This is a genomic window from Salmonella sp. SAL00672 (genome assembly GCF_046552175.1).
In the GTDB taxonomy this organism is placed as follows: Bacteria; Pseudomonadota; Gammaproteobacteria; order Enterobacterales; family Enterobacteriaceae; genus Salmonella; species Salmonella enterica.
The window spans coordinates 57492-172834 of the sequence record NZ_JBGDUQ010000003.1 but is presented as its reverse complement, the minus strand read 5'-3'; the positions used below and the strand labels follow the sequence as shown (position 1 = coordinate 172834).

The following is a 115343-nucleotide window of genomic DNA, read 5'->3' as shown; positions in this document are numbered from 1 at the left end:
ACACGACGGTATTGGTAAAGGCGTAGATCTCTATCGGCAAACCATGATCGTCAGGCGCCAGTTGGCGTACCATCAGCGTCATGTCTTTACGGATGCGCGGATGGTGGCGTAAATATTCGTTCAGATAGGCGCGAAATGTCCCGATATTGGTCATTCGGCGGTGATTTAAGGCTGATTCCGGCGCATCCAGTTGTTTATTCCATTCATCGATTTCCTGATGACGGCTGGTAAGATACGGCTTTAACAGTTGCGCGGTTAACAGCCGCTGTTTTTCATCATCATCCAGAAAATGGATACTGGTCGCGTCAATATTAATGCTGCGTTTAATCCGGCGTCCGCCGGACGCAGACATGCCGCTCCAGTTTTTGAACGAGTCGGAAACCAGCGACCAGGTGGGAATGGTGGTGATGGTATTATCCCAGTTGCGTACTTTTACCGTGGTTAAGCCAATATCAATGACCGCGCCATCTGCGCCATATTTTGGCATCTCCAGCCAGTCGCCCAGTTTGAGCATATCGTTGGCGGAAAGCTGTATACCGGCAACCAGGCCAAGAATCGGGTCTTTAAAGACCAGCATTAATACCGCGGCCATCGCGCCAAGCCCGCTGATTAAAATTGCTGGTGACTGGCCAATCAGCAGTGAGATCATCAGAATGCCGACGATAATTGCGCCGATGAGCTTAATGCCCTGAAATATTCCTTTTAGCGGCAACTGAGAGGCGGCGGGCCATTTTTGCGATAGATTGAAAATCACGTCCAGCAGAGAAAATAACGACAGCAGGGCGTAGGTCATAATCCATAACTGCGCGCAGGTCGTCAGGATATCCGCAGCCTCACTGCCTTTTTGTAGCCAGAGCGCGGCCTGAATATTGACAATGATGCCTTGCAGCGTAAAAGCCAGCCGATGGAATAATTTATTCTGGGTAATAATTTGCAGCCACAGGCGGGAACTGGCGTTGGCACGTTTTTCGAAAGCGCGCAGTACTATCCAGTGCAAAATAATATGCACGACAACTGCTGTCAGAAAAATAATACCAAATATCACCACCAGCGACGTGGTGTGATTCATTTCAATTCCCGCTAAATCTTCTACCCGGGATATCAATTCCTGCATAATCTCTCCTTTATAAACAGCAGCCTATGATGACTGCTGAATGGCATTTATGCAAATCAGGACGCTCGCGCTTCAGGCATAATCAGCAACAGACGGGTAAAAGCGCTTCTGGGGTTATCCATACGCTATATTTTAACCAGCGCCCTATAAACGTCGTTATTTTACGCGGTTCCCTCTTTTTGAACAGGCGCCAGTCCGTCAACAATGAATGAAAACTTTTTAACCAGAATGTTTAAAACGATTGCAATATCTCTGTCGGATAATGATTAGCACCGTCGTACCTATCAACAATAACATTAAGGAACATCGGATGACCCAAAAGCGTACCCTGCTAAAATACGGCATACTCTCGCTGGCGCTGGCCGCGCCATTATCTGCCTGTGCGTTTGACTCTCTTACGGTGATCGGCGATAGCCTTAGCGATACCGGAAATAACGGTCGCTGGACCTGGGATAGTGGTCAAAATAAGCTCTACGACGAACAGTTGGCCGAACTATATGGGCTGGCATTAAGCCCTTCCAGCAATGGCGGCTCTAATTATGCCGCCGGCGGCGCGACGGCGACCCCGGAATTAAACCCGCAGGATAATACCGCCGATCAGGTACGGCAGTGGCTTGCCAAAACGGGGGGAAAAGCCGACCACAACGGTTTGTATATTCACTGGGTCGGCGGAAACGATCTGGCGGCGGCCATCGCGCAACCAACCATGGCACAGCAAATAGCCGGTAATAGCGCCACTAGCGCGGCGGCGCAGGTAGGGCTGTTACTGGATGCCGGCGCCGGGCTGGTCGTGGTGCCAAACGTACCGGATATTAGTGCGACGCCAATGCTTCTGGAGGCGGTAATCACCGCCGGGCTGGGCGCAGCGGCGCCCCCGGCGCTAAAAGCGGCGTTAGATGCGCTGGCGGAGGGAGCTACGCCCGATTTCGCCAGTCGGCAACAGGCGATCCGCAAGGCGTTGCTGGCGGCGGCTGCAACGGTAAGTAGCAATCCGTTTATTCAGCAACTGCTCGTTGAGCAACTGCTGGCGGGCTATGAAAAGGCGGCAGGGCAGGCGTCAGCTCTGACCGATTACTATAATCAGATGGAAGAGAAGGGGCTGGAGCAACACGGCGGCAATATAGCCCGTGCCGATATCAACGGCCTCTTTAAGGAAATTCTTGCCAACCCGCAGGCGTTTGGTCTGACAAATACCGTAGGTATGGCCTGCCCGCCGGGCGTATCCGCTTCAGCGTGCTCCTCGGCAATGCCTGGATTTAATGCGTCGCAGGACTATCTGTTTGCCGATCATTTACATCCCGGTCCGCAGGTCCATACCATTATTGCGCAATATATCCAGTCGATCATTGCCGCGCCGGTACAGGCGACATACCTGAACCAAAGCGTTCAGTCGATGGCGCAAGGCAGTCGTACCACGCTTGACAGCCGTTATCAGCAGCTTCGCCAGGGGGAAAATTCTGTTGGTTCACTGGGCATGTTCGGTGGATACAGCGGGGGATATCAACGTTATGATAATAATGAGGCCGACGGGAACGGTAATCATAATAATCTGACGGTTGGCGTCGATTATCAGCTTAACGAGCAGGTACTGCTGGGAGGGCTGATAGCCGGTTCTCTGGATAAGCAACATCCTGACGATAATTATCGTTATGACGCCCGCGGTTTTCAGGCCGCCGTATTCAGCCATTTACGCGCCGGTCAGGCGTGGCTGGATAGCGATTTACACTACCTGTCCGCTAAATTCAGTAACATTCAGCGCAGTATCACGCTCGGTGCGCTAAGACGGGTGGAAGAGGGCGAAACCAACGGGCAGCTGTGGGGCGCGAGGTTAACCAGTGGTTATGATTTTGTCATGATGCCGTGGTTAACGACCGGACCGATGCTGCAATATGCATGGGATTACAGCCACGTTAATGGCTATAGCGAGAAGCTCAATACCAGTACATCAATGCGTTTTGGTGACCAAAACGCCCATTCGCAGGTGGGTGGCGCTGGCTGGCGTCTGGATCTTCGCCACAGCATCATTCACTCCTGGGCGCAGATTAATTATCGCCGTCAGTTTGGCGATGATACGTATGTGGCGAACGGCGGCCTTAAATCGACCGCGCTGACGTTTAGCCGCGACGGAAAAACGCAGGATAAAAACTGGGTTGATATCGCGATTGGCGCAGATTTTCCGCTGTCGGCAACTGTGTCCGCTTTCGCCGGGCTGTCGCAAACGGCAGGGTTAAGCGATGGCAATCAAACCCGTTATAACGTTGGGTTTAGCGCCCGATTTTGATGACACGCCAGGGAGGGCCAAACCCGTGGTGACAATATCGCCATCGTAGGCGCAACCGGTGTCACGCCGTTTTCTCCTTCATCCAGATAGGGGGTATCCAGATATGGCAAACGGCGTGCCAGTTTTAAATATTATTTATTTTCAATAGGTTGAAAAAGGAAGTTAACACTAGCGATGTAAAACCTGGCACTTCGCGCCATTGAGCATTGGGGAACCTGGCAGAAAGGTGAAAAAAGCCGGACGGGCGTCCGGCTTAGGCAGGGGATTAGACTTCCGTCAGTGTGGTTTCAAGCGGCAGACGTGATTTCGGCAGCCCGGCGTTGAAATCCTCGACGCTATGATGGCCGACCGGCACCACGACCAGACTGGTATAGCCTTTTTCTTTCAGACCAAATTCAGCGTCGAGCACCTCGGCGTCGAAACCTTCAATGGGGACGGCGTCGAGACCCATCGCGGCAACGCCCAGCAGAAAGTTGCCGACGTTCAGATAAACCTGTTTCGCCATCCACTGGTGGTCATCTTTCAGCGAGACGCGGTGCATATCGGCGAAAAAGCGGCGACCTTTATCATTTGCCGCTTTAGCTTCCGGCGTAGCGAAACGGCCATCGGCATCTTCCTGATCGACGACGCGCTCAAGCCATGCGTCATCCATTGCGGTTTTTGCGCAGAACACGACGACATGGGAGGCGTCCAGCATTTTGCGTTCGTTGAACGTGTAGTTTCCGGCGGCGGATTTTGCTACGCGCGCTTTGCCCTCTTCCGTACTGGCGACAATAAAGTGCCACGGCTGTGAATTGGTGCTGGAGGGGCTGTACTGTAGTAGTGTTTTTACTTTATCCGCTTCTTCGGCGGTCAGTTTTTTGCTGGGATCGAACGCCTTAGTGGAGTAGCGCTGTAAGGCGACAGAAACGATATCCATAAATGCTCCTGGTTGGTTTAGTACCCTTTTGTATCAGCAGGGTACCGGGTTATCGGTAAAAAGATAAGGGAGGAAAATGCGGAAACGGTTATTGCATCAGCGCGGTCGCAGGCGCAGTTGCTCTCTTTTAGGCAGCCCGTCTACAACCAGATTCCATGAGTCATTTATCAAATCGTTGAGTAGCGAGACGGTGATATCCTCGCCCGCATAGACTGAAATCCAGTGTTTCTTATTCATGTGATAGCCTGGCGCAATGCTGGGGTAAATTTGTTGATTTACCAGGGATTTTTGGGGATCCGACTTCAGGTTTACCACTGGACGGCAGTGATGTTCAGTGAACAGCATGAATATTTTGCCGCCGACTTTAAACACATCGTACTGTGGGCCGAAAGGCCAGCAGTGTTCGGTAAAAGGCAGTTCCAGCGCAAAGCGTTTTGCCCAGGCGTGCAGTGTTTGACCGTCCATTATTGCTCCTCGCGAGTCAGCGCGCGCCACATGGCTTCGAATCCCAGCGCAATATATTCGCCAGCGCGAGCGGGATCGCGCGCGGCGAAATCCATTGTTGTTTCAGCCAGCGCCAGAAAAAGGCCGTCGCCGAAGGCGCGGTACTCATCCGACATAAATACCATCAAAACGGAACGATGACATAAATCGCGCAATTCGGGGAACATATCGTCGGCCCGTTGTTCCGTCTCTTTGGTGAGCTTTTCGCTGACGGCCAGTTGACGGATCGCCCGATGGCGCGCGGGATGGTTCAGACCCCAACTGATGTAACTGTTCCAGATAAAACGAGTCATCATTTTGGCATCGGTAATGGATCGATCCAGCTCCATTATCATTGACTGGCAGAGATCCTGCTTTAAATGCAAATACAACGTGTTAATCAGCTCATCTTTGGTCGCGAAATAGCGAAACAATGTTCCTTCTGCAACACCTGCGTTACGCGCAATCACCGCCGTTGAGGCGGCGATACCGGATTGCGCTATCGCCTGGGTTGCCGCTTCCAGTAATGCTTGTTTTTTGTCTTCACTCTTCGGACGAGCCACTACACGTTACCCTTATGTCTGGAAAAACATGATTGAATCATGCCCGTTGTCGCGTCGCAACGGTGAATGTCAACCTTTGAAAAGTACCTTGACGGCGTATCTTTGCTTTCTATAATGAGTGCTTACTCACTCATAATCAAGGGCTGCCGCATGAAGTGGTAGAAAAGCCTATTGCAGGCCATGCGATAAGCCGTCTCACAATTTGTGTGGTTATTACTATGCTTATTGCTGTTGCCGTAAATGTGCGGTGCGGGAGCCGCTGACGAGTTTGATAGAGGGGAGAGCACGATGACCATTTCCGCTCAGGTTATCGACACGATTGTCGAGTGGATTGATGATAATTTGAATCAGCCGTTACGTATTGATGATATTGCCCGTCATGCGGGGTATTCCAAGTGGCACCTGCAGCGCCTTTTTATGCAGTACAAAGGGGAGAGTCTGGGGCGCTACGTGCGTGAACGGAAGCTAAAATTGGCGGCGCGCGACCTGCGCGACACCGACCAGAAGGTGTATGATATTTGTCTCAAGTATGGTTTTGATTCGCAGCAAACCTTTACGCGCATTTTTACCCGCACGTTCAACCTGCCGCCAGGCGCTTATCGTAAAGAAAAGCATGGCCGTACGCATTGAAATGTTTAATCGGCCAGCGAAAACCAGCGCCGCCAGATAAAGCGAATAACATAATATTCCAGCGCGCCGAGCAACAGAAACCATAAACAAAACAACAAAGTATAAAGCTGGTTGAGATCCATAAGATGAAAGATCCCGACCAGTTTTTGCGCCAGCGCAAGGCCGAGCGAAGGGGCGGGCAGCAGCAGGCTGGAGAGCAACGCCATCAGCAAAATACCGGCAGCGGTCATCAATGATTCAAGCGGGTGTTTCATGGCTTTGTTAAACGTAAGTTAAAACGCCATTGTCCGGGATATCGCCTGGTAAGGCAAATATGCTGTCTATTGTCCCGCCCAGATTTCACAATGTTTTTGTACCAGGCCTATCAGCGATCCGCCGTCGGCAATAAACTCCCGCATATATTGCGCTTCGTTACCGCCTTTTTTCACCTGCAGACGTAGCGCGTCAATGGCGCTGTCGGCGCCCAGCTTGCGCGCAGAGGGGGTAACGTTGTCCAGCAGACGCAGCGTATCATCTGCCAGGCGACGGCGGTCGCCGGTATAGGCATCGGTTAGCACGCCCTCCAGACCATAGCGGCAAGCCTGAAAACGGTTGAATTTATATAACAGATAGTCTTGTTCCTGCGGTTTAAAGGGACGCTCGGTCAGCAGCCAGTGCGCGGTCGCCTGAATCAACCCTGCCATATTGATGGCATGATCAAGGGTGAGCGGCGTATCCATCACCCGAACTTCTACCGTGCCAAAGGCCGGGCTGGGGCGGATATCCCAGTGCAAATCTTTGATGCTGTCGATCATCGTGGTGTAAGACAGACGGCGAAATAGTCCGGCAAACTCTTGCCAGTTACTGACCCACGGCATGGGACCGTTATCGGGAAAAGCGGAAAAAATATTCAGGCGCGCGCAGGCAAAACGGGTGTCAGATCCTTGCATATAGGGAGACGCGGCGGAGAGCGCAATAAAGTGCGGCACAAAATGCGACAGCCCGTGTAAAAGATAAATCGCATCGTCGCCGTTCGCGCAGCCGACGTGGACATGCTGGCCGAAAACCGTCGCCTGTTGAATTAAGTAGCCGAAATTTTCCAGCGTGCGTTGATAGCGCTCATTATCACAGACCTCCTGACGCTGCCATTTTTGAAAAGGGTGCGTACCGCCGCCGCAAATGCCGAGATGGTGTTCCGACGCCGCCTGTAAAATAACGTGCTGCATGGCAGAAAGTTGGGCCGCCGCCTGGTCAATATCGCGGCAGACGCCCGTGGCCATCTCCAGCATACTTTCGGTGATATCGTGCTTAATTTCTCCCGCAGTAAGTTGGGGCTTAACGGTGTCGATCAGCGTAGAAGAGTCCTGGCTTAAATCGTAGCCAGGTGGATTGATCACCTGCATCTCCAGCTCAATACCAAGCGTATAAGGTTCAGAAACGTGAAAATCATTCAGCGCCATAGCGATCTCATTTATCGGGGTATTGCGCTAAGTATAGAAGCGGGAGCGCTCCTGTCGTGGGGAACGCGCGTTATTGCAGAAACAAGAGTAATAACGCTATTGTCACGTTGAAACCATTCTGTACGGACGGTACGTTCAGCCATCGTGGCGGCAAAGGCTGGCAGCAGATGTAACGAGATGTGCGTGGCAGTAAGCGAGGTAACTTTTGCGCTATTGAATCCCGGGAGCGTGACGCGGTCTGAAAAGGCTTTATAAACGCTCTCCTTGGCGGAGAAAGCCAGCGTCAGGGCAAGCGGAAAAGGGAGCGAGCTCGCCTGGAGAATTTGGCGCTCATCGCTATCAATAATGGACGGCGCCAGCTCTGTCGCCGTGTGTTGACTCATGATTTTTTCTATATCAATGCCAATACGCTGTCGGGATATGACGGCCAGCGCCGTTGTCGCACAGTGGCTGATGCTGCCAAATAGGCCGTCCGGCCATAGCGGCTGTCGCTTGTCGCCAATACCGGGCACTGTCCTGACGCCCACCTCGCGTAGCGCATGAACGGCGGCGATGCGGCCTGCCAGATGTTCAGCTTTACGCTTGCGTCCGGCAGACCGGAGCCGATCGTGATGAGGAAGCCATAGCAGGTCGTGTTCGTGAAAGCTGCTCGCATCAAAGTCGACGATATGCAGCCTGTGTCCGGCAAAGGGAAGGGGAAAATGAGATGTCAGCATCGTTTTTGCCAATTCCCTCCCCGAATGAGGGAGGGAAGGTTGCCATCAGAAATGGGTATTAATGCTCATATACCACGTACGCCCCGGTTCGTTATAGGTGTACGCGCCAGCGCCCGCCATATAAGCGCCAGTTTGCGTATCCCTGACGGTTTGCGCGTTACCTTCACGCCACAGACGTTTGTCAAAGAGGTTATCCACGCCACCGGTCAGGCTGACATTTTTGGTCACGTCCCAGGTCGCGCTCAGGCCAACAATACTGTATGGGCTGACCGCTTGCTTATCTGTTCCGGTAACGGGGTTACCCTGATAATCATATTTCTTCGGCTCTTGTTTGCCGTACCAGGTGAAGGTCGATTGCAGAGAAACGTCCTGACGTACCTGCCAGCTCAGGGTTGAGTTAAGCGTGTACTGTGGAATAATCGACAGGCGTTCGCCGGTCTCTTTGTTTTTACTCTGCAGCATATACGTAACGTTATTCGTCCAGTTGACGGTGTCGCTAACCGGTACGTTTAACGTGCCTTCCAGACCTTCAACGACCGCTTTCGGCACGTTCTCCCACTGATAAACATCCGTTTTGCCGTTGTTGATACGCTGCAACGGCACCGTACCCGCTTCAATCTTATTGCGGTAATCATTGCGGAACCAGGTGACGCCGGCCAGCCAGCCATCGCGTTTAAATTCCAGACCGATCTCTTTATTGATGCTGGTTTCGGCTTTCAGATCATCGTTACCCATCATATAGCAGCCGATGCCGGTACCCGCGCCAGTCGCGTAGCAACCCTGACCTTTACTGTACAAAATATAGTTTGGGTTAGTCTGGTACAGACTCGGGGCTTTATAAGCGCGGGCGATCCCCATTTTCAGGGTAAAGTCATCCCCCAGACCTTGCGACAGGTTCAGCGACGGGCTCCAGTTATCCCCCACAATACTGTGATGATCGAAACGTAGCCCCGGCGTCAGCATGGTGCTGTCGGTCAGTTCCATGTTGTTTTCAGCAAACAGAGAGAAAATTTCCGCTTTTGAATAGGGGCTACGATTGGTACTGCTGTAACCCGGGATATTTCCCCCCATAAAGGTTTGCGAGTTGGAGAGCTCGTCTTTCATACGCTGTTGGGCCCATTCAGTACCCAGCGTCAGGTTTTGATTGACCAGCAGATCGAAAGGAAGGCTCACTTCGCTGTGTAGGGTGACGTCATTCAAATCGGCATCGGCATATTTTTGCGATGCTTTGGGATCGAAAATTCCTTCGGTGCCGCCTGCCAGGCCTTCCGGCATCCGGGAGTTACGGGTATGTTCGTATTGCACCCAGTTACTGGTGGTTACGCCATTATTCCAGCCGCCGTTCCAGGTCAGTGAGTAGTTCTGCCGATAGAGGCGGTTCGTCTCTTTTCCGTAATTATCTTTCACCAGTTGGTTCGTATTGGTGTTCTGAGTATCGCCGGCATAGAGGTTGCCCTGGCGACTGTAACCGGCCTCCAGCTCCAGAGACTGAAGCGGAGCAAAATCCCAACGAACCACACCGTTGATATCTTTGTTAATGACCCCCTCGCGTCCTGCCGGTAGCGTGTCGGCGTAACTCCCGGTACGTTCAGACTGATGCCCCTGGTTAATATTACGCGCATCCGCCTGCGTTTTGTCGAGGTTGCCATACAGACGGAAGCTGAAATCCCCGCCCAGCGGGCCGTTCAGGCTAAAGTTAGTGCGTTTGGTCGCGCCTTCGTCTTTATGTTCCGGCGCGTTGAAATAGGTATTCCAGGAACCGTGCCACTCGCTACCGCCTTTTTTGGTAATGATATTGACCACGCCACCCGCCGCGCCGTTACCGTAGCGTGCGGCGGCAGGGCCACGCAGCACTTCAATGCGTTCGATCATCTCCGGCGGCACCCACGCGGTATCGCCGCGGGTATCGCGTTCGCCGCGCCAGCCCAGGCGCACCGAGTTACGGCTGGTGACGGGTTTACCGTCTATCAGGATGAGGGTGTTTTCCGGCCCCATGCCGCGAATATCGATTTGGCGGTTATTCCCGCGCTGACCGCTGGTGGAGTTGCCGGTCAGGTTCACGCCCGGCATGGTGCGGATGATTTCTGACACGTCGCGCGCGGGCGGATTTTTGCGGATCTCATCGGCGGTGATGGTGGATACGCCTGGCGCCTGTAGGTTTTGCTGGGCAGCGGTCACCACGATGGTGTCTTCATTGGTGAGCGCAGCGCTATCGGTTTTTTCTTCCGCCATCACGGGCAGAGCGGCCCCGTAAATCCCTAAATTGACCAGTAAGGTCAGGGAATGAATCTTCTTGTTCATTGTATATCCTGCTTTTCTTTAGCCACATAAGCCAAAGCGCCCGTCAAAGGCATTGGCCGGGTGGTGAAATTGTGTTCGCGCGTCCCATAGCGCGACAATACGCTATTGCAAATGCAAATAGTTATCAATAATATTATCAATATATTTCACCTTTTATATACAAAATTCATAATAAACACAGGGTTATAATGAAAGAGGCGCTGGCAACGGGAAGTGAGGCCTGGTGGAGGACGAAAACCGGGCCGGAATGGATACGGGAAAAAGACGGAAATTATCGGGTCACTTTTTGGTGGCGCGACCCGCAGGGAAACGAAACACACTCCCCGATACGGCGTGTCTGGGTCTACATCACTGGCGTAACCGATCATCATCAAAACGCGCAGCCTCAGACGATGGCGCGTATTGCCGGAACGGATGTCTGGCGCTGGAGTACGGCGCTTAGCGCTAACTGGCGCGGCAGCTACTGTTTTATTCCTACCGAACGCGATGACGTTTTTGCCGCTTTTGCGCCGGGCGAAACGCCCGATCGGAACGCACTGCGTGAAGGCTGGCGACAGCTATTACCGCAGGCGATTGCCGACCCGCTTAATTCGCAAAGCTGGCGGGGAGGACGTGGTCATGCGGTTTCAGCGCTGGAAATGCCGGATGCGCCCCTTCAGCCGGGATGGGATCGTCCTGAAACGCCGTACTCGCCGCCTTTGATGATGCAGTGGCATAGCGCACGTCTGGGTAACTCCCGCCGCGTATGGATATTGACGACCGGAGACGAGGCGCCGGAGGAAAGACCGTTGGCTATTCTGCTGGACGGTCAATTCTGGGCGGAAAATATGCCCGTCTGGCCCGCGCTTGCCTCGCTGACTCATCAACGCCTGCTTCCCGGTGCCGTCTATCTGCTGATTGACGCGATTGATACTCACCACCGCAGCCAGGAGTTGACCTGCAATGCCGACTTCTGGCTGGCAGTGCAGCAGGAACTGTTGCCGCAAGTCAGAGCCGTGACGCCTTTTAGCGATGATGCCGGGCGAACGGTGGTCGCCGGACAGAGCTTTGGCGGCCTGTCGGCGCTGTATGCCGGCCTGAACTGGCCGACGCGTTTTGGCTGTGTACTAAGCCAGTCAGGATCGTTCTGGTGGCCTCATCGCATCACCCCGCCGGAGGGGGAAGTCATTACCCGGCTGAAAACCGGCGCATTATGTGCGCGCGGACTGCGTATCGTACTGGAAGCCGGCGTGCGTGAGCCGATCGTGTTTCAGGCGAATCAGGCGCTTTATGCCCAACTGAATACTTCGCAGCAGTCCATTTTCTGGCGTCAGGTTGACGGCGGACACGATGCGCTTTGCTGGCGCGGCGGGCTAACGCAAGGGCTGATGCTGCTTTGGCAGCCGCTTATCGACACGCTTTAACCGGGCACATGTCCATGACAGGAGTTGAGTATGGAATTCAGTAATCCCTTTGATAATCCGCAGGGACAGTTTTACATCCTGCAAAATGCGCAGCGTCAATTCAGCCTTTGGCCAGCGGCGTGCACGCTTCCCGCAGGCTGGGACGTGGTATGCGAACCGCAATCGCAGGACGCGTGCCAGCAGTGGCTTAATACGCGCTGGACAACACTGAATCCGGCGCATTATGCCGATAAGCAGGAGGCGAAATGACGCAGCGTTTACCGTTAGTCGCCGCTCAGCCGGGGATCTGGATGGCGGAAAAACTCTCTGATTTACCCTCCGCCTGGAGCGTGGCGCACTATGTGGAACTGAATGGCGAGCTGGATGCCGCCTTGCTGGCAAAAGCGGTAGCGGTAGGGATGCAACAGGCGGATACGCTACGGATGCGTTTTACCGAAGAGAACGGCGAGGTCTGGCAATGGATAGATCCTGAGCACACCTTCGGCGAGCCCCCGATTGCCGATTTACGCGACCATCCCGATCCGCATCACGCGGCGCTGGCGTTAATGCAGGCGGATTTACGGCAAAACCTGCGCGCAGATAGCGGTAAGCCGCTGGCGTTTCACCAGTTAATCCGCATTGATGATACCCGCTGGTATTGGTATCAGCGCTATCACCATTTGCTGGTGGATGGCTTTAGCTTCCCGGCGATAACTCGCCAGATTGCGGCGATTTATCGCGCCTGGCAGAGCGACGCTCCTACGCCGGAGTCGCCTTTTACCCCCTTTGCGGATGTGGTCGAGGAATATCAGCGCTATCGCCAGAGCGAGGCCTGGCAGCGTGACGGCGCCTTCTGGGCGCAACAGCGCCGCGAGCTGCCGCCGCCGGCGTCAATGTCTGCCGCGCCGTTGCCGGGGCGGTCGGCGAGCGCGGATATTCTACGTATGAAATTGAACGCGCCGGCGGGGGCGTTTCGCCAACTGGCGGCGCACATGCCTGAGATACCGCGAGCGGATCTTGCCCTGGCGCTGGTGACGTTGTGGCTGGGACGATTATGCGGGCGTATGGATTATGCCGCCGGATTTATCTTTATGCGGCGGATGGGTTCGGCGGCGTTAACGGCGACCGGGCCTGTCCTTAACGTGTTGCCGCTGGCGATTAACCTTCATGCGACGGAAGATCTGCCAACGCTGGCGAAGCGTCTTGCGGCGCAGTTAAAGAAGATGCGCCGCCACCAGCGTTACGACGCCGAACAGATTGTACGCGATAGCGGGCGAGCCGCAGGGGAGACGCCGCTATTTGGCCCGGTGCTCAATATAAAAGTGTTTGATTATCATCTGGATCTTCCTGGCATACAGGCGCAAACCCATACCCTGGCGACGGGGCCGGTTAACGATCTTGAACTGGCGCTTTTTCCGGATGAAAACGGCGGTCTGGATATTGAATTGCTGGCGAATGCACAGCGTTACGATGATGCCACGCTCTCCCGCCATGCCTTACGATTGATGGCGCTTATCACGCAGTTTGCGGATAACCCGGCGCTGCGCTGCGGCGATGCGCAAATGCTGCTGGCGGAAGAACAAACGCAATTAGCACACCTTAATAATACGGCGGTAACGATTCCCGCCGCCACGCTTAGCGATTTGGTGGCGCAGCAGGCGCAAAAAACGCCAGAGGCTTCCGCGTTGGCAGATGCGCATTATCACTTTACCTACCGTGAAATGCGCGAACAGGTTGTGGCGCTGGCGTACGCGCTGCGGGAACGCGGCGTTCAGCCTGGCGATAGCGTGGCGGTGGCGTTGCCGCGGTCGGTTTTCCTGACCTTAGCGCTGCATGGCATTGTCGAGGCGGGCGCCGCCTGGCTGCCGCTGGATACCGGTTATCCTGACGATCGGCTGCGAATGATGCTGGAAGATGCGCAGCCGAAACTATTAATTACGACTCAGGCGCAGCTGGCGCGCTTTCACGATATTCCGGGGATGGAATATTTGTGTTATAGCCAACCGCTACCGGTCAGTGACGCCACTCCGCTGGGGCTGTCGTTACCGCATCATACCGCTTACATCATTTTCACCTCTGGCTCGACGGGCAGGCCGAAAGGGGTGATGGTGGGACAAACGGCGATAGTCAACCGGCTGCTGTGGATGCAGGCTCACTATCCGTTGACGGCGGATGATGTAGTAGCGCAAAAAACGCCGTGCAGTTTTGACGTCTCAGTATGGGAGTTTTTCTGGCCGTTTATCGCCGGGGCGAAACTGGTGATGGCCGAGCCGGAAGCGCACCGCGACCCGCTCGCGATGCAGCGGTTCTTTGCGCAATACGGCGTCACGACCACTCATTTTGTGCCGTCGATGCTGGCGGCCTTTATTGCCTCGCTCACGCCAGCGTCGGCGGGGAAAAGCTGCGCTTCCTTAACGCGCGTTTTCTGTAGCGGCGAGGCCCTGCCGACGGCGCTGTGCCGCGAATGGGAGACGTTAACCAACGCGCCGCTACACAATCTGTACGGGCCAACGGAGGCCGCGGTGGATGTGAGCTGGTATCCGGCCTGTGGCGATGAGCTGGCGGCTGTTGACGGCAACAGCATCCCGATTGGTTATCCCGTCTGGAATACCGGTTTACGTATTCTCGATGCGCATATGCAGCCGGTGCCGCCGGGCGTGGCTGGCGATCTCTATCTTACCGGTATCCAACTGGCGCAGGGCTATCTGGGGCGTCCGGATCTTACCGCCAGCCGTTTTATCGCCGATCCTTTTGCGCCAGGCGAACGGATGTACCGTACCGGAGATGTGGCGCGCTGGCTGGATTCCGGCGCGGTGGAGTACCTGGGGCGCAGCGACGATCAGCTCAAAATTCGGGGGCAACGTATTGAACTGGGCGAGATTGACCGCGTCATGCAAACGCTGCCGGATGTTGAACAGGCGGTAGCACATGCCTGCGTCTTTAATCAGGCGGCGGCGACGGGCGGGGATGCCCGGCAACTGGTCGGCTATCTGGTGTCGCACTCCGGTTTGCCGCTGGATTTACCGGCGCTGCAGGAAAAATTACGCCAAAAACTTCCCGCGCATATGGTGCCGGTTGTGTTGTTGCAACTTGCCGGTTTGCCGCTTAGCGCTAATGGCAAGCTGGATCGCAAAGCCCTGCCGCTGCCGGACCTGACGCCGCGCGTGAAAGGGCGTGCGCCGCAGTCCGCAACGGAGATTGCTGTCGCCGCGGCGTTTTCCCGCCTGCTGGGCTGTGAGATTAACGACGTTGAAAGTGATTTCTTTGCGCTGGGCGGACACTCGCTGCTGGCGATGAAACTGGCCGCGCAGCTAAGTCAGACGTTTAACCGTCAGGTGACGCCGGGGCAGGTGATGGTGGCGTCTGACGTGGCGCAGTTAAGTAAGCTGCTCGATACTGACGATGACGAACGCTCGCGCAATCTGGGGTTCGGGCCGCTGTTGCCGCTGCGTGATAGCGATGGTCCAACGTTATTTTGTTTCCATCCGGCGTCGGGGTTCGCCTGGCAATTTAGCGTATTATCACGCTATCTCAGCCCGTCGTGGTCGATTATGGGGATTCAGTCGCCGCGCCCCGCTGGCCCTATGCAAACCGCAACCACTCTTGATGAGGTATGTGAACATCATCTGGCGACATTGCTCGCCCGGCAGCCGCATGGCCCTTATTATTTATTAGGCTATTCGCTGGGCGGGACGCTGGCGCAAGGGATCGCCGCCCGGTTGCGCGCGCGCGGCGAAACGGTGGCGTTTTTGGGGTTACTGGACACCTGGCCGCCGGAAACGCAAAACTGGCGGGAAAAAGAGGCGAATGGCCTCAATCCGGACGTATTGGCGGAAATTGAACGTGAACGCGCTGCGTTTGTCGCCGCTCAGCAGGGAAATGCCTCCGACGCCTTATTTACCGCCATTGAAGGCAATTATGCGGATGCTGTCCGTTTGCTGACGACGGCGCATAGCGTACCGTTTGATGGACATGCTACGCTCTTTGTGGCGGATAAAACGGTGCCGGAAGGCGTATCGCCTGAACAGAGCTGGTCGCCGTGGATAGCGTCTTTGGCTATTTATCGCCAGCCGTGCGCGCATGTAGATATAATTTCTCCCTCCGCTTTTGAAACTATCGGGCCCATCATCAGCGAACTTATTAATAAATAACGGGCGTTGTTTCTGCCTTTAACAAATTAAATCCTGAAACCCATAATAATGACTAATTATTATGGGTTTTTTATTGCAACTATTAATTCTTTTAACATAAGTGATACATGCTACAGGCAAGTTTAATTCCGAATATTTAGCTTTTCGGGCACTGGCGCGTAAAGATTGTTTCGGATAATTCTGACTTGCTGTTAGAATCTCTGACAGGAATGTGTTCTTTCATTGGATAAAGTTTTCAGGTCATACGGCATGCCATCTCTTAATGTAAAACAAGAAAAAAATCAGTCATTTGCAGGTTACTCACTGCCGCCCGCCAACAGTCATGAAATCGATTTGTTTAGCCTTATAGAGGTGTTATGGCAGGCGAAACGTCGTATTCTTGCTACCGTTTTCGCCTTTGCGTGCGTGGGGTTGCTTCTGTCCTTTCTGCTGCCGCAAAAATGGACCAGCCAGGCGATTGTCACACCGGCGGAGTCGGTACAGTGGCAGGGGCTGGAGAGAACGTTGACCGCGCTGCGCGTGTTGGATATGGAGGTAAGCGTTGATCGGGGCAGCGTATTTAATCTGTTTATTAAAAAGTTTAGCTCGCCCTCGCTGCTGGAAGAATATCTTCGTTCTTCTCCGTATGTCATGGATCAATTAAAAGGCGCGCAAATAGACGAGCAGGATCTTCACCGGGCGATTGTCCTGCTGAGCGAAAAAATGAAAGCGGTGGACAGTAATGTCGGCAAGAAAAATGAAACGTCGTTATTCACGTCGTGGACATTGAGTTTTACCGCGCCGACGCGGGAAGAAGCGCAAAAAGTGCTGGCTGGCTATATTCAGTACATCTCCGATATCGTCGTGAAAGAGACGCTGGAAAATATTCGTAACCAGCTGGAAATCAAAACCCGCTATGAGCAGGAAAAGCTGGCGATGGATCGGGTGCGTCTCAAAAATCAGCTTGATGCCAATATTCAACGTCTTCATTATTCGCTGGAAATCGCCAACGCCGCCGGTATTAAGAGACCGGTTTACAGCAATGGTCAGGCGGTAAAAGATGATCCGGATTTTTCTATTTCTCTCGGCGCGGATGGTATTTCCCGCAAACTGGAAATTGAAAAAGGGGTAACGGACGTGGCCGAGATCGACGGTGATTTGCGTAACCGTCAATACCATGTTGAACAACTGGCGGCAATGAATGTGAGTGACGTGAAGTTTACCCCGTTTAAATATCAACTGTCGCCGTCTCTGCCAGTGAAAAAAGATGGCCCGGGTAAAGCCATCATTATTATCCTGGCGGCGTTGATTGGCGGTATGATGGCCTGCGGCGGCGTATTACTGCGTCACGCGATGGTCTCGCGTAAAATGGAAAACGCGCTGGCGATAGATGAACGGTTAGTCTGATTTACCCGAAAAGCCGGATAGCGATATCCGGCTTTGTCATCTGTGTGGACGACTATCGCCGCCCCAGCGGTACCACCAGCGGCGTCCCGGCAACCGGATCGTCGATAATCATACAGCGCAGCCCATAGATTTTTTCGATAAGCTCAGCGGTAACAATCTCTTTCGGCGCGCCCTGTGCAACAATGTTACCTTCGCGTAATGCAATCAAATGCGTGGCGTATCGGCAGGCCTGATTCAGGTCATGCAGGACGGCGGCGAGCGTATAGCCTTTTTCGCGGTTGAGATCGCTTAACAACTCCAGCAAATCAATTTGATGGCTAATATCCAGCCACGTTGTCGGCTCATCCAGCAGCATGATGGACGTTTCCTGCGCCAGCACCATGGCTATCCACGCCCGCTGACGTTGGCCGCCGGACAGAGTATCTACGCTTTGCGCCGCTAGTGAGGTGATACCTGTTGCACGCATGGCACTGGCGACGGCATCGGCATCTTCCTTACGCCAGCGGGTAAATAACGGCTGATGCGGATACCGCCCTCTGGCGACCAGCTCTTGTACGGTGATATCGCCCGGCGTGGTAGCGTTTTGCGCCAACAATCCGATGCGCCGCGCCACCTCTTTACTGGCGTAACGCTGTATTTGTTCGCCATCCAGCCAGACATGGCCGTCAACAGGCGTCATCAGACGGCTTAGCGTGCGTAGCAACGTTGACTTGCCGCAGCCGTTAGGGCCGATGATGGCGGTAAAATGGCCGTCCGGAATCGAAACATTAAGGTTTTTTGCGACGGTATAGCTGCCATAACCCAGCGTTAACTGGTCGCCGCGCAAACGGGCTACGGATTCGGTCATTTTTTGCGGGACTCCTGAATTAACAAGACGATAAGGTAAATACCGCCGAGGCTGACGGTGACCACGCCCACTGGAAGCTGATAAGGCATAAACAGTTGCTGCGCGCACGCATCGGCGGCCAGTAGTAATAACGCGCCGCACAGCGCCGACTGGGTTAATCCCCAGCGCGCTGTGCCGCTAAGACGGCGGGCGATGTGCGGCGCGACAAGGGCAATAAACGAGATGGGGCCAGCCAGTGCCGTAGCCGCAGCGGTGAGCGACACCGCCACCAGCATCAGCATCAGGCGTGACCGCTCCACGCTAACACCCAGCGCGCAGGCGCTGTCATCGCCCATCTCCAGCAGCCGCATACGACGCACCAGCAGCGCGGCGCCTGTCAGCATCACAATAATCAGCGGCGCCGAAGGCCAGGTTTTTGCCCATGTCAGACCGTTGAGCGACCCGGCGTTCCATAAGCCGGCGGTGAGCGCCGTTTCCAGCGACGCCTGCAACAGAAGCCAGGTATTAAAGGCGACTAACATCGCGCGGATGCCGATACCGATGATAATCAGCCGGAAAGTTTCAATCCCGTTACGCCAGGCGAGCAGCCAGACAATCAATGACGTGACGATACCGCCCGCCATTGCCGCCAGCGCGATCGCGGTAAGATGCTGGCCAAACAGGACCATTGCGACCAGTACGCCGCTCCAGGCGCCGGTATTAAAGCCCATCACATCAGGGCTGCCTAGCGGGTTACGCATCAACGACTGAAAAATCGCGCCACTGACGCCAAGCGCAGCGCCAATCAGTAGCGCCATTAATACGCGCGGTAGTCGCCATTCGGTTACGACAAGGGTGATGTTACGCGGCGCGTCGCCCAGCAGCGCGGCAATAATCTGCCCGGTCTCAAGGGGCACGGCACCGCTTTGCAGGCTCCATAAGCCAATGGCGAAGCAGCCAGCCGCCAGAAGCAGGCAACTTACGATAAGCCGACGAGAAAGAAACATCACAGGCCGCCTCCGTTCGATTTACGGCGTACCAGAAAGATAAGTACCGGCGCGCCGATAAACGCACTGACAACCGATACGCGGAGTTCGCCCGGCACCAACAGACGACCAATAATATCGGCAAAAAGCAGCAGAGCAGGGGTGGCCAGTAGTGTTACCGGCAGCGACCAGCGGTGGTCTGCGCCCACCAGCCAACGCGCCATATGCGGCATCATCAGACCAATAAAGGCGATAGGGCCGACCAGCGCCGTTGCGCTGCCGCACAAGACGGTAATCGCCAGTAAACCGATAAGTTGGGTGCGCGCCACTTTACTCCCCAGCGCCGTCGCGGTATCGCTGCCGAGGCTCAGGCTGTTCAGCGCTCGGCTCAGAAATAGCGCCACGATCCCAGCGATAACCACGGGCGCGAGCGCGACTTTCAACGTTTGCAGGCTACGAATGTCCAGCGATCCCGCCTGCCAGAAGCGAAGCTGATCATAGACCTCTGGATTTAACAGCGCGATGCCGCTGGTCAGTCCTTCCAGTACCGCGCCAAGCGCCACGCCCGCCAGTGTCAGGCGGACCGGGCTTAACTGGCCGCCGCCCTGACTACCGGTGAAGGCGACAATCAGCGATGCGATAAGCGCGCCGCTAAATGCCATGAAAAGCTGCTCCAGCGGCGTGGAGAAACCAAACAGCGCCGCGCCCAGTACAATGGCGAAGCTGGCGCCGTTGTTAACGCCCAGAATCCCCGGGTCGGCGAGCGGGTTGCGAGTAAGTGTTTGCATGAGCGCCCCGGCGAGACCCAACGCGCCGCCTGCCAGTAATCCGGCCAGCGTACGCGGCAAACGCGCATCCAGGACGATGGTGCAATCGGCGCTTTGGCACACGCCGGTGAACGCCTCCAGCACGACGGCGGCGGGCAGCGGTTTCGCGCCAATGACCAGGCTTAAAACCGCGGCGAGACTCAGTAATAACAACAATCCGGGCACGGCAAACGCGCGCGTCACGGAAAACGAGCATGACATAGTAACTTCCCTGATAATGATAGTAATTATCGTTATCTATCTTATTTGGTTATGTTAGCATGTGCAGCCATTGAATGGATATTTAAAAAAACTCGCATTAAGGCGTTGTAATGAATCGACAATCCTGGCTGCTCAATCTCAGCCTGTTGAAGACGCACCCTGCATTTCGCGCAGTATTTCTGGCCCGTTTTATCTCTATTGTCTCGCTGGGGCTGCTTGGCGTGGCGGTTCCGGTACAGATCCAAATGATGACGCACTCCACCTGGCAGGTAGGGCTGTCGGTAACGTTAACCGGCGGCGCCATGTTTATTGGCTTAATGGTGGGCGGTGTGCTGGCCGATCGCTACGAACGTAAAAAGGTGATTCTGCTGGCGCGCGGTACTTGCGGTATTGGCTTTATTGGCCTGTGCGTGAACGCGCTGCTGCCGGAACCCTCATTGCTGACGATATATCTCCTTGGCCTGTGGGACGGCTTTTTCGCGTCTCTGGGCGTGACCGCGTTACTGGCGGCGACGCCAGCGCTGGTCGGAAGAGAAAATCTGATGCAGGCCGGCGCGATTACCATGCTGACGGTACGTCTGGGATCGGTTATTTCGCCGATGTTGGGGGGCATATTGCTTGCCAGCGGCGGCGTAGCCTGGAACTATGGGCTGGCGGCCGCCGGGACGTTTATTACGCTATTGCCGTTACTGACGCTGCCGCGACTGCCTGTTCCTCCGCAGCCGCGGGAAAATCCATTTATCGCGTTACTGGCGGCATTTCGTTTTTTGCTCGCCAGTCCGCTTATCGGCGGTATTGCGCTGCTTGGCGGCCTGGTGACGATGGCAAGCGCGGTACGCGTCCTCTATCCGGCGCTGGCGATGAGCTGGCAAATGTCGGCGGCGCAAATCGGTTTGCTGTATGCGGCAATTCCGCTGGGGGCGGCCATTGGCGCGCTGACCAGCGGACAACTGGCGCATAGCGTTCGTCCGGGGCTCATTATGCTGGTTTCGACAGTCGGTTCTTTTCTGGCGGTGGGGGTGTTCGCCATCATGCCGGTCTGGATCGCAGGTGTTATCTGTCTGGCGCTGTTTGGCTGGCTTAGCGCCATCAGTTCGTTATTACAATACACCCTGCTGCAAACCCAGACGCCGGAAAATATGTTGGGGCGAATGAACGGCCTGTGGACCGCGCAAAACGTCACGGGAGACGCTATCGGCGCGGCGCTGTTAGGCGGTCTTGGCGCAATGATGACGCCGGTCGCTTCCGCGAGCGTGAGTGGATTCGGGCTGGTGATTATCGGTTTGCTGCTGCTGTTAGTGCTGGGCGAGCTACGCCGTTTTCGCCAGACGCCGCCGGTTAGCGATGCTGGCTGATGAAGACGCGTTTATCCGACTGACCAAATCTGTCTGGTCAGTCGGATAAGACTCCGATAAGGCTAAAACAGGGCGGCCAGTCGGTTAAGCAGCAACGTTGCGCTGTAATAATCCAGACGGAACGTCTCCGTACCCAGGGCATAGACGCGCTTATTTTGCACCGCTGGCAGGTGCGCCAGCAGCGGATTGGCGTAAAGGGCCGCAACATCGTTGTTGTCGCCGGCAAACAGGAAAAGAGATTCGCCGTTTAACCCGGCGGCCAGATTTTCACCGCCAAGCTGAATGATATCGTGGCGCTTACCCTGGCTTTTGCTGGTTTGCAGCCCTTGGGGCAATGTCGCCAGCGTAAAGCCTAACTGCGTCAATAGCTTGCCTTGTGCTGATTCTGGCGTCCACAGATTGGCGCTATGCGCGGCAGGAGTATACACCAGCGCGCTAACCGGCTGCGGCGGCAGGGCGATTCGCTGTTTAACCGTCGTCAGTTGCGCCTCAAATTCCGCTATTCGCGCGGCGGCCTGTTTCTCCTGACCGGTGATCTCGCCAAGCTGCGTGAGCAAACTCTGCCAGCTTTTATCGTCATAATTGATGACGAGCGTCGGCGCGATAGCGGAGAGCTGATCGTAAAGCGCCAGCGCGGAGTCGCCGCCGGTGGCGCTAATCAAAATGAGATCCGGCATTTGCGCGGCGACCGTTTCGGCATTCGGTTCGCCGATGTACAGCCGGGTGACATGGCGAGCCTTTGCTACGTCGCTCCACTGGCGCATAAACCCTTGATCGTCGGCAAAGCGGTTATTCGGCGTAGTGGCTCCGCTGGCGACGACGGGCGCATCAATCGCCAGCAGCGAGCCTGTCAACGTCACGCTGGTAGAGACGATACGCGCGGGTTTGTGGTCCAGAGTATGAACGCCGCGGCTGTCCTGAATTTGCCGGGGCCAACCGGCGTCCTGGGCTAAGGATATTCCTGAAATTGATAAACCAACCACTAAAAGCAGCCAACGATAAAAGGCGGGGAGTCTCACAATAGCGTCCTGTTATTAATAAAGTTAATGCTTCTCATTTTCATGTCAGCGGCAGCGAGATGCAAGCCTTAGTGCCATTTAACTCATGACCAGAGTTGACAGAGCGACGTTTTACTCTTAGGTTAGCGCACTAAAAATAGAAATAATAATCATTATTATACACAAAATCATTCAAGAAGCATCGCAACGGCAAGGGAAGAAATCCCCGCGAGCATAGATAACTGTGTGACCGGGGTTTCTGATCGCAGCCAACAAAGAGGCAGCTTGAAAGATGAAGTGTATATAAGCCTTTATCATTGGAGGATGATATGGATATGTCACTGGCCGAGGACGCTCAGGAGACAATGGCAACGCTTGCTCCCGATCGCTTTTTCTTCATGTCGCCGTATCGCAGTTTTACCACTTCCGGGTGCTTCGCCCGTTATACCGAGCCTGCGGTTGCCGGCGATTCGCCGGATAGCCCTTTCCAGCAGAAATTGCGCCAGCAGTTTGCCGAGGCCAAATCGCAGGGCATCGCCAACCCTATCCTGGTGGGGGCGATCCCCTTTGATACTCGTCAGCCGTCGTCGCTATTTATCCCGATGGCGTGGCAGTCCTTTTCTCGCCAGCAAAAGCAGCGCACGGCGCGTTATTTTACTGACCATCAGTCGCTGACGGTGACGGCGCGAAAGGCGATTCCGGAGCAGGATGCTTTTGAAGCGATGGTCGCACGCGCGGCTATGCTGACCGCCACGCCAGACGTCGATAAAGTGGTGCTTTCCCGGCTGATAGATATCACCACTGATGTGGCGGTGGATAGCGGAGCATTGCTGGAGCGGCTGGTTGCGCAGAATCCAGTTAGTTACAACTTCCATGTGCCGCTGGCGGATGGCGGCGTTCTGCTGGGCGCCAGCCCCGAATTGCTGCTACGCAAGGAGGGCGAGCGGTTTAGTTCGCTGCCGTTAGCAGGCTCGGCACGCCGACAGCCGGATGACGTTCTGGATCGCGAGGCGGGAAACCGACTGCTGGCTTCACAAAAAGATCGCCATGAACATGAGCTGGTGACGCAGGCGATGAAGCAGATCCTGCGCGATCGCAGCACGGAACTGCAATTACCTTCCTCTCCGCAGTTGATCACCACGCCGACGCTATGGCATCTCGGTACGCCGTTTGAGGGCAAGGCCAACGCCGGAGAAAACGCGCTGACGCTGGCCTGTCTGCTGCATCCGACCCCTGCGTTAAGCGGTTTCCCCCATCAGGTCGCGAAAAAGCTGATTGCTGAACTGGAGCCGTTCGATCGTGAACTGTTTGGCGGCATTGTCGGCTGGTGCGACGCCGAAGGAAACGGCGAGTGGGTAGTAACGATTCGTTGCGCGAAATTGCACGGTAATCAGGTGCGCCTGTTCGCCGGCGCCGGGATTGTCCCTGCCTCTTCGCCAGTCGGCGAGTGGCGGGAAACCGGCGTCAAGCTCTCTACAATGTTGAACGTTTTTGGACTGCATTAAGGAACGATGATGCGTATACCTTTCACCCGTTGGCCGGATGAATTTGCCCGCCGTTATCGTGAAAAAGGCTACTGGCAAGACGTGCCGTTGACCGATATTCTGACCCGCCACGCTGACAGCGACAAGGCGGCGGTCATTGAAGGCGAGCGCGCATTCAGCTATCGCCAGCTCAACCAGGCCGCAGATAATCTGGCCTGCTATTTACGCCGTCAGGGCATCAAACCTGGCGAAACCGCTCTGGTGCAACTGGGGAATGTACCGGAACTGTATATCACCTTTTTCGCCCTGTTGAAGCTTGGCGTAGCGCCCGTTCTGGCGCTGTTTAGCCATCAACGTACCGAACTTAACGCCTATGCGATGCAGATCGCGCCGACGCTAGTGATTGCCGATCGCCAACATACGCTGTTCGCCGGGGAGGACTTTCTCAACACGTTTGTGGCCGAACACCGCTCTGTGCGGGTGGTGTTATTGCGCAACGACGACGGCGATCACAGCCTGGACGCGGCGATGCGGCAGGCGGCGGAAGATTTCACCGCCACGCCATCACCTGCTGACGAAGTGGCCTACTTTCAGCTTTCCGGCGGTACTACCGGCACGCCAAAGCTTATTCCCCGTACCCATAACGACTATTACTACAGCGTGCGCCGCAGCAATGAGATTTGCGGTTTCAACGAGGAGACGCGTTTTCTGTGCGCGATTCCCGCCGCGCATAACTACGCCATGAGTTCGCCGGGCGCGCTGGGCGTTTTTCTCGCCAAAGGAACGGTAGTGCTGGCGACCGATCCTAGCGCCACGCTCTGTTTCCCGCTGATCGAAAAACACCAGATTAATGCCACGGCGCTGGTGCCGCCCGCGGTCAGTCTATGGCTACAGGCTATCCAGGAGTGGGGCGGCAATGCGCCGCTGGCGTCATTAAGGTTATTGCAGGTTGGCGGCGCGCGGCTTTCTGCGACGCTTGCCGCCCGTATTCCGGCTGAAATTGGCTGTCAGTTGCAGCAGGTCTTCGGCATGGCGGAAGGGTTAGTGAACTATACCCGGCTGGACGATAGCCCGGAACGGATTATCAATACCCAGGGAAGACCCATGTGTCCGGACGACGAAGTGTGGGTGGCGGATGCCGACGGGAATCCACTGCCGCCGGGCGAGATTGGTCGTCTGATGACGCGCGGCCCCTATACTTTTCGCGGCTATTTCAACAGTCCGCAACACAATGTCAGCGCCTTTGACGCCAACGGTTTTTACTGTTCCGGCGATCTGATCTCCATTGATCAAGACGGCTACATCACCGTTCACGGGCGTGAAAAAGATCAGATCAATCGGGGCGGCGAGAAGATAGCCGCCGAAGAGATAGAAAACCTGTTACTGCGCCACCCGGCGGTGATCCATGCGGCGCTGGTCAGCATGGAAGATGAACTGCTGGGAGAAAAAAGTTGCGCATATCTGGTGATAAAAGAGCCGCTGCGAGCGGTACAGGTACGCCGTTTCCTGCGAGAGCAGGGCGTGGCGGAATTTAAATTACCGGATCGCGTGGAGTGCGTTGCGTCACTGCCGCTGACGCCGGTTGGTAAAGTCGATAAAAAACAATTACGCCAGCGGTTGGCGTCACGTTCACCGCTCTGAAGGAGAAAGAGAGATGGCCATTCCAAAACTACAGTCTTACGCGCTGCCCACCGCACTGGATATCCCGACCAACAAAGTGAACTGGGCATTTGAGCCGGAGCGCGCGGCGCTGCTCATCCACGATATGCAGGATTACTTTGTCAGCTTTTGGGGCCGCAACTGCCCAATGATGGACCAGGTAATTGCCAATATCGCCGCTCTGCGCCAGTACTGTAAGGAACATCATATCCCGGTTTATTACACCGCTCAGCCGAAAGAGCAAAGCGATGAAGATCGCGCGTTACTCAATGATATGTGGGGACCGGGACTGACGCGCTCTCCGGAACAGCAGAAGGTGGTAGAAGCCTTAACGCCGGATGAGGCGGATACGGTACTGGTGAAGTGGCGTTATAGCGCGTTTCACCGCTCGCCGCTGGAACAGATGTTAAAAGATACCGGACGCAATCAGCTCATCATTACCGGCGTATATGCACATATTGGCTGTATGACCACCGCTACCGATGCGTTTATGCGCGACATTAAGCCGTTTATGGTGGCGGATGCGCTGGCGGATTTCAGCCGGGAAGAGCATCTGATGGCGCTGAACTATGTGGCGGGGCGTTCAGGTCGCGTCGTCATGACTGAATCGCTGCTGCCGACGCCGGTTCCTGCCAGTAAAGCGGCGCTGCGGGCGTTGATTCTGCCGTTGCTGGATGAGACCGACGAGCCGCTGGATGATGAAAACCTGATTGATTATGGCCTGGATTCAGTACGCATGATGGGGCTGGCGGCGCGCTGGCGTAAAGTACACGGCGATATCGACTTCGTGATGCTGGCGAAAAACCCGACCATTGACGCCTGGTGGGCGCTGCTTTCTCGCGGGGTAGAGTAATGCCCTGTATTGATTTTTCAGACAAAACGGTATGGGTGACCGGGGCGGGGAAAGGGATCGGTTACGCGACGGCGCTGGCGTTTGTTGACGCCGGGGCGCGGGTGATCGGCTTCGATCGCGAATTTACGCAAGAGAATTATCCCTTTGCTACCGAAGTCATGGATGTGGCGGATGCCGCACAGGTTGCGCAGGTGTGCCAGCGTGTGTTGCAAAAAACGCCGCGGCTGGATGTGCTGGTCAACGCCGCCGGTATTTTGCGTATGGGAGCGACCGATGCGCTTAGCGTTGACGACTGGCAGCAGACATTTGCGGTCAATGTGGGCGGGGCATTTAACCTGTTTTCCCAGACGATGGCGCAGTTTCGCCGTCAGCAGGGAGGGGCGATTGTCACCGTAGCCTCAGATGCGGCGCATACGCCGCGCATCGGTATGAGCGCCTACGGCGCCTCTAAAGCGGCGCTGAAAAGCCTGGCGCTATCCGTAGGGCTGGAGCTGGCGGGCTGTGGGGTGCGCTGTAATGTGGTGTCGCCCGGTTCGACCGACACCGATATGCAGCGCACGTTATGGGTAAGTGAAGATGCCGAACAGCAGCGTATTCGCGGTTTCGGCGAACAGTTTAAGCTCGGCATACCGCTCGGTAAAATCGCCCGTCCGCAGGAGATAGCCAATACCATTTTGTTTCTTGCCTCCGATCTGGCCAGCCACATTACCTTGCAGGATATCGTGGTGGACGGCGGTTCAACATTGGGAGCCTGACGATGATCTGGAAACGGCATTTAACGCTGGATGAATTGAACGCTACCAGTCAGAACACGCTGGTGGCGCATCTGGGCATTGTTTACACCCGTCTGGGCGATGACGTGCTGGAGGCGGAAATGCCCGTCGATGCCCGCACTCATCAACCGTTTGGTCTGCTACACGGCGGCGCATCGGCAGCGCTGGCGGAGACGTTGGGATCAATGGCCGGTTATCTGATGACCCGCGACGGGCAGTGCGTGGTCGGGACCGAGTTAAACGCCACTCACCACCGCGCCGTCTCGCAGGGGAAAGTACGCGGCGTTTGCCTGCCGCTGCATCTGGGGCGGCAGAATCAAAGCTGGGAAATTACGCTCTTTGACGAGCAGGGGAGGCGCTGCTGCACTTGTCGCCTGGGAACGGCGGTAATGGGATAGTTCTGGCAAAGTAAAATGCAATTGCAGCATTAACGAAGAAAGGAAGTGATCTGGTTAACACTGTAATGTAAAAAATGGGTAACAATCCGGTTTTATCATGTTGTTGTGTTGTTAATTACGGTAAAGGTGTTATAGAAACAAAATGTAACATCTCTCTGGAACACCCAAACGGACAACAACTATGAATAAATCAGGGAAATACCTCGTCTGGACAGCGCTCTCAGTATTGGGTGCGTTTGCCCTGGGCTATATTGCGTTAAATCGTGGGGAACAGATCAACGCGCTATGGATCGTGGTGGCGTCGGTCTGTGTCTATCTAATTGCGTATCGTTTTTATGGGCTCTATATCGCCAAAAAAGTGCTGGCGGTTGACCCAACGCGTATGACGCCCGCGGTACGTCATAATGATGGTCTGGATTATGTCCCGACCGATAAGAAAGTGCTGTTCGGTCACCATTTTGCGGCCATTGCTGGCGCAGGTCCGCTGGTCGGGCCGGTACTGGCGGCGCAGATGGGCTATCTGCCGGGGATGATCTGGCTGCTGGCGGGCGTCGTGCTGGCGGGAGCGGTGCAGGACTTTATGGTGCTGTTCGTCTCGACCCGGCGCGATGGGCGTTCGCTTGGCGAGCTGGTTAAAGAGGAGATGGGCGCGACGGCAGGGGTGATCGCGCTGGTGGCCTGCTTTATGATCATGGTGATCATTCTGGCCGTCCTGGCGATGATCGTGGTGAAAGCGCTGACCCATAGCCCGTGGGGAACGTACACTGTCGCGTTCACTATTCCACTGGCGATTTTTATGGGCATCTACCTGCGTTATCTGCGTCCGGGGCGCATCGGCGAGGTGTCGGTCATTGGGCTGGTATTTCTTATTTTCGCTATTATTTCCGGCGGATGGGTGGCGGCAAGCCCAACCTGGGCGCCGTACTTTGATTTTACTGGCGTGCAGCTTACCTGGATGCTGGTGGGGTATGGTTTTGTCGCGGCGGTACTGCCGGTCTGGCTGCTGCTCGCGCCGCGTGATTACCTCTCTACCTTCCTGAAAATTGGTACGATTGTCGGTCTGGCGGTCGGGATTCTGATTATGCGTCCGACGCTGACTATGCCAGCTCTGACCAAATTTGTTGATGGTACCGGACCGGTCTGGACGGGCGACCTGTTCCCGTTCCTGTTTATTACCATTGCCTGCGGCGCGGTCTCCGGTTTCCATGCGCTCATTTCCTCCGGCACGACGCCGAAGATGTTGGCCAACGAAGGCCAGGCCTGCTTTATCGGCTACGGCGGGATGTTAATGGAATCTTTCGTCGCCATTATGGCGCTGGTCTCCGCCTGTATTATCGATCCGGGCGTTTACTTTGCGATGAATAGCCCGATGGCGGTACTGGCGCCAGCGGGGACAGCGGATGTCGTAGCTTCTGCCGCGCAGGTGGTCAGTAGTTGGGGTTTCGCTATCACGCCGGATACGTTACACCAGATTGCCAATGAAGTCGGCGAACAATCCATTATCTCCCGCGCAGGCGGTGCGCCAACGCTGGCGGTAGGGATGGCCTACATTTTACATGGCGCCTTGGGCGGCATGATGGATGTGGCGTTTTGGTATCACTTCGCCATTCTGTTTGAAGCGCTGTTTATTCTGACGGCGGTGGATGCGGGTACCCGTGCGGCGCGCTTTATGTTGCAGGATCTGTTGGGCGTAGTGTCGCCAGGGCTGAAACGTACCGATTCGCTGCCAGCGAACCTGCTTGCTACGGCATTGTGCGTGCTGGCGTGGGGGTATTTCCTCCATCAGGGCGTGGTCGATCCGTTGGGCGGTATTAACACCCTGTGGCCGCTGTTTGGCATCGCTAACCAGATGCTGGCGGGTATGGCGCTGATGCTTTGCGCCGTGGTACTGTTCAAAATGAAGCGTCAGCGTTATGCGTGGGTCGCGCTGGTGCCAACGGCCTGGCTGCTGATTTGTACGCTGACGGCGGGCTGGCAGAAAGCGTTTAGTCCGGATGCGAAAATCGGCTTCCTGGCCATTGCCAATAAGTTCCAGGCAATGATCGACAGCGGCAATATTCCGCCGCAGTACACCGAATCGCAGCTCGCGCAGTTGGTATTCAATAACCGTCTGGATGCCGGGCTAACCATCTTCTTTATGGTGGTGGTCGTGGTGCTGGCGGTCTTCTCTATTAAGACGGCGCTGGCCGCTCTGAAGATTGATAAACCGACGGCGAATGAAACGCCGTATGAGCCGATGCCGGAAAATGTGGATGAGATCGTGACGCAGGCGAAAGGCGCGCACTAATCTTTTTTCATCAATAGCCCTCTCCAGAATAAGGAGAGGGCGTTTGGATGACAGGTGACAACGATGTTCGATACGCTTTCGAAAGCCGGAAAATATCTGGGACAGGCAGCAAAAATGATGATTGGCGTGCCAGACTACGACAACTATGTGGAACATATGCGCATAACGCATCCGGATCAGACGCCGATGACCTATGAAGAATTTTTCCGCGAGCGGCAGGATGCGCGCTATGGTGGAAAAGGCGGCGCGCGTTGCTGCTGAGTGTTGCCAGGTCTGACAAGCGCAACGCCACCAGGCTATATTCTGAAAAATTCAACTTTTTCAAACGCCGCACGCAGGGTGTCTGGCGTTAACGTCACCGGTAAATAGTGGATGGATTCGACCGGGCGCAGGGTATGCGCGATTACCCTATCGATCTCGGCGGTGTTATGAATATCCACGTCCAGTTCGCTAAGCCGGGTCGGCAGATGAAATCGCCGGTACGCTGTAATCAATTGCGCCAGCACGTCATCTTGTCCCAGTAGCGCGCTTTGCACCAGAATGCCATAAGCCACTTTCGTTCCGTGCAGGAATTTTTCCGTTTGCGGCAGAACGGTCAGACCGTTGTGTACCGCATGGGCGGCGGCGACACGGGTATAGCGTTCCCCGAGGCCGCCGACCATACCGCCGCCAGCAATAATCGCATCCACCACGTCGCAAAATGCCTGGGTCAGCCGACGCTGCTGTTTATCCGCTAATGCTTGTTCGCTGCTGGTCAGCAGGAGATCGCGAATAGCGCACGCGCTGTTAATGCCCAGCCTTACGGTCAATGGCAACGTTTCAGGCTGCGGCGCAAGCACAACGGCTTCATACCATTTCGCCAGCGTATCGCCAATGCCAGCTAACAGATAGTCATCGGGCGCCTGCAGAATAATGCGCGGTTCGACCAGCACCAGAAAATTGGCATCATCAAAAATTTCGAACTGTAACGCCTGTCCCGCGTCGTTATACCAGACGGAAAGCGGTGTCCAGGCGGCGCAGGTCGCCGCGATCGTCGGGATAGCGACAAACGGCAACGCCAGACGGCGGGCGAGCGCTTTGGCGGTATCGAGCAGCGCGCCGCCGCCGACGCCTATCACCACCTGACGATCGTCGTTGCAGGCGTGCGCCAGTTGGGCAACATGGCGTTCGCTACAATGGCCGGTAAATTGCAGATGTTTTGCGCCAGCACGTTCAAATGCTTCCGGCAGGTAAGGCCGGGCGGCGGCAATCGCGCGTTCGCCGTACACCCAAACAGCGTGGGAAAGCTGTTCCGGCGTGAAAAAGTCGGTCAGTCTTTCGAGGCTTCCTGCATGGGAAAAATAATTCGCCGGGCCGGTAACGACGCGGATCTCAGTGTGGTTCATGTTGTGTTGTCCTTAGGGTCTTCTCACCGCTGTTATTATATTTAGACATCTAAACGTCTTGATTGCCAAATACTAACACCCTGTGATAGTGTGTCAACAACCACATCACTGGCGGGTATGAAGATAATGAGAAATAACCCACTGATTCCAAAGAGCAAATTGCCCAATCTTGGCACCACGATTTTTACGCAAATGAGCGCGCTGGCGCAGAAACATCAGGCAATAAATTTATCTCAAGGCTTCCCTGATTTTGATGGTCCTTCTTATTTGCACGAGCGGTTGGCTTATCATGTCGCGCAGGGCGCGAATCAATATGCGCCGATGACGGGCGCGCAGGCGCTGCGGGAGGCCATAGCCGATAAAACGGCGGAAATATATGGTTATCGACCCGATGACGTAAGTGATATCACCGTCACGGCGGGCGCGACAGAAGCGCTGTATGCGGCGATTACCGCGCTGGTGCGGGCAGGGGATGAGGTTATCTGTTTCGATCCCAGTTACGACAGCTATGCCCCGGCCGTGGCGCTTTCCGGCGGCGTGTTAAAACGCATAGCGCTTACGCCGCCGCATTTTCGCGTCGACTGGCAGGCGTTTTCGGCGTTGCTTAGCGAGCGCACGCGGCTGGTGATCCTCAATACGCCGCATAATCCCACCGCTACCGTCTGGCGTCAGGCGGATATCGAGGCGCTGTGGCAGGCTATCGGCGAGCGGGAAATTTATGTATTAAGCGATGAAGTGTACGAGCATATTTGTTTTGCCGCCGAAGGTCATGCCAGCGTATTGGCGCACCCTCAGTTACGAGAGCGGGCGGTTGCCGTTTCATCGTTTGGTAAAACCTTTCATATGACGGGATGGAAGATTGGTTACTGCGTTGCGCCTGCGGCTATTAGCGCCGAAATACGCAAAGTTCACCAGTACCTGACGTTTTGCGTCAATACGCCGGCGCAACTGGCGCTGGCGGATATGCTGCGCGCCGCGCCGGAACACTATCGCGCGTTACCCGATTTTTACCGGAAAAAACGCGATGTGCTGGTTAACGCGCTGGCGAAAAGCCGATTAAAAGTACTGCCCTGTGAAGGTACCTATTTTCTTTTAATCGATTACAGCGCAGTGTCGACGCTAAATGACGTTGAGTTTTGCCAGTGGCTAACCGAAGAAGTCGGTGTCGCCGCTATTCCGCTCTCTGTCTTTTGCGCCGCCCCTTTCCCGCATCAGCTTATACGTTTATGTTTCGCTAAACAGGAATCAACGCTGCTGGCCGCCGCAGAGCGCCTGTGTAAACTGTAGTTATTTAACCGTCCACGCTCTGGAGAATCGACGGTCTGCAAAAAGTTCCTGCAGTCCGTTGATCTGTTTCAGGCGCAGGACTTCATCGGCGTCCATACCTAACTCCTGTCCGATTTTGCTCTCGTCCCAGCCTAGCTGAGAAAGTTCGCGTACGATTTCGGACATGGCGTGGATCTGGTGGCGTCCGCGCGCGCGGTTATGCCGGATGGTTGCCGCCATCCGTTCGTGACGTTCTCTGTCCAGACACGCTACCGGCAGATAACCTTTCAGGCGCCTTTTCAGGACCGCTTTTCCTTTGCCCAACTCATGACGGTGAAAGCCGTCTACAATCTCGTATTCCTCCGTATTGGCCTTTACCACCACAATCGGCTGAGTAAACCCATCTTTTTCAATCGATTTAAGCAGCAATTTTTTCTCCGGCGGCGCAACGTTATTCGGGTTGTAGTCATTAGGCGAAATATGATCGTTTTTCACCCACAGGACACAATCGACAGGCTCATCGCGAAAAGGACTAACGTTATGTATCGCCATTCTAAATTCATTAATGGCGGCGATCCTTTCCTCTTCAGGCAGTCCAGAGAGAAAGTGAGTTATTTCGGTTGTGAGTCGGTGTTGCATAAGATCCCCCATTCCTGGCGTTTAGCTTTCATGCGTTCGTTATAACGCTGGTAACTCTTAGGTTTTGTCGGACTGAATGACAGCGCCCGGCACCAGTAATCATTGTTCAGTAATACTTTGCAGATCCGTCGCCATGACGGAATATCCCGCGATCCGATATCGCCCTGCTGCGTCTGTGGAATGGTGTTCATGCCTTTTTTCTTATACCACTGCAAATAAACGGCGATTTTATTACGGTAATGTTCGGCAGTGACTTCAGGCATACTGTGTAGCAGGAGCAGCGCGTACTCCTCCCAGTTAAGGTGATCGGGTTTTAAAATTTTCCGGTGGCCGTAAAAATGGCTGTCCTGCCCGGCGTATATTCCTCCGCTGAGTACGCCGCTGACTCTGGCGCACATGGCCGCCCAGCGCTCAGGTTCGATAACATGATACAGCCATAACCCCTGCCGTTGTTCCGGGCCGAATGGTTCGCAAATACGCATGTAACGGACCGGTACGCCAGCCTGATACATCAAATTATACAAGGGGTTACATGATTTACCTGTTTTGGCGAACCAGGTCCAGATATCTGCGGTTTTCCAGTCATAGATGGGGTAGATATACCAGGTGTGCCCCTTGGGGGCCAACGTGGTCCAGGGCTTATCGTCGGCAAAGCGCAGCTTATGCGAGTTAGCGATAGCGACAAACCGGTTATAGGATTCGTCGGAACGAATACCGACCAGCATAGCGGCAGGGCGCTTTTCTGAAAACCAGTCGGCAAAATCGCGAACGAACTGTTCAAAAGTCATGCCGTGTTGATAAAAGGAAAAAAAGGCCGGATCGGTAATCGCATCTTCTGGCGGTTGTCGTACCCAGTCGGTTCCCGGCTGCCAACACTGCCACTCCGGCTGGTATTGTGAAAGGGAATTTTGTGTGGTTAAGGGTAATGCGACCCAATAAAAACGCTCAATAACGTCCGCGTAGTATTCACGTAACGATTCAATATAAGCGATAGTACAGGAGAATTGCGCTTCCCAGTCAATGAAAAGAACGTGGATCTTTTTATTCATTTTGCGCGCCAACGTTGCCGTCAGGTGCAGCATAAGTCCTGAATCTTTACCACCAGAAAATGAGACGCAGACCCGGGGTAAAGTTTTCAGGGTCCATGTTATACGCTCTTGAGCCGCTTCCAGAACATTTTGCTCAAGCGGAACTTTATAAACCGACATCTCTGGATAGTCTCCAATGTGTTAACTACAATATATTCGCAATAATTAACATAAAGGATAATCTGATTATATGAACTTGCAATGTCTTATTATATTCTCTAAGTAAATACATTCTACGAATGTATACACTTAATTTATATTATTACTCGTTCTCTGATCTCCTTATTAACGCTTTTTTGTGATGTGCTCAATGAGCTCAGCAAATCCGCTATTATTCAGCGAAGCTCTATTGTACATAAGATAGAATTGTATAGGAGCAATGGTAAAAGGTGTGGCGACTTTTTTAAGTTTGATAGAGGAAGAGTAATAGTCAACAAATGTTTGTGGTAAAAAACCAATAAGCTCCGTGGAGCTGATGGAGTTGGCGATAGTCATCACCGATTTGCTTCTTAAACCAATTATTCTCTCTCCCAGCACATCATCTATAAGTGAATGATACTCTTTCATACCGGTTGCCCGGGAGACGAGTTGCGTAAATGACTCTTGTAGAATTTCATCGATAGTGGCGGTGTCGCCTAGTCGGGGATGGTTTTCACTGCAAACCAGGATACATTCTAGCCTATTAAAGTGAGTACAAACAATAGAACGATTATTAAGTGGGGCCATTGAAACCACAACATCTGCTTTGCGGTAGGCAAGCAGATCTTCAGGCAGTTCGTCAGTGGTCAAAATGTCGTGATGTTCAATTTCAACCTGTGGATCTTTGCGGATATATTTAACTAATTTCATCGCATATTGAGTGATCAACAGCTGTGGGCTGTAGATAATAAATTTTTTCTTCAGGCTGGACTGATTCATTATATTAATAGTTTGTTCCAGACTGTTAAGGTTATTTTCTAAATGATAATGTAAATTAATGCCTGTTACGGTAGGCGTAATTCCTTTGCCTGAACGAATAAATAGAGGATCATTGAATTGCGTGCGCAGGCGTTGCAATGACTGACTGACGGCAGAAGGTGTAATATAGAGTGTTTCCGCTGCTTTGCTAATGCTTAAATGTTGATAGATACATTCAAATATAACCAACAGGTTAAGATCAAATTTTTTAAGGTCGTAAAGGTTAGCCATAGTATCTTCCCGGCATTATCATGGTATCTCCCATGATTATGACTTAATCTCAATAATTTACCAGAATTATGTTTATTAAACTTAATGTAGAGTTTATTTAAACTAAAATACCACAGTTATGAATATTTTAGCGAGTAAATAATTACGGTAAAGGCGAACATAACTTACACTGATATAATCACGCCGCTAGCCTAAAAAGGCTGTGCCGGATGACATGCTGGTCTGGCGTCGCGTTAATACCGGGAGGAGGTTGGCCCGACAAACGTAGCGCTGTCGGGCGGGGTACGGTTAAGCTTCTGCCTTGCTAATTTCTGCGTTAAGGCTGCCCCATCATGGCGTCCAGTTGCGCTTTTTCCGGTAAACCAACAACCTGTTGCAAAATCTTATCTTTATTCATGTAATAAATTGCTGGCGTCGCGTTAGCGCCAAGATCGTCCATTAACTGCTGATTCTGATTAATGACTTTCATCTGCGCCGGGGGGATGGACGCAGGAACCTCCAGCTTCATCTTTCCTGCGGAGGCTTCATAGTCATGCCAGGTTTTCGCCGGGTCTTTCGCGGCTAAAATCGCTGCGGCTGTGGCCGGGCTTTCCGGTTTAATCACGCCGACCAGTAATGTGCGTAATTGTACCTTGCCGGATTCGACCCACGGACGAGCTTGTTGCCAAAACTGCTTACAATAGGGGCAGAAAGGATCGGCAAAGACATACAGCACCACCGGCGCGTCTTTTTTACCGTCGAGTATCCATGACGCTTTTTCCATTTTCTGCCACATTTCACGTCCGGCTGGCGCATAGATCTCTTTTTCTATCAGGGCGTTGCTAAGATTTTCACCTTTTTCATTATACATATAGCCGGAAATCGCGTGTTTACCGTCCGGCGTCAGATAAATCGTGACGCCCATATCCTGATACTTTCCGAGATAGCCCTTCATACCCCCCGGCGCCTCGAAGGATTTCAGGATAGTTATACCCTGTTTTTCAATGGCTTTAACCGGCGCAGGCAGTTCATCCGCGTGGGCGAGAATGGGCAGCATAGCAAGCAGCAATGTACGTTTAATCATATTTTTTCCTTTTAATATCAAAGCGAAAAGAGTATTAATGATGATGCCTATCGCAGACATAGGTAAGAGCTGGCGTGCCAGGATTGCCCTTTCTATGCTGGGGTGATGTAATCCTTTTCGCTGTTACAGCCTTTGTTAAGGTAATGTAGAGCGCAACACTTAGCCAGCATATACGCTATGGATTTCGAGTGGCAGGCAATACGCCTGCCATTTGCAAGACGAGTCGTACTGGCTCTGAAGTTACCTACGGGTAGTTCAGGTAATGGGGCCGCCTGTCAGGCGGCCTTTTTACTTTAGATGGCTGACAGGGCGCAGTGTTCACAATGTCGCCCTAATCGGGTTGTTAGTTAACGCTTATTGATTTGATAATGGAAACGCATTAGCCGAATCAGCAAAATTTCGTTAACTTACTCCTCAACGAAAACACGGAGGAAGTATAGATGTCCTTAATTAACACCAAAATCAAACCTTTCAAAAACCAGGCGTTCAAAAACGGTGAATTCATTGAAGTCACCGAGAAAGATACCGAAGGCCGCTGGAGCGTCTTCTTCTTCTACCCAGCCGATTTTACCTTTGTTTGCCCGACTGAACTGGGTGACGTTGCCGACCATTACGAAGAACTGCAGAAGCTGGGCGTAGACGTTTATTCCGTCTCAACCGATACTCACTTTACGCACAAAGCATGGCACAGCAGCTCTGAAACTATCGCAAAAATCAAATATGCGATGATCGGCGACCCGACTGGCGCCCTGACCCGTAACTTCGACAACATGCGTGAAGATGAAGGTCTGGCAGACCGTGCGACCTTTGTTGTTGACCCGCAGGGTATCATCCAGGCGATCGAAGTTACCGCTGAAGGTATCGGCCGTGACGCGTCTGACCTGCTGCGTAAAATTAAAGCAGCACAGTATGTTGCCGCTCACCCAGGCGAAGTATGCCCGGCGAAATGGAAAGAAGGTGAAGCGACTCTGGCTCCATCCTTAGACCTGGTCGGTAAAATCTAAATTTCCGTCGTCTTTCACGCAATAGCTGCGTTGGCGTTGCCTGCTCACCCCGGTCACTTACTTCAGTAAGCTACCGGGGATTCTCAGGCTAGCCGCCTTACTCTGACGTGAAATACTTTGGAAATTGTTTCAGTCATGGGCGCACCCGCGCCCATTTCATTTCAGCACCATGACGCAAGTTGCATTAATGCAGTCCCGCGAAGTCGGCTTGCATGATGATGTTTTCAGAGAGGGAAGAAGAATGCTCGACACAAATATGAAAACCCAGCTCAGGGCTTACCTTGAGAAACTGACCAAACCTGTTGAGCTGATTGCCACGCTGGATGACAGCGCTAAATCGGCGGAAATCAAGGAACTGCTGGCTGAAATCGCCGAGCTGTCCGACAAAGTCACATTTAAAGAAGACAATACTCTGCCGGTGCGCAAGCCGTCTTTCCTGATTACGAATCCAGGTTCTCAGCAGGGGCCGCGCTTTGCCGGTTCTCCGCTGGGCCACGAATTTACCTCGCTGGTTTTGGCGTTGCTGTGGACCGGCGGTCATCCGTCAAAAGAAGCGCAGTCGCTGCTGGAGCAGATTCGCGATATTGACGGCGATTTTGAATTCGAAACTTATTATTCACTCTCCTGCCATAACTGCCCGGACGTAGTGCAGGCGCTGAACCTGATGGCGGTGCTGAACCCGCGTATTAAACATACGGCAATTGATGGCGGCACCTTCCAGAACGAAATCACCGAACGTAACGTGATGGGCGTTCCGGCGGTGTTTGTCAACGGTAAAGAGTTCGGCCAGGGACGTATGACTCTGACCGAGATTGTCGCTAAAGTGGATACTGGCGCAGAAAAACGTGCGGCGGAAGCGCTGAACAAACGCGATGCGTATGACGTGCTGATTGTCGGCTCCGGCCCGGCGGGCGCGGCGGCGGCGGTCTACTCGGCGCGCAAAGGCATCCGTACCGGTCTGATGGGCGAGCGCTTCGGCGGTCAGGTGCTGGATACCGTGGATATCGAAAACTATATCTCGGTGCCGAAAACCGAAGGCCAGAAACTGGCGGGCGCGCTGAAAGCGCATGTCAGCGATTACGACGTTGACGTTATCGACAGCCAGAGCGCAAGTAAACTGGTTCCGGCAGCGACAGAAGGCGGCCTGCATCAGATTGAAACGGCATCCGGCGCAGTCTTGAAAGCGCGCAGTATCATCATCGCCACCGGCGCAAAATGGCGCAATATGAATGTGCCGGGCGAGGATCAGTATCGCACCAAAGGCGTCACCTATTGCCCGCACTGCGACGGTCCGTTATTTAAAGGCAAGCGTGTGGCGGTCATCGGCGGCGGCAACTCCGGCGTCGAAGCGGCTATCGATCTGGCCGGTATTGTAGAACACGTTACGTTGCTGGAGTTCGCGCCGGAGATGAAGGCGGATCAGGTGCTACAGGACAAAGTGCGTAGCCTGAAAAATGTCGATATCATTTTGAATGCGCAAACGACAGAAGTGAAGGGCGACGGTTCGAAAGTGGTGGGACTGGAGTATCGTGACCGTGTCAGCGGCGATATTCATAGCGTCGCGCTGGCAGGAATTTTTGTGCAGATTGGTCTGTTGCCGAATACCAACTGGCTGGAAGGCGCGCTTGAGCGTAACCGCATGGGCGAAATCATTATTGACGCCAAATGTGAAACCAGCGTTAAGGGCGTCTTCGCCGCAGGCGATTGTACCACCGTTCCTTACAAACAGATTATCATCGCCACAGGCGAAGGGGCGAAAGCCTCGTTGAGCGCCTTTGATTATCTGATTCGCACCAAAATCGCATAAAAAGAAGTAAGCACACCTGCAAGGCCAGTTAACTGGCCATCGTAAATGGCCCGATAGTGTAAGCTATTCGGGCCTGCGGCGTTTATGCCTGGGGAACGCCGCCGGCTAAAACACGTTCTTCATTATCAATACTCTGAAACCGTCTGTTAATAACAGACGGTTTTTTATTTCAACGGTCTTCTGTTTTTAAAATTTGAAACAATAAAAAAGCCTTCTACGGATTTAACTGGAATTTTTCTGTTTTTTTATCAAAGAAAGATTAAGCGCTTCCGCTAACATGCCCATTCTTTTTTCTTGATTTATATTGCATTTGTATGTGAGGTTATTTATTCATGGATTCAATCTATGAATCACTGACGGAATTAGAAAAAACAGGGCTTACATTGCGTGATTTTTTTAATTCTCATGATAGTCATTCACTAAAATCTGCCTACGTGAGATTAAATCCCTCTGCTGCGGTAAACCTTACCGACCGGGCGTGGCTGGAAGCGGAGTATGACTTTAATGCGCTATTCGTCGGCCCTGGCAAGCTGCTGGCTGCGCCTTTCGCTTCAGTGTATCTGGAAGAGGATGCGCTGGTGATGGGAAAGGCGACGCTGGAGATACGGGATTTTATGGCCGCGTTGGGATTATCGGTTAATCAGGAAAGCAATATTCCTGACGATCATATTTCCTGCGTGCTGGAATTGACCACACTATTACTGGCTAACACTCGGCAAACGTCATCATACCGATCTACTCTCACTCAATATATCAATAACTATTTAACAAAGTGGGTGCCATTATATATCGAAAAAATAAAAACTCATGCACAAACGACCACGTTATATACGGTGGCGGACATCTTATTTTATTGGCTTGATGAATTAAAACGAGAGTATCAATATGAGTAATGAGACGGGACATCTGAACAGACGTTCTTTTTTAAAGGGGATAGTGGCACTGGGCGCCGTTGCGGCTTTACCCGGAGGATTACTGACCTCCCGATGCGCGCTTGCGCAGCCGCCTGTTCCCTTTAACCCTAAAACGTACAAAATTTATCGCAACGCGTGTCCGCGTAACTGCTATGACACCTGTAGCCTCAAGACGTGGGTAAAGGACGGGGTCATTACTTTCGTGGAAGGCGCGCCGGAATCAACATTTACTCACGGTACCCCTTGCGTCAAAGGGTTAAGCTATCCGCGCCGGGTTTATAGCCCCGATCGTATTAAATATCCCATGGCGCAGGACGTTCGCGGTAGCGGCAACTGGCGTCGCATCTCATGGGAAGAGGCGATGCAGCGCATTGCCGCCAAAATGCTGGAGATTAAGAAAAAAGACGGTTCTATGCTCGGTCTGGCGCTGACCAAATATTCCGGTAAGTTTGGCGTGCTGAACTATGCCGTTGAAGGGATGATGTCCTCGCTTGGCTACACCACCCGTTTTGCCGGTACGCCGTGCTGGCCTGCCGGTATCGACGCGCAAAACTACGACATGGGCGACATGTGGTGTAACGACCCGGAAGATATGGTGAAAGCGAAATACATCATTATCTGGGGCGCCAACCCGGCCTGGTGCTCAATGCACAGCATGAAGTACATCTATCAGGCGCGCGAGAAAGGGGCGAAGGTCGTGGTTATCGACCCGCTGCTGTCGCAGACTGCTGCCAAAGCCGATCTCTACCTGCGCGTACGGCCTGGCTCAGACGGTGCGCTGGCGCTGGGAATGGCGCGTCATCTGGTGGATAAAGGCCTGGTGGATCAGGATTTTGTTAACAACGATGCTCACGGCTATCCGGAATTTGAAGCCTATCTGCGTAACCATGTAACCGTGGAGTGGGCGGCAGAAATCTGCGGCCTGTCTGCGGATGTCATTCGCCAGCTGGCGGAAGAGTTTACGGCGGTTAAGCCGGCCACGGTCTGGATTGGTTACGGGATGCAGCGTCATGTCAACGGCGGCGCCAACGTTCGCGCTATCGATGCCTTTGTCGCTATGTCCGGCAACATCGGTGTCGAAGGTGGCGGCGCGCGTTATGGCCATCTGCATACCTGGGGCTTTAACTATAACGCCATGCTGCAGAAGCCGCCGGTGGGCGCTATTGGCATACCGGGAGCGGCGGGCACCACCAGTGAATTCGGGGCTGCCGCTGGCAGCGACGCCGTGCAGTACTCCGATCGCTCTCTGAATATCAACCAGACGGCGCAGGGGATTCTGGAGGCCAACGATCCGCCGGTTCGTATGCTGTGGGTCGCCTGTAAAAACCCGTTTGCCCAGGATTTCGATCGCAGCAAGATGAAAAAAGCGTTTGAAAAACTGGAAATGGTGGTCTGCGCCGATCAGTTCTTCAACGAAACGGTGCAACACGCTGATATCGTGCTGCCCGTTACCACCGCGTTTGAAGAGTGGAACGTGGATGCTTCTTACTGGCACTACTGGCTTTCCATTAATCAGCCGGCGATTAAGCCGATGTATGAAGCAAAATGCGACCTTGAAATCGCTACCATGCTGTCGCGCACCATTAATAAGATGGCGCCGGGTTCCTGTACCTTCCCGCAAGAGTTCGATCACAAGCGTTGGCTGGATCAGGAGTTCAACGACGGTATGGCGAAAATGTTCGGCATCTCTTCCTGGGACGATCTGCTGGACGGGCCGAAAAAAGCGATCCTGCCAAGTTCAGCCGCCTGGTACGATCGCAAGTTCAAAACGCCGTCAGGCAAGTATGAATTTAAATCTGAACTGGCGGAGAAAAACGGCCACACCGCGCTGCCGGAATACAAACCGGAAGCCGAGAGCAAACTGCCGTTCCATCTGTTTACGCCGCACGTGCAGTTTGGCCTGCACTCGCAGTTTATCAACCTGGACTGGATGCAGGTGTTCTACCCGGAACCGTTCGTTTATATCCATCCTTCTTCCGCACAGAAAAAAGGCATCAGCGAGAACGATCTGGTCAAAGTTTTCAATGGCACCGGTGAAGTTGAGCTGCGGGCAAAAGTCACCACCAACGTGCCGGAAGATTTTCTGGTGATGTATGAAGCGTGGTTCCCGAAACGGCAGTACAACGTGCAAAACGTCGTGGCCGATACGCCTGCTGATATGGGGCTGATGAAAACTGGCGCGCCGGGCGCCGCTATCCACAGTCAGTTTGCTGACGTTGTATTGATCGGTAAAGGGGAGTCCGTAGCATGAGACGTGCGTTTTTAGTGAATAGCGATAAGTGCATCGGCTGCCGCGGCTGTGCTATGGCGTGTAAAAGCTTTAACCAACTGGAGCCGGATCGCTTCTGGCGCTACGTTTATCCGTTGGATAAAGACATCTATCCACATGAAGAGCGGGCGTTTTACTCGCTGGCCTGTAACCACTGCGAACATCCGGCCTGCGTCGCCGCCTGTCCGGTCGAAGCCTATACCAAACGTGAAGATGGCGTGGTGGTGCATAACCCTGAGCGCTGCATCGGCTGTAAAAACTGTATTCGTAACTGTCCTTATGGCGCGCCGCGTTTTAATGAAGAGACGCGTAAAGCGGAAAAATGCAGTATGTGCTACGAGCGTCTTGATATCGGTATGAATCCGGCGTGCGTAAACGCCTGTCCGGTGGGCGCCTTGTCGATTATCGATTTGGATGCCGATCCTGTGCCCGATACTGCGGTGCAGTATCCGCCAGGGTTCCCGCATATGCCACAGCTTAATCCAGGAACGCGCTTTATTCTGGCGCGCCAGCCTAAGCAGCCGGAGGACAAGTAATGGAAAAATATGAACTGCCGCTGGTGTTTTTTACGGTATTAAGCCAGATGTCTGTCGGGATGGCTTTGGTACTGACATGGCGTACGCTGCGTGGTGAAGTGGAAGGCCAGCGTTTCTATTGGTTGGCCACCGGGCTGGTGCTGGCATTGGCGTCTATTGCCGCGATTCTGCATCTGGCGCATCCCGATCGCGCTTATGATGCGCTGATTAACCTGCGACATGCCTGGTTAAGTCGGGAAATCCTTGGCGCCACGTTGTTTGGCGCAGCGGTCGGCGTAACGTTCCTGGCAAAGGGACATAAAGCGATGGCTCTTATCGCCTCCGTGTTCGGCGTGTTACTGGTGGCGGTGCAGGGGATGACCTACGCCGCGCCAGCGATGGTGGCTATCGCTAATGGATTTACCATGCTGTTATTTTTTATTACGGTATGGGTCATGGGTTGCGCGGCGATTCCGCTGTTAAAACTCAGGCCTGCCGTTCCTGCGTTGCGCCAGGGGATTGTGGCGTGTATCGCGGTACTTATCGCGGCGCCGCTGGTGTGGTTAAGCGGGGGAACGGTCATGCAGATGACGGCGCATTCATGGCTGGCTTCACCGTTTTATCTGGCAAGCCTGGTCTGCCTTGCGCTCGCTTTTGTCGCCAGCCGTTACGGTGATTCGCGCCCGAAACGCCTGTTCGTCTTGTTATTCGTTGGCGTATTTCTGAGTCGGCTGGTCTTTTTTGGCGACACGGTGAGTACTATTGTGAATATCGGGCATTTGTACTAACGATGATGCAATAAAAAGCCCTGCCAGGCGTGACCTGGCAGGGCGTGTCAGTTTTTAGCCGCCAGGGTTAACGCACAACCAATACTGGCAGCGTCGCATGACGCACCACGCTTGAGGCGTTAGACCCCAACAGGTGTGTCGTGATAGACGGATTACGCGAACCGATTACCACGACATCCGCATCCAGTTCTTCGCCCATCTCATTGACGACATCGCGCACGCTACCAAAGCGAACATGCGTTTTAATTCGTGAAGGATCGATACTGAAGTGTCCCACCATCGTTTGCAGACGCGTTTCCGCTTCATGCTGCAAATGTTCTTCAAAGCGACGCACGTCGGCGGCAAAGCGGTGCAGACTCATGCTCGCGGACCCTGGCAGTACATGCAACAGATGAATGACGCCATCCTGTTGCGCCAGAAACTCAGCGTGGCGAATGGCTTTATCGCTAAGTTCCATTTCAAAAACATCAACCGGCATAATGATTGTCTTATACATACCCGTTACTCCCTGTTAATCAATACTGAATTTATTCAAGCATATAATAATGTTTCTTTCTGCTATTTGTCTGGCAATTTTAAATATTGCGGCAACCTGGCGCTAAAAAAATCGTGTATTTTCCAGGAAAAATCCTAAAGCCGCCTGTTTTGCCGGCAGTCTCTCCGGGATAGCTACCCTTTTATAGTCGAACGCAACATTCACCGTTACCCCGGAGGCTGCATGAAAGCATTGACGTATCACGGTCCACATCACGTAAAGGTTGAAAACGTACCCGATCCCGGCATTGAGCAGCCTGACGATATCATTTTGCGTGTTACCGCCACCGCGATTTGCGGATCTGATTTGCATCTCTATCGCGGCAAGATCCCACAGGTAAAACATGGCGATATTTTCGGCCATGAATTTATGGGCGAAGTGGTGGAAACTGGACATGATGTGAAGAATATTCAGAAAGGGGATCGGGTCGTTATCCCGTTTGTCATTGCCTGTGGTGACTGCTTTTTCTGTCGACTACAGCAATATTCAGCGTGTGAAAACACTAACGATGGACACGGCGCGGCGATGAATAAAAAACAGATCCCGCCACCGGCGGCGCTGTTTGGGTATAGCCATCTGTATGGCGGCGTTCCCGGCGGACAGGCCGAATATGTTCGCGTGCCAAAAGGTAATGTCGGTCCATTTAAGGTGCCGCCGCTGTTATCTGACGATAAGGCGCTGTTTCTTTCTGATATTTTGCCTACCGCCTGGCAGGCGGCAAAAAATGCCCAGATTCAGCAAGGTTCCAGCGTGGCGGTTTTTGGCGCAGGGCCGGTAGGATTACTGACTATCGCCTGTGCGCGACTGCTGGGCGCGGAGCAGATCTTCGTCGTTGATCACCACGCCTGGCGCTTGCGTTTCGCCGAAGAACGTTACGGCGCGATACCGATCAACTTCGATGATGAGAACGATCCGGCGGAAAAAATCATCGAGCAGACGGCAGGACACCGCGGCGTGGACGCGGTAATTGATGCCGTAGGCTTTGAAGCGAAAGGCAGCTTGACGGAGACGGTGCTGACGAATCTTAAACTGGAAGGCAGCAGCGGCAAAGCGCTGCGACAATGTATCGCGGCGGTCAGACGTGGCGGCGTGGTCAGCGTGCCCGGCGTGTATGCCGGTTTTATTCACGGCTTTTTATTCGGCGACGCCTTTGATAAGGGGCTAACTTTTAAAATGGGTCAAACCCATGTTCACGCGTGGCTGGGGGAATTATTACCGCTTATTGAGAAAGGGTTGCTGAAGCCGGAGGAGATTGTCACGCACTATATGCCGTTTGAAGAGGCGGCGCGCGGCTACGAAATTTTCGAAAAACGCGAAGAAGAGTGCCGGAAGGTTATCCTGGTGCCGGGAGCGACGTCGGCACAAGCGGCGCAGAAACAGGCGACGGGAGTAATCAACCCGATGCCAGGCGGCGTTGTCTGAAACAGGCAGAAATGAAAGGGCTAACGGAAAGAGGATGCGCAGGCATCCTCTGTGTAAACGCATTAACGCTTATGCAGATGGTTTAACGCAGGAAGTCGCCCGCGGCTTCAGGCTGATATTCGAGTTCCAGCACTTCGAGATGGGTGGAGGCGCCGCCCGGCAGTTCCCAGTGAATGGTGTCGCCGACGCGCAGTCCCAGCAACGCCGCGCCGACGGGCGCGATTACCGAAAGCTGGGTACTGCTATCCGTCATATTGGCGGGGTACACCAGCGTCCGCACGCGTGTTTCACCATCGCTCAAATTGCGGAATTTAACGCGGCTGTTCATGGTGACGACATCGTTCGGCATCTCTTGTGGGGAACACATTTGCGCGCGATCCAGTTCGGCGTTGAGCGCGTCGGCAATCGGCAGATCCGCATACGCAGGCTGTTCCAGAAGACGATCAATACGTTCGGCGTCAAGGTCGTTAATGATAATAGTGGGTCTGGACATTTCTTACTCCATGTCATCGATACTGCGAGTAGTGCAGGTAAATGGTCCCAAAAGAAAACCCTCACCGTCTGGCGGCGAGGGTTTAACTCTCATGATGATACTGAGACTTACCCCGTCTTTGAAGTGATTTAGTTCACATTCGGGTAAATCCTCAAACGTCATAGCCCTGAGTGAATTTTAGTCTACATTCGGGCGTGTTCTCAAATGTGGCTACGGTTTTAAACCTCTGCTTCGTCAATAACCGGCTTTATCGATAATAAACTGTTTCCCGCAGTTGCCGGGATGCGGCTGCGGCAGGAATGAGGCAGAGGAGAGCGGGGCGTTAATCATCGACGCCTTTAATGAAAACTGAATCTCTGTTAAATAGGCGGGATTGCCATGGCAGTTTACTTTAACGGCTTTGACATTATCCTGGCCCCACGTTTGTGCGACGACGCTATCAAACTCAGCGCGGCTAACGGTCTTGCCGTAATTATCCGCCAGAAACTGCCCCAGCGCGCTGTCTTTTATCGCCTTATCCAGCCGTATCATGGTGCCGAAATAGGCATTGGGATCAAACCCGAAACAGGCGCCATGTTTGGCATATTCGTAGCGCTCCAGACAGGAATTCCCCCCCGCGCCGGGCATCACTTCCTTAAGCGCTGTCGCGATGTCAGGCGAAAGTCCGGGGGCGGGGGCGGAGCATTTCCGGCTGGCCTTGACTTCAGGCAGATTCGGGATTGGCCGCGTCGCACAACCAAAGCGCTGCCAGCGTCTCTGGTCAACACCGCGTGCGGCGATAGACTTGGGTAATCCTGGCCACAGGCCGTGGACGGTCAGAAAGTCTGCTTTGTTGGCTGGCTCTTTTTGCAGACGGCACTCATCGGGTTCCCGATGGCGGCGTTCATGCTGGCTTTGACAAAAACCGGTTTGCCAGGAAAGCGCCAGCACATAGTCAGTGAAATCACCGTACTGTTGCGCCTGAAGTTCGTCGGCGTTGGCGGCAAAAATTGGGGTTAAGAGGACAGCCAGCAGCGGACTGTAATGCCATATTGTGTTCATGATGAATTCGATAATTTATACACATTATGAATGTTACCCATTTAATCATAAAAAATGCCGCTCAGGTGAACCTGAACGGCATCATTTTTAACCTACGTTGGCGTAATGTTTAATTCCACATTGCCAGAATCGGCCAGCCCACCAGCAACAGCATCGCGATATAGATAACGCCAAAGATTGCGCCAAGCCGCCAGTAGTCTTTGGATTTCACGTAACCGCAGCCATAGATAATCACACCAGGGCCGGTGGCATACGGCGTCAGACAGCCCATGATACCGATAGACAGCACCAGCAGAATACACAGTTGTTCCATCGGAACGCCCGGAATGCCTTTACCCACCGCCAGAATGACCGGCAGCATGGTCGCAGTGTGAGCGGAAAGGCTGGCGAACAGATAGTGCGCGAAATAGAACACCAGTACCAGTACAATGACGGTTGCATCCGGCGAGAAACCTTCCAGATGCGTACTCATGGTATTGGCGAACCAGTCAATAAAGCCGGAGCGGGTTAAGCCATTGGCCATGACCACCAGAGTAGCGAGGTTCACCAGGGTGTTCCAGGCGCTGTTGTAGCGCGTAATGTCTTTCCACGGCACAACATGCAGCGCCAGCATCAGCGAGACGGCCAGCAGACCCACGGCAGTGGCGTTGATGATTTTTCCACCAAAAACCCACAATCCTAAGCTAAGCAGCACCAGGCCAATCAGCGTCCACTCTTTGCGGGACAGACGCCCCATGTTTTTTAACTCGCCGCCAGCCCAGGCTGCGACTTCCGCACTGTGGGTCACTTCAGGTTTATAAAGCACATAGGAGAGCCACGGCGCAACGATCAGTAAAATAATCCCTACCGGCAGAAAGCTGAGAAACCACTGCAGCCAGCTAATCTGGACGCCGGCGATCTTGCTGACGAACTCCAGACCTAACACGTTTGGCGCCGCGCCAGTGACAAACATCGAAGAGCTCAGGCTGGTACTGATCACCATCATCCACATCAAATAACCGCCGATGCGGCGTGCGGAAGGATCGTTTGGAAACGATTTAAACAGCGGCGGCAGGTTCTTGATGACCGGGAAGACAGTACCGCCGGTACGAGCCGTATTGGAGGGAGTAAACGGCGCCAGCAAAATATCGATAATGACAATCGCATAGCCGAGCGTCAGCGTGCGTTTACCCATGAATTTTACCAGAAACAGCGCAATGCGGCGCCCCAGCCCGGTCACTTCGTAGCCCAGCGCGAAAATAAACGCGCCGAAAACCAGCCAGACCGTGGTGCTGGAGAAACCGGCAAGCCCCCATTTCAGCGCCTGTTTACTGGCGTTAAACGCCGGATCGGCCAGTTCTGAAGCGTCAAATAGCAGGTAATTGCTGCCGATAACGCAAATGGTTACGGCGATAAAACTGATCGCTGTCGCCGGGATCGGCTCCAGGATCATACCGACAATCATCGCGACGAAAACCGCAAAATAGTGCCAGGCCTGCGGCGGCATACCATCTGGAACAGGAATTAGCAACATGACGCCCATCACCACTAATGGGGCCAACAACTTCCATATATTATCTTTGGATAAAGACATAAATGACTCTCCGGAAAGGATATTTTCTATAATTGTGTTAATGATTAACTTGCGAAATTTGCGCTAAAAACCAGGTCACGATCAGCAGATCGGCGCTACCGCCTGGGCTGAGATTGCGTTCAATGCATTGCTGATCGAACCGGTGGAGATAAACGAGATCGTCAGGCGTCCGTATGCCGCCCTGATGTAATAAGACCGCCGCCTGCTGCTGTAACCAGCGCAGACCGTCCGCCCCGCCGCGCGACGCGACGTTGGTATCGCCGTTAAGTGACATCAGCAGCAGTAAGGTATCAAGCAGCGCCAGTTCGGGATCGCGCCCCTGCGCCAGCAATGCGCGGTAGTGCGGCAACGCGTGGCGGATGACCAGCGGATAGCCCGCTTCCGCTTCACCGCGCGCGCCGGTTAATCCCAGTTGCTGATACAGCCGCTGGCCTGCGGTGAGCTGTAGGTTGTTCTGGCGCAGTTCGCGCGTGGTCAGGCCGCGGCAAAAATCGGCGGCGGTAGCGCAGAGTGTTTCTGCAGCGATCGGCTGGCGTAGCTGATACAGGCGGCCAATGGCGGCGCACAGTAACCCCAGCGAGAAAATGCTGCCTTTATGGGTATTGACGCCCGCCGTTGCGCGAAACATCGCTGCTTCACAGGCCATCCCCAATGGACGCAGGCCCGCCAGAACTGACTCTGGCGGCAGGCGCGTGCAGCTGGCGCCATATTCCATAAAGCGCGGCAGCCAGTGTCGAATCGCCTCCGCGCTGCGGTGAAAATCCGCCAGCGCCATATCTTTGTGCGCGCCGCAGTTTAGTCGGTCTACCAGACCGGGTTTTGGCGATAAATTTACCTCGGTCAGCATGGCGCGCCAGGCCAAATCGGCCCAGGCGTCATACAGCGACTGAGGCTGAATGGAGGCGTTAGTCGGGTTGGCAGGAATCGGCATCATGCAGCAGCGCCTCCATATGAATCAGTAAATCAGTCAGCGCGTGGGTTTTACCCCGCGCGCATTCAGCCGCGCTTTGCCCGCACAGCAGACAGCGGCGAGCGGGAAGCGCGAAATGGCGGCGGGAGAGTATTTCGCCTTCCGCCGTCAGGACATCGATATCCCACAGGCGCCCCAGTGGATAACGCTGTTCAAGTGCGATGGTCGCCTGTTTGAGCGCCTGAGCGGGCGCGTCAATCGCCAGCAGCCCTTCCGGCCCGCTGGCGGAAGCCAGTGCAGCCTGCTCCCGGATGGTCCAGCCATACTCTTCTGCCAGCGTGTGCAGGGCAGTCACGCCGTGATTAAAGATCCGGCGGGTTAACGCGCTGTCTTTCATCGGGCCTGGCGCCACCACGGTAAAGGAGACCAGCGGAGTGGCGTGACGCGTTAGCCAGGCGCGCTGTCTTGCTTGTCTCTCATCCCGGCTGGCGAGCAGCTCAGGAATAGAAACATCGTGACAGGTGGCGAGTTCAGGAAACAGGCGCATGGCTTATTCCTTCACCTGATGCACCACATCGATCACTGAACCGTCGCGATAACGCACGACAGCAATCACGCGGTCGGTGAATTCGATAGGGCGGGGCTGACCGGTAAGCAGTTGCGCGCGTTCGCGCAGCCACTCAATCGATACCACTTTCATTCCCGCTGCTTGCAGTCGTTCAGCCAGCTCCGGACGCGCCGGGTTGACGGCGATACCGTGATCGGTGACCAGAATGTCGACGCTGGAGCCTGGTGTGACGCAGGTGGTGACGTTATCAACCAGCGTTGGGATGCGACCACGCACCAGCGGCGCGACGATGATGGACAGCGCCGCCGCGACGGCGGTATCGCAGTGACCGCCGGACGCGCCGCGTAGAACACCGTCGGAGCCGGTCAGCACGTTAACATTGAAGTGGGTGTCTACTTCCAGCGCGCTCAGTACCACCACGTCCAGACGGTCGACGGAAGCGCCTTTAGAGCCCCAGTTGGCGTACTGGTTAGCGCTGATTTCGATATGGTTTGGGTTGCGGGCCAAAGATTGCGCAGCGTTACGATCGAAGCTCTGCACGTCAAGCAGTTTGCGGATTAAGCCCTTTTCATGCAGGTCGACCATGGTGGCGGTGATACCGCCCAGCGCGAAATTAGCCACAATGTTGCGGCTACGCATTTTGTCTTCCAGGAAGCGGGTGACCGCCAGCGATGCGCCGCCGGTGCCGGTTTGCAGGGAGAAACCTTCGTTGAAGTAGCCGGAGTGAGCAATGACTTCCGCCGCGCTGCGGGCGATCAGCAGTTCACGCGGATTAGTGGTCATGCGGGTCGCGCCAGCGCCGATTTTGTTTGCATCACCGACTTCTTCGATTTGCACGATCAGATCAACCTGATCCTGAGCGATGCTTGCCGGGTTATGCGGATACGGCAGCAGTTGCTCCGTCAGCATCACGACCTGCTTCGCGCTGTCGGCATCCACCATCGCGTAGCCCAGTGAACCGCAACAGGCTTTGCCGGTATAACCGTTAGCATTACCGAATTCATCGCAGGAGGGCACGCCAAGAAATGCAACATCAATATTGAGTTCGCCGCTTTGTACCAGATGTACACGACCGCCGTGGGAGTGAATCTGAACCGGCTCAGCCAGCAAGCCGCGAGAAATTTCTTCCGCCAGCGGGCCGCGCAGGCCTGACGTGTAGATGCGGCTGACCACCCCGTTACGAATGTGTTCAACCAGCGGCGCATGGCAGTCGCTCAGCGAACTGGAGGCCAGCGTCAGGTTTTTGAAGCCCATCTTCGCGATGGTTTCCATCACCAGGTTAATCGTCAGATCGCCGCCGCGAAACGCGTGGTGAAAGGAGACCGTCATGCCGTCGCGTAAACCGGAACGGCGGATGGCCTCTTCCAGGCTGGCGCACAGTTTGTGGTCGCGCGGTTTTTGCGCTTGTAGATCCAATTTTGCCGCACTGTGGTAAGCGCTCAGTTCGCTTTCAGCGTGACGGCTCCAGGCGGCTACGCGATCCTGGCGTTGAGATTCATTTTTCTGCGTCATTTTTTTGCCTTATTCTTCGCGAATACCGGAAAGTTCTGCACGGGAGAGCACCAGACGGGCGCGTTCAATCACCGGGCTGTCGACCATCTTGCCGTTAAGGGAAACGACGCCGAGACCTTCGCGGGCGGCGGCTTCTGCGGCTTCAACGACCAGACGCGCATGGGCGACCTCTTTACGCGTCGGCGCATAAAGGTTGTGCAGCAGTTCTATTTGGCGGGGGTTGATCAGTGACTTACCGTCAAAGCCCAACTGTTTAATGTGGGCGGCTTCTTGCAGGAAACCGGCTTCGTTGTTGGCGTCGGAATAGACGGTATCGAAGGCCTGAATGCCGGCGGAACGCGCGGCCTGCAAAATGGCGCAGCGGGCGAACAGCAGTTCGGTGCCTTCCGGAGAGCGTTCGGTGCGTAGGTTGCGAACATAGTCTTCCGCGCCCAGCGCAATCCCGATCAACCGTTCAGAGGCGTGGGCGATTTCTACCGCGCGGGTAATACCCAGCGGCGATTCCACGGCAGCTAACAGGCCGGTACTGCCCGGTTCGCGACCGCAGGCGTTTTCAATGCGCAGAATTTCGTTTTCGATATCAATGACGTCCTGCGCGGTGTCGGTTTTCGGTAAACGCACCACGTCCGCGCCGCCGCGCACGACCGCTTCCAGATCGTTGACGCCCCATTCGGAATCCAGCGCATTCACGCGGACAATGGTTTCGACGTCACGGTAAAGCGGGTGTTGCAGCGCGTGATATACCAGACGGCGCGCCGCATCTTTTTCGCGTAATGCAACGGAGTCTTCCAGGTCGAACATCAGCGCGTCGGCCGGGTAGATAAACGAATTGCTCACCATCGCCGCGTTGGCGCCCGGTACGAATAACATACTGCGGCGGGTGCGGGTTTTACGTTGTTGCAGAGAGGCGGAAATCATTGGCGATCCTCCCAGGGCAGAGCGGCAATACCGCTGGCGCGCGCCAGTAGCGTTTCCAGTCGGGCGCGCAAAATGCAGTCCAGAGCGCCTTTATCATCGACGTTCAGTTGTACGCCGCGCACGTCGTAGCGAGAAAGCACCTCCAGGATGGTGGCGCGAATGGCCTCGCCAAACTGTTTTTCAACGCTACTGTTGATTTGCAGGTCAATATCCTGCGTATCGAGCGGCGCAATGCGTATCATCACATCGCCGGACTCAAGCGTGCCTGCGACGGCTAGCTGGTTTATTTTCATTTTTCACCTGTTGCTAAGACGGGGGACTTTTGACGGGCTGCCGCGCTGCCCGGATGGCGTTCGACCATGCCCTGCAAATAGCGCAGGGTGGCGTCGGGAACCAGCGGCGCGATAGCCGTGAGATCGTGTTTAACCAGCAGCTTGCGTACCCAGGAGGCGGATATCGGCGTCTCCTGGAAGCAAAGCCGCTCTATTTCCACCATCGTAATGGGTGGGGCGGGAAGCGTTGGCGTCTCCAGCCAGAAACGCATATCAAGGTTGTACTGGGCGGTAACGGTGCAAAACGGTTCCGTACCGACAAAGCGGTGTGTGATGCCAAGCGCGGGCGCCAGATACTGGCGAAAAATCTTCAGGTCGATTTCGGTATAACAGTGATTAATGACGCTCTGCTCTTTAATGAAATAGCAGGGGAACGTCGCCCGAGAAATAATGTATTCGGAGCCGCGGTGAACGGTTAAGCGCGGGATATCGGTGGTCCCTTTAAGAACCAGATCGAGTCGGTCTTCATAGGGAAAGCGTGATGTATCTTCTTTGACCAGGAACAGATGCAGCCAGTCGCACTGTGCCGCCGCCTGTTGGATCAGATAGCGATGGCCGTGCGTGAAAGGATTGGCGTTCATCACAATACAGCCAATTTTCTTTCCCTCATGACGCAATGTCGCCAGCGATTCCGCATACCGTTTCAACCGGGTCGCGCTATTTTCCATTAAGACCATCACGCCAGGGACGCTGGCTATCGTCGAAAAGCTGCACTGTTTAAACAGCGCTTCGTATTCCGTTTTGGTATAAATAAAAAGATGGGTGCAGTGCCGTTCCCAGGCGAGATTAATCAATTCCGTCGCCAGCGTTAACGCTAAGCCTTCACCGCGTACTGATTCGCTAATGGCCACGCATTTAATGATATTTCCGGCAATACCGCCGCAGGCAATAAGACGGTCATCACGGCTGACGGTAATAAACACTTCTACAGTGGTATCGACGCTTAAATCATTCTCTTTGAGAAAGTGAGCGATCTCCGCCATTTTTTTATTTTCAGAGCGTTTTACCCGAGTGAATACATTATTGCCAAACATAGTAAGAAATATCCTGGTGATATGCTTGTTGCCACTTTTCTGTATATGTTGCGCTGTGTTGCAACTTGATAACTTTTTCTTTTCAGTCAGAGTGGGAGTTTTTTTATGACGAGTTATTTATTTTTCTCTCTGACGTATACATCGTAAGGAGTATTTTGGTGGTAAATTTTGATTTATTTCACAAAGCGTTAGATGGTTTTTAAGTGTTTTATGGTTTTAAGTTTTTTAATTAATTTAATCGCCATTCCGGCGGTGGGTTTTAGTTGTTTAATTGATTTAATGTGGGGAATCTGTAACGATTGGTTTTTATATGCATCAAGATGCTGAAAACATTTTTATTACATTTGCGATAAATCTGAAGAGAAATGCCCATAAGGAACCTTAATGTCCTATCAGAAAAATAAAAAGCTGTTTCCTTTTTTTCGGCAACTCGCGTTTCCGTTACGTATTTTTCTGCTCATTCTGGTGGTTTCTGTTTTCATCGTGGCAGCGTTAGCACAATATTTGTCTGCCAGTTTCGAAGATTATCTGGCGTCCCATGTTCGTGATATGGCGATGAATCAGGCAAAAATTATTGCTTCTAACGACAGCATTATCGCTGCCGTAAAAAACCGGGACTATAAACGCCTGGCGATAATTGCGAATAAACTGCAGCGCGGGACGGATTTTGACTATGTGGTGATAGGCGATCGCCACTCGATCCGGCTTTACCATCCGAATCCGGAAAAAATCGGCTATCCCATGCAGTTTACGAAACCCGGCGCGCTGGAAAGAGGAGAAAGTTATTTCATTACCGGTAAGGGCTCAATAGGGATGGCGATGCGCGCCAAAACGCCTATCTTTGACAACGAAGGCAACGTGATCGGCGTTGTTTCAATTGGCTATCTGGTCAGTAAAATCGACTCCTGGCGGCTGGACTTCTTATTACCGATGGCGGGGGTTTTTGTCCTGTTGCTGGTGGTATTAATGCTGCTTTCCTGGTTTTTCGCCGCGCATATCCGCCGACAAATGCTGGGCATGGAGCCGAAACAGATTGCGCGCGTGGTACGCCAGCAGGAGGCGTTGTTTAGCTCGGTTTATGAAGGGCTGATCGCCGTTGATCCGGAGGGACATATTACCGCGATTAACCGCAGTGCGAGAAAAATGTTGGGGCTGCCGTCGCCGGGGCGTCAGTGGCTGGGCAAGCTGATCGCGGAAGTCGTCAATCCGGCAGACTTTTTTACCTGCCAGATCGCAGAAAGACGCCAGGACGTGATGGCCAACTTCAATGGCCTGAGCGTCATCGCCAATCGTGAGGCTATCCGTTCCGGCGAGGAGCTGCTGGGCGCTATTATTAGTTTTCGCAGCAAAGATGAAATCGCGACGTTGAACGCGCAGCTAACCCAGATTAAACAGTATGTTGAGAGCCTGCGCACGCTACGCCATGAGCACCTGAACTGGATGTCGACTCTGAACGGCCTGCTGCAAATGAAAGAGTATGATCGGGTCAGAGAGATGGTGCAGGGTGAGTCGCAGGCGCAGCAGCAACTTATTGATAGTTTACGCGGCGCCTTCGCCGATCGTCAGGTGGCCGGTTTGCTGTTTGGCAAAGTTCAGCGCGCGCGTGAACTGGGGCTCAAGATGGTGATTGTTCCCGGCAGCCAGCTACATCAACTGCCGGAGGGGCTGGATAGCACGGAGTTCGCCGCCATCGTCGGGAATCTGCTGGATAACGCGTTTGAGGCGAGTTTACGTACACAGGAAGGCGACAATACCATCGAACTTTTCCTGAGCGACGAGGGCGACGAGGTGGTAATAGAGGTCGCCGACCAGGGCTGCGGCGTTCCTGAAGCGCTGCGGGAAAAGATTTTTGAACAGGGCGTAAGTACCCGCACCGACGAACCCGGTGAGCATGGTATCGGGTTATATCTGATTGCAAGTTATGTGGGGCGCTGTGGCGGGGTCATTACGCTGGAAGACAATGATCCTTGTGGCACCTTATTTTCTTTATTCCTTCCGAAAGTGAAAAAAAACGATGACAGAACCATTAACCCTATTGATCGTTGAGGATGAAACGCTGCTGGCGGAGATGCACGCAGAATATATCCGCCATATTCCTGGCTTTAAGCAGATATGGCTGGCGGGCAATCTGGCGCAGGCGAGAATGATGATTGACCGGTTCAAACCTGGATTAATTCTGTTGGATAATTATCTGCCGGATGGGAAGGGGATTACGCTGCTGCATGAATTAATGCAGTCGCGCTATCCCGGCGGCGTTGTGTTTACGACCGCCGCCAGTGACATGGAGACGGTAGCGGAAGCGGTACGTAGCGGCGCGTTTGATTATCTGGTCAAACCTATTGCTTATGAGCGTTTGGGGCAGACGCTGACCCGCTATCAACAGCGCAGACGTATGCTGGCGAGCGCGGATAGCGCAAGCCAGAAGCAGATAGATGAAATGTTCAACGCCTATGCGCGCGGCGAACCGAAAGGGGATTTGCCGACAGGTATTGATGCCTTAACCCTTAATGCGGTGATGAAGCTGTTTGCCGATCCAACCGTACGCCATACGGCTGAAACGGTCGCGCAGGCCTTAACGATAAGCCGCACCACATCCCGACGCTACCTGGAATATTGCGCGAGTCGGCACCTGATTGTCGCAGAGATTATTCATGGCAAAGTGGGCAGGCCGCAGCGTATTTACCACGGCGGCTAAGCCTGGTTTAAGATGCCGGGGCGATGTTTTCCCTCGCCCCGGCTTACCGGCTATCAGCCGCCAGTAACGGCGGAAGAGGCGCCTGGCACCATAATTTCCGTGGCGATAATGACGATCAACAGACCGACGATGACCGGAACGGACGTGCGTTTCACCACTTCAAACGGTGATATTTTAGCCATCCCGGCGACAGCGACCACGACGCCGGAGACCGGCGAAATCGTGCGCCCCAGGTTTGAGGCTTGCAGCATTGGGATAGATAAATAGGCTGGGTTGATACCGGAGGAGTGCGCCAGTTTAGGGATCATCTCAACAAAGGCGTAAAAAGGCGCATTGCCTGAACCGGTGGTCATCGCGGCCAGCATGGTTAAAATCACTAAGACCAGCATCAGAATAATGCTGGCGGAGCCAAAAGAAGTGGCAATCGAGATCAGACTTTGGATAAAGCCAATGGTGCTCAGCCCTTGGGCGAAAACGCCCGCCGCGACCAGCAGCATCACAACGCCGGCAAACGCATCCGCCATGCCGCGATAAGCCACTTCCAGGCCGGAAAACACATTTTGCGTGTTGAAGCCGCGCACGAATTCCAGCACGGCGGCCAGCAGCATACAGATCACCAGAATGGTAATAATGTGCAACTGCGGCCCCCATTTACCGTCAAAAATCAGTACGCCGATAATGGGCGTGAACGGTAAAAGGGCATAAAACGCCGGGGCCGTGGTGGTAATCTCCGCCACGTCCAGCATCTCATGTGAAATGTTCTCTTTTTTATCCAGATAGCGTTGCCAGAAAAAGTGCGCAATCGCCATACCGATAATGGCGGCGATGGAAATTGGCAGCGTGGTTTTGAACGCGAAATCGATTAACGGCATCTCCGCCGCTTTTGCGGCTAAAACCACATCGCCAGACGTTGGCGAGAGGATAATGGCGGCCGGAGAGGCGCAAATAGCCGCCGCCGCGCCGCGGCTAATGCCGACGTTGACCATCACCGGGAAGAGAGTAGCCATGAGCAGTACGCCAAGCCCCGTCGCGGAAGAGACGGCCAGCGACATCAGGCAGGCGACAAAATAGGCGGCAATCATCAACAGGTAGGGCGAGTTTATATACTGTAAAGGTTTCGACGCCAGCTTCACAACCATATCATTTGCGCCGATATGCGTCATATAGGCGGCAAAGCCGCATAGCATCATGATCATCATGCCAAGATCGCCGCCGCGACTCATAAGCAAAATTTTGATGTATTCAACAATATCTGTTGCGGTATAGCCGGTACTGGTTTCGCTGGCAGGTAATACCTTATGCCCCATCAGCGCGCTGATAATAAGCAGAACCAGACCGCCGACAAATAAAACGCCAGTGGCGGAATATCCCTTAATGATGTAGCGTGCTACACCCACAATAACGACGACTCCGATAAGGAGTTCTATAACTGTTAGCATTGTTTCCCCTGTCTTATCGACACCCAGAGTAAAAATAAGAGCCACAAAAGTGGTATAAAAATGTACCGAATAAAGGATGGCGCCTTACTGATTAAAATCACGGCGCGGTTATTTTTTCATGTCATCGCTAAAGATGAAATATGCTTATACGAATTTTCTGTAGCGCTATAAGTATTAATTTATTGTTATTTTATTGTTTTGTTTGTTGTGCTTTGTTTTGTGTTTTTTGTGAAAGCTTATTAAGGAGCGCGTGACGGTTCTGAGTGCTAAATCAAACGCCGTTAACCCGATACTCTCTCAGATTATTCTCTGTTTATAGTTTGTTAAGATTTTATTCAGGTTAATGTTGTTATTATCACAGTCGAATTTTTGAACGGTATGTATGTTGCGATGATCATCAGAAAGTATTTTCTTATTATTGCTCTCCTTTTGATGCCATGGCTGGCTATTCCTTCAGTCTCTGCGGCGGATAAAGGGTGGTTTAACACGTTTACCGATAACGTCGCAGAAACGTGGCGACAGCCTGAGCATTATGATTTGTATGTCCCCGCCATTACCTGGCATGCGCGCTTTGCCTACGATAAAGAGAAAACGGATCGCTATAACGAGCGGCCGTGGGGCGTTGGTTTTGGTCAGTCCCGCTGGGACGACAAAGGCAACTGGCATGGCCTCTATATGACGGCCTTTAAAGATTCATTTAACAAATGGGAACCCATAGGCGGTTATGGCTGGGAAAAAACCTGGCGACCGCTGGAAGACGATAATTTTCGCCTTGGACTGGGCTTTACCGCAGGCGTTACCGCGCGCGACAACTGGAATTATATTCCCATCCCTGTGCTGTTGCCTTTAGCGTCGATAGGCTATGGTCCCGCTACCTTTCAGATGACCTACATTCCGGGTTCGTATAACAACGGAAACGTCTATTTCGCCTGGATGCGTTTCCAGTTTTGATGGGGAAGGGCATGCTTCAGTTGTGAATTAAAAAGTCTTAAAAAACAATAAGTAGCTAGAGTTAGCTAAAAATTAACGCGATATTTATCACTTTTTCGCAAAGTTCGACTGGACAAAATGCATCACAATTGTTGTACTGGTATCCGACACAGCATTTGTGTCTATTTTTCATGTAAAGGTAATTTTGATGTCTAAGATTAAAGGTAACGTTAAGTGGTTTAATGAATCCAAAGGATTCGGTTTCATTACTCCGGAAGATGGCAGCAAAGACGTGTTTGTACACTTCTCTGCAATCCAGACCAATGGTTTTAAAACTCTGGCTGAAGGTCAGCGCGTAGAGTTCGAAATCACTAACGGTGCCAAAGGCCCTTCCGCTGCAAACGTAACTGCTCTGTAAGCATACGTCCGACAGCAAGATTTCAAAACCCGCCCTTTCGGCGGGTTTTTTTTGCGCTTAACGCGCCGCTGCGGCGGAAAATAGCCAGAATGCCAGCGCCGTCATGGCAAACGAACCTAACAGGTTAATCAGCACATTCAGCAGCGCCCAGCCAAAGCGCCCCTCTTGCAGCAAGAATACCACTTCGGCAGAAAAAGTAGAAAAGGTCGTCAGGCCGCCGCAAAAGCCGGTTGTGATGAGCACTTTCCACATCGGATCGATATGTGTCATGCGGTTAAACCAGGCGAACCCCATGCCGATAATAAACGCGCCAAGCAAATTTGCTGTTAGCGTACCGATGGGAATCGCCTGATGAAGCGGATTAAAACGCATACTGAGCATCCACCGGGCTACGCTCCCCGTTCCACCGCCGATAAAAACTGCTAAAAGAAGCTGTAACACTGCCGAATCCTTTATTTAATTGCTATACAAGAGGAGTGTAACGCCGAACACGCATAATTGGCGAGTCCTGACAGAGGTGTGGGAGGGGATATGTTCGTTGCAGCCGGGCAGTTTGTGGTGAGTTCTGTATGGGAAGAGAATGCGCAAGTTTGCGTTTCGTTAATGGCTCAGGCGGCGGGCCGCGGCGTATCGCTTCTGGTGTTGCCTGAGGGGATATTAGCGCGAGATGACATCGACCTTGACCTGCCGATTCGCGCCGCGCAGCCGCTGGATGGCGCGTTTATGACGCGGCTTCTGGAAGAAAGCGCTCATAATAATATGACGACGATATTCACTATCCTTGTCCCGTCAACGCCTGGACGGGCGGTTAATATGCTGGTGGCGCTACGGGCGGGTCACATTGTCGCGCGTTACGCGAAGCTGCATCTCTATGATGCGTTTTCGATGCAAGAATCCCAAAGTATTGATGCCGGAACCGTTATCGCGCCTGTGCTGGACGTGGAGGGGGTTAAGGTGGGGCTTATGACCTGTTATGACCTGCGCTTTCCGGACATGGCGCTAGCGCTGGCTTTACAGGGGGCTGACGTATTGGCGCTGCCGACGGGCTGGGTTCGCGGCCCGTTGAAAGAGCAGCAGTGGTCGACGCTGCTGGCGGCGAGAGCGCTGGATACCACCAGCTATATGATTGCGGCCGGGGAGTGTGGTAATCGTAATATTGGTCAAAGTCGTATTATCGATCCGTTGGGGGTAACGATAGCCGCGGCAGCCGATCGTCCGGCGCTGATCGTCGCGGAAATATTCAGAGAACGAATAGACCAGGTGCGGGAGCAACTTCCTCTTTTGCAGCAACGACGATTTGCGCCACCGCAATTATTATGATGTTTTTTTACGCAAAGCTTGATTCACCTTGTTACAGATTGCTATTGTGTGCGCGCGTCGAAAGACCGTTAATATTCTCAGGTTAATCCGGCGCGTTACGCAGCCTGTTTTTAGTGAAGAAGGTATCTATGGGTGAGATTAGTATTACCAAACTGCTGGTGGTTGCCGCACTGGTTGTTCTGCTGTTTGGTACCAAGAAGTTACGTACGCTGGGCGGAGACCTGGGCACGGCGATTAAAGGATTCAAGAAAGCAATGAACGATGAAGACGCGGGCGTTAAGAAAGACGTCGACGGTAGCGTTCAGGCTGAAAAACTCTCGCACAAAGAGTAATAGCGCGATGCGCTTGCTCCGCAGAGTAAAAAAACCGGCGAGTTGCCGGTTTTTTTTGCCTGAAATGTAAGCGTCTATTACACGATCATTTCACTTCCATGCCTTTGGCCTGGAGATCAGCATGGTACGAAGAACGTACAAAGGGGCCACAGGCGGCATGGGTAAAGCCCATCGCCAGGGCTTCCGCTTTCATCTCGTCAAACTCTTCCGGGCTGACATAACGCTGTACCGGCAGGTGATGGCGGCTTGGCTGTAGATACTGACCAAGCGTCAGCATGGTAACGCCGTGACGGCGTAAATCGCGCATAACCTCAATGATTTCCGCATTGGTTTCGCCTAAGCCCACCATCAGACCCGATTTTGTCGGAATTTCCGGGTGCGCTTCTTTGAAGCGTTCCAGTAATTTCAGCGACCAGTTGTAATCGGCGCCCGGACGAACCTGGCGGTAGATACGTGGCACGTTTTCCAGGTTGTGGTTAAACACATCCGGCGGCGTCGCGTTAAGGATATCCAGCGCGCGATCCATACGTCCACGGAAGTCTGGCACCAGGGTCTCTATTTTTATCTCCGGGCTTTTGGCACGGATGGCGGTGATGCAGTCAGCAAAATGCTGGGCGCCGCCGTCACGCAGATCGTCACGGTCGACAGAGGTGATGACCACATAGCGTAGCGCCATGTCGGCGATCGTTTGCGCCAGTTTCTGCGGCTCTTCCGCATCCGGCGCAACGGGGCGGCCATGGGCGACATCACAGAACGGACAGCGGCGAGTGCAAATGGCGCCAAGGATCATAAACGTAGCGGTACCGTGGTTGAAACATTCAGCCAGGTTTGGGCAAGACGCTTCCTCGCAGACAGAATGCAGGCCATTTTTGCGCATTGCGGCTTTGATGCCCTGGATACGGGTAGAATCCGCCGGAAGTTTTATTTTCATCCATTCCGGTTTACGTAGTAGAGCGTCGCGCTCTGTGACCACATTTTTAACCGGGATAAGAGCCATCTTATCGGCATCGCGGTATTTTACACCGCGTTCCATCACAATGGGTTTACTCATAGCGTGCGTGTTCCAGTTGCGAATAACGAAGGAAAGCGTTTCAATTCAAGGGAAAGTTGTATTTATCAACTATTTTTGAATTTGTGACACGCAGTATATCATTGATAAGGGCCATAAAGCAGCCTGACAGCCCGGCAAAATGTAAAATAGTTGTTGTTTTGTGCTGTTTGCCCATATCTTCCGTGACCTGAATGCAACATTTTTGTCAGAACGCCTCACGGATGATATCAATGACGTTCTCCAGCACCGGATCGCGCAGACTCAGTTTATTGTAATGCAGCGAGAATTCGACCTGTTCACTATTCACCGGCGCGTAGGGAAGGCGTTCAAGCGGCCAGCAGCGGCTAAATAAGTCGTAGAAGCGGGTGGGCATCAGTCCCAGCAGATCGCTGCTGGCGATCAGCGAGGCAATGGTAAAAATATTGTAGCTGCTAAAACTGATTTGCTGATCGGGAAATGTCTCCTGCAGTCGCTGGCGCAGGAGGGAAAGATGTTGTCCCTCCAGCATCAGAAAGGTGTGATCCGCGCTGTTCAGTCTCTCTTCAGTAATGGCGTTCGCCAGACACGGGTGATGCTGGCGGCAGACAATCTCAAGCGTATCGCTAAACAGGACGTGATGCTGGATGCTCCGGTTGTTATAGCTATGGGTATTGATAATGAGATCGGTCTGAAACTGACTAAGCTGGCTTTCGGCATCGTCTACCGGAATGTTGCGCAGCAAAAGCTGAGGATAACGCGGCCTGATGGCCTGGTAAATAATCGGCATTACTAGCGCGCCGACCGAAGGCGTCGTGCCAATTGTAATGGTACGTTGCTTATCATAGCTGCCCGTAAGATCCAGGGCGCCAAGAATAGATTCCAGCCCCTGGCTGATGTATTCGTGCAGATGCGTAGCATACGTCGTGGGCGTTACGCCCTGGCCTTTGCGAATAAACAGCGGATCGGGAAATATAGTCCGTAATTTTTGAATGGACTGGCTGATGGCTGACGGCGTCAGGTTAAGAATTTTCGCTGCATTGACGATCCCTTTATGGACATATACGGCCTCGAAAATCGTCAACAGATTGAGGTCAATATTTCTCAGTGTTCTGAAAATTTGCGGTTTGTCTTGTAGGTGTTGATCGGCCGGTTGTCTTTCTGCCTGATTATTATCACTCACGCTCTGGCTCCGAATTCATTCGTATTATGAATAATAGATGAAATAGTATATTTTGCATTTATGAATTGGTTTTAAAATTACTCTTATGAATGTATTTTTAGTCATTTCAATAAGATAAGTAACAGCAAGGCCGGGATTTTGGTCACGGAAAATTCCTCATCATGAGGACTGAAGAGGCCATGCCGCCTGGCGGCTACAGCAGGGATATAACGAAAATATAGAAAGCGGGGGGAGAAGTAAAGCATTCAAATCATATATGATTAATGACCCATAAATTTCTTGGGCCATTATATTTTACGCATTAAGCAGCAATATATTCATACGGTGGATTATTTAGCAGAGCTAAAATATTCGCCAGCAAGCGGGGCGCAATATTATCCGTGGTAGCGTCTTCCTTCCACTGCGTTATTTTGGCCATTTCCATGCCGGCATAACCACACGGGTTGATGCGTAGGAAAGGAGAAAGATCCATGTTAACGTTTAGCGCTAAACCGTGGAATGAGCAGCCGCGACGGATACGTAAACCCAGCGAGCAGATTTTCTTTTCACCCACATAGACGCCCGGCGCATCGGCGCGCGGATGCGCCTCAATACCAATTTCAGCCAGCGTATTCACCACGGTCTGTTCAAGTAGGGTGACTAAATCACGCACGCCCAGTTTACGTCGTTTCAGGTTAAGTAAAACGTACATTACCTGTTGGCCCGGACCATGATAGGTCACCTGTCCTCCACGATCGCTCTGCACAACGGGAATATCGCCAGGCATCAATATATGTTCCGCTTTACCGGCCTGGCCCTGGGTAAACACCGGGTAATGCTCAACCAACCAGATTTCATCATGGCTGTTTTCATCGCGCATATCGGTAAAGTTATGCATGGCCTGAGAGATAGCTTCATAGGGCTGAAGGCCGAGCTGGCGGACAAGGATTTTATCCTGATACAAAACGGCATCTCCGTAGAGAATGAAAAAAGAGAGGAAAGTATATCACAGCGGGGGAGGCGGGGAGTTACCCGGATAAGACCGGGTAACCGTCTGGATGTATTACAATACCATTCGCACGATATCAATATTGCCCAGTTCTTCGTACAGCGTTTCAACCTGTTCAATATGGGTGGCATTAATGGTGATAGAGACCGAGTGGTAGTTGCCTTTGCTGCTCGGTTTTACCGTCGGAGAGTAATCACCAGGCGCATGGCGCTGTACCACTTCAACCACCTGATCAACCAGCTCAGGTAACGCCTGCCCCATTACTTTGTAAGTAAATGGCGTAGGGAATTCAAGCAGTTCGTTAAGTTTGGTTTTCATGTCAGCTCCGGCATTACGTAAAAAAATAACAACTCCCGCCACAGGGCGGGAGTTTTACTGATGCATAGTATATGGGGACGAAAATCACACTTTCAAGCGTTCAATTTTTATCCAAACCAGTGATGGAACATTAATTTAATGTAATCAATGATTTTACCGAAGAAGTTCCCTTCCGGGATCTCTTGCAGTACGACCAGCGGACGCTGCTCGATGGTTTTACCGTCCAGCTGGAAGTTGATGGTGCCAACCACCTGGTTTTTCTGCAGCGGCGCGTGCAGTTCTGCGGTATTCAGTACATAGCTCGCTTTCAAATCTTTCATGCGACCGCGAGGGATCGTCAGGTAAACGTCTTTATCAACGCCCAGCGAGGCGCGATCGGTATTACCAAACCAGGCGGGTTCAGAGGCGAACTCTTTACCAGCCTTCAGCGGATTAACGGTTTCAAAGAAACGGAAGCCCCACGTCAGCAGTTTTTTGCTTTCTGTTTCACGGCCTTTATAGGTCCGTCCGCCCATCACGGCGGAAATCAATCGCATCTGACCTTCGGTTGCGGAAGCGACCAGATTATAGCCCGCTTTGCTGGTATGGCCGGTTTTGATGCCGTCCACATTCAGGCTGTTATCCCACAGCAGACCGTTACGGTTTAGCTGGCGAATGCCGTTAAAGGTGAACTCTTTTTCTTTATAAACGGCATATTCGTTCGGCACATCGCGAATTAACGCCTGACCAATCAGCGCCATATCGCGAGCTGAACTGTATTGTCCGTCGGCGTCCAGGCCGTGTACGGTCTGGAAGTGGGTATTTTTCAGCCCCAACGCGTTCACATAGCTGTTCATCAGCCCGACGAAAGCATCCTGGCTACCGGCGGCGAAATCAGCCATCGCCACACAGGCGTCATTGCCGGATTGCAGATTGATGCCGCGTATCAACTGAGAGACCGGTACCTGCATTCCCGGCTTGAGGAACATCAGCGAGGAACCTTTAAATACCGGATTGCCGGTGGCCCAGGCGTCATTACCGACGGTAACCAGGTCGGTTTCTTTAAATTTACCCGCTTTCATTGCCTGTCCGATGACGTAACTGGTCATCATCTTCGTCAGACTAGCCGGGTCGCGACGTTCGTCGGCGTTTTGTTCCGCCAGAACTTTGCCGGAGTTGTAGTCGATCAGGATGTAGGATTCCGCATCGATCTGCGGAACGCCCGGGATCATAGTTTTGATATTCAGGTCATCGGCATGTGCGGTTGAGATAAACGCGGCACAAAGCGCCGTGGTGAGCGCCATGCGCTGCATAAAACGAGCGGAAAAAGTGGTCTTCATGGTCTGAACTACGACGTCCGTGATGAAATTAAAAAAAGAGCCCTACTATAGCAAAAGCATAACTGGCAGGCATCTGACTTTCCGCGTGACTTTGTTAATGTCATTTACAGAAATTGACAGTACAGATACCTGCGATCGGTTACTGCGCGCTGGCGATAAAGGACTGTAATTGTGCTTCTGTTTGCAAACGTTGCTGTAACGCGCTGGCTTCGGCTTTACTGGCAAAAGGCCCCAGTTGAATACGCCAGACCGCGCCGTTTTGTATTACGCGCCCTGGTACGCTGAACTGCTGGCTTAAACGCTGTTGGTACTGCTGCGCACGCGTTTGATCGCTGACGGCGCCGACCTGGACGACGAAACGACCGCTCGCGGCGGCGGCAGGCGCGCTCACCGGGGTAGATACCGGGGCTGCGGCGGCAGGCGCGCTTACCGGCGTCGCAGTCGCTGGAGCCGTCACCGGCGCGGAAACCGGCGCTGTCTGTGGTGTCGGCGTCGGTTCATTACTCTCCAGCACGCCAGGCGCCAGCGTAGTCGGCGCGCCGAGGAAGCCGCTACTGCTCACCGGCGCACCGGTGGTATCGTCACTTTTCAACGTGGAATTACTGACCGGAAGAACGTCGCCTTGCGGTTGCGCAGGCGCTGAAGAGGCGCTTCCCATTCCGCCGCTTAAATCAGGGCGAGGGGGCAGAGCGTAGGTCTGTTTCGCCACCGTCGTACAGGCCATCCCCGGGCCGGAGAGCGAACCATCCGGCGCCACGATAATAGGGTCAATCCGTACTTTAGTATTATTCGAGGTATTCAGACGATCCGCCGCCGCGCGGGACAGGGAGATGACCCGATCGGTGCCATAGGGGCCGCGATCGTTAATACGCACGACGATCATGCGACCGTTGGCCAGGTTGGTGATTCGCGCATAGCTGGGGATAGGCAGTGTCGGATGGGCGGCGGTAAGCTGCATCGGATCGAACATCTCCCCGGAGGCGGTTAAATTACTGCCGGGTTCCGCATCATAAATAGCGGCCAGGCCAGCCTGGCTAAAGCGGGACGGGTCCTGAACGATTTTATAACTTTTACCGTCACGCTGATAATCCTGGTTTGCGGTCGGATTCAGAGGTTCATAACGCGGTTCCGCTCCGCTGATTTCCACAGTCGGACCATTACATACCGCAGGTTGCGGCGCGACGGTGGTTTGCTGCTGACCGCCGTCATTAGTACATGCCGCGAGTAGTACTATCCCTGCCGCGACGCAGATTACAGGCAACTGCTTACGCATTGCGCACCCCTTATACGCTTTTCGACAACATTTTTCTGTGGGTGTGGATCGACATCACAATCCCGAACCCGGCCATCAGCACAATCAGTGCGGAGCCCCCGTAGCTGACCAGGGGTAAAGGTACTCCAACCACAGGCAGAATACCGCTCACCATACCAATATTTACGAAGACATAAACGAATAATATTAACATTAATCCGCCAGCCATCACGCGACCAAATGTAGTTTGCGCTCTGGCGGCAATCCACAAGCCGCGCATTATTAGCAAAATATAGAGCGCGAGCAGAATCAGGATGCCCACCAGACCGAGCTCTTCCGCCAGTACCGCGAAGATAAAGTCGGTATGGCGTTCGGGTAAAAACTCCAGCTGCGACTGGGTGCCGTGGAGCCAGCCTTTACCGCGCAGGCCGCCTGAGCCAATGGCGATTTTAGACTGAATAATATGATAGCCCGCGCCCAGCGGATCGGTCTCCGGATCAAGGAGCATCATGACGCGCTGGCGTTGGTAATCGTGCATCAGGAAAAACCACAAAATAGGAATAAATGCAGCGATCAATACAATGGCGACCCCAATTAAGCGCCAGCTCAGACCAGACAAAAATAGGACAAAGAGACCGGAAAGGGCGACCAGAATAGACGTCCCCAGGTCCGGCTGGGCGGCGACCAGCAGGGTAGGCATAAAGATTAATACCAGGGCGATGGCGGTATTTTTCAGCGAGGGCGGGCAGACGTCGCGGTTAATAAAGCGGGCGACCATCAGCGGCACGGCGATTTTGGCTATTTCCGAAGGCTGAAAGCGAACGATTCCCAGATCGAGCCAGCGCTGCGCGCCTTTGGATATTGCGCCGAAGGCATCAACGGCGACCAGCAAAATGATACAAATGATATAGAGATAGGGCGCCCAGCCTTCATACACGCGCGGCGGGATCTGCGCCATCACCACCATGACCACCAGCCCCATCGCAATCTGACCGATTTTACGCTCCATCATGCCGATGTCCTGGCCGCTGGCGCTCCAGATGACCAACGCGCTATAAACCAGTAACGCCAGCAGAATGAGTAGCATCGTGGGATCGATATGAATTTTATCCCAGAAGGTTTTTTTGTTCGGATTATCCGTCATGATTATTGGTCCTCCGCCGCTGCAACCACCGGGTTTTCCGCAGGCAAATGGGTGTTGTTGTCGCCCAGCATGATGTGATCAAGGATTTGGCGCATGATCGTGCCTACTGCCGGGCCTGCGCCGCCGTTTTCAAGGATGATCGCGACGGCGACCTGAGGATTGTTATACGGCGCAAAGGCGGTCATCAATTTATGGTCGCGCAGGCGCTCGGCGATTTTATGCGCATTGTACGTTTCGTTGGCCTTCAGGCCAAAGACCTGCGCGGTGCCCGACTTCGCCGCGATTTTATAGGGCGCGCTGGCAAAATATTTATGCGCCGTGCCGTTAGGGCGGTTGGCGACGCCATACATGCCATCTTTCGCAATTTCCCAGTAGCCGGAGTGAATATCGCCCACCGGCGGCTCATGCGGCTGTACCCACGGCACCTGTTTACCGTTTTCCGCGGTGCTCATTAACAGGTGCGGGACTTTAACTACACCGTCGTTAATAAGGATCATTAGCGCCTTACTCATCTGAATCGGCGTCGCTGTCCAGTAACCCTGGCCGATGCCCACCGGAATCGTATCGCCCTGATACCACGGTTTTTTAAAGCGTTTCTGTTTCCACTCGCGGGTCGGCATATTACCAGAGCGCTCTTCTGCGAGATCAATTCCGGTGTAGTGACCATAGCCGAACTTACCCATCCATTCTGACAGGCGATCGATCCCCATATCATAGGCAACCTGATAGAAGAAGGTATCCGCCGACTCTTCAAGGGATTTGGTGATATTCAGATGCCCGTGGCCCCATTTTTTCCAGTCGCGGTAGCGTTTCTCAGACCCCGGCAACTGCCACCAGCCAGGGTCGAAAAGACTGGTGTTACGGGTGATGACGCCAGCGCTTAACGCCGATACGGCGACGTAAGGCTTAACGGTAGAAGCGGGTGGGTAGACACCCTGAGTCGCGCGGTTCACTAATGGCGTGTTCGGGTCGTTAAGCAGCCCGGAGTAATCTTTGCTGGAGATGCCATCCACGAAAAGGTTAGGGTCGTAACTTGGCATGGAGACCAGCGATAGCACGCCGCCGGTACGCGGATCGGTGACAATCACCGCCGCGCGACTGCCTGCCAGCAGCGTTTCAATATACTGCTGGAGCTTGAGATCCAGCGTCAGGTAGATATCGTGTCCGGCCTGCGGCGGCACCTCTTTGAGCTGGCGAATAACGCGGCCGCGGTTGTTGACTTCAACCTCTTCATAACCGGTTTGCCCATGCAGAATATCTTCATAGTAGCGCTCAATGCCCAGCTTGCCGATGTCATGGGTGGCGGCGTAGTTCGCCAGTTTGTTTTCTCTGTCGAGACGCTCGACGTCTTTATCATTGATTTTCGATACGTAGCCGATAACGTGGGTCAGCGCCGATCCGTATGGATAATAGCGGCGTTTATAGCCTTTGACTTCGACGCCCGGAAAACGGTACTGGTTGACAGCAAAGCGCGCGACCTGAACTTCCGTCAGGTTTGTTTTCACCGGAATAGAAGTAAAGCGATGGGATCGGGCGCGCTCTTTTTTAAAGGCGGCGATATCGTCGTCGTTTAAATCGACCACACTGCGTAGCGCATCCAGCGTTTGCTGAACGTTATCCACCTTTTCCGGCATCATTTCAATCTGATAGATAGTGCGGTTCAGCGCAAGGGGAATGCCGTTACGGTCGTAGATTATCCCGCGGCTTGGCGCAATTGGCACCAGCTTGATACGGTTTTCGTTCGAGCGGGTCTGGTAATCGGTAAAACGGAGAATTTGCAGATTATACAAATTGGCGATCAGTACGCCGGTCAGCAGCAAAATACCCAAAAAGGCGACCAGCGCCCGACGCACAAACAGTGCGGACTCAGCCGTATAGTCACGAAAAGAATTTTGTCGTTTCATCCGCTGCTTAATCTTCTCAAGACTTCACGATCACTCACGGTGATAAGGGTGGTTGGTTGTGATGCTCCACGCCCGGTACAAACTCTCCGCGACCAGAACCCGAACCAGCGGGTGAGGGAGCGTTAACGCCGAGAGCGACCAACTCTGTTCCGCTGCCGCTTTGCAGGCAGGAGATAATCCTTCCGGGCCGCCAATCAGCAAACTGACGTCGCGCCCGTCCTGTTTCCAGCGCTCCAGCTCATTGGCTAACTGCGGCGTATCCCACGGCTTGCCTGGAATATCCAGGGTAACAATGCGATTCTTACCGGCGGCGGCCAGCATCTGCTCGCCCTCTTTGTCGAGAATGCGTTTGATATCCGCGTTCTTGCCGCGTTTGCCCGCAGGGATTTCGATCAGCTCAAAGGGCATATCTTTCGGAAAACGGCGCAGGTATTCCGTAAATCCCGTTTGAACCCAGTCGGGCATCTTCGTGCCGACAGCGACAAGTTGCAGCTTCACGCATTAACTCCAGAGTTTTTCCAGTTCATACAGGCGGCGACTTTCTTCCTGCATGACATGCACAATCACATCGCCCAGATCGACGACAATCCAGTCAGCCGCATTTTCGCCTTCGACGCCCAACGGCAGCATACCGGCCGCGCGCGACGACTGCACCACGTGGTCGGCAATAGACATAACGTGACGGCTGGAGGTGCCGGTACAAATAATCATACAGTCGGTGATACTGGATTTACCCTGAACATCTAAGGCGATGATGTCCTGACCTTTCAGGTCATCAATTTTGTCGATAACAAAATCCTGGAGTGCTTTACCCTGCAAGTTTTCCCCCTGGGTGAATAATTGCGTTATAACGATAGAAAAAAGGCCAACAGGCTGGACCGGTAAGGCGTTGCGAGTTAACGCTAACCTTCCGGCGGGACGCCGTGTAGTATACCTGAATCAGCGGCGATACCGGGACTTATGTCGCCGGATCGGCGTTTAAAACCAGATTATCATCCCATCCCACGTCACAGAAAGCATCGCCATTTTTGTAAAACAATTTCTGCAAAGCTCTGCAAGGTGAAAAAAGCCTGGCTGCGGAGAATAACAGCCTGTCGGGGGCTGTCAATGGGCGAAACCGCTGCGGCGAGAAAAAACGGAAAATTCATCACTCAGGCCGCCAGACGGCACGACTATTTAATACTTTCAGGGTGGCGAACCCTTCGCACAGGTCGATTGCGCTCCAGCATCCCTGTTCTACCCGGAAATGCCATAGCGAGGCGGCAGGCATTGCGAGCAGACGGGCAATCAACAGGCTGAGTACGCCCTGATGGCTGACGATCAGCAGGTTCTGGCAATCGCTGAACGCGTCGAGTCGCGAGATAAAGCGCTCTACGCGACGGGTAAAAGCCTGAAAACCCTCGCCATTGGTCGGAACCGCATTCTGCCAGTCCGTACACCAGGCGGCATAGCTTTCGGCATCTTCATGGGCGAGGTCGCGGTGATGGCGCATTTCCCAGTCGCCGAAGTACATCTCATTAAGCTCAGGTAAGATGTGTTGCGGCGTATCCCGGCCCTCCAGTACGAGCCGGGCGGTATGGCGCGCGCGTTCCAGCTCGCTGCATAACACCCGGTCAAATGGCGCGTGGCGCAATAAAGTATGTAGCGTTTTCGCCTGGCCAATCCCTTTTTCCGTTAACGGCGTGGGAGCATGTCCGCTATACAACCCGGCGACATTGGCCTCGGTTTCGCCATGACGCACCAGCCACAATCGCATGGTATTCCTCATGAGGTTAAATGCGCAAAACATGATAATGCCCCTGATTGCGCAACGTTTTTTTCACTAAAATAGCGTTTTTTGGCCGGAGGCATAATGGCGTTATTCAACAGCGCGCATGGCGGTAATATTCGGGAAGCCGCGACGGTGTTGGGCATCTCGCCTGACCAGTTACTGGATTTTAGCGCAAACATTAATCCGCTGGGTATGCCTGTCAGCGTGAAACGCGCGCTTATCGACAATCTGGACTGCATTGAGCGCTACCCGGACGCTGATTATTTTCATTTGCACCAGGCGCTGGCGCGTCATCATCAGGTGCCGGCATCGTGGATACTGGCGGGAAATGGCGAGACGGAGTCAATCTTTACCGTGGCGAGCGGTCTTAAACCGCGTCGTGCAATGATTGTCACGCCAGGTTTCGCGGAGTATGGCCGGGCGCTGGCGCAAAGTGGCTGTGAAATTCGTCGCTGGTCTCTACGCGAAGCGGATGGCTGGCAGCTTACCGATGCCATTCTTGAGGCGTTGACGCCCGATCTGGACTGCCTGTTTCTGTGTACGCCCAATAATCCTACCGGCCTGCTGCCGGAGCGGCAGTTATTACAGGCCATTGCCGATCGCTGCAAATCGCTGAACATTAACCTGATCCTGGATGAAGCGTTTATCGATTTTATTCCGCATGAGACGGGCTTTATTCCTGCTCTTAAAGATAATCCGCATATCTGGGTGCTGCGTTCGCTGACCAAATTTTATGCCATTCCCGGCCTGCGGTTGGGATATCTCGTCAACAGCAATGACGCGGCGGTAGCGCGGATGCGTCGCCAACAAATGCCGTGGTCGGTTAACGCGCTGGCGGCGCTTGCCGGTGAGGTAGCGTTACAGGATAGCGCCTGGCAACAGGCGACCTGGCATTGGTTACGGGAGGAGGGCGCCCGGTTTTATCAGGCGCTTTGTCAGCTCCCCCTGCTGACGGTCTATCCCGGGCGAGCAAACTATCTGTTGTTACGCTGTGAGCGAGAGGATATTGACCTGCAGCGGCGGTTGCTGACGCAGCGGATTTTAATCCGTAGCTGCGCTAACTACCCGGGGCTGGACAGCCGCTATTATCGTGTGGCGATACGCAGCGCTGCGCAAAACGAGCGTCTGCTGGCGGCGCTGCGCAATGTGCTTACCGGTATAACCCCTGCTGATTGATGTAGTTCAGCACGTTTTCCGGCAACAGATCGTCGCAGGACTCGCCTTTTTCCAGCCGTTCGCGGATGAGGGTTGCGGAGATATTAAGCCAGGGCGTTTCCGCCAGGTAAATTTTACCGGCTGGCAACTGGTGCAGATCGTCCGGCGTATGGGTCAGATGCTGTTCCAGCCACTGCTGGTGTTGCGCCTGCGTCATTTCAAGGGGATAGCCCGGACGACGACAAACGATCAGGTGAGTGTTATCAAGGATGGTGTCGTAATCATGCCAGGTGGGGAAGTTAAGCAGAGAGTCCTGGCCGATAATAAACGCCAGCGGCACTTCGGGACCCTGTTCTTCGCGCCATGCTTTCAGCGTTTGCGCAGTGTAAGAGGGCGCGTTTCGCTGTAGCTCGCGTTCATCCAGCGTAAAAAGCGGCTTATCGGCGATAGCCAGCTCCAGCATATATTTACGCTGCGCGCTGGAGGCTTCCGGCTGGGGGCGATGCGGCGGCACATTGTTAGGCATAATAATCACCCGCGATAAGCCGATCAGATTCGCCAGCGTCTCAACAGGTTTAAGATGTCCATAATGCACCGGATCAAAGGTGCCGCCGAATAAAGCCTGTAACGATTTCATATCACCCATCAATAAATACGTCTGCCAGCGCCTTATGGCAGAGCAGGAGCGACAGCCCTTCAAGATCTGCCCATACCGACTGACCATAATCCTGTTTGAGCGTAATTTCTGTACGCGTCAGTAACTGCACGGCCTGGCGAAGCTGCGCAGGATGGAGACGCTGCAACGCGTCGCCGATCATGGGGCGACGGTTTTGCCAGACCCGGTGTTTATCAAACAGCGCGCGTAACGGCGTATGCGCGGACTGACGTTTGAGATTTACCAGTAGCAGCAGCTCTCGCTGGAGGGTGCGCAGCAGAATAACCGGTTCGCTGCCTTCAAGGCGTAGCTGTTGCAGAATATGCAGCGCGCGTTTGCTTTTCCCCATCAGTAACGCATCCACCCAGTGGAAAGGGGTAAAGTGGGCGGCGTCATTGACGGCCTGCTCTACGCGAGGAAGCGTTAACTTACCGTCAGGCCAAAGCAGCGACAGCCGTTCCAGCGCCTGCGCCAGCGCCAACAGATTGCCCTCATAGCAATAGCACAGCAGTTGGTTCGCGGCGTCATCCAGTTGCAAATTCTGTGCTTTCGCTCTGGCGGCCACCCAGCGGGGAAGCTGCGCCTGCTCCGGCGTCTGACAACTGACCTGAACGCTACGGTCTGCCAGCGCGGTATACCAGGCGGCGTTTTCCTGCGCTTTGGTGAGCTTGTTTCCGCGTACTATTAATAACAGGTCGTCATGCAGCAGCTCGCTCAGGGTGGCGAGTTGCTCATTCATTGCCGCGTTAGGCCCGTTTTCCGGCAGTTGCAGCACCAGCGTTTGACGGCTGGCGAACAGACTCATCGCCTGGCAGAGTGAGAAAAGCGATCCCCAGTCGGTACTGGGATCGAGAGTAAAAGCGTGGTGCTCTTCGAAGCCTTGCGACGCAGCCGCCAGACGAATAGCGTCCTGACTTTCCTGCAGCAGCAGCGGATCGTTGCCCAATAGCAGATATGCCGCGCGCAGCCCTTCGTTGAGCTGCGCGCGGAGTTGTTCAGGATACAACCTGATCATTAGTTACTCAGCGTAGTGGAGACGCGTGCTGGCGTAGAGGCGGGCGCCGCCGTCTCATTGTCGGCGGTAGCCTCCTCTTTCGTCGCCTGAATATCCGCCGCGCGGACGCTGGTCAGCTTACGAATCAGCTGTTCAGCGGCTTTGTCGTACATCTCCTGAACGATCATGGCCTGCTCGTTATCCTTCGCCAACGCCATCTGCGGGTTATCGAAGAACGAACGGTACACTTTCGTGCTGATAGGATAGATGTCATGGCCCGGAATCAATACCGAGGCATTGACGGTCATCACCATCTGATATTCCGCCGTCTGGCCGTCCTGGAACACTGACGCCGTATCCTGCGAAATAGTCACCGTTCCAAGCCGCAGAGACGGAACGTCTTTGCGCGTTGTGTCTTTATCAAGCAGGTTTACGTTATTCAGCCGTAACTGATTACGTACCGCACGACTTAGCGGACCGTTCGGATCGCCGGAATCGAGGATCATCGTTTTCATTGAAGCCGGAACCTGCGTAGTGCTACGCAGATGCCAGCCGCATCCGGCGGTGACCAGCACAGCCAGAGATAACAACAGTGTTACCAGATATCGCACGCTTCCTCCCGCGCTTAGCCAACAACCAGATTGAGGAGTTTACCCGGAACGTAAATCACTTTACGCACGGTAACGCCATCAAGATATTTTGCCACCAGATGTTCCTGGCCTGCACGTTCACGCACCTGTTCTTCGGTGGCATCCACCGCAACGGTGATCTTACCGCGAACTTTACCGTTAACCTGCACGACAACCAGCGTGGTGTTTTCCACCATTGCCTGCTCGTCGGCAACCGGCCACGGCGCGTTGTCGATATCACCTTCGCCGCCCAGTTCCTGCCACAAGGTAAAGCAGACGTGCGGGGTGAACGGGTTAAGCATACGCACGACGGCCTGCAGCGCTTCCTGAAGCAGTGCGCGGTCTTGTTCGCCTTCCTGCGGGGCTTTCGCCAGTTTGTTCATCAACTCCATGATCGCCGCAATGGCGGTGTTGAACGTCTGACGGCGGCCGATATCATCGGTCACTTTGGCAATGGTTTTATGCACATCGCGACGCAGCGCTTTTTGATCTTCGCTCAGCGCATCGACGTTCAGCGCCGCGACAGGACCTTTAGCGGTGTGTTCGTAAACCAGCTTCCAGACGCGTTTAATAAAGCGGTTTGCGCCTTCTACGCCGGACTCCTGCCATTCCAGAGTCATATCCGCCGGAGAAGCGAACATCATAAACAGGCGTACCGTGTCCGCGCCATAACGTTCAACCATTACCTGCGGGTCGATACCGTTATTTTTCGACTTGGACATTTTACTCATGCCAGTGTAGACCAGCTCATGACCCGCTGCGTCTTTTGCTTTGACAATGCGGCCTTTTTCATCGCGCTCGACGATAGCGTCAACTGGCGAAACCCAGTTACGTTCGCCGTTCTCGCCGACATAATAGAACGCATCCGCCAGTACCATGCCCTGGCACAGCAACTGTTTAGCCGGCTCGTCAGAGGTGACCATGCCCGCATCGCGCATCAGCTTATGGAAGAAGCGGAAGTAGAGCAGGTGCATGATGGCATGTTCAATACCGCCGATGTAGATGTCGACCGGCAGCCAGTAGTTTGCCGCTTTCGAATCCAGCATTCCTTCCTGATACTGCGGGCAGGTGTAACGCGCGTAGTACCATGACGATTCCATAAAGGTGTCGAAGGTGTCGGTTTCACGCAGCGCCGGCATACCGTTAACGGTGGTTTTCGCCCACTCAGGATCGGCTTTAATCGGGCTGGTGATGCCGTCCATGACGACATCTTCCGGCAGAATAACCGGCAGTTGATCTTCCGGCGTCGGCAGCACGGTGCCGTCTTCCAGGGTGACCATCGGGATCGGCGCGCCCCAGTAACGCTGACGGGAAACGCCCCAGTCACGCAGACGATAGTTCACTTTACGTTCGCCGACGCCTTTTTCCGCCAGTTTATCGGCAATGGCGTTAAACGCCGCTTCAAAGGCCAGACCGTCGAACTCGCCGGAGTTAAACAGCACGCCTTTTTCGGTCAGCGCCTGTTCGGAAAGATCCGGCTCGGAACCGTCGGCGGCCAGAATCACCGGCTTGATGGTCAAACCGTATTTGGAGGCAAATTCGTAGTCGCGCTGATCGTGACCCGGAACGGCCATCACCGCGCCAGTGCCGTACTCCATCAGGACAAAGTTTGCCGCCCAGACCGGGATCTCTTCGCCAGTTAACGGATGAATCGCTTTATAGCCGGTGTCGACGCCTTTTTTCTCCATGGTCGCCATTTCGGCTTCGGCCACTTTGGTGTTACGGCATTCGTCGATGAACGCCGCCAGCTCGGCGTTGTTCGCCGCCGCTTTTTGCGCCAGCGGATGACCGGCGGCCACCGCCAGGTAAGTGGCGCCCATAAAGGTATCCGGGCGGGTGGTATAGACGGTCAGCGTGTTATCGTAACCCTTCACATCGAAGGTGATTTCCACGCCTTCAGAGCGGCCAATCCAGTTGCGCTGCATCGTTTTTACGGTATCAGGCCAGTGGTCCAGCTTATCCAGATCGCGCAACAGTTCGTCTGCGTAAGCGGTGATTTTGATAAACCACTGTGGGATCTCTTTACGCTCAACTTTGGTGTCGCAGCGCCAGCAGCAGCCGTCGATCACCTGTTCGTTGGCGAGAACGGTCTGATCGTTCGGGCACCAGTTAACGGCAGAAGTCTTCTTGTACACCAGGCCTTTTTTATACAGCTCGGTGAAGAACTTCTGTTCCCAACGGTAGTATTCCGGGGTGCAGGTCGCGATTTCACGGCTCCAGTCATAGCCAAAACCCAGCGTTTTTAGCTGGTTTTTCATATACGCGATGTTGTCGTACGTCCACGGCGCCGGCGCGGTGTTGTTCTTCACCGCCGCGCCTTCCGCCGGCAGGCCGAAGGCGTCCCAGCCGATTGGCTGCAGCACGTTTTTGCCCAGCATACGCTGGTAGCGGGCAACCACGTCGCCGATGGTGTAGTTACGTACGTGGCCCATGTGTAGTCGGCCAGAAGGATAGGGAAGCATCGACAGGCAGTAATACTTCTCTTTGCTCTCGTCTTCGGTCACTTCAAATGTGCGCTTCTCATCCCAGTGAAGCTGTACTTTGGATTCTATCTCTTCCGGGCGGTATTGCTCTTGCATGGCAGCCAGTAGTCCTGTTTTCGATACAGCTACAAATGTAGCTTTAGAGGTGGTGTTTAGATCCGCATAGCATAGCCCAAACACGCACGTCAAAACAGGGGGTAGAACATTTGTCGCGCCAGGCGTCCGTGAGGAGGTGACGCAAAATGCGACACGACTGAGGCAAATTACCGCAGTTCCTGTCACCGCCAGATCGGCCCATAAAAATAAAGTCATATAAACCATGTAGTTAAAAAATGGCACGCCTTTTGATTAGGGAAGACAGGACTAAAGCAAAGGAGTTAATCGTGAAAAAAAATGCAGTGGTGATTCACCCTCAGGATTGCGTCGCGACGGCTATTACGGCGCTCAAGGCCGGCGAAACCGCCACAATGTTCATTGGCGAACGCGAGATAAGCGTTGTGTTACATCAGGATGTGCCATTTGGCCACAAATTCGCCATCTGCGATGTGCCTTTTCATGGCGAAGTTTATAAATATGGCGAATCCATTGGCCGCGCCACTCAGGAAATAAAAAGTGGCGACTATGTGCACGTCCACAATGTGGAAAGCGAACGCGGACGTGGTGACTGGAAATAATATAAAACAAGGGAAAATGATTATGAGCAATGAGACTTTTTTGGGTTTCCGCCGCCCTGACGGCCGTTTTGGCATCCGTAATTATGTACTGATTTTACCTACCAGCGTTTGTGCGAATAAAGTTGCCCAGGATATTGCCCGGCAGGTAAAAGGCGCGACATGGGTGAATAACGATTTTGGCTGCTGCCAGGTGGCAGGCGATGCGCGTCTGACGGAAAAGACATTGATTAATGTGGCGAATAATCCCAACGTCGGCGCTATTGTGGTTGTGGGCTTAGGCTGTGAAGGCGCGGAGCCGCTGCGCATCGCAGAAGAGATTACCGCATTTGGCAAACCGACTTCCTGCATTACCATTCAGGAAGAGGGCGGCACGCTTAAATGTCAGGCCAGGGGGATTTCGCTGGCCCGCGACTATGCGCAACAACTCTCCATGCAAAAACCGCAGCAAGCACCGGTTAGCGAGCTGCTGCTGGCGATGGAGTGCGGCGGGTCAGATACGACATCGGGGCTGGCGTCTAACCCTTCCTGCGGGGTCGCCTCGGATAAGCTGATACGCTGCGGCGGAAGCTCAATTCTTTCTGAAACGACGGAATTTATTGGCGCCGAGCATGTGATGGCGAAACGCGCGGTGACGCCGGAGGTTGGTCAACAGCTCATTGATTTAGTGGTCGGCTGCGAGGCGCGAGCAAAAGCGCTGGGCGAGGATATTCGCGGGGGACAGCCGACGCCGGGCAATATTAAAGGCGGGTTGACTACCATTGAAGAAAAATCGTTAGGCTGTATGCATAAAGCGGGTCATGCGCCGCTACAGGGCGTACTGGAATATGCCGATAGACCAACGCATCCGGGCCTGTGGATTATGGATACCCCGGGGCAGGATATTGAATCTATTTCCGGCATGGTGGCGGGTGGAGCGCAGATCGTTATTTTTACTACCGGTCGCGGAACGCCTGCCGGTAACCCAATAGCGCCGGTAATAAAAATTACGGGTAATAAAGCAACGTGGGAAATGATGCAGGACAATATTGATATTGATGTGTCCGCCATTATGTCTGGCGAGGCTTCTATTACGCAAATGGGCGAGGAAATTTATCAGGAAATTTTACGCGTCGCGAATGGGAAAACGACTAAATCAGAAGATTTAGGTCATAACGAATTCTCTATTTATAAGATCGCGCCGACGTTCTGATACCAAATCGGGCAGCACAAGCTGTCCGGTTATCTCCTGGGAATAAGCTATGAAAATTAAAAAAACACTGGAACGTTTTCCTGGTGGTATGATGGTTGTACCGCTGATCATCGGCGCATTGTTTAAAACCTTTGCGCCGGAGGCGCTGGAAATAGGCGGTTTTGTCACCTCTATTTCGCATGGCGCAATGGCGATTTTAGGCATGTTTTTAGTCTGTATGGGCGCGGATATCCAGTTTAAAGCCGCGCCGAAAGCGCTGAAAAAAGGCGCTGCGATCACCTTTGCGAAATTTGCCAGCGGCGTGATTATTGGCATTCTGGTCGGAAAATTTTGCGGCCCGGATGGGTTATTAGGTCTGTCGGCTTTAGCGATTATTTCGGCGATGACCAACTCGAACAGTGGGTTATATGCCGCGTTGGTGGGGGAGTACGGCGATGAAACCGACGGCGGCGCGATTGCGGTAATATCGTTGAACGATGGTCCCTTTTTCACCATGCTGGCGTTAGGGTCGGCAGGCATGGTGTCGATACCCTTTATGAATCTGGTGGCGGTTATTATTCCCATTATCATTGGCATGATTTTGGGTAATCTGGATGAGGACATGCGCAAGTTTCTTAAACAGGGCAGCGTGGTAACGATTCCTTTTTTTGCCTTTGGGTTAGGATACGGTATTGATTTCGCACGACTTATCACGGCAGGTTCTTCAGGCATTTTACTGGGACTCATGACGGTGGCGATTGGCGGATTTTTTAATATTTTCGCCGATCGTCTGACGGGAGGCAGCGGCGTGGCAGGCGCGGCGGTCTCCACCACCTCTGGCAACGCCGTCGCGACGCCAGCGGCAATCGCGCTGCTCGATCCGCATTTTACCGACTTGGCGTCGACGGCGGCGGCGCAGGTGGCGGCCTCGACGATTATTACCGCTCTGTGCGCCCCCTTCCTGACCGTATGGATAAAAAAACGCTACGATCGTAAACTGAACCCAGCCGCCGCAGGCGGTTAGCGTTTCGGCGGAAAATAAATCACGACGGGCGGTCTCGCCCGTTCATAAACCAACAGGATGGTGAGTGATGAATAAGACGAAAGATATAGCCGCATCTCCTCTCTGTTTTGTCTCTCCTTACCCGCAACTGGCAAAGGCTGCCGAGGCGCTGGTCGCGCAGTTGGATTACGCCGTCACTATTCATCAAACGACGCTTAATCGTATCCTGGATGAGCTACCTTTATTAGAGTCCCGTGGGCACCAGGTGCTGATTAGTCGTGGCGGCTGTGCGGAAATATTAAAAAAGCACAGTAAATTACCGGTAGTCGAAATTAAAATGTCCGGCTACGACATTCTTGATGCGCTTATCCCTTTTAAAGGACAAAAAGGCACTGTCGGTATTGTCGGCTTTTCCAGTGTGATCAAAGGATGCGCGCGCGTAGCGGAACAGTTAAATATTAACTATAAAATTTTTACCTTACAGGGAAATGATAAAGAAACGATTTCTTGCCTGAAGCGGCAATTAGCGTCCACGCCATTAGATTGCATTGTTGGCGATACCGTTTGTCAGGATTATTTTTCACCGCTGGGCTCGCAATTCCGTTTACTTGATTCCAGCCCCGCCTCAATAACCGAAGCTCTGGAAGAAGCCCGCTCATTATATCTGGCTTTTCGCAGCCAATTACTCGAGCGTCATCATCTGCAGCTGATTCTCGATCAGTTTGATAAAGCTGTTATCACGCTTGATGATACCGGCGCGTTACTGCATTACAATAAATATGCGAGCCAACTTTTTAAAATTAACGCCTCCGGTGAGATTTATGACGCATCTTTCCTGAAACAGGTATTGCACCAGGAGCGGCATACATTACGTGAGGGAAAAACCGTCAGCGCGAAAGTCGTCGATACGCCGCAAGGCGCGATGGTGGTTAATCTGTATCCGGTATTTGCGGCCAGACAGTTAAGCCGGGTGGTGTTGACGATGCAAACCGTCTCCAGTTTACAGGGGGCGGAACATCATGTTCGCCGCCAGGAACTGTCTCGCCGCGGCTTGAGCGCCCGCTATCATTTCGACGATCTGCTTACCGAAAACCCGGAAATGCTGCGTCGTCTGGCGATCATTAAAAATTATGCCGGTACGGACGCGACTATCTTAATTAATGGCGAAAGCGGGACGGGAAAAGAGGTGCTGGCGCAAAGTATTCATAATGCCAGCCAACGCGTCAACGGCCCGTTTGTCGCCATTAACTGCGGCGCGATGGCCCCTCAGATTCTGGAGAGCGAACTCTTTGGCTATGTCGCCGGCGCATTTACCGGCGCGTCGCCGAAAGGCAAAATAGGCCTGTTTGAATTAGCGCACCACGGTACCATTTTTCTGGATGAGATTAGCGAGCTGGATAAACCGCTACAGACGCGCTTATTACGGGTATTGCAGGAGCGGCAGATTATGCGGCTGGGCTCAGACCAGATGATACCTGTTGATATTCGCGTGATTGCGGCGACCAATCAGACGTTAACGAAGCTCATTGCGGACGGGACATTTCGCGAAGATCTTTATTATCGGCTTAACGTATTAAAAGTAACCACTATCCCGCTACGCAAACGTCCGGAGGATATCAAAGCCATCGGCCTGTCGCTGCTTACTAGTTTCAGCCAGCATTATAAACGCCCGGCACTAACGTTAACCCCGGCGCTGTGGCAGGAGCTTCAGCGCTTCGCCTGGCCCGGAAACGTCAGGCAGTTAAGCAATATTATCGAACGGCTGGTGCTCTCTATTGATCACTCCCCGGCAACGCTGGATGAGGGCCGCCTCTTGCTGGACGATCTGGAAGAGGGGAGCCGACGCGAGCCAAGTACCTGCCACGACTGCCAGATGCTGGCTGGCGATTATAAAACGATTCGCCTGCGTATTTTGAGAAAATTATTAGAGGCGGAAAGGGATAATAAATCGTTAGTGGCGAAACGGTTAAATGTCGATCGTACCTCGCTGACGCGCTGGATACGCGAGTCGGCCTGACAAGAATTTACAGACTCTGTGGGCAGCCTTGCAAAGCGTAACGCAAATAACGTCTATTATTATAGGCAGTTAACGATCCAAGAGGTGAAGTGATGAACAAGGTTGCTCAATATTACCGTGAACTGGTGGCCTCATTAAGCGAGCGTTTACGCAATGGCGAGCGCGACATTGATGCGCTGGTGGAGCAGGCGCGCCAGCGCGTGATGCAAACAGGGGAGTTAACGCGAACCGAGGTGGACGAACTGACGCGCGCTGTCAGACGCGATCTGGAAGAGTTCGCCATGAGCTACGAAGAGAGCCAGGACGATAGCGTCTTCTTACGGGTGATTAAAGAGAGTCTCTGGCAGGAACTGGCGGACATTACCGACAAAACCCAGCTGGAATGGCGCGAGGTATTCCAGGATTTGAATCACCACGGTGTGTATCATAGTGGCGAAGTGGTGGGATTGGGGAATCTGGTGTGCGAGAAATGCCACTATCATCTGGCGGTTTACACGCCGGATGTGTTGCCGCTCTGCCCGAAGTGTGGCCACGATCAGTTCCAGCGCAGGCCGTTTGAGCCGTAAGGTTCATTATCGTGAGCGGACGGTTGCCGTCCGCCATGTTAAGTGTGCAGTTGGGCTTCCAGTTTGCGGATCTCTTCATCGACGTTCCATTTGCCCGTGGGCTGTGCTTTTTTGAACCAGTAGAGCGCTTGTTGTAGGTCTTGTGCGGTACCGTGTCCATCTCTGTACATGCATCCGAGGTTGTACCAGCCCGATGAATTGTTACATTCTGCTGATTTGTGGAACCATTCCAGTGCTAGCGAATAATTTTGCTCGACGCCATGACCGCATTTGTACATCCAGCCGATACTGTTATAGGCACCATCGTCACCCTGGTCTGCCGCTTTTCGAAACCAGTATATTGCCTGCTGGTAATCTTGTTTGATACCTTCTCCGATGTAATAACAATAGCCCATCTGATATTGCGAGTAGCTGCTCTCTTGTAGCGCGCTCTTCTTGTACCAAAGGGCGGCAAGGGATAAATTTTTCCGACATCCTTTCCCATTGCCATACATATACGCCAGTCTTTCCTGGCTGGCGCAATGGCCTTGTAATGCTGCCTGTTTAAACCAGTAGAGTGCCTGTGTATCATTTTGCTCTACGCCAGTTCCTGAATGATACATTCTCCCGAGATTATATTGCGCAAGGTTGTGGCTCTGTTCTGCTCCTTTGCGATACCAGGCAACGGCCTGGGCATAATCTGGCGCCATCCCGGTTTCTCCTTCCTGAACCCAGCCTAATGTGTTGAAAGCGTGGCGGTGTCCTTGCTGTGCGGCTTTTTCTGACCAGAATAAAGCCAGCGTATTATCTTTCATGTCGGTAGGCGTGTCTTTGTATCGTAAGCCGAGCCAATATTGTGCCTCGCAGTGTCCTTGTTCAGCTGCCTGCTGCAACCAATAAAAAGAGAGCTTATCCTCTTCGCTGCCATCTATACGTTCGTCATTATATAAACGGCCTAATATATATTGAGCTTCACTATTTCCTGACTGCGCCAGTTCGGTTAATTGTGCTAAAGATACGTTGTCGCAGGGATGACTGGTTATGGAATGATTCATTTTTTAATTTATCCCGCCATTGTTTTTTAGATTAATAATATATTGCGATTTGGCTTTGTTGTACTCTATTTTAGTTTTCAATTGCGTTTTTATTTGTGGTGTGAATATATTTTGGCGATTTATTATGGATAAAGAATCACAATATTTACTCTTTGCACTTTCCTCGCCGATGGAAGTATTGAACGAGGACTGTTTACCTTCACATTCGTCACCGAAAATGTATTTAGGTGTAAAACGTTTCGATCTTGAATCGTCGTGGGGTATTGAAAATCGTGATGAGCTGCTTCAGACCATTTCCCGCATGACGGATGACGGTCATGCCACGCAACTGGAATGGCTATATCGCCGCTGGTTTAGGTATGCGCCGCAGGAGTGGCAGGAGTATACCGACGCTCTGGACGAGGGAGATCGCATTTATGCCCGATTCGTCGCTGATACCGCCGTGTGTTGCGGCGAAGGTGGTATTCGCAGTTGGGATTATGTGCGGATGGGATTTCTCTGCCGCATGGGCGTGCTCAATGAATGGCTGACGGAAGAGGAGAGCCTGTGGCTGCAGTCGCGGATACAGCTTCGCGCGCTCAGCTATTATTCCGGCTGGTTGCCGTATTTCAGCGCCTATTACACCGGGCGTTTGTACTGGCAGTTACGGAATGGCGATAACCTACCGCTGCTACGCGAGACATTCGCCCGTAAGGAGTTTGACGACGCGGGGCGACGTATGATGAATAAGCTGATCGCCGGGAAAGACAGTTTTTACGCCACGCTGCCGTGGCGCTACCTGCCCCATTACCCTGAATGCCCGGACACGCTTCAGGAGGTGAGCGATCTATGAAAACCTGTTGGCAAGTCCTTGGCATTGAGGCCACCACGGATACCGACGCCATTCGTCAGGCTTATCAGGCGCTGCTGCCGTCATTTCATCCGGAAACCGATCCGCAGGGTTTTAAGCAATTGCGAGAGGCCTATGAGAATGCATTGCAGGGGACAACATCGCCCGCCATTACGGTGGTTGAAGAGGATCCCGATACCCCGTGGGTGAATTATCTCAGGGAGATATTCGGTGATTTGCTGGCGGATGGCGAACGGCGCTTTCAGCCGCAGGCATGGCAGGAGTTTATCCAACAGATCAATAAATTATCGATTTTACAGGTCGAAAAATCGCGCTGGTGGCTGTGCGCTATCGCGATGAAGACCTTTCCTATTTCTTACTCGTGTCTGAAACTGCTGTCAGATCGCCTGGCTTGGGAACAGGGGAGTGATAATCGAGATGTCGATGCCGAGGAGGTGGAGGATCTTTTGTTTGAAATCCGCCGTGGCGACCTGTTTGATTATTCGCTATTGCTGCATTTGCCAGTGGCGGTACAAAACCAGACTATTGCTTTTTATGATGCCCTGGACAACACCTTTTTCGAGCATCCTCTCTATTTCGCCCAACTTATGGCGCAGCACGGCGCCTGGATTATCCCGGACAATCTACGCTTTCAACGACGTCTGTTACGCTGGTTCAGCACCTTGCACTGGGGTATTGCGGAGCTGCTGCCTGTCGCCCTGGCATGGCAGGAAGCCGAACCCGATAACGCAACGCCGGGTTATTACTACTTAGCCCAGCGCGTATTTTGCGGTGAAGGCGATAGCCTGCTGCCAGAACTTTACGCGCAGTGGTGGGCGCATCCTTCTACCCAGCTTGACGATCTGTTGCTGCGCTGGTGCCGTCAGCATCGACCGGACTTTTTCCCGCTGCTGGTGATGGCGGTTGAGGGGCGTGAGCAGGTGGATATTAACGCTGAACAGCTGCTGTATATTCCCGGCTCAAGCGCTCGTTCCTGCTTGCTGTGGGCCGAGGCGCTGCACAGTGGCGCATTATCGCCGCTAAGCGAAAGTTTTATTGCGCGGCGTTTGAATTATGGCGCGCCAGCGATGAGTGAGGCGCATAGCCAGCATCCATACTGGCTGTTGTATCAGGTGGCGGATAGCCTGGCGTGCGCCGAGGAGCCGTCAGCGGCATTGTTACAGAGTCTGGTAACGAAGCTTGATGCGCCGGATATCTGCCCGTTGGAAGCGCTGGTTATTCGCGGGTTGCTGGGGCGGGCTGCGGCTGTCGCCACACCGTGTGAAGCTGTAGTCGCAGATGAAGAACTGGTGACGACGGTGACTTCGCCGAGTACGGAGGAATCTGGCGGCGGCTTTGGCCTCTGGCAGGTGATTAAAATCATTTTATTTATTGGCGTTGTCGGCCATGTATTACGCCAGTTTATGCATTAGGGATATCGAATATGGACAAGGAAGAACAATATTTACTTTTTGCGCTCTCCACACCGATGGAGGTGCTATATATCGGCAATGAGCCTTCGCATACCTCTCCAGCAATGTATACCGGAATTCCTGCTGTCGATCTCTCCGATTCATGGGGGATTGATAACCGTGAAGATCTTATTCAAACCATCTATCGGATGACGGACGATGGTCATGCGGCAGATTTGGCTCCCTTTTATATCCGCTGGTTTACGCTATCTCCTCGCCAATGGCGCGAATTTACCGCGCAGTTTGGCGAGCAGGGCCAGATTTATGCGCGATTTGTTGCCGAAACCGCACTATGCTGCGGGCGTGGCGGCATTAAAGCCTGGGACTATGTGCGTATGGGGTTTTTATGCCGGATGGGGGTGTTGAATCAATGGCTGACGGAAGAGGAAAGTCTGTGGCTGCAATCGCGTATCTATGCGCGGGCGTACTATTTTTACGACGGTTGGACGCAATATTTTGCCGCCTATTCGTTGGGTCGGCTGTACTGGCAGGCTAAAGGGGACACCATACAGGCATATTTCGCTCACCTAAAGTACGACGCTTCAGGCGCGCGGATGTTTAATGAACTGGCCTCTACGACAGAGAGTTATTATGCGCAGCTACCGTGGCGTCCGCTCAACGAACAACCGACATGCCCGGAAACGCTTAAAGGAGTGAGCGATTTATGAATATCTGTTGGGAAATCCTGGGCATTGAACCTACCACCGATCTGGAATGTATCCGTCAGGCTTATCTTGCCCTGTTGCCCTCATTCCACCCTGAGAGCGATCCGCAGGGTTTTAAGCGATTGCGCCAGGCCTATGAAGAAGCGCAGCACTGGGCCGCCTCGCCTGCGGAGGACGCAAAAACGGAAGAGGTGGGCGACGAACATGAAATACTGGTGGCGTTCAGGGAATTGCTGGCATCAGAGCGCGATCGCTTTCAGCCCTCGGCATGGCAGAAATTTATTCAGCAATTGAACCAGTGTTCGATGGATGAGATAGATAAGCTGCGCTGGCAATTGTGCGATATCGCCATGAAAACGGAAACGATCTCGCTGTCTTGCCTGGCATTGTTGGCGCAGCGTCTGAACTGGCAGCCGCAGGAAGCAGAAGATGATGCTGATGGAGAAGAGCTGGAAGCATTTCTGGAGACCGTAAAGCGGGGCGATGCGTTTGATCTGCTAAGTCTGGCCAAATTGCCTCTTGTTGTTCAAGACCAAACTGACGCCTACTTTTTTAAGCTTGAGCATATCTGGCGCTTTTATCCCGAACATTTTGCCGACGCTCTACAGGTTCAGGGCGCCTGGATAATTCCCGATGATAAACAGCTGCATCGTAAACTATTACACTGGTTTAGCGCCGAGCAGTGGGGCATGGCGGAACTGGTCGATATTGCTCGTCGCTGGCAGGCCGCGGAGCCGGATAACGAAGATGCGCACTATTACCTGTGCAAACAGCGTTTGCTCTGCGGTGAAGGGGAAAGCCTGTTGGCCGACCTTTGCGATTTCTGGCAGCGTTATCCCTCCACGCAGGCGGACGACCTGTTGCTGGGCTGGTGCCGCCAGCATCGGCCTGATTTCTTCCCGCTGGCGGTGATGGCGGTCGAAGCGCGCTGTATGGCGGATGCCGAATATGTCCCCGGTGAAAGCGCGCGCACGCGTTTACTGTGGGCCGACATTTTGCACAGCGGTAGGTTATCACCGCTGGGGCGTTCATTTGTTGACTCCCTGTTTTATAAGCGAAAAGCGATGGCGTGGGCAAATTCACGGCTGAGTACCCAGGGGGAACCCGAAACGCCGCTGTTGGATCTGTACCGGACGGCGGAGCAGGTGGTGCTGGAAGCGTTTCCCAAAGAAAAGCCCTTTTTTCGCCTGCTGATCCGGCTGGAGGAGGGGCAATCCTGTCCGCTGGAGGCGCTGATAACGCAGGCATTGTCATCTAAAATCGCCATGAAGCCAGGCGATATTCGTGACAAAAAGGAGCTGGCGGAAGAGCTCAGGCTGGCGGCTGAGAAAGAAGAGACAAAATTGTCTTCTGAAGCGAAAACCGAAGCACCCCGTCAGGCGGAATCTGGCGGGGTGATGAAAATCATGAAGATTGTCGGTTTGATCGCGTTGATTGTCTGCGCGTTAAATCGATTCTTCCATTTTTTCTGAACAGGGGTAGTGAAAGCGCCGTTACGGCGCTTTCGGCTCGTCAATACCCAGATATTCACAGGCGCGACGGCGTACGTCATCGACACGCTGCATATCATTAGACAGCAGGGCCGCGTCGAAATCGGTAATAATCTCCCCCAGCATTTCGCGCTCATCGCCTAACGCGCGTGACCACTGCTCCTCTAACTGTGCTTTAAACGTCCGGTTAATCAGCATATCGCGGGGATAAATTTTCAGCGCCAGCAGCCGCTCGCGGCTGGCGTCGATTTGCTGCGTCGTCAGTGAGGTGGCATTGTGACTGATGATTCTGGATTCACTCTTGCCGTCTTCCAGCAGCACGTCAACTTCCAGCAGACCATTAATATCGTAGCTAAAACGAATATCAATGGCCTGAATGTGCCCGTTCGGCTTCAGCATGACGTCAAAAGAATCAATCAGGATATTATTTTTCACCTTATGGCTTTCGCCCTGGTATACCCTGACGCAAATAGAGTCCTGCTCAGGGTGCATGGTGGAGTACGTTTCCACTTTTGACACCGGAACGGTGGTATTGCGTTCAATGATGGGCGAGAAAATACCAGGCACTCCCTGTCGGTTGACTTCCACGCCCAGCGAGTAGGGGCAGATATCCGTGAGGATCACCTCTTCAACGTCTTCATGGCGCAGGCGACAGGCGGCCTGAGTTGCGGCGCCAAGCGCCACGATGGTGCTGGGATCGTAACTTTGATAGGGCAATTTACCGAATAAGCGCACCGCGATGCGTTGCACCAGCGGCATCTGTGACGCGCCGCCGACCAGCACCAGGCTGTCAATTTGCTCCGGTTTGAGTCGGGAGTCGCGCAGCGCCTGCTCAATGGGCGTGCGCAGCCGGTTGAGCAACGGTAGCCACAGGGCTTCCAGCTCATCGTCATAAAACGTGCTTTCCAGAACGCTCTCCTGATAAAGCCAGCTCATGCGCAGCGGGGAGCTGCTGGCGCATTTTGCGGCTTCAACACAGGCATACAGCGCAGCCAGATCGCTATCCGTCAGCGCTGATTTATCGAGGTTCCAGCGTTTCAGCACTTCATCAAGCAACAAATGCGTGAAATCTTCGCCGCCGAGGTAGTTATCGCCAGCGGAGGCGTGAACTTCGATAATCGGCGTAGCGTATTCCAGAACGGTCACATCAAAGGTTCCGCCCCCCAGATCGAAAACCAGCGAACGGCTATTTTGCTGCGTATGCAGGCCATAAGCCATTGCCGCCGCCGTGGGTTCATTGATCAAGCGCACGGCGTTTAACCCCGCAAGCTCAGCGGCAAGGCGTGTATGCTTACGCTGCTCATCGCTGAAATAAGCCGGAACCGAGATCACGACATCCTTGATTGGCTGCTGAAGGTAGTCTTCCGCATCTTCTTTCAGCGAGCGTAAAACCAGCGAAGATAATTCCGGCGCATTAAACGACTCTTCACCCAAATGCCAGTGAGTATTACTGCCCATTGCGCGTTTAAATAAGGCAGCGGTTTTATCTGGATGAGATGTTTTACGGGCTGCGGCAGGTTTTCCCACCAGAATTTGTTTATTTTCATCCATACTAATTATGGATGGTGTTAAATATTCACCAAATTTATTAGGTATTAATTGTGCGGCTCCGTCTTGCCAGACGGCGATTAAACTATTAGTGGTGCCGAGATCGATACCAATCGCTAACGTTGCATTATCCATTGCGTTTAATTTATCGGGAAAGAGAGTTTATAGAATAAAGAACACCACCCTCTGGCGTGGTGATCTTTATCAATGTCACGCCTGGCGAAAGTATTCATCCATAATGTTCGTCAACTCCGGGCGCTCGCCGTCATCATTGATGGCGAAATCGAGGAAAAAAGCATCGGCTTGTGGCGTGCGTTTTTGGGCCAGTAAACGAAACGCCAGCGGGTAGTGGCAGGCATAACCGGGTGCGCGAGTCAGAAAACGGACAAAATCAATCAACAAGGGAGAATGGGTATAAAACAGCGCGCGTAACAGTACGGCGGGAAATCCCTCTTCGGTGATCCCTTGCGCCATGATTTTGTTGAGGCCGGCCTCGCTCAGATCGCCTGCGGCAATAATGTCTGCGCAGGCCGCAAGATTGGGATAATTCGCCGCGCAGTTAGCCAATGCGTTCGGCCAGTTGACGCGGGTATAACGTTCGTCATGGCGAGTAAAGTAATCCTCCCAAAGGGATGGCGGTAGTTTTTCGTACTGTATTTTCAGGGGGATGCGGCGCTGAAACTGGGCTTCTTCCAGGCGCTCGCCGTCATAAAATCGCAGGTATTGCTGTCGCGTCTCGTAGCATGTCATCGCCACCGGCTGGCTGATGACCCAGGTCTTCACGGGCCGGCCTTCCAGCGCGGCGGCGGTGGCTTTATGGTGACCATCAAGCAGGACGCAAAGCCAGCTGTCATTCATATACCAGGCCAGCGCGTGGCTCTCTGGCTTATCGCGGTAATACCCGGCGCGTTGTGGGTTAAATCGCGATGGGGGCTGGCCTGGCAGTAAAAAACAGGGTTCGCCGGACTGGTAGTGATAGTCCACGTCAGCAATCCACTGCCCTGTGGTCGCGGGATTCGGTTGTTTTTCGTTACCCACCGCCCAGAAAAAATGTCCGTTGCCATCTGTGGGATAAAGTTCGCGTTCCTCCAGTCGGTAATAGCCATCGGCAAAGAGTGAAAACAGCGGCGTCAGGGCGGTAAATGCTTCGTTCAACCCGACTCTTGGCTGATTCCACTCGGCAAGTGAGGATAAAAACTCCGCGGCGCCTTCATCATCATTGCTAAAACCAGCATAAACAAATTCTGCGCAGGTTGGGCACCAGGCTTCAGTGTAAAAACGAATCAGCGGCGAGCCATGCCAGGAGAGCGTATGAATACCGGCGTCAGAGTCGGGATCGTGGATAACGCAGGGACGAAGCAATGCTTTTCCGTTACGTACTGAAAACGTAATATGGGCTACGTCGTGCTGTAGCAGGCTGATTTCAGGTCTATTGTTACGCCAAAACATCGCTGTTCATCCCTGGATTCTACTTTGCGCTTTATGCGTAGTATTGCAGCCGTTCCGCCAGCAAATCGACAAATCCCTGGCGGTCTACATCGACCATCACCGTCGCATTCGGCTTATTCCCCGTCAGGAAATAATAATCCACCACCGTCATCCCCTGGGTGTATTTCCCCTGGGTTTCCACGCCAACCCAACGCTCAACGGTGGTGAAAATCTCGGGTTTCAGCAGCCAGGCGATAGTGCACGGGTCGTGCAGCGGCGCGCCGACAAATCTCCATTTTTCGTCTTTGTGGTACTCCATAAAGAAGTCCAGCAGTTCGGCGACGATGGTGGAAATCGGGTTACCGATGGCGCGAAAGCGTTCGATATCGGCGGCGTGAATCTGTGCCTTATGAGTGACGTCCAGCCCGGCCATCACCACCGGAATGCCTGACTGGAAGACAATTTCTGCCGCTTCCGGGTCGACGTAAATATTAAATTCCGCAGCGGGCGTCCAGTTACCCAATCCCATTACGCCGCCCATGATCACAATGCGGGCGATTTTCGTATGCAGTTCCGGATGGCTATTCAGCAGCAGCGCCACGTTGGTCTGTGGGCCAGTAGAGACGATGGTGACCGGCTGTGAGCTCTCGCGCAGTGTTTTTGCCATCAGCTCAACGGCAGTGCCGCTTTGCGGGGCGAATGACGGCTCGGGCAGCGCCGGGCCGTCGAGGCCGCTTTCGCCGTGAACGTTATCGGCGATAATCAGTTCGCGCATGAGAGGTTTCACCGCGCCGCCCGCCACCGGAATATCCGGGCGTTTGAGCAGTGTCAGCATCCGCAGCACGTTGCGCAGGGTCTTCTCCGGCGTCTGGTTACCGGCGGAAGAGGTGATCGCTTTCACTTCCAGTTCAGGGGAGGCGAGGGCGAGAACGAGGGCGATCGCGTCATCATGACCCGGATCGCAATCAATAATAATGGGCTGTGCCATAGCGGTTCCTTGTAAGCGGTACTTTGTGACAAGGTTAACGCCCGGCTGGATACGTTTCGAGAAGCGAAGAAGTAAAGCGTGAGATAGCGCGCACTCTGACGTGCGCGCCGGGAAGATTAGTGCAGGATTTTCGCAAGGAAGTCTTTTGCGCGATCGGAACTGGGGTTAGCGAAGAACTCCTCTTTTGGCGAATCTTCGACGATTTTACCTTCATCCATAAAGATCACCCGGTTAGCCACTTTACGGGCAAAGCCCATTTCGTGCGTCACCACCATCATGGTCATCCCTTCGTTCGCCAGTTCGACCATCACGTCCAGTACCTCGTTGATCATTTCCGGATCGAGTGCGGAAGTCGGTTCATCGAATAACATGGCAATGGGGTCCATACACAGCGCGCGGGCGATCGCCACGCGCTGCTGCTGGCCGCCGGAAAGCTGCGCCGGGAACTTGTTGGCATGCGCAGACAGGCCAACGCGCTCCAGCAGCTTCAGGCCTTTATCGCGGGCGGCGGCCTTATCGCGTTTCAGCACTTTCACCTGCGCCAGCGTCAGGTTTTCGATGATCGACAGGTGGGGAAACAGTTCGAAGTGCTGGAATACCATGCCTACGCGGGAACGCAGTTTCGCCAGATCGGTTTTTTTGTCGTTCACTATAATGCCGTTAACGGTAATTTCGCCTTTTTGCACCGGTTCCAGACCATTGACGGTCTTAATCAGCGTGGATTTACCGGAACCCGATGGCCCGCAGACTACCACCACCTCACCTTTTTTCACTTCTGTTGAACAATCGGTCAGCACCTGAAAGTGACCATACCATTTTGAAACATTTTTCAGGGTAATCATTAAACTGTCCTTTTCTTCAAATAGCTGACCAGCAACGACGCGCTCAGGCTGATAACAAAATAAACGGCGCCGGCGAACAGAATCATTTCGACCTGAGTACCGTCACGCTCGCCGATAGTCGACGCGGTGCGGAAGAAGTCCGCCAGGCTGAGTACATAAACTAAAGAGGTGTCCTGAAATAGCACGATGCCCTGCGTAAGCAACAGCGGCACCATCGCCCGAAACGCCTGCGGCAGAATAATGAGCTTCATCGACTGCCAGTGGGTCATCCCCAGCGCCAGCGCGGCGCTGGACTGCCCGCGGGAAATACTTTGAATACCGGCGCGAATAATCTCGGAATAGTAGGCCGCTTCAAACATGGAGAATGCCACCATCGCGGAGATCAGGCGGATATCGGTTTTCGGCGATAGTCCCAGCACGTTTTGCAGAAAGCCGGGTACAATCAGATAGAACCACAGCAAGACCATCACCAACGGGATGGAACGGAAAACGTTAACATACGCTTTAGCAAACCAGGCGATAGGGGCAAAGCTTGAGAGGCGCATGACGGCCAGAATGGTTCCCCAGACTATCCCCACGATAACGGCGGTGACGGTGATCTTCAGCGTGATGACCAACCCGGCCAGTAGGTAAGGCAGTGAGGGGATAATCGAACTCCAGTCAAATTCGTACATTATTTGCTCCCCACGTTGCCCGGCAGGCGGACTTTGCGTTCAACCAGGCTCATGACCAGCATGATAACGGCGTTAATCAGCACATAGGCCAGCGTAATGGCGGTGAAGGATTCCCAGGCGTGCGCCGAGTAATCCAACAGTTTGCCTGCCTGCGCCGCCATATCCACCAGGCCGATGGTTGAGGCAATAGCCGAGTTTTTCACCAGGTTCATCATCTCTGACGTCATTGGCGGCACGATAACGCGATAGGCATTCGGCAGCAGGACATAGCGATAAGCCTGCGGCAGCGTTAGCCCCATCGCCAACGCCGCGTTCTTCTGCCCGCGAGGCAGAGACTGAATCGCGGCGCGCACCTGTTCGCAAACGCGGGCGGCGGTAAACAGTCCCAGACAGATCATTGAGGAGAGGAAAAACTGAATATTGGGATCGAGTTCCGCCTTAAACCACATGCCAAGATCTTCCGGCAACAGTTCAGGCACCACCAGGTACCAGGTGAAGAATTGCACGATCAGCGGCACATTACGGAACAGTTCTACGTACAACGTGCCCAGTCCGGAGAGGAAACGGTTGGGAACGGTACGTAAAATGCCGAAAATAGATCCTACCAGGAAAGCGATAATCCAGGCGGTAATCGAAAGGGCGACGGTGACCTGAAAACCACTCCATAGCCAGCCGAGATAGGTGGTATTGCCGAAGGGGGCTTCCTGTAAAAAAATACCCCAGTTCCAGTCTATTGACATACATCTACTCCGAAAAAAAAGGGTAGCAGCGCTACCCTCGAAGATTGTTGCCCGGCGATTTGCGGCTTCAGGCCCGATGGGGAACGACCATCAGGCTTATAGTCTGTCCGTGCTGAGCGACAATCGAGAGGACAGGAGTCCCGTCCCATTTAGTTTTAGTTAGTTAAGCGCTTTATCATTCGGTGCTTTGAACAGGGCTTTCATCTCGTCAGACAACTCGAAATTCATGTTCAGGTTTTTCGGTGGGATCGGATTTTTAAACCACTTATCAAACCACTTTTCCGCTTCGCCGGAGGTTTGCGCCTGGGCGATGGTATCGTCCATCAGCTTTTTAAACTCAGGGTCGTTTTTACGCAGCATACAGCCGTAGGCTTCCTGGGACTGCGGTTTACCGACAATCTCCCAGTTATCCGGTTTCTTGGCTTTGGCGCGCTCGCCGGCCAGCAGCGCGTCATCCATCATAAAGGCGACGGCGCGACCGCTTTCCAGGGTGCGGAACGAGTCACCGTGGTCTTTCGCGCTAATAATACGCATCCCCATCTTTTGCTCTTCGTTAAGCTTATGCAGCAGAATTTCAGAGGTCGTCCCGGAGGTGACGACGACCGCTTTGCCTTTCAGATCCGGGAAATCTTTAATATCGCCGCCTTTTTTAGTCAGCAGTCGCGTCCCGACGACGAAAATCGTATCGGAGAAGGCGGCCTGTTTCTGGCGCTCAAGGTTGTTAGTCGTTGAACCACATTCAAAATCGAAGGTTCCGTTTTGCAACAGCGGAATACGGTTTTGCGAGGTGATCGGGATCAGCTTCACCTGCAGATCGGGCTTGTTAAGTTTCTTTTTTACCGCTTCTACAATGGCGTTGGAGTAGTCCTGGGAATAGCCGACCACTTTCTGCTGGTTGTCGTAATAAGAAAAGGGCACAGAAGATTCGCGATGCCCGACGACGATCACGCCATTTTTAGCGATCTTGTCCAGGGTGCTACCAGCGGCAGGCGCGCCATCTTCTGCGTGCGCAAGGCCCGTAGACAGTCCCATGACCAGCATTGCTGTGGTTAGCTTACGTAATTGCATATCCAACTCCTTTATCATCTGCGCCGTCGACGCATTGATAGCTATTGTGATGTTGTTATTGCCTGCAACTTGCGCGTGCAGTGTTATGTGTGTTTGTTAACATTTAGTGTGGCTTGTTGTAAATATTTTGCTGCGATATTGTTTGTTTTTGCGAAGTGCGCCGCACCGTTCAGAGGCAAAAATCCTACATTGCACCGTTCAGGTGCTACCGATGATCGATTTTGGTGCGACCAGGTTGCACAAGCAGCCAGAACAGGTTTGCCATGTTTAACAAAGCAATAGACGTGCCAGAATGGGGGAAAAAGGAGGATTTTCAGGCCGGATAAATGAAGCGCTATCCGGCCTGGGGAGAGATTATTTCCGTCGTTGTCGCAGACTCATCACTACCGCGCCAAAAGCAAACAGCGCGGTCAGTACCCATAGCGGCCAGTTGCCGGTACGGGCATAGGGAGTTAACCCCGTGGTTGGCGTGACATTGGTGGTCAGTACCTGGCGTGTGAACTGCGGGATCATCGCCTGAATCTCGCCCTGAGGGCCAATCACCGCCGTAATACCGTTATTAGTACTGCGCAGCAACGGACGCGCCAGCTCCAGCGAACGCATCCGCGCCATCTGGAAATGTTGCCACGGGCCAATGGACTTACCAAACCAGGCGTCGTTAGAAATCGTCAGCAGATAGTCGGTGTCCGGGCGGAAGTTATCCCGCACCTGTTCGCCAAGAATAATTTCATAACAGATTGCCGCCGTCAGCTTATAGTCGTGCGCATGTAACTGCGGCTGGATATAAGGGCCGCGGCTAAAGGAGGACATGGGCAGATCGAAGAACGGCGCCAGCGGACGCAGGATAGATTCCAGCGGAACGAACTCGCCAAAGGGCACAAGGTGATTTTTATTGTAGCGATTGGGCGAGTCATAACTGTATGGATTATCCTTGCCCAACGTAATAATCGTATTGTAGGTGTCGTATCGATTCTGTTTATTGAGACGCGCATCGACAATACCGGTGATCAGCGTGCTATTTTTTTCGCGTAACATCTCGTCCAGCGAACGAAGGAAGGGCTGCTGATTGATTTCGAGATCCGGAATCGCCGACTCAGGCCAGATAATAATCTGTGATTTGCCTAACTCTGGGCGAGTTTCGTTGAGATAAATTTTTAGCGTATTCAGTAGCTGGTTTTCGTCCCACTTCAGCGACTGCGGGATATCGCCCTGCACCAGCGATACCTGGGTCGCTTTGGCCGGTTCCAGCGTAAACCACTGGATATAACGTAGCGGAAAGGGCAAAGCAAACAGAATCACGGCGACAGCCAGCGGACGCCAGTTCCGCGTCGCCAGTGCCAGCGCTAACAGGCCGCTGACCATCATCAGCAGGAAGTTGATCGCTTCGACGCCCATTACCGGCGCCAGGCCTTTTAGCGGGCCATCGACCTGACTATAGCCAAATTGCAGCCAAGGGAAGCCGGTCAGCACCCAGCCGCGTAAAAATTCGGTGATTTGCCATACTGCAGGCGCGGCGATAGCGACGCGCAGCCAGTTGGTTTTTGGCCACAGGCGCGACAAAATCCCGGCAAACAGTCCGGTATACAGCGAGAGATAAGCTGCAAGCAGCACCACCAGAAAAACGTTAACCGGGCCCGGCATGCCGCCAAATTGCGCGATACTGACATAAACCCAGTTAATCCCGCTACCGAAAAGTCCGAGTCCCCAGCAATAGCCGATGGCGGCAGACTGGAGCGGGCGGCGATTAAACGTTAAGGCCTGCAGCCCGATAAGCGACACTATCGCTGCGGGCCAGACGTCATACGGAGAGAAAGCCAGTGTTCCGCAGGCGCCGAATAATAACGCCAGCAGCAGGCGAATACGCTGGCGTTCAATTAACGAGGCAAATGCCATTTTTAGTCCACTATTGCTGTTATTCGTCCAGTTTTGGCTGGGGCGAGTCATCCGGGATCCTGACATGCACCTGAATAATACGACGACTATCGGCCATCGCCACTTTGAACTGGTAACCATCAATGTCAATGGTTTCGCCGCGGGCCGGTAAATGGCCGAATGCCTGCATCACCAGTCCGCCGATGGTATCGACTTCTTCATCGCTGAAGTGGGTGCCGAAAGCGTCATTGAAGTCTTCAATCGACGCCAGCGCGCGAATCGTCCAGGTATGGCGGCTAAGCTGACGGAAGTCGATATCGTCTTCTTCGTCATACTCATCTTCAATTTCACCGACAATCAGTTCGAGGATGTCTTCGATAGTCACAAGGCCGGAAACGCCGCCAAACTCATCGATAACGATGGCCATATGGTAGCGCTGGGAGCGGAATTCCTTGAGCATACGGTCAACCCGTTTGCTTTCCGGTACGACAACCGCGGTGCGTAACACTTTGTCCATGCTGAAGGCTTCGGCATCGCTGCGCATAAACGGCAGCAAATCTTTGGCCATCAGAATCCCTTCAATGTGATCTTTATCTTCGCTGATCACCGGAAAACGCGAGTGGGCGGACTCGATGATAACATCGAGACATTCGTCCAGCGTCTGGTTGCGTTTCAGGGTAATCATCTGGGAGCGCGGGATCATAATATCGCGAACGCGCTGGTCGGCGATGTCCATTACGCCTTCGAGCATATCGCGCGTATCTTCATCGATAAGCTCGTTCTGCCCGGAATCACGGATCAGCGCCAGCAACTCATCACGGTTTTTAGGTTCACCGTGGAAAAGCTGGCTGAGTAGCAGGGAAAAAAATCCCTTTTTACTGTTTACTGTGTCACTACTGTGTGAATTGTCGTCGCTCATGGCGTCGTATGGGTTCTCATGTTAGTTAATACAAAGCTCGTCATGCGTATACTCAGCTGTGACGGCATGTTTTGCCTGATGACGCTACGCTTATCAGGCCTACAAAAGGCATCAATGTAGGCCGGATAAGGCGCAAGCGCCGCCATCCGGCAAGCTACTATTCTGCAATCTTCTCGGCAATGTACGGATCCTCATAGCCCATAGCAAGCATAATCTCCGTTTCGAGAGACTCCATCTCTTCCGCTTCGTCATCGTCGATATGATCGTAACCCAGCAAATGCAGGCTACCGTGTACGACCATGTGCGCCCAGTGCGCCTCCAGCGGCTTGCTCTGTTCCTGCGCTTCCTGCTCCACGACCTGACGGCAAATAATCAGATCGCCCAGTAGCGGCATTTCAATGCCGGGGGGCGCTTCAAACGGGAAGGAGAGAACATTAGTGGGTTTATCTTTCCCGCGGTACGTCAAATTAAGGTCGTGGCTTTCGGCCTCATCCACCAGACGGATTGTGACTTCCGCCTCTTCCTGAAACTGCGGAATAACGCCGTCCAGCCAGCGTTGAAACTGAGCTTCATCCGGCAGGCCCGCGTGGTTTTCACAGGCCAACTGTAAATCGAGGATCACCTGGTTCATTTCTGTTCCTGCTCCTGGGCTTCACGCTTACGCTCTGCCGCCAACGCCGCTTTGCGTTTTTGTTCGGCCTCTTCCCAGGCTTCATAGGCGTTCACAATGCGGGCAACGACCGGATGGCGAACCACGTCTTCGCTGTGGAAGAAGTTAAAGCTGATTTCATCAACTTCCGCCAGCACTTCAATGGCATGACGCAAGCCGGATTTGGTGTTGCGTGGCAGGTCAATCTGCGTCACGTCGCCGGTGATCACCGCTTTCGAGTTAAAGCCGATACGCGTCAGGAACATCTTCATCTGTTCGATAGTGGTGTTCTGGCTTTCATCCAGAATGATAAAGGCGTCGTTTAATGTGCGTCCGCGCATATAGGCCAGCGGCGCGACTTCAATCACATTGCGTTCAATCAGCTTCTCGACTTTTTCAAAGCCGAGCATTTCGAACAGCGCGTCATACAGCGGACGCAGGTACGGGTCCACCTTCTGACTTAAATCGCCTGGCAGAAAGCCGAGTTTTTCGCCCGCTTCCACCGCCGGACGGGTCAGTAGAATACGGCGAATCTCCTGGCGCTCCAGGGCGTCTACCGCAGCGGCGACCGCAAGATACGTTTTACCGGTACCCGCCGGGCCGACGCCAAAGGTAATATCATGATCGAGAATATTGGCGATGTACTGCGCCTGGTTCGGGGTACGCGGTTTAATCACGCCGCGCTTGGTTTTGATATTAATAGCTTTGCCATAGTCAGGCACGCTTTCCGCGCTCTGTTCCAGCACCCGCGCTTCTTTGATCGCCAGATGAATTTGTTCCGGTTCGATATCCTGAGTCTGGCCGCGCATCGGTGCGGTATCGACATACAGACTTCGCAAAATATCTGTCGCCGCGGTCACGCAAATCGGACGACCGGTCAGTTTAAAGTGATTGTCACGGCGGTTGATTTCAATACCGAGACGACGTTCGAGCTGTTTAATATTGTCATCAAACGGCCCGCAAAGGCTCAACAGACGGGCGTTGTCTGCGGGCTCAAGGGTAATTTCGCGAGTGTCTATATTCAAACTGTTCCTCTTGTGTCTGTATCGCCGGACGCTGAACACTTACCGGCATCTAAGGAAATTATTCACGCCATAGGGAAAAGGCGCAAGCATTGCAATGAAGATGGGGATGAAGAGAGAAAATTGCAAGGCCCGTCGGGCGACAGGCCATGACCAGGAAGCCCGACAGGCGTAGCGCCATCGGGCATTATTGCCTTTTCAGCAGGGTTAAGGCTGGTAGAATCCTACGCCCAGCTCATTTTCTTTACGGGTACGGGCAATGACGGACTCCGGCGTTTCGGCGACGCGCAGCCCCATTTCATCTTCGGTACGCACCACTTTTCCGCGCAGGGAGTTCGGATAGACGTCAGTAATTTCCACATCGACAAACTTACCAATCATCTCCGGCGTGCCTTCAAAGTTCACCACCCGATTGTTTTCGGTACGGCCAGACAGTTCCATAATGTTTTTACGCGACGTGCCTTCCACCAGAATGCGCTGTGTCGTGCCGAGCATACGGCGGCTCCATGCCATCGCCTGCTGATTGATACGCTCTTGCAGAATATACAGACGCTGCTTCTTCTCTTCTTCCGGCACGTCATCAACCATATCGGCAGCCGGCGTTCCCGGACGCGCAGAGAAGATAAAGCTGTAGCTCATATCAAAGTTGACGTCAGCGATAAGCTTCATGGTTTTTTCGAAATCATCGGTAGTTTCGCCAGGGAATCCGACGATAAAGTCAGAGCTTATCTGAATGTCCGGCCGCGCCGCGCGCAGTTTACGGATGATTGCTTTATATTCCAGCGCAGTGTGGGTGCGCCCCATCAGATTCAACACGCGATCGGAACCGCTCTGTACCGGCAGATGCAGGAAACTGACCAGTTCCGGCGTATCGCGGTACACCTCGATAATATCGTCGGTGAACTCAATCGGATGGCTGGTGGTAAAGCGAATACGGTCAATGCCGTCGATGGCGGCAACCAGACGCAGCAGATCGGCAAAGGTACCGGTGGTGCCGTCGTAGTTTTCTCCGCGCCAGGCGTTAACGTTCTGGCCCAGCAGGTTGACCTCACGCACGCCCTGCGCCGCTAACTGGGCGATTTCGAACAGGATATCGTCTGAGGGACGGCTGACTTCTTCACCGCGGGTATACGGTACCACGCAGTAAGTACAATATTTATTGCAGCCTTCCATGATAGAAACGAAAGCGGTCGGGCCTTCGGCGCGCGGTTCCGGCAAACGGTCGAACTTCTCGATTTCCGGGAAGCTGATATCGACCACCGGGCTGCGGTCGCCACGCACGGAGTTAATCATCTCCGGTAGGCGGTGTAAGGTTTGCGGGCCAAAAATAATGTCGACGTAATGGGCGCGTTGACGAATGTGCTCGCCTTCCTGGGAAGCCACGCAGCCGCCGACGCCGATAATCAGATCGGGATTTTTCTCTTTTAACAGTCTCCAGCGACCTAATTGATGGAAGACTTTTTCCTGAGCCTTCTCGCGGATTGAGCAGGTATTCAACAGCAGCACATCCGCCTCTTCCGCCACGTCGGTCAGTTGATAGCCGTGGGTGGCGTCCAGCAGATCGGCCATCTTCGATGAATCGTACTCGTTCATCTGACAGCCCCAGGTTTTAATATGGAGTTTTTTAGTCATCGACTTGCTCTTGCGAAATAGTGGCTGAAAAGCAGGGCGTATAGTGTAATGCTTTGGCGCGGTTGTGACCAGTATGACTGACGTCAGCCCTAATGGGTAAAAAATCCTGTAAACTTGTCTAAAACGTAACAGGATGAATGACCATGACAAATCAACCAACGGAAATTGCCATTGTCGGCGGGGGAATGGTCGGCGGCGCGCTGGCGCTGGGTCTGGCGCAGCAAGGGTTTACGGTGATGGTAATAGAACATGCCGCGCCTGCGCCGTTTGTGGCGGACAGCCAGCCTGACGTGCGGATTTCGGCCATTAGCGCGGCATCCGTGGCGCTGCTCAAGGGACTGGGCGTTTGGGAGGCGGTGCAGGGGATGCGTAGCCATCCTTATCGGCGACTGGAGACCTGGGAGTGGGAAAACGCCCATGTGGTGTTCGACGCCGCTGAACTCAAGCTGCCGCTGTTAGGCTATATGGTAGAGAACAACGTCCTGCAACAGGCGCTATGGCAGGCGCTGGAAGCGCACCCCGGCGTGACGCTGCGCGTTCCGGCTTCACTGGCGGCATTGCAACGCCGCCACGATGGTTATGCGCTGGAACTGGCCGACGGCGAATGTATCACGCCGAAGTTAGTGATTGGCGCCGACGGCGCGAATTCGCAGGTTCGGCAAATGGCGGGAATTGGCATTCATGCCTGGCAATATGCGCAGTCGTGTATGCTTATCACCGTCAAGTGTGAAAATGCGCCAGGCGACAGCACCTGGCAGCAGTTTACGCCAACGGGGCCGCGCGCTTTTTTGCCGCTGTTCGACGATTGGGCGTCGCTGGTGTGGTATGACGCTCCGGCACGTATTCGCCAGCTGCAGGGTTTATCGATGACGCAATTGCAGGTGGAAATTAACCAGCACTTTCCGGCGCGTCTGGGGGCGGTGATGCCTGTCGCGGCGGGCGCGTTTCCGCTAACCCGTCGTCACGCGTTGCAGTATGCGCAACCGGGGCTGGCGCTGGTAGGCGACGCGGCGCATACTATTCATCCGCTGGCCGGGCAGGGCGTCAACCTGGGGTATCGGGATGTTGATGCGTTGATTGATGTGCTGGCGAGTGCCCGTAGCTATGGCGAGTCCTGGGCCAGCCATTCGGTGTTGAAACGCTATCAGACGCGGCGCATGGCAGATAATTTTATGATGCAAAGTGGAATGGATCTGTTTTATGCCGGGTTCAGCAATGAACTGCCGCCGCTGCGTATTTTACGCAATATGGGGCTGATGGCGGCGCAGCGCGCAGGCGTGCTAAAACGTCAGGCGCTGAAGTATGCGTTGGGGTTGTAACCCGCTGAATGCCTTACCCGGTTTGTAAAAACGCTCAATTGCAGGTCGGGTAAGCGTATTGACATCTTACTTTACTGCAAATAAAGCACATAAACCTAATTTCCCTTTAAAATCAATTTCATACCAAGGTGATGCCATTTCAATTGTGCATACGTTGTATTGGCAACGTACTACTTTATGTAGCATCAGTAATGTGGAACTCATTGATTTTACAAGAATCGCCAGGGTGATTAATGCGGCGATAATCCGATACCACGTCAGTGTTGCATGTTGGACATCAAACCACAGAATATAAAAAGTGATGATGTGAAGAATGACTTTGCTGGACAGGGCGCGAATATAGAATCCACGCAGCGCCGTTTTCGAGGAAAACGCGACATTAATCAGCGCGCTTTGTTTTTCTTGCACAGGGATCCCTGGCAGATACACTATCCATTCCGCACTATTCTGGCGCAACATGACGGCCTTTTTCTGGTGCAGTATATGTAGCCTCATTGACACTGCCACGGGGTAAACCAGACCCAAAATAATCAACCAGGCGGCGCTGGCCGTGATATCAATGAAGGTGAAAGCGCAGAGCAAGACGACCATAAAAAATGTTAATGGCCGCAAAAAGAGATACCAACAAAACTGGTAATTCATTGTGAGGTTACCGAACGCTCCCTGTAAGGCTTTATGATAGCGTTTTACTGATAGCAGGGCATTAAGGGGAAAACCTCTTTCGGAATTTATAAACGCAGAAAAGCAAAAAGCTCGCCGAAGCGAGCTTTTTAAAGGTGGCTGGGGTACGAGGATTCGAACCTCGGAATGCCGGAATCAGAATCCGGTGCCTTACCGCTTGGCGATACCCCAATTGTCGTACTTCTTGCGCTCATTAGCAGAGCGTCTTTAAAACTGGCTGGGGTACGAGGATTCGAACCTCGGAATGCCGGAATCAGAATCCGGTGCCTTACCGCTTGGCGATACCCCAACAAATTATTTTCGAACCGGTCGAATACCTCGACGTGTTCTGAATATGGTGGCTACGACGGGATTCGAACCTGTGACCCCATCATTATGAGTGATGTGCTCTAACCAACTGAGCTACGTAGCCAGATGATTTCTTCGATGGCTGGGGTACCTGGATTCGAACCAGGGAATGCCGGTATCAAAAACCGGTGCCTTACCGCTTGGCGATACCCCAATACCGTCGCGGTGAACCGCAAACTCGAAGAAATATGGCTGGGGTACCTGGATTCGAACCAGGGAATGCCGGTATCAAAAACCGGTGCCTTACCGCTTGGCGATACCCCATCCGTACAACGCTTATCGGTGAATGGTGCGGGAGGCGAGACTTGAACTCGCACACCTTGCGGCGCCAGAACCTAAATCTGGTGCGTCTACCAATTTCGCCACTCCCGCAAAAAAGATGGTGGCTACGACGGGATTCGAACCTGTGACCCCATCATTATGAGTGATGTGCTCTAACCAACTGAGCTACGTAGCCATCTTTTTTTCGCGTTACCTTATCGGCGTTGCGGGGCGCATTATGCGTATTGAGCCTTGAAGCGTCAACCTCTTTTTCATCGAAAAACGTCGGAAAGTGTCTGTTTGGTTAGGTTGCGAACAGCGTGGCGCAATATTCGGCAATTATTGGTTATTAATCGTTTTTCCGAAAGTAGTTTGCTATAAAAAAAGAGCCCCTAAGGGCTCTTTCGTCATCGTTAATTTACTGGTACGCCGACTGATGCACGCCGACCGCGCGGCCTGACGGGTCATCCATCGTTTTGAATGCTTCATCCCACTCAATGGCTTTGGCGGAAGAACAGGCCACGGACGGGCCGCCGGGTACGCATTCCGCCGCGCTCGGCACCGGGAACAGCTCTTCAAAAATTTCGCGGTACAGATACGCCTCTTTAGACGACGGCGTGTTGTATGGAAAGCGGAAGCGGGCGGTTTCCAGTTGTTGATCGGAAATCTGTTTCGCCGCCACCTCTTTCAGCGTATCAATCCAGCTGTAACCTACGCCGTCAGAGAATTGCTCTTTCTGACGCCACGCGACGCTTGCTGGCAGATAAGACTCGAAGCACTCGCGCAGCACGTGTTTTTCCATCTTGCCGTTGCCGCACATTTTATCCTGTGGGTTGATACGCATCGCCACGTCGAGGAATTTTTTATCCAGGAACGGTACGCGCGCTTCCACGCCCCAGGCGGACATCGCTTTGTTGGCGCGGGCGCAGTCATACATATGCAGCGCCTGTAGCTTACGGACCGTCTCTTCATGTAACTCTTTGGCGTTCGGCGCTTTATGGAAGTACAGGTAGCCGCCAAACACCTCATCGGAACCTTCGCCGGAGAGTACCATTTTGATGCCCATCGCTTTGATCTTACGCGACATCAGATACATCGGCGTTGAGGCGCGGATAGTGGTCACGTCATAGGTTTCAATGTGGTAGATAACATCACGAATGGCATCAAGGCCTTCCTGCACGGTGAAGTGAATTTCATGGTGCACGGTGCCGAGGTGGTTAGCCACTTCCTGGGCCGCCTTCAGGTCAGGCGAACCTTCCAGACCGACCGCAAAAGAGTGCAACTGTGGCCACCAGGCTTCGGAGCGCTCCTGATCTTCGACGCGACGGGCGGCGAATTTTTTGGTGATTGCCGAAATAACCGACGAGTCCAGACCGCCGGAGAGCAGCACGCCATAAGGGACGTCGGACATCAGGTGGCTTTTCACGGATTCTTCCAGCGCCTGGCGCAGCGCGTTTTTGTCGGTAACGTTGTCTTTTACCGCATCGAACTCAAACCAGTCGCGCTGATAGTACTGACGAATTTCGCCGTCTTTGCTCCACAGGTAGCTGCCCGCCGGGAACTCTTTAATGGTGCGGCAGACCGGGGTCAGCGCTTTCATTTCTGACGCTACGTAGAAGTTGCCGAATTCGTCATAACCCATATAGAGCGGAATAATACCGATATGGTCACGACCAATCAGATAAGCGTCTTTTTCGCTGTCATACAGGGCGAAGGCGAACATCCCCTGTAAATCGTCAAGGAAATCCGGCCCTTTTTCCTGATACAGCGCGAGAATAACTTCGCAGTCGGAGCCTGTCTGGAACGCGTAACGATCGCCATACTCCGCGCGTAACGTCTGATGGTTATAAATTTCACCGTTCACCGCCAGTACGTGGGTTTTTCTGGCGTTATACAGGGGCTGGGCGCCAGCGTTAACATCAACAATCGACAAGCGTTCATGTGCGAGAATCGCGTTATCGCAAGCGTAGATGCCGGACCAGTCCGGGCCGCGATGGCGCATCAGGCGTGACAGTTCAAGGGCTTTTTTACGCAGTTCCGCTGCATCTGTTTTGATATCGAATACGCCGAAAATAGAACACATAGCCTTCTCCGTTAATCTGTTGCGTCGTACTTTTTGTATTTGCTTGACTAAAAAATGCCGCAAAGGCGTGGAAGGCGCAAGGGGATTACGGTCTGAAAAATGAAAAATGCAATCGTCATTGTTGATTAGTGAAAAATGATTACGTATTGCGCGGATTTATTGATGGATCTTCAGTTTTATCGTGGATTAATTGAATTATGTTTTTCCTGATGGCGTTTCGCTTATCAGACCTACAATGTTGTTCGAACCGTAGGCCTGAAAGCTATGCGTCATCAGGCAGAGGACAGGTTTAGATAACGTCTATCTCGGCGACGGAAGGGTAAATCCAGCTTGGGCGGAACGGCATACTGTCAATATCATTGATCGTTGATACGCCTGAAAGCACCAGAATGGTCTCCAGACCGGCCTGGAACCCCGCCAGAATGTCGGTGCGCAGGTTATCGCCGACAATAACGGTCTCTTCCGAGTGCGCCTGCATTTTGTTTAACGCCGCGCGGATGATCCACGGGCTGGGTTTGCCGACATAAAATGGCTTCCGGCCGGAAATTTTTTCAATGCCTGCGCACAGCGCGCCGCAGGCCGGATAAAAGCCGCGACCGTGGGTATCCGGGTTGGTGGCGATAAAGCGCGCGCCATTGGCGACGAAAAATGCTGCTTTATGCATCATGTCCCAGTTGTAGGAGCGGGTTTCTCCAACGATGACAAAATCAGGGTTCACATCGGTAATGGTAAAACCCGCTTTATAGAGCTCGTGAATAAGCGCGCCTTCGCCCACGACATACGCTTTTTTACCTTCCTGACGGCGCAGAAAATCGGCTGTCGCCATTGCTGACGTATAAAACACGCTGTCCGGCACGTTAACGCCAGCGGTAGCAAAACGGTTCGCCAGATCCTGGCCGGTTTGCGATGGGTAATTGGTCAGCAGCACCAGCGGCAGACCTTTTTCCAGAATCCCCGTCAGAAATTCCGCCGCACCGGGTACGGCTACGTTGTCGTGCATCAGCACGCCGTCGATATCGCAGATTACATTCTTGATGGTCATGAACTACCCAAGGAATTTGTGAATAATCCGATACTATAAGAGCGCATCAACTTTCCAGCAAACGTTGCAGCAATGTTCCGTTGAGCATGGCGCGTTTAACTAAGGCAAATGCGCCGATAGCAGAACGGTGATCCAGCGTGGAGCGTACCACCGGCAAATTTTTGCGAAATGCCTTTAACGCCTGAGTATTGATACAGCTTTCGATAGCGGGCAACAGGACTTTATCGGCTTCAATGATCTCGCCGGCAATGACGATTTTTTGCGGATTAAACAGGTTGATAGCAATGGCGATCGTTTTGCCCAAATGGCGACCAACATGCTCAATGACTTCCGAGGCCAGGCTGTCACCCCGGTTTGCCGCCTTACAGATGGTTTTAATCGTGCAGTCGTCAAGCGGAACACGGCTTTGATACCCTTGTTTAAGCAAATTCAGCACCCGTTGTTCAATCGCCGCATTGGCGGCAATGGTTTCCAGACAGCCGAAATTACCGCAGTGGCAGCGCTCGCCCAACGGCTCCACCTGAATATGCCCAATTTCGCCGACGTTGCCGTTACGGCCAATGAAGATGCGTCCGTTGGAGATAATCCCGGCGCCTGTACCACGATGAACGCGCACCAGAATCGAGTCCTCGCAATCCTGACTGGCGCCGAAGTAGTGTTCCGCCAGCGCCAGGCTACGGATATCGTGTCCCACGAAACAGGTAACGTGAAACCGTTTTTCCAGCGCTTCGACCAGTCCCCAGTTTTCAACCTGAATGTGCGGCATGTAACGAATCACGCCGCTTTCCGGATCGACAAGCCCTGGCAGGATCACCGAGATAGCGATCAATTCACGAATTTTACGCTGACAGCTATCAATAAAGACGGCGATGGTGTTGAGCAGCGCATGTTCCAGCGTCTCCTGGGTGCGCTCCGGTAGCGGATAATGCTCCTCAGCGACCACTTTACTGCTCAGATCGTAGAGCGTTAAAGTGGTGTCATGACGGCCCAGGCGAACGCCAATGGCATGGAAGTTACGGGTTTCCGTGACGATAGAGATAGCGCGGCGGCCTCCGGTAGAGGCCTGCTGATCGACTTCTTTGATCAGCCCGCGTTCAATGAGTTGACGCGTAATTTTCGTTACGCTGGCGGGAGCAAGCTGGCTTTGCTCGGCAATTTGTATGCGCGAGATAGGACCATGTTGGTCAATCAGGCGGTAAACGGCCGCGCTGTTAAGCTGTTTTACGAGATCAACGTTACCTATCTGAGCTTGTCCGCCTGGTGTCATATTCTCACTTACTCAAGTCAACGACCTCGTCACCATTAACGATGGTCTTGATAATTTTAAAATCGTGGGTGAACGCGGTCAGGTTGGCGACTTTACCCGGCGCAATGCTACCGAGATGTTTATCAACGCCGATAGCGCGAGCCGGATAGAGCGTTGCCATGCGCAGCACTTCATCCAGCGCGATGCCGCAATGCGCGACCAGGTTGCGTACGCCTTCAATCATGGTTAAGGACGAACCGCTCAACGTACCGTTTTCATCCACACACAGTCCATTGCGGTAGTATATTGTTTTACCTGCGAAAATGAACTGCTCAATATTGGCCCCCGCCGGTGCGGTGGCGTCTGTCACCAGACAAAGTTTGTCGCCTTTCAGGCGTTTGGCATTGCGAATGTTGGCGTAGTCGACATGCAGACCATCGGCGATAATGCCGCAATAAATATCCGCTTCGTCCAGAACAGCGCCAGCAAGGCCCGGCTCACGCCCTGTAATGTACGGCATCGCGTTAAACAGGTGAGTCGCAAAGGTAATCCCGGCGCGGAAGCCCGCTTTTGCCTCTTTTAACGTCGCGTTGGAGTGGCCTGCGGAAACCACAATGCCCGCATTCGCCAGTTTAGCGATTACGTCGGCAGGCACCATTTCCGGCGCGAGTGTAACTTTGGTGATGACGTCGGCATTATCGCACAAGAAATCAACCAGCGCAGCGTCTGGTTTACGCACGAAATCAGGATTATGGGTGCCTTTTTTTACCAGATTAAGCCAGGGCCCTTCCAGGTGGAGACCCAGCGCCTGGTGCGGATGTTTTTCCAGGTATTCGCGCATGACGCGAATACCCTGTTTCATCAATTCGTCGCTGGTAGTGATAAGCGTTGGCAGAAAGTTAGTACAGCCCGATTTTTCATTGGCTTTCTGCATAATTTCCAGCGTTTCAACGCTGACGGCTTCTGTGGTATCGTTAAACTGCACGCCGCCGCAGCCGTTTAGCTGCACATCAATAAAACCGGGGGAGAGAATGGCCCCATTCAATGAGCGTTGTTCTATTCCCGGCGGCAGTTCGGCCATCGGACAAACGCGGTCAATCAGGCCATTAGCGACAACAAGCGCATGGTCATCAAGAATTTCGTGACCGGTAAAGATCCGGCCCTGGGTTAAAGCATACATTCCGACCCCCGATATCAAAAATTTACCGCCCCGCATTGACTGGCGGGGCGGAGACAACATTACAGACCTTTAATATTTTCTGCTTCTAATTCATTGAAATATTTCAATGTTTTAACTTTAAGTTCCATTGTGGAAGGCTCATCGCATACCACAACCGCTTTCGGATGGAGTTGCAGGCAGCTAATAGTCCACATATGGTTGACGTTGCCTTCAACCGCCGCCTGCAGCGCCTGGGCTTTCTGATGGCCCAGCACCAGAATCATCACTTCTTCCGCATCCAGCAGCGTGCCCACGCCTACCGTCAGCGCGTATTTCGGCACCTGGTTTACGTCGCCGTCAAAGAAGCGGGAGTTCGCTACGCGAGTATCATGGGTTAACGTTTTGATACGGGTACGGGAAGCCAGGGAAGACGCCGGTTCGTTAAAGGCGATGTGACCGTCGTTGCCGACGCCGCCCATAAACAGATGGATTTTACCGTAAGAACGAATTTTTTCTTCATATTGACGGCATTCTGCATCGATATCCGGTGCGTTACCGTTGAGAAGATTGATGTTTTCTGCTGGAATATCAACGTGATCGAAAAAGTTACGATGCATAAAGCTGTGGTAGCTTTCCGGGTGCTCTTTCGGCAGGCCAACATATTCGTCCATATTAAAGGTGACCACATGCTTAAAGCTGACCTCGCCCGCTTTGTGCATCTCAACCAGCGCTTTGTACGCCGTTAGCGGCGTGCCGCCGGTAGGCAGTCCAAGGACAAACGGACGATCGGCGGTCGGTTTGAACGCATTAATACGGTTAACGATATGGCGAGCGGCCCATTTGCCAACCTGTTCTGCGGTACTCAGGGGGATCAGTCTCATTCTTCACCTCAATAATCAATGTCAAAATTTGGCGGATCGTATTAAGCGTAACCTGGATATCCAGGGTTCGTGTTCAATCCGTCCTGATTTTTTGAATCATAAAATAAGTTTTCCGTGTTAGCCAGTGGATGGTGGGGGTAATTACGATATTTAGTGATTATAATCACAAAAAACACCCGTTTAATTTGCGAGGCGAATTAATTTTCCACACACTCTGCAGAAGATGATCTCACCGTTCGATTACAGAACATCACGTTTTTAACGTTTGCAGCACAATAAAAAACGGCTTCAAAGAAGCCATATCGGCGTCTCGTAGGGGGAATAAGATGAATATTTTAGGTTTTTTCCAGCGGCTGGGTAGGGCGTTGCAGCTCCCTATCGCCGTGTTGCCGGTGGCAGCGTTGTTGCTGCGATTCGGCCAACCAGATTTGCTGAATATGCCGTTTATCGCGCAAGCGGGCGGGTCTATTTTCGATAACCTGGCGTTGGTTTTCGCTATCGGCGTGGCCTCCAGTTGGTCTAAAGATAGCGCAGGCGCGGCAGCGCTGGCGGGAGCCGTGGGTTACTTCGTCATGACCAAAGCGATGGTGACGATTAACCCGGAAATCAACATGGGCGTGCTGGCGGGGATTATTACCGGTCTGGTCGGCGGCGCGGTTTATAATCGCTGGTCTGGTATCAAACTGCCTGATTTTCTCAGTTTCTTCGGTGGAAAACGTTTTGTGCCGATCGCAACGGGCTTTTTCTGTCTGGTGCTGGCCGCTATTTTCGGTTACGTCTGGCCGCCGGTACAGCATGGCATCCATGCGGGCGGTGAATGGATCGTTTCCGCAGGCGCGCTGGGTTCCGGTATCTTTGGCTTCATCAACCGTCTGCTGATCCCCACCGGTCTGCATCAGGTACTGAACACCATCGCCTGGTTCCAGATTGGCGAATTCACCAATGCCGCAGGCACTGTATTCCACGGCGACATCAACCGCTTCTATGCTGGCGACGGCACGGCGGGGATGTTTATGTCCGGCTTCTTCCCGATCATGATGTTTGGCCTGCCGGGTGCCGCTCTGGCGATGTATTTCGCCGCGCCGAAAGAACGTCGTCCGATGGTGGGCGGTATGCTGCTGTCTGTCGCGATCACCGCGTTTCTGACCGGCGTAACCGAGCCGCTGGAATTCCTGTTTATGTTCCTGGCGCCGCTGCTGTACCTCCTGCACGCCATTTTGACCGGTATCAGCCTGTTCGTCGCGACGTTGCTGGGTATCCATGCGGGCTTCTCTTTCTCGGCAGGCGCGATCGACTATGTTCTGATGTATAACCTGCCAGCGGCCAGCAATAACGTCTGGATGTTGCTGGTGATGGGCGTTGTATTCTTTATCATCTACTTCCTGCTGTTCAGCGCGGTTATTCGTATGTTTAACCTGAAAACGCCGGGCCGCGAAGATAAAGTTGATGAGATGGTAACGGAAGAAGCCAACAGCAACACCGAAGAAGGGTTAACGCAACTGGCGACCAGCTATATTGCTGCGGTTGGCGGTACGGACAACCTGAAAGCGATCGATGCGTGTATTACCCGTCTGCGCCTGACCGTGAACGACTCTGCTCGCGTCAACGATGCGGCCTGCAAACGCCTCGGCGCTTCCGGCGTGGTGAAACTGAACAAACAGACCATTCAGGTTATTGTCGGCGCGAAAGCGGAATCGATTGGCGATGAAATGAAGAAAGTGGTGGCGCGGGGGCCGGTCGCGGCAGCGTCTGCTGATGCGGCTCACGTTGCAACACCTGCTCCGGCGGCCAAACCCCAGGCGGTGCCGAATGCGGTGACTATCGCTGAACTGGTCTCTCCGATTACCGGTGAGGTAGTGGCGCTGGATCAGGTACCGGATGAAGCTTTCGCCAGCAAAGCGGTCGGCGACGGCGTGGCGGTGAAACCCACCGATAAAACCGTGGTTTCTCCGGCGGCGGGTACTATCGTGAAAATCTTCAACACTAACCACGCGTTCTGTCTGGAAACCGAAAAAGGCGCGGAGATCGTTGTCCATATGGGTATCGATACCGTCGCGCTGAACGGTCAGGGCTTCAAGCGTCTGGTAGAAGAGGGTGCGGAAGTCACGGCGGGTCAGCCGGTGCTGGAACTGGATCTGGACTTCCTGAATGCCAACGCGCGCTCCATGATAAGCCCGGTTGTTTGCAGCAACAGCGATGACTTCAGCGCTCTGGTCATCAAAGCGGATGGTCACGTGGTAGCGGGTAAAACGCCACTGTACGAGATCAAGAGCAAATAATCGCTTCCTGGCCGGATAAGGCGTAAGACGCCATCCGGCGATATCACAGGAAACATAAGCGGCAGAGGGAAACCTTCGCCGCTTTTTTTTACCGCAATTAGCCCCAATATTTTCTGCAAAGCCACTTTTTAAGTAACTAAAGGTTGTCAGTCTGTCCGGCTTATAAGATCATATGCCGTTATACGTTGTTTACGCTTTGAGGAATCCACGATGAGTGAGGCTGAAGCCCGCCCGACTAACTTTATTCGTCAGATTATTGATGAAGATCTGGCGAGTGGTAAACATACCACTGTCCATACCCGTTTTCCGCCGGAGCCGAATGGCTATCTGCACATCGGCCACGCGAAATCTATCTGCCTGAACTTTGGCATCGCGCAAGATTATCAGGGCCAGTGCAACCTGCGTTTCGATGACACCAACCCGGTAAAAGAAGATATCGAGTACGTTGATTCGATCAAAAACGACGTCGAGTGGTTAGGCTTTCACTGGTCTGGCGATATTCGCTACTCCTCCGATTACTTTGACCAACTGCACGCCTATGCGGTCGAGCTGATCAATAAAGGCCTGGCCTACGTTGATGAGCTGACGCCGGAGCAGATCCGCGAATACCGCGGTACGCTGACCGCGCCGGGTAAAAACAGCCCGTTCCGCGATCGCAGCGTCGAAGAGAACCTCGCGCTATTTGAAAAAATGCGTACCGGCGGTTTTGAAGAGGGTAAAGCCTGTCTGCGCGCTAAAATCGACATGGCGTCGCCGTTTATCGTGATGCGCGATCCGGTGCTGTATCGCATTAAATTCGCCGAGCATCATCAGACCGGCAACAAGTGGTGCATCTACCCGATGTACGACTTTACTCACTGCATCAGCGATGCGCTGGAAGGCATTACTCATTCTCTGTGTACGCTGGAGTTCCAGGACAACCGTCGTCTGTACGACTGGGTGCTGGACAACATCACCATTCCGGTTCACCCGCGCCAGTACGAATTCTCGCGGCTGAATCTGGAATACACCGTGATGTCCAAGCGTAAGCTGAACCTGCTGGTGACCGACAAACACGTCGAAGGCTGGGATGATCCGCGTATGCCGACTATTTCCGGTCTGCGCCGTCGCGGCTATACCGCGGCTTCTATTCGTGAGTTCTGCAAACGCATCGGCGTCACCAAGCAGGACAACACTATTGAGATGGCGTCGCTGGAATCCTGCATTCGCGAAGATCTGAACGAAAACGCGCCGCGCGCGATGGCGGTAATCGATCCGGTAAAACTGGTTATCGAAAACTACCCGCAGGGCGAGAGCGAAATGGTTACCATGCCTAACCATCCGAATAAACCGGAGATGGGCAGCCGTGAAGTGCCGTTTAGCGGTGAGATCTGGATCGATCGCGCAGATTTCCGCGAAGAAGCGAACAAGCAGTACAAGCGTCTGGTGATGGGCAAAGAAGTGCGTCTGCGTAATGCCTACGTCATTAAAGCGGAGCGCGTAGAGAAGGATGCCGAAGGGAATATCACCACC

104 protein-coding genes and 7 tRNA genes (2 of these 111 cut by a window edge) are annotated in these 115343 nt (G+C 53.4%); 41 read left to right on the top strand and 70 right to left on the bottom strand.

All coding sequences use genetic code 11. The features are described 5' to 3' along the window. Positions 1-1114 carry the 5' portion of a mechanosensitive ion channel family protein gene (locus ACLJTG_RS10590; protein WP_079951149.1) on the bottom strand. 134 nt of this gene lie to the left of the window's left edge, so only the first 1114 of its 1248 coding nucleotides appear in the window; it begins with the start codon at positions 1112-1114; the stop codon falls past the left edge of the window. A gap of 310 nt (positions 1115-1424) precedes the next feature. On the opposite strand from ACLJTG_RS10590, the gene ACLJTG_RS10585 reads away from it, so the two are divergent. Next, complete coding sequence (locus ACLJTG_RS10585; protein WP_198898215.1) at positions 1425-3395, top strand: autotransporter domain-containing protein; 1971 nt, start codon at positions 1425-1427, stop codon at positions 3393-3395. A gap of 265 nt (positions 3396-3660) precedes the next feature. On the opposite strand, the gene nfsB is transcribed toward ACLJTG_RS10585, so the two are convergent. From nfsB to ACLJTG_RS10570, 3 genes are all read right to left on the bottom strand, one after another. Next, the gene (gene nfsB / locus ACLJTG_RS10580; protein ID WP_000355888.1) at positions 3661-4314 is read right to left on the bottom strand and encodes an oxygen-insensitive NAD(P)H nitroreductase; all 654 of its coding nucleotides are present in this window, start codon (positions 4312-4314) and stop codon (positions 3661-3663) included. 96 nt (positions 4315-4410) lie between these two features. Next, entirely contained in the window at positions 4411-4779 is a 369-nt protein-coding gene (locus tag ACLJTG_RS10575; RefSeq protein WP_000348999.1) for an MmcQ/YjbR family DNA-binding protein, read from the bottom strand. Further along, positions 4779-5360, bottom strand: a complete 582-nt coding sequence (locus ACLJTG_RS10570; protein WP_000113609.1) for a TetR/AcrR family transcriptional regulator — start codon at positions 5358-5360, stop codon at positions 4779-4781. Before ACLJTG_RS10570 ends, ACLJTG_RS10575 begins: the two co-directional genes overlap by 1 nt. Before the next feature lie 288 nt (positions 5361-5648). On the opposite strand from ACLJTG_RS10570, the gene ACLJTG_RS10565 reads away from it, so the two are divergent. Then, positions 5649-5990 carry a RamA family antibiotic efflux transcriptional regulator gene (locus tag ACLJTG_RS10565; protein ID WP_000155633.1) on the top strand — a complete coding sequence of 114 codons (342 nt, stop codon included), beginning with the start codon at positions 5649-5651 and terminating at the stop codon, positions 5988-5990. A gap of 5 nt (positions 5991-5995) precedes the next feature. On the opposite strand, the gene ACLJTG_RS10560 is transcribed toward ACLJTG_RS10565, so the two are convergent. From ACLJTG_RS10560 to ACLJTG_RS10545, 4 genes are all read right to left on the bottom strand, one after another. Further along, a complete protein-coding gene (locus ACLJTG_RS10560; protein WP_000682497.1) occupies positions 5996-6244 on the bottom strand; it encodes a DUF1158 family protein in 249 nt (82 codons plus the stop codon). A 66-nt stretch (positions 6245-6310) separates the two neighbouring features. Next, positions 6311-7429 carry a YbdK family carboxylate-amine ligase gene (locus ACLJTG_RS10555; RefSeq protein ID WP_001196917.1) on the bottom strand — a complete coding sequence of 373 codons (1119 nt, stop codon included), beginning with the start codon at positions 7427-7429 and terminating at the stop codon, positions 6311-6313. An 11-nt stretch (positions 7430-7440) separates the two neighbouring features. Beyond that, complete coding sequence (entD, locus tag ACLJTG_RS10550; protein ID WP_079951144.1) at positions 7441-8145, bottom strand: enterobactin synthase subunit EntD; 705 nt, start codon at positions 8143-8145, stop codon at positions 7441-7443. A 45-nt stretch (positions 8146-8190) separates the two neighbouring features. Beyond that, complete coding sequence (locus ACLJTG_RS10545) at positions 8191-10446, bottom strand: TonB-dependent siderophore receptor (RefSeq protein WP_061376254.1); 2256 nt, start codon at positions 10444-10446, stop codon at positions 8191-8193. A 188-nt stretch (positions 10447-10634) separates the two neighbouring features. Here ACLJTG_RS10545 and fes point away from each other — a divergent pair, with 188 nt between their 5' ends. The 4 genes from fes (at position 10635) to wzz(fepE) (ending at position 17365) form a co-directional block, all read left to right on the top strand. Continuing rightward, positions 10635-11849 carry an enterochelin esterase gene (fes, locus tag ACLJTG_RS10540; protein ID WP_064042988.1) on the top strand — a complete coding sequence of 405 codons (1215 nt, stop codon included), beginning with the start codon at positions 10635-10637 and terminating at the stop codon, positions 11847-11849. A gap of 30 nt (positions 11850-11879) precedes the next feature. Further along, positions 11880-12098 (top strand): MbtH family protein, encoded by a 219-nt coding sequence (locus ACLJTG_RS10535; protein WP_000396012.1) that lies wholly within the window; start codon positions 11880-11882, stop codon positions 12096-12098. Further along, entirely contained in the window at positions 12095-15979 is a 3885-nt protein-coding gene (gene entF, locus ACLJTG_RS10530) for an enterobactin non-ribosomal peptide synthetase EntF (protein WP_079951143.1), read from the top strand. The genes ACLJTG_RS10535 and entF overlap by 4 nt, the downstream gene beginning before the upstream one ends. Positions 15980-16228: 249 nt before the next feature. After that, complete coding sequence (gene wzz(fepE), locus ACLJTG_RS10525; RefSeq protein ID WP_001139584.1) at positions 16229-17365, top strand: LPS O-antigen length regulator Wzz(fepE); 1137 nt, start codon at positions 16229-16231, stop codon at positions 17363-17365. A 52-nt stretch (positions 17366-17417) separates the two neighbouring features. Here wzz(fepE) and fepC read toward each other — a convergent pair whose 3' ends face one another. From fepC to fepD, 3 genes are read right to left on the bottom strand one after another with little or no spacing between them, the layout of a single operon-like run. Beyond that, complete coding sequence (gene fepC, locus ACLJTG_RS10520) at positions 17418-18212, bottom strand: iron-enterobactin ABC transporter ATP-binding protein (protein WP_000140620.1); 795 nt, start codon at positions 18210-18212, stop codon at positions 17418-17420. After that, on the bottom strand, positions 18209-19198 hold the full coding sequence (gene fepG / locus ACLJTG_RS10515) for an iron-enterobactin ABC transporter permease (RefSeq protein WP_000480064.1): 990 nt from the start codon (positions 19196-19198) through the stop codon (positions 18209-18211). Before fepG ends, fepC begins: the two co-directional genes overlap by 4 nt. Next, positions 19198-20205 carry a Fe(3+)-siderophore ABC transporter permease gene (gene fepD / locus ACLJTG_RS10510; protein ID WP_001277879.1) on the bottom strand — a complete coding sequence of 336 codons (1008 nt, stop codon included), beginning with the start codon at positions 20203-20205 and terminating at the stop codon, positions 19198-19200. Before fepD ends, fepG begins: the two co-directional genes overlap by 1 nt. Before the next feature lie 110 nt (positions 20206-20315). Between fepD and entS the strand changes: the two genes are divergently transcribed. After that, positions 20316-21560: an enterobactin transporter EntS gene (gene entS, locus ACLJTG_RS10505; protein ID WP_023193448.1), complete on the top strand. Its 1245-nt coding sequence runs from the start codon at positions 20316-20318 to the stop codon at positions 21558-21560. Between the two features lie 62 nt (positions 21561-21622). Here the strand turns inward: entS and fepB are convergent, their stop codons facing one another. Next, positions 21623-22579: a Fe2+-enterobactin ABC transporter substrate-binding protein gene (gene fepB, locus ACLJTG_RS10500; protein WP_198898218.1), complete on the bottom strand. Its 957-nt coding sequence runs from the start codon at positions 22577-22579 to the stop codon at positions 21623-21625. A gap of 308 nt (positions 22580-22887) precedes the next feature. On the opposite strand from fepB, the gene entC reads away from it, so the two are divergent. The 7 genes from entC to ACLJTG_RS10465 all read left to right on the top strand — a co-directional run bounded on the left by entC (position 22888) and on the right by ACLJTG_RS10465 (position 30273). Further along, complete coding sequence (gene entC, locus ACLJTG_RS10495) at positions 22888-24063, top strand: isochorismate synthase EntC (RefSeq protein WP_000367601.1); 1176 nt, start codon at positions 22888-22890, stop codon at positions 24061-24063. 9 nt (positions 24064-24072) lie between these two features. Beyond that, on the top strand, positions 24073-25683 hold the full coding sequence (gene entE / locus ACLJTG_RS10490; RefSeq protein WP_079951142.1) for a (2,3-dihydroxybenzoyl)adenylate synthase EntE: 1611 nt from the start codon (positions 24073-24075) through the stop codon (positions 25681-25683). Between the two features lie 13 nt (positions 25684-25696). Continuing rightward, entirely contained in the window at positions 25697-26554 is an 858-nt protein-coding gene (locus ACLJTG_RS10485) for an isochorismatase (protein ID WP_001007166.1), read from the top strand. Continuing rightward, positions 26554-27309: a 2,3-dihydro-2,3-dihydroxybenzoate dehydrogenase EntA gene (gene entA / locus ACLJTG_RS10480; protein ID WP_410958962.1), complete on the top strand. Its 756-nt coding sequence runs from the start codon at positions 26554-26556 to the stop codon at positions 27307-27309. Before ACLJTG_RS10485 ends, entA begins: the two co-directional genes overlap by 1 nt. Before the next feature lie 2 nt (positions 27310-27311). Continuing rightward, the gene (entH, locus tag ACLJTG_RS10475) at positions 27312-27725 is read left to right on the top strand and encodes a proofreading thioesterase EntH (RefSeq protein WP_000637966.1); all 414 of its coding nucleotides are present in this window, start codon (positions 27312-27314) and stop codon (positions 27723-27725) included. 181 nt (positions 27726-27906) lie between these two features. Continuing rightward, positions 27907-30012: a pyruvate/proton symporter CstA gene (gene cstA, locus ACLJTG_RS10470; protein WP_001043108.1), complete on the top strand. Its 2106-nt coding sequence runs from the start codon at positions 27907-27909 to the stop codon at positions 30010-30012. Positions 30013-30075: 63 nt separating this feature from the next. Then, positions 30076-30273 carry a YbdD/YjiX family protein gene (locus ACLJTG_RS10465; RefSeq protein WP_000460619.1) on the top strand — a complete coding sequence of 66 codons (198 nt, stop codon included), beginning with the start codon at positions 30076-30078 and terminating at the stop codon, positions 30271-30273. Positions 30274-30308: 35 nt separating this feature from the next. Here the strand turns inward: ACLJTG_RS10465 and ACLJTG_RS10460 are convergent, their stop codons facing one another. After that, a complete protein-coding gene (locus ACLJTG_RS10460) occupies positions 30309-31397 on the bottom strand; it encodes an oxidoreductase (RefSeq protein ID WP_001016861.1) in 1089 nt (362 codons plus the stop codon). Positions 31398-31523: 126 nt separating this feature from the next. Here ACLJTG_RS10460 and ACLJTG_RS10455 point away from each other — a divergent pair, with 126 nt between their 5' ends. Beyond that, complete coding sequence (locus tag ACLJTG_RS10455) at positions 31524-32684, top strand: pyridoxal phosphate-dependent aminotransferase (protein ID WP_198898219.1); 1161 nt, start codon at positions 31524-31526, stop codon at positions 32682-32684. Here the strand turns inward: ACLJTG_RS10455 and ACLJTG_RS10450 are convergent, their stop codons facing one another. The 4 genes from ACLJTG_RS10450 to dsbG form a co-directional block, all read right to left on the bottom strand. Next, a complete protein-coding gene (locus tag ACLJTG_RS10450; protein WP_001164759.1) occupies positions 32685-33302 on the bottom strand; it encodes an IbrB-like domain-containing protein in 618 nt (205 codons plus the stop codon). Beyond that, positions 33275-34510: a phosphoadenosine phosphosulfate reductase gene (locus ACLJTG_RS10445; RefSeq protein WP_023227385.1), complete on the bottom strand. Its 1236-nt coding sequence runs from the start codon at positions 34508-34510 to the stop codon at positions 33275-33277. Before ACLJTG_RS10445 ends, ACLJTG_RS10450 begins: the two co-directional genes overlap by 28 nt. Positions 34511-34675: 165 nt before the next feature. Further along, positions 34676-35578 carry a DNA-binding transcriptional repressor CitR gene (gene citR, locus ACLJTG_RS10440; RefSeq protein ID WP_001578022.1) on the bottom strand — a complete coding sequence of 301 codons (903 nt, stop codon included), beginning with the start codon at positions 35576-35578 and terminating at the stop codon, positions 34676-34678. A 316-nt stretch (positions 35579-35894) separates the two neighbouring features. Continuing rightward, positions 35895-36641, bottom strand: coding sequence for a thiol:disulfide interchange protein DsbG (gene dsbG / locus ACLJTG_RS10435; RefSeq protein ID WP_079951140.1), 747 nt, complete (start codon positions 36639-36641; stop codon positions 35895-35897). 440 nt (positions 36642-37081) lie between these two features. Between dsbG and ahpC the strand changes: the two genes are divergently transcribed. The 6 genes from ahpC to ACLJTG_RS10405 all read left to right on the top strand — a co-directional run bounded on the left by ahpC (position 37082) and on the right by ACLJTG_RS10405 (position 43938). After that, complete coding sequence (gene ahpC / locus ACLJTG_RS10430) at positions 37082-37645, top strand: alkyl hydroperoxide reductase subunit C (protein ID WP_000052802.1); 564 nt, start codon at positions 37082-37084, stop codon at positions 37643-37645. 241 nt (positions 37646-37886) lie between these two features. Next, on the top strand, positions 37887-39452 hold the full coding sequence (gene ahpF, locus ACLJTG_RS10425; protein WP_023218840.1) for an alkyl hydroperoxide reductase subunit F: 1566 nt from the start codon (positions 37887-37889) through the stop codon (positions 39450-39452). A 332-nt stretch (positions 39453-39784) separates the two neighbouring features. Then, entirely contained in the window at positions 39785-40345 is a 561-nt protein-coding gene (locus ACLJTG_RS10420) for a molecular chaperone (RefSeq protein WP_079951139.1), read from the top strand. Beyond that, a complete protein-coding gene (locus ACLJTG_RS10415; protein WP_000064310.1) occupies positions 40338-42617 on the top strand; it encodes a molybdopterin-dependent oxidoreductase in 2280 nt (759 codons plus the stop codon). The genes ACLJTG_RS10420 and ACLJTG_RS10415 overlap by 8 nt, the downstream gene beginning before the upstream one ends. Further along, the gene (locus ACLJTG_RS10410) at positions 42614-43171 is read left to right on the top strand and encodes a 4Fe-4S dicluster domain-containing protein (protein WP_021000051.1); all 558 of its coding nucleotides are present in this window, start codon (positions 42614-42616) and stop codon (positions 43169-43171) included. The genes ACLJTG_RS10415 and ACLJTG_RS10410 overlap by 4 nt, the downstream gene beginning before the upstream one ends. Next, positions 43171-43938 (top strand): dimethyl sulfoxide reductase anchor subunit family protein, encoded by a 768-nt coding sequence (locus tag ACLJTG_RS10405; protein WP_064000845.1) that lies wholly within the window; start codon positions 43171-43173, stop codon positions 43936-43938. The genes ACLJTG_RS10410 and ACLJTG_RS10405 overlap by 1 nt, the downstream gene beginning before the upstream one ends. Positions 43939-44005: 67 nt before the next feature. Here the strand turns inward: ACLJTG_RS10405 and uspG are convergent, their stop codons facing one another. After that, complete coding sequence (gene uspG / locus ACLJTG_RS10400) at positions 44006-44434, bottom strand: universal stress protein UspG (protein ID WP_000278499.1); 429 nt, start codon at positions 44432-44434, stop codon at positions 44006-44008. A 222-nt stretch (positions 44435-44656) separates the two neighbouring features. On the opposite strand from uspG, the gene ACLJTG_RS10395 reads away from it, so the two are divergent. After that, positions 44657-45895 carry a zinc-dependent alcohol dehydrogenase gene (locus ACLJTG_RS10395; RefSeq protein ID WP_000646109.1) on the top strand — a complete coding sequence of 413 codons (1239 nt, stop codon included), beginning with the start codon at positions 44657-44659 and terminating at the stop codon, positions 45893-45895. An 82-nt stretch (positions 45896-45977) separates the two neighbouring features. Here the strand turns inward: ACLJTG_RS10395 and rnk are convergent, their stop codons facing one another. From rnk to citC, 9 genes are all read right to left on the bottom strand, one after another. After that, complete coding sequence (rnk, locus tag ACLJTG_RS10390) at positions 45978-46388, bottom strand: nucleoside diphosphate kinase regulator (protein ID WP_064000846.1); 411 nt, start codon at positions 46386-46388, stop codon at positions 45978-45980. Between the two features lie 234 nt (positions 46389-46622). After that, positions 46623-47429 (bottom strand): ribonuclease I, encoded by an 807-nt coding sequence (gene rna, locus ACLJTG_RS10385; protein ID WP_079951138.1) that lies wholly within the window; start codon positions 47427-47429, stop codon positions 46623-46625. A gap of 109 nt (positions 47430-47538) precedes the next feature. After that, complete coding sequence (citT, locus tag ACLJTG_RS10380) at positions 47539-49002, bottom strand: citrate/succinate antiporter CitT (RefSeq protein ID WP_000059039.1); 1464 nt, start codon at positions 49000-49002, stop codon at positions 47539-47541. A 37-nt stretch (positions 49003-49039) separates the two neighbouring features. Further along, a complete protein-coding gene (gene citG / locus ACLJTG_RS10375) occupies positions 49040-49936 on the bottom strand; it encodes a triphosphoribosyl-dephospho-CoA synthase CitG (RefSeq protein ID WP_000982655.1) in 897 nt (298 codons plus the stop codon). After that, positions 49908-50459 (bottom strand): citrate lyase holo-[acyl-carrier protein] synthase, encoded by a 552-nt coding sequence (gene citX / locus ACLJTG_RS10370; protein WP_001236071.1) that lies wholly within the window; start codon positions 50457-50459, stop codon positions 49908-49910. The genes citG and citX overlap by 29 nt, the downstream gene beginning before the upstream one ends. 3 nt (positions 50460-50462) lie before the next feature. Continuing rightward, complete coding sequence (gene citF / locus ACLJTG_RS10365; RefSeq protein WP_052932426.1) at positions 50463-51992, bottom strand: citrate lyase subunit alpha; 1530 nt, start codon at positions 51990-51992, stop codon at positions 50463-50465. 9 nt (positions 51993-52001) lie between these two features. Continuing rightward, positions 52002-52910, bottom strand: a complete 909-nt coding sequence (gene citE, locus ACLJTG_RS10360) for a citrate (pro-3S)-lyase subunit beta (protein WP_000622342.1) — start codon at positions 52908-52910, stop codon at positions 52002-52004. Next, positions 52907-53203, bottom strand: coding sequence for a citrate lyase acyl carrier protein (gene citD, locus ACLJTG_RS10355; RefSeq protein WP_000700679.1), 297 nt, complete (start codon positions 53201-53203; stop codon positions 52907-52909). Before citD ends, citE begins: the two co-directional genes overlap by 4 nt. Next, positions 53200-54276, bottom strand: coding sequence for a [citrate (pro-3S)-lyase] ligase (citC, locus tag ACLJTG_RS10350; protein ID WP_023194264.1), 1077 nt, complete (start codon positions 54274-54276; stop codon positions 53200-53202). The genes citD and citC overlap by 4 nt, the downstream gene beginning before the upstream one ends. A 384-nt stretch (positions 54277-54660) precedes the next feature. Between citC and dpiB the strand changes: the two genes are divergently transcribed. Together dpiB and dpiA are read left to right on the top strand one after the other, a co-directional pair. Then, the gene (dpiB, locus tag ACLJTG_RS10345; protein WP_000121814.1) at positions 54661-56322 is read left to right on the top strand and encodes a sensor histidine kinase DpiB; all 1662 of its coding nucleotides are present in this window, start codon (positions 54661-54663) and stop codon (positions 56320-56322) included. After that, a complete protein-coding gene (dpiA, locus tag ACLJTG_RS10340; RefSeq protein WP_000138779.1) occupies positions 56291-56971 on the top strand; it encodes a two-component response regulator DpiA in 681 nt (226 codons plus the stop codon). Before dpiB ends, dpiA begins: the two co-directional genes overlap by 32 nt. A 53-nt stretch (positions 56972-57024) precedes the next feature. Here the strand turns inward: dpiA and dcuC are convergent, their stop codons facing one another. Continuing rightward, positions 57025-58410, bottom strand: a complete 1386-nt coding sequence (gene dcuC / locus ACLJTG_RS10335) for an anaerobic C4-dicarboxylate transporter DcuC (RefSeq protein WP_000958619.1) — start codon at positions 58408-58410, stop codon at positions 57025-57027. Between the two features lie 378 nt (positions 58411-58788). Here dcuC and pagP point away from each other — a divergent pair, with 378 nt between their 5' ends. Together pagP and cspE are read left to right on the top strand one after the other, a co-directional pair. Next, positions 58789-59361 (top strand): lipid IV(A) palmitoyltransferase PagP, encoded by a 573-nt coding sequence (pagP, locus tag ACLJTG_RS10330; RefSeq protein WP_198898233.1) that lies wholly within the window; start codon positions 58789-58791, stop codon positions 59359-59361. Between the two features lie 187 nt (positions 59362-59548). Next, positions 59549-59758 (top strand): transcription antiterminator/RNA stability regulator CspE, encoded by a 210-nt coding sequence (gene cspE, locus ACLJTG_RS10325; RefSeq protein WP_000034826.1) that lies wholly within the window; start codon positions 59549-59551, stop codon positions 59756-59758. 57 nt (positions 59759-59815) lie between these two features. Here cspE and crcB read toward each other — a convergent pair whose 3' ends face one another. Beyond that, on the bottom strand, positions 59816-60199 hold the full coding sequence (crcB, locus tag ACLJTG_RS10320) for a fluoride efflux transporter CrcB (protein WP_000939753.1): 384 nt from the start codon (positions 60197-60199) through the stop codon (positions 59816-59818). Between the two features lie 90 nt (positions 60200-60289). Between crcB and ACLJTG_RS10315 the strand changes: the two genes are divergently transcribed. Next, on the top strand, positions 60290-61078 hold the full coding sequence (locus ACLJTG_RS10315) for a deaminated glutathione amidase (RefSeq protein ID WP_000495780.1): 789 nt from the start codon (positions 60290-60292) through the stop codon (positions 61076-61078). 128 nt (positions 61079-61206) lie between these two features. Continuing rightward, positions 61207-61410 (top strand): twin-arginine translocase subunit TatE, encoded by a 204-nt coding sequence (tatE, locus tag ACLJTG_RS10310; RefSeq protein WP_000503938.1) that lies wholly within the window; start codon positions 61207-61209, stop codon positions 61408-61410. An 85-nt stretch (positions 61411-61495) separates the two neighbouring features. Here the strand turns inward: tatE and lipA are convergent, their stop codons facing one another. The 11 genes from lipA to ACLJTG_RS10255 all read right to left on the bottom strand — a co-directional run bounded on the left by lipA (position 61496) and on the right by ACLJTG_RS10255 (position 72301). Continuing rightward, a complete protein-coding gene (gene lipA / locus ACLJTG_RS10305; RefSeq protein ID WP_000042640.1) occupies positions 61496-62461 on the bottom strand; it encodes a lipoyl synthase in 966 nt (321 codons plus the stop codon). Positions 62462-62666: 205 nt separating this feature from the next. Continuing rightward, the gene (locus ACLJTG_RS10300; RefSeq protein WP_001282817.1) at positions 62667-63620 is read right to left on the bottom strand and encodes a YbeF family transcriptional regulator; all 954 of its coding nucleotides are present in this window, start codon (positions 63618-63620) and stop codon (positions 62667-62669) included. 301 nt (positions 63621-63921) lie between these two features. Continuing rightward, positions 63922-64563, bottom strand: coding sequence for a lipoyl(octanoyl) transferase LipB (lipB, locus tag ACLJTG_RS10295; RefSeq protein WP_000284009.1), 642 nt, complete (start codon positions 64561-64563; stop codon positions 63922-63924). Positions 64564-64662: 99 nt separating this feature from the next. After that, positions 64663-64926 (bottom strand): DUF493 family protein YbeD, encoded by a 264-nt coding sequence (ybeD, locus tag ACLJTG_RS10290; RefSeq protein ID WP_000850547.1) that lies wholly within the window; start codon positions 64924-64926, stop codon positions 64663-64665. Between the two features lie 107 nt (positions 64927-65033). Continuing rightward, positions 65034-66245 (bottom strand): D-alanyl-D-alanine carboxypeptidase DacA, encoded by a 1212-nt coding sequence (dacA, locus tag ACLJTG_RS10285; protein WP_000858711.1) that lies wholly within the window; start codon positions 66243-66245, stop codon positions 65034-65036. Between the two features lie 139 nt (positions 66246-66384). Then, positions 66385-67518, bottom strand: a complete 1134-nt coding sequence (gene rlpA, locus ACLJTG_RS10280; protein WP_017441660.1) for an endolytic peptidoglycan transglycosylase RlpA — start codon at positions 67516-67518, stop codon at positions 66385-66387. A gap of 10 nt (positions 67519-67528) precedes the next feature. Beyond that, positions 67529-68641, bottom strand: coding sequence for a peptidoglycan glycosyltransferase MrdB (mrdB, locus tag ACLJTG_RS10275; protein WP_000131713.1), 1113 nt, complete (start codon positions 68639-68641; stop codon positions 67529-67531). A gap of 2 nt (positions 68642-68643) precedes the next feature. Continuing rightward, positions 68644-70545, bottom strand: a complete 1902-nt coding sequence (gene mrdA / locus ACLJTG_RS10270) for a peptidoglycan DD-transpeptidase MrdA (RefSeq protein ID WP_000828700.1) — start codon at positions 70543-70545, stop codon at positions 68644-68646. Positions 70546-70575: 30 nt separating this feature from the next. After that, positions 70576-71043 (bottom strand): 23S rRNA (pseudouridine(1915)-N(3))-methyltransferase RlmH, encoded by a 468-nt coding sequence (gene rlmH, locus ACLJTG_RS10265; protein WP_000776107.1) that lies wholly within the window; start codon positions 71041-71043, stop codon positions 70576-70578. A gap of 3 nt (positions 71044-71046) precedes the next feature. Further along, entirely contained in the window at positions 71047-71364 is a 318-nt protein-coding gene (rsfS, locus tag ACLJTG_RS10260; RefSeq protein ID WP_001161670.1) for a ribosome silencing factor, read from the bottom strand. A 328-nt stretch (positions 71365-71692) separates the two neighbouring features. Further along, positions 71693-72301, bottom strand: coding sequence for an adenosylcobalamin/alpha-ribazole phosphatase (locus tag ACLJTG_RS10255; protein ID WP_023221477.1), 609 nt, complete (start codon positions 72299-72301; stop codon positions 71693-71695). A gap of 96 nt (positions 72302-72397) precedes the next feature. Between ACLJTG_RS10255 and cobD the strand changes: the two genes are divergently transcribed. Then, a complete protein-coding gene (cobD, locus tag ACLJTG_RS10250; RefSeq protein WP_020839490.1) occupies positions 72398-73492 on the top strand; it encodes a threonine-phosphate decarboxylase CobD in 1095 nt (364 codons plus the stop codon). Here cobD and nadD read toward each other — a convergent pair. From nadD to leuS, 4 genes are read right to left on the bottom strand one after another with little or no spacing between them, the layout of a single operon-like run. After that, on the bottom strand, positions 73467-74108 hold the full coding sequence (gene nadD, locus ACLJTG_RS10245) for a nicotinate-nucleotide adenylyltransferase (protein ID WP_023193078.1): 642 nt from the start codon (positions 74106-74108) through the stop codon (positions 73467-73469). The two genes, cobD and nadD, sit on opposite strands and share 26 nt — an antisense overlap. A gap of 1 nt (position 74109) precedes the next feature. Further along, complete coding sequence (holA, locus tag ACLJTG_RS10240; RefSeq protein ID WP_000620491.1) at positions 74110-75141, bottom strand: DNA polymerase III subunit delta; 1032 nt, start codon at positions 75139-75141, stop codon at positions 74110-74112. Next, the gene (gene lptE / locus ACLJTG_RS10235; RefSeq protein ID WP_001269950.1) at positions 75141-75731 is read right to left on the bottom strand and encodes an LPS assembly lipoprotein LptE; all 591 of its coding nucleotides are present in this window, start codon (positions 75729-75731) and stop codon (positions 75141-75143) included. The genes holA and lptE overlap by 1 nt, the downstream gene beginning before the upstream one ends. Positions 75732-75745: 14 nt before the next feature. Beyond that, entirely contained in the window at positions 75746-78328 is a 2583-nt protein-coding gene (gene leuS / locus ACLJTG_RS10230; RefSeq protein ID WP_001157916.1) for a leucine--tRNA ligase, read from the bottom strand. 236 nt (positions 78329-78564) lie between these two features. Here leuS and ACLJTG_RS10225 point away from each other — a divergent pair, with 236 nt between their 5' ends. From ACLJTG_RS10225 to ACLJTG_RS10205, 5 genes are all read left to right on the top strand, one after another. Continuing rightward, positions 78565-78906, top strand: a complete 342-nt coding sequence (locus ACLJTG_RS10225) for a UxaA family hydrolase (protein WP_001574029.1) — start codon at positions 78565-78567, stop codon at positions 78904-78906. A 16-nt stretch (positions 78907-78922) separates the two neighbouring features. Then, a complete protein-coding gene (locus ACLJTG_RS10220; RefSeq protein ID WP_023240948.1) occupies positions 78923-80095 on the top strand; it encodes a UxaA family hydrolase in 1173 nt (390 codons plus the stop codon). Positions 80096-80144: 49 nt separating this feature from the next. Further along, positions 80145-81098, top strand: coding sequence for a 2-keto-3-deoxygluconate permease (locus tag ACLJTG_RS10215; RefSeq protein WP_000694477.1), 954 nt, complete (start codon positions 80145-80147; stop codon positions 81096-81098). Positions 81099-81165: 67 nt separating this feature from the next. Further along, positions 81166-83094 carry a sigma-54 interaction domain-containing protein gene (locus ACLJTG_RS10210; RefSeq protein WP_001044181.1) on the top strand — a complete coding sequence of 643 codons (1929 nt, stop codon included), beginning with the start codon at positions 81166-81168 and terminating at the stop codon, positions 83092-83094. A 92-nt stretch (positions 83095-83186) separates the two neighbouring features. Beyond that, positions 83187-83660, top strand: coding sequence for a zinc ribbon-containing protein (locus ACLJTG_RS10205; RefSeq protein WP_001044884.1), 474 nt, complete (start codon positions 83187-83189; stop codon positions 83658-83660). 38 nt (positions 83661-83698) lie between these two features. Here the strand turns inward: ACLJTG_RS10205 and ACLJTG_RS10200 are convergent, their stop codons facing one another. Continuing rightward, positions 83699-84694, bottom strand: coding sequence for a tetratricopeptide repeat protein (locus ACLJTG_RS10200; RefSeq protein WP_079951136.1), 996 nt, complete (start codon positions 84692-84694; stop codon positions 83699-83701). A 124-nt stretch (positions 84695-84818) separates the two neighbouring features. Between ACLJTG_RS10200 and ACLJTG_RS10195 the strand changes: the two genes are divergently transcribed. From ACLJTG_RS10195 to ACLJTG_RS10180, 4 genes are read left to right on the top strand one after another with little or no spacing between them, the layout of a single operon-like run. After that, entirely contained in the window at positions 84819-85526 is a 708-nt protein-coding gene (locus ACLJTG_RS10195) for a DUF1266 domain-containing protein (protein WP_001575803.1), read from the top strand. After that, the gene (locus ACLJTG_RS10190) at positions 85523-86956 is read left to right on the top strand and encodes a J domain-containing protein (protein WP_198898223.1); all 1434 of its coding nucleotides are present in this window, start codon (positions 85523-85525) and stop codon (positions 86954-86956) included. Before ACLJTG_RS10195 ends, ACLJTG_RS10190 begins: the two co-directional genes overlap by 4 nt. Before the next feature lie 11 nt (positions 86957-86967). After that, positions 86968-87663, top strand: a complete 696-nt coding sequence (locus ACLJTG_RS10185; protein WP_000356624.1) for a DUF1266 domain-containing protein — start codon at positions 86968-86970, stop codon at positions 87661-87663. After that, positions 87660-89132 (top strand): J domain-containing protein, encoded by a 1473-nt coding sequence (locus tag ACLJTG_RS10180; protein WP_080078103.1) that lies wholly within the window; start codon positions 87660-87662, stop codon positions 89130-89132. Before ACLJTG_RS10185 ends, ACLJTG_RS10180 begins: the two co-directional genes overlap by 4 nt. 21 nt (positions 89133-89153) lie before the next feature. Here the strand turns inward: ACLJTG_RS10180 and hscC are convergent, their stop codons facing one another. The 12 genes from hscC to miaB all read right to left on the bottom strand — a co-directional run bounded on the left by hscC (position 89154) and on the right by miaB (position 102532). Beyond that, on the bottom strand, positions 89154-90833 hold the full coding sequence (gene hscC, locus ACLJTG_RS10175; RefSeq protein WP_000368034.1) for a molecular chaperone HscC: 1680 nt from the start codon (positions 90831-90833) through the stop codon (positions 89154-89156). Positions 90834-90908: 75 nt separating this feature from the next. Next, entirely contained in the window at positions 90909-92147 is a 1239-nt protein-coding gene (locus ACLJTG_RS10170) for a hypothetical protein (protein ID WP_079951132.1), read from the bottom strand. A 31-nt stretch (positions 92148-92178) separates the two neighbouring features. Then, positions 92179-93114, bottom strand: a complete 936-nt coding sequence (gene rihA, locus ACLJTG_RS10165; RefSeq protein WP_079951131.1) for a pyrimidine-specific ribonucleoside hydrolase RihA — start codon at positions 93112-93114, stop codon at positions 92179-92181. Between the two features lie 116 nt (positions 93115-93230). Then, the gene (gene gltL / locus ACLJTG_RS10160) at positions 93231-93956 is read right to left on the bottom strand and encodes a glutamate/aspartate ABC transporter ATP-binding protein GltL (protein ID WP_000631369.1); all 726 of its coding nucleotides are present in this window, start codon (positions 93954-93956) and stop codon (positions 93231-93233) included. Further along, complete coding sequence (gene gltK, locus ACLJTG_RS10155) at positions 93956-94630, bottom strand: glutamate/aspartate ABC transporter permease GltK (protein WP_000272794.1); 675 nt, start codon at positions 94628-94630, stop codon at positions 93956-93958. The genes gltL and gltK overlap by 1 nt, the downstream gene beginning before the upstream one ends. Then, complete coding sequence (gene gltJ, locus ACLJTG_RS10150) at positions 94630-95370, bottom strand: glutamate/aspartate ABC transporter permease GltJ (protein ID WP_000020930.1); 741 nt, start codon at positions 95368-95370, stop codon at positions 94630-94632. The genes gltK and gltJ overlap by 1 nt, the downstream gene beginning before the upstream one ends. 159 nt (positions 95371-95529) lie before the next feature. After that, positions 95530-96438, bottom strand: coding sequence for an amino acid ABC transporter substrate-binding protein (locus ACLJTG_RS10145; RefSeq protein ID WP_198898224.1), 909 nt, complete (start codon positions 96436-96438; stop codon positions 95530-95532). A 354-nt stretch (positions 96439-96792) separates the two neighbouring features. Next, positions 96793-98331, bottom strand: a complete 1539-nt coding sequence (gene lnt, locus ACLJTG_RS10140) for an apolipoprotein N-acyltransferase (protein ID WP_000853075.1) — start codon at positions 98329-98331, stop codon at positions 96793-96795. 19 nt (positions 98332-98350) lie between these two features. Next, positions 98351-99229, bottom strand: coding sequence for a CNNM family magnesium/cobalt transport protein CorC (gene corC, locus ACLJTG_RS10135; protein ID WP_001278615.1), 879 nt, complete (start codon positions 99227-99229; stop codon positions 98351-98353). 157 nt (positions 99230-99386) lie between these two features. After that, the gene (gene ybeY, locus ACLJTG_RS10130) at positions 99387-99860 is read right to left on the bottom strand and encodes an rRNA maturation RNase YbeY (RefSeq protein ID WP_001077547.1); all 474 of its coding nucleotides are present in this window, start codon (positions 99858-99860) and stop codon (positions 99387-99389) included. Continuing rightward, positions 99857-100903 (bottom strand): PhoH family protein, encoded by a 1047-nt coding sequence (locus tag ACLJTG_RS10125; RefSeq protein WP_001018045.1) that lies wholly within the window; start codon positions 100901-100903, stop codon positions 99857-99859. Before ACLJTG_RS10125 ends, ybeY begins: the two co-directional genes overlap by 4 nt. A gap of 204 nt (positions 100904-101107) precedes the next feature. Continuing rightward, positions 101108-102532: a tRNA (N6-isopentenyl adenosine(37)-C2)-methylthiotransferase MiaB gene (gene miaB / locus ACLJTG_RS10120; protein ID WP_001519200.1), complete on the bottom strand. Its 1425-nt coding sequence runs from the start codon at positions 102530-102532 to the stop codon at positions 101108-101110. Positions 102533-102675: 143 nt separating this feature from the next. On the opposite strand from miaB, the gene ubiF reads away from it, so the two are divergent. Further along, a complete protein-coding gene (gene ubiF / locus ACLJTG_RS10115) occupies positions 102676-103851 on the top strand; it encodes a 3-demethoxyubiquinol 3-hydroxylase (RefSeq protein WP_000184633.1) in 1176 nt (391 codons plus the stop codon). A gap of 66 nt (positions 103852-103917) precedes the next feature. On the opposite strand, the gene ACLJTG_RS10110 is transcribed toward ubiF, so the two are convergent. The 13 genes from ACLJTG_RS10110 to nagB form a co-directional block, all read right to left on the bottom strand. Beyond that, positions 103918-104493: a membrane protein gene (locus ACLJTG_RS10110; protein ID WP_001109079.1), complete on the bottom strand. Its 576-nt coding sequence runs from the start codon at positions 104491-104493 to the stop codon at positions 103918-103920. 135 nt (positions 104494-104628) lie between these two features. Then, positions 104629-104703: transfer RNA gene (locus tag ACLJTG_RS10105), tRNA-Gln, on the bottom strand. 43 nt (positions 104704-104746) lie between these two features. Beyond that, positions 104747-104821 (bottom strand) — tRNA-Gln (locus tag ACLJTG_RS10100). 46 nt (positions 104822-104867) lie between these two features. Next, a tRNA-Met gene (locus ACLJTG_RS10095) sits at positions 104868-104944 on the bottom strand. A gap of 15 nt (positions 104945-104959) precedes the next feature. Next, positions 104960-105034 (bottom strand) — tRNA-Gln (locus ACLJTG_RS10090). Positions 105035-105069: 35 nt separating this feature from the next. Further along, positions 105070-105144: transfer RNA gene (locus tag ACLJTG_RS10085), tRNA-Gln, on the bottom strand. Between the two features lie 23 nt (positions 105145-105167). Beyond that, positions 105168-105252: transfer RNA gene (locus ACLJTG_RS10080), tRNA-Leu, on the bottom strand. Between the two features lie 8 nt (positions 105253-105260). Further along, a tRNA-Met gene (locus ACLJTG_RS10075) sits at positions 105261-105337 on the bottom strand. 222 nt (positions 105338-105559) lie between these two features. Beyond that, on the bottom strand, positions 105560-107224 hold the full coding sequence (gene asnB / locus ACLJTG_RS10070) for an asparagine synthase B (protein ID WP_000337041.1): 1665 nt from the start codon (positions 107222-107224) through the stop codon (positions 105560-105562). Positions 107225-107513: 289 nt separating this feature from the next. Continuing rightward, positions 107514-108266: a ribonucleotide monophosphatase NagD gene (nagD, locus tag ACLJTG_RS10065; protein WP_000153143.1), complete on the bottom strand. Its 753-nt coding sequence runs from the start codon at positions 108264-108266 to the stop codon at positions 107514-107516. Between the two features lie 46 nt (positions 108267-108312). Beyond that, a complete protein-coding gene (gene nagC / locus ACLJTG_RS10060; protein WP_000187578.1) occupies positions 108313-109533 on the bottom strand; it encodes a DNA-binding transcriptional regulator NagC in 1221 nt (406 codons plus the stop codon). A 4-nt stretch (positions 109534-109537) separates the two neighbouring features. After that, positions 109538-110692, bottom strand: a complete 1155-nt coding sequence (gene nagA, locus ACLJTG_RS10055) for an N-acetylglucosamine-6-phosphate deacetylase (protein ID WP_000271191.1) — start codon at positions 110690-110692, stop codon at positions 109538-109540. Between the two features lie 59 nt (positions 110693-110751). Continuing rightward, a complete protein-coding gene (gene nagB / locus ACLJTG_RS10050; RefSeq protein ID WP_001237059.1) occupies positions 110752-111552 on the bottom strand; it encodes a glucosamine-6-phosphate deaminase in 801 nt (266 codons plus the stop codon). 326 nt (positions 111553-111878) lie between these two features. On the opposite strand from nagB, the gene nagE reads away from it, so the two are divergent. Further along, positions 111879-113831: a PTS N-acetyl glucosamine transporter subunit IIABC gene (gene nagE / locus ACLJTG_RS10045; protein ID WP_001023068.1), complete on the top strand. Its 1953-nt coding sequence runs from the start codon at positions 111879-111881 to the stop codon at positions 113829-113831. Positions 113832-114041: 210 nt separating this feature from the next. After that, on the top strand, positions 114042-115343 hold the 5' portion of the coding sequence (glnS, locus tag ACLJTG_RS10040; protein ID WP_001287181.1) for a glutamine--tRNA ligase. It continues 366 nt past the right edge of the window; the window shows 1302 of its 1668 coding nt (coding positions 1-1302); it begins with the start codon at positions 114042-114044; its stop codon lies beyond the right edge, outside the window.

Excerpts from the sequence above, each read along its gene's own strand:
- ACLJTG_RS10420 (WP_079951139.1), top strand. The coding sequence starts at position 39,785 with ATGGATTCAATCTATGAATCACTGACGGAATTAGAAAAAACAGGGCTT.
- ACLJTG_RS10410 (WP_021000051.1), top strand. The coding sequence starts at position 42,614 with ATGAGACGTGCGTTTTTAGTGAATAGCGATAAGTGCATCGGCTGCCGC.
- lnt (WP_000853075.1), bottom strand. The coding sequence starts at position 98,331 with ATGGCATTTGCCTCGTTAATTGAACGCCAGCGTATTCGCCTGCTGCTG.
- pagP (WP_198898233.1), top strand. The coding sequence starts at position 58,789 with ATGTATGTTGCGATGATCATCAGAAAGTATTTTCTTATTATTGCTCTC.
- ACLJTG_RS10485 (WP_001007166.1), top strand. The coding sequence starts at position 25,697 with ATGGCCATTCCAAAACTACAGTCTTACGCGCTGCCCACCGCACTGGAT.
- ACLJTG_RS10560 (WP_000682497.1), bottom strand. The coding sequence starts at position 6,244 with ATGAAACACCCGCTTGAATCATTGATGACCGCTGCCGGTATTTTGCTG.
- entD (WP_079951144.1), bottom strand. The coding sequence starts at position 8,145 with ATGCTGACATCTCATTTTCCCCTTCCCTTTGCCGGACACAGGCTGCAT.
- mrdB (WP_000131713.1), bottom strand. The coding sequence starts at position 68,641 with ATGACGGATAATCCGAACAAAAAAACCTTCTGGGATAAAATTCATATC.
- ahpF (WP_023218840.1), top strand. The coding sequence starts at position 37,887 with ATGCTCGACACAAATATGAAAACCCAGCTCAGGGCTTACCTTGAGAAA.
- ACLJTG_RS10565 (WP_000155633.1), top strand. The coding sequence starts at position 5,649 with ATGACCATTTCCGCTCAGGTTATCGACACGATTGTCGAGTGGATTGAT.
- hscC (WP_000368034.1), bottom strand. The coding sequence starts at position 90,833 with ATGGATAATGCAACGTTAGCGATTGGTATCGATCTCGGCACCACTAAT.
- ahpC (WP_000052802.1), top strand. The coding sequence starts at position 37,082 with ATGTCCTTAATTAACACCAAAATCAAACCTTTCAAAAACCAGGCGTTC.
- ACLJTG_RS10415 (WP_000064310.1), top strand. The coding sequence starts at position 40,338 with ATGAGTAATGAGACGGGACATCTGAACAGACGTTCTTTTTTAAAGGGG.
- leuS (WP_001157916.1), bottom strand. The coding sequence starts at position 78,328 with ATGCAAGAGCAATACCGCCCGGAAGAGATAGAATCCAAAGTACAGCTT.
- dcuC (WP_000958619.1), bottom strand. The coding sequence starts at position 58,410 with ATGCTAACAGTTATAGAACTCCTTATCGGAGTCGTCGTTATTGTGGGT.
- dacA (WP_000858711.1), bottom strand. The coding sequence starts at position 66,245 with ATGAAGACCACTTTTTCCGCTCGTTTTATGCAGCGCATGGCGCTCACC.
- ACLJTG_RS10170 (WP_079951132.1), bottom strand. The coding sequence starts at position 92,147 with ATGTTTTGGCGTAACAATAGACCTGAAATCAGCCTGCTACAGCACGAC.
- dpiB (WP_000121814.1), top strand. The coding sequence starts at position 54,661 with ATGTCCTATCAGAAAAATAAAAAGCTGTTTCCTTTTTTTCGGCAACTC.
- rlpA (WP_017441660.1), bottom strand. The coding sequence starts at position 67,518 with ATGCGTAAGCAGTTGCCTGTAATCTGCGTCGCGGCAGGGATAGTACTA.
- ACLJTG_RS10200 (WP_079951136.1), bottom strand. The coding sequence starts at position 84,694 with ATGAATCATTCCATAACCAGTCATCCCTGCGACAACGTATCTTTAGCA.
- ACLJTG_RS10575 (WP_000348999.1), bottom strand. The coding sequence starts at position 4,779 with ATGGACGGTCAAACACTGCACGCCTGGGCAAAACGCTTTGCGCTGGAA.
- ACLJTG_RS10445 (WP_023227385.1), bottom strand. The coding sequence starts at position 34,510 with ATGTCGGTTTATAAAGTTCCGCTTGAGCAAAATGTTCTGGAAGCGGCT.
- rnk (WP_064000846.1), bottom strand. The coding sequence starts at position 46,388 with ATGTCCAGACCCACTATTATCATTAACGACCTTGACGCCGAACGTATT.
- entC (WP_000367601.1), top strand. The coding sequence starts at position 22,888 with ATGGATATGTCACTGGCCGAGGACGCTCAGGAGACAATGGCAACGCTT.
- ACLJTG_RS10220 (WP_023240948.1), top strand. The coding sequence starts at position 78,923 with ATGATTATGAGCAATGAGACTTTTTTGGGTTTCCGCCGCCCTGACGGC.
- dsbG (WP_079951140.1), bottom strand. The coding sequence starts at position 36,641 with ATGATTAAACGTACATTGCTGCTTGCTATGCTGCCCATTCTCGCCCAC.
- miaB (WP_001519200.1), bottom strand. The coding sequence starts at position 102,532 with ATGACTAAAAAACTCCATATTAAAACCTGGGGCTGTCAGATGAACGAG.
- ACLJTG_RS10555 (WP_001196917.1), bottom strand. The coding sequence starts at position 7,429 with ATGGCGCTGAATGATTTTCACGTTTCTGAACCTTATACGCTTGGTATT.
- ACLJTG_RS10545 (WP_061376254.1), bottom strand. The coding sequence starts at position 10,446 with ATGAACAAGAAGATTCATTCCCTGACCTTACTGGTCAATTTAGGGATT.
- rna (WP_079951138.1), bottom strand. The coding sequence starts at position 47,429 with ATGAACACAATATGGCATTACAGTCCGCTGCTGGCTGTCCTCTTAACC.
- nagB (WP_001237059.1), bottom strand. The coding sequence starts at position 111,552 with ATGAGACTGATCCCCCTGAGTACCGCAGAACAGGTTGGCAAATGGGCC.
- holA (WP_000620491.1), bottom strand. The coding sequence starts at position 75,141 with ATGATCAGGTTGTATCCTGAACAACTCCGCGCGCAGCTCAACGAAGGG.
- fepG (WP_000480064.1), bottom strand. The coding sequence starts at position 19,198 with ATGTTTCTTTCTCGTCGGCTTATCGTAAGTTGCCTGCTTCTGGCGGCT.
- ACLJTG_RS10195 (WP_001575803.1), top strand. The coding sequence starts at position 84,819 with ATGGATAAAGAATCACAATATTTACTCTTTGCACTTTCCTCGCCGATG.
- nagC (WP_000187578.1), bottom strand. The coding sequence starts at position 109,533 with ATGACACCAGGCGGACAAGCTCAGATAGGTAACGTTGATCTCGTAAAA.
- corC (WP_001278615.1), bottom strand. The coding sequence starts at position 99,229 with ATGAGCGACGACAATTCACACAGTAGTGACACAGTAAACAGTAAAAAG.
- nagD (WP_000153143.1), bottom strand. The coding sequence starts at position 108,266 with ATGACCATCAAGAATGTAATCTGCGATATCGACGGCGTGCTGATGCAC.
- uspG (WP_000278499.1), bottom strand. The coding sequence starts at position 44,434 with ATGTATAAGACAATCATTATGCCGGTTGATGTTTTTGAAATGGAACTT.
- citT (WP_000059039.1), bottom strand. The coding sequence starts at position 49,002 with ATGTCTTTATCCAAAGATAATATATGGAAGTTGTTGGCCCCATTAGTG.
- ACLJTG_RS10145 (WP_198898224.1), bottom strand. The coding sequence starts at position 96,438 with ATGCAATTACGTAAGCTAACCACAGCAATGCTGGTCATGGGACTGTCT.
- citG (WP_000982655.1), bottom strand. The coding sequence starts at position 49,936 with ATGATGCCGATTCCTGCCAACCCGACTAACGCCTCCATTCAGCCTCAG.
- ACLJTG_RS10110 (WP_001109079.1), bottom strand. The coding sequence starts at position 104,493 with ATGAATTACCAGTTTTGTTGGTATCTCTTTTTGCGGCCATTAACATTT.
- citR (WP_001578022.1), bottom strand. The coding sequence starts at position 35,578 with ATGGCTAACCTTTACGACCTTAAAAAATTTGATCTTAACCTGTTGGTT.
- fepD (WP_001277879.1), bottom strand. The coding sequence starts at position 20,205 with ATGTCATGCTCGTTTTCCGTGACGCGCGCGTTTGCCGTGCCCGGATTG.
- ACLJTG_RS10190 (WP_198898223.1), top strand. The coding sequence starts at position 85,523 with ATGAAAACCTGTTGGCAAGTCCTTGGCATTGAGGCCACCACGGATACC.
- nfsB (WP_000355888.1), bottom strand. The coding sequence starts at position 4,314 with ATGGATATCGTTTCTGTCGCCTTACAGCGCTACTCCACTAAGGCGTTC.
- ACLJTG_RS10395 (WP_000646109.1), top strand. The coding sequence starts at position 44,657 with ATGAAAGCATTGACGTATCACGGTCCACATCACGTAAAGGTTGAAAAC.
- ACLJTG_RS10180 (WP_080078103.1), top strand. The coding sequence starts at position 87,660 with ATGAATATCTGTTGGGAAATCCTGGGCATTGAACCTACCACCGATCTG.
- citX (WP_001236071.1), bottom strand. The coding sequence starts at position 50,459 with ATGCGCCTGTTTCCTGAACTCGCCACCTGTCACGATGTTTCTATTCCT.
- cobD (WP_020839490.1), top strand. The coding sequence starts at position 72,398 with ATGGCGTTATTCAACAGCGCGCATGGCGGTAATATTCGGGAAGCCGCG.
- fes (WP_064042988.1), top strand. The coding sequence starts at position 10,635 with ATGAAAGAGGCGCTGGCAACGGGAAGTGAGGCCTGGTGGAGGACGAAA.
- ACLJTG_RS10455 (WP_198898219.1), top strand. The coding sequence starts at position 31,524 with ATGAGAAATAACCCACTGATTCCAAAGAGCAAATTGCCCAATCTTGGC.
- ACLJTG_RS10185 (WP_000356624.1), top strand. The coding sequence starts at position 86,968 with ATGGACAAGGAAGAACAATATTTACTTTTTGCGCTCTCCACACCGATG.
- ubiF (WP_000184633.1), top strand. The coding sequence starts at position 102,676 with ATGACAAATCAACCAACGGAAATTGCCATTGTCGGCGGGGGAATGGTC.
- gltJ (WP_000020930.1), bottom strand. The coding sequence starts at position 95,370 with ATGTCAATAGACTGGAACTGGGGTATTTTTTTACAGGAAGCCCCCTTC.
- entE (WP_079951142.1), top strand. The coding sequence starts at position 24,073 with ATGCGTATACCTTTCACCCGTTGGCCGGATGAATTTGCCCGCCGTTAT.
- citC (WP_023194264.1), bottom strand. The coding sequence starts at position 54,276 with ATGTTTGGCAATAATGTATTCACTCGGGTAAAACGCTCTGAAAATAAA.
- lipA (WP_000042640.1), bottom strand. The coding sequence starts at position 62,461 with ATGAGTAAACCCATTGTGATGGAACGCGGTGTAAAATACCGCGATGCC.
- entF (WP_079951143.1), top strand. The coding sequence starts at position 12,095 with ATGACGCAGCGTTTACCGTTAGTCGCCGCTCAGCCGGGGATCTGGATG.
- citF (WP_052932426.1), bottom strand. The coding sequence starts at position 51,992 with ATGACGCAGAAAAATGAATCTCAACGCCAGGATCGCGTAGCCGCCTGG.
- entH (WP_000637966.1), top strand. The coding sequence starts at position 27,312 with ATGATCTGGAAACGGCATTTAACGCTGGATGAATTGAACGCTACCAGT.
- nagE (WP_001023068.1), top strand. The coding sequence starts at position 111,879 with ATGAATATTTTAGGTTTTTTCCAGCGGCTGGGTAGGGCGTTGCAGCTC.
- gltL (WP_000631369.1), bottom strand. The coding sequence starts at position 93,956 with ATGATTACCCTGAAAAATGTTTCAAAATGGTATGGTCACTTTCAGGTG.
- ACLJTG_RS10465 (WP_000460619.1), top strand. The coding sequence starts at position 30,076 with ATGTTCGATACGCTTTCGAAAGCCGGAAAATATCTGGGACAGGCAGCA.
- entA (WP_410958962.1), top strand. The coding sequence starts at position 26,554 with ATGCCCTGTATTGATTTTTCAGACAAAACGGTATGGGTGACCGGGGCG.
- ybeY (WP_001077547.1), bottom strand. The coding sequence starts at position 99,860 with ATGAACCAGGTGATCCTCGATTTACAGTTGGCCTGTGAAAACCACGCG.
- citE (WP_000622342.1), bottom strand. The coding sequence starts at position 52,910 with ATGATTTCCGCCTCTCTGCAACAACGTAAAACCCGCACCCGCCGCAGT.
- cspE (WP_000034826.1), top strand. The coding sequence starts at position 59,549 with ATGTCTAAGATTAAAGGTAACGTTAAGTGGTTTAATGAATCCAAAGGA.
- gltK (WP_000272794.1), bottom strand. The coding sequence starts at position 94,630 with ATGTACGAATTTGACTGGAGTTCGATTATCCCCTCACTGCCTTACCTA.
- tatE (WP_000503938.1), top strand. The coding sequence starts at position 61,207 with ATGGGTGAGATTAGTATTACCAAACTGCTGGTGGTTGCCGCACTGGTT.
- ACLJTG_RS10450 (WP_001164759.1), bottom strand. The coding sequence starts at position 33,302 with ATGCAACACCGACTCACAACCGAAATAACTCACTTTCTCTCTGGACTG.
- citD (WP_000700679.1), bottom strand. The coding sequence starts at position 53,203 with ATGAAAATAAACCAGCTAGCCGTCGCAGGCACGCTTGAGTCCGGCGAT.
- ACLJTG_RS10535 (WP_000396012.1), top strand. The coding sequence starts at position 11,880 with ATGGAATTCAGTAATCCCTTTGATAATCCGCAGGGACAGTTTTACATC.
- mrdA (WP_000828700.1), bottom strand. The coding sequence starts at position 70,545 with ATGAAACGACAAAATTCTTTTCGTGACTATACGGCTGAGTCCGCACTG.
- ACLJTG_RS10255 (WP_023221477.1), bottom strand. The coding sequence starts at position 72,301 with ATGCGATTGTGGCTGGTGCGTCATGGCGAAACCGAGGCCAATGTCGCC.
- cstA (WP_001043108.1), top strand. The coding sequence starts at position 27,907 with ATGAATAAATCAGGGAAATACCTCGTCTGGACAGCGCTCTCAGTATTG.
- ACLJTG_RS10405 (WP_064000845.1), top strand. The coding sequence starts at position 43,171 with ATGGAAAAATATGAACTGCCGCTGGTGTTTTTTACGGTATTAAGCCAG.
- dpiA (WP_000138779.1), top strand. The coding sequence starts at position 56,291 with ATGACAGAACCATTAACCCTATTGATCGTTGAGGATGAAACGCTGCTG.
- ACLJTG_RS10225 (WP_001574029.1), top strand. The coding sequence starts at position 78,565 with ATGGCACGCCTTTTGATTAGGGAAGACAGGACTAAAGCAAAGGAGTTA.
- asnB (WP_000337041.1), bottom strand. The coding sequence starts at position 107,224 with ATGTGTTCTATTTTCGGCGTATTCGATATCAAAACAGATGCAGCGGAA.
- ACLJTG_RS10315 (WP_000495780.1), top strand. The coding sequence starts at position 60,290 with ATGTTCGTTGCAGCCGGGCAGTTTGTGGTGAGTTCTGTATGGGAAGAG.
- fepC (WP_000140620.1), bottom strand. The coding sequence starts at position 18,212 with ATGACCGAATCCGTAGCCCGTTTGCGCGGCGACCAGTTAACGCTGGGT.
- nadD (WP_023193078.1), bottom strand. The coding sequence starts at position 74,108 with ATGAAATCGTTACAGGCTTTATTCGGCGGCACCTTTGATCCGGTGCAT.
- ACLJTG_RS10215 (WP_000694477.1), top strand. The coding sequence starts at position 80,145 with ATGAAAATTAAAAAAACACTGGAACGTTTTCCTGGTGGTATGATGGTT.
- entS (WP_023193448.1), top strand. The coding sequence starts at position 20,316 with ATGAATCGACAATCCTGGCTGCTCAATCTCAGCCTGTTGAAGACGCAC.
- rihA (WP_079951131.1), bottom strand. The coding sequence starts at position 93,114 with ATGGCACAGCCCATTATTATTGATTGCGATCCGGGTCATGATGACGCG.
- ACLJTG_RS10585 (WP_198898215.1), top strand. The coding sequence starts at position 1,425 with ATGACCCAAAAGCGTACCCTGCTAAAATACGGCATACTCTCGCTGGCG.
- ybeD (WP_000850547.1), bottom strand. The coding sequence starts at position 64,926 with ATGAAAACCAAACTTAACGAACTGCTTGAATTCCCTACGCCATTTACT.
- ACLJTG_RS10460 (WP_001016861.1), bottom strand. The coding sequence starts at position 31,397 with ATGAACCACACTGAGATCCGCGTCGTTACCGGCCCGGCGAATTATTTT.
- nagA (WP_000271191.1), bottom strand. The coding sequence starts at position 110,692 with ATGTATGCTTTAACCCAGGGCCGGATCTTTACCGGTCACGAAATTCTT.
- ACLJTG_RS10210 (WP_001044181.1), top strand. The coding sequence starts at position 81,166 with ATGAATAAGACGAAAGATATAGCCGCATCTCCTCTCTGTTTTGTCTCT.
- ACLJTG_RS10205 (WP_001044884.1), top strand. The coding sequence starts at position 83,187 with ATGAACAAGGTTGCTCAATATTACCGTGAACTGGTGGCCTCATTAAGC.